The organism is Cuneatibacter sp. NSJ-177, from assembly GCF_022867805.1.
Lineage (GTDB): Bacteria > Bacillota > Clostridia > Lachnospirales > Lachnospiraceae > Pseudolachnospira.
Window position 1 is genome coordinate 57,033 of the sequence record NZ_JALIFO010000010.1, and the last position, 96,998, is coordinate 154,030.

The 96,998-nt window shown below is 53.3% G+C and carries 86 protein-coding genes, 2 tRNA genes and 3 pseudogenes (1 of these 91 only partly in view); 28 read left to right on the top strand and 63 right to left on the bottom strand.

The window, feature by feature from the left end:
* Both MUB23_RS15085 and larB read right to left on the bottom strand, forming a co-directional pair.
* Positions 1 to 524 carry the 5' portion of a LarC family nickel insertion protein gene (locus MUB23_RS15085; RefSeq protein WP_244801496.1) on the bottom strand. The gene continues 292 nt to the left of window position 1, outside the view, so only the first 524 of its 816 coding nucleotides appear in the window; the start codon lies at positions 522 to 524; its stop codon lies beyond the left edge, outside the window.
* Positions 517 to 1,269: a nickel pincer cofactor biosynthesis protein LarB gene (gene larB / locus MUB23_RS15090; RefSeq protein WP_244801497.1), complete on the bottom strand. Its 753-nt coding sequence runs from the start codon at positions 1,267 to 1,269 to the stop codon at positions 517 to 519. Before larB ends, MUB23_RS15085 begins: the two co-directional genes overlap by 8 nt.
* A 201-nt stretch (positions 1,270 to 1,470) precedes the next feature.
* Between larB and MUB23_RS15095 the strand changes: the two genes are divergently transcribed.
* Positions 1,471 to 2,349, top strand: coding sequence for a LysR family transcriptional regulator (locus MUB23_RS15095; protein WP_244801499.1), 879 nt, complete (start codon positions 1,471 to 1,473; stop codon positions 2,347 to 2,349).
* A 16-nt stretch (positions 2,350 to 2,365) separates the two neighbouring features.
* Here the strand turns inward: MUB23_RS15095 and MUB23_RS15100 are convergent, their stop codons facing one another.
* The 8 genes from MUB23_RS15100 to MUB23_RS15135 all read right to left on the bottom strand — a co-directional run bounded on the left by MUB23_RS15100 (position 2,366) and on the right by MUB23_RS15135 (position 9,971).
* Positions 2,366 to 2,662 (bottom strand): hypothetical protein, encoded by a 297-nt coding sequence (locus MUB23_RS15100; protein WP_244801500.1) that lies wholly within the window; start codon positions 2,660 to 2,662, stop codon positions 2,366 to 2,368.
* 148 nt (positions 2,663 to 2,810) lie between these two features.
* Positions 2,811 to 4,922: an acetate--CoA ligase family protein gene (locus MUB23_RS15105; protein ID WP_244801501.1), complete on the bottom strand. Its 2,112-nt coding sequence runs from the start codon at positions 4,920 to 4,922 to the stop codon at positions 2,811 to 2,813.
* A gap of 53 nt (positions 4,923 to 4,975) precedes the next feature.
* Complete coding sequence (locus tag MUB23_RS15110) at positions 4,976 to 5,515, bottom strand: 2-oxoacid:acceptor oxidoreductase family protein (protein WP_244801502.1); 540 nt, start codon at positions 5,513 to 5,515, stop codon at positions 4,976 to 4,978.
* Positions 5,512 to 6,258 (bottom strand): thiamine pyrophosphate-dependent enzyme, encoded by a 747-nt coding sequence (locus MUB23_RS15115; protein WP_244801504.1) that lies wholly within the window; start codon positions 6,256 to 6,258, stop codon positions 5,512 to 5,514. Before MUB23_RS15115 ends, MUB23_RS15110 begins: the two co-directional genes overlap by 4 nt.
* Position 6,259: 1 nt before the next feature.
* The gene (gene vorB, locus MUB23_RS15120; RefSeq protein WP_244801506.1) at positions 6,260 to 7,318 is read right to left on the bottom strand and encodes a 3-methyl-2-oxobutanoate dehydrogenase subunit VorB; all 1,059 of its coding nucleotides are present in this window, start codon (positions 7,316 to 7,318) and stop codon (positions 6,260 to 6,262) included.
* 12 nt (positions 7,319 to 7,330) lie between these two features.
* Positions 7,331 to 7,531, bottom strand: a complete 201-nt coding sequence (locus MUB23_RS15125) for a DUF362 domain-containing protein (RefSeq protein WP_244801507.1) — start codon at positions 7,529 to 7,531, stop codon at positions 7,331 to 7,333.
* A gap of 18 nt (positions 7,532 to 7,549) precedes the next feature.
* Positions 7,550 to 8,497, bottom strand: a complete 948-nt coding sequence (locus MUB23_RS15130; protein ID WP_244801509.1) for a ketopantoate reductase family protein — start codon at positions 8,495 to 8,497, stop codon at positions 7,550 to 7,552.
* A gap of 31 nt (positions 8,498 to 8,528) precedes the next feature.
* Entirely contained in the window at positions 8,529 to 9,971 is a 1,443-nt protein-coding gene (locus MUB23_RS15135; RefSeq protein ID WP_244801510.1) for a sodium:solute symporter family protein, read from the bottom strand.
* 521 nt (positions 9,972 to 10,492) lie between these two features.
* Between MUB23_RS15135 and MUB23_RS15140 the strand changes: the two genes are divergently transcribed.
* The 3 genes from MUB23_RS15140 to MUB23_RS15150 all read left to right on the top strand — a co-directional run bounded on the left by MUB23_RS15140 (position 10,493) and on the right by MUB23_RS15150 (position 13,657).
* Entirely contained in the window at positions 10,493 to 11,566 is a 1,074-nt protein-coding gene (locus MUB23_RS15140) for an Ldh family oxidoreductase (RefSeq protein WP_244801511.1), read from the top strand.
* A 47-nt stretch (positions 11,567 to 11,613) separates the two neighbouring features.
* On the top strand, positions 11,614 to 12,888 hold the full coding sequence (locus MUB23_RS15145; RefSeq protein ID WP_244801512.1) for an MFS transporter: 1,275 nt from the start codon (positions 11,614 to 11,616) through the stop codon (positions 12,886 to 12,888).
* A gap of 97 nt (positions 12,889 to 12,985) precedes the next feature.
* On the top strand, positions 12,986 to 13,657 hold the full coding sequence (locus tag MUB23_RS15150) for a TetR/AcrR family transcriptional regulator (RefSeq protein WP_244801513.1): 672 nt from the start codon (positions 12,986 to 12,988) through the stop codon (positions 13,655 to 13,657).
* Positions 13,658 to 13,739: 82 nt separating this feature from the next.
* Here MUB23_RS15150 and MUB23_RS15155 read toward each other — a convergent pair whose 3' ends face one another.
* From MUB23_RS15155 to MUB23_RS15175, 5 genes are all read right to left on the bottom strand, one after another.
* On the bottom strand, positions 13,740 to 15,233 hold the full coding sequence (locus tag MUB23_RS15155) for a tripartite tricarboxylate transporter permease (protein ID WP_244801514.1): 1,494 nt from the start codon (positions 15,231 to 15,233) through the stop codon (positions 13,740 to 13,742).
* Positions 15,234 to 15,245: 12 nt separating this feature from the next.
* Positions 15,246 to 15,719 (bottom strand): tripartite tricarboxylate transporter TctB family protein, encoded by a 474-nt coding sequence (locus MUB23_RS15160; RefSeq protein WP_244801515.1) that lies wholly within the window; start codon positions 15,717 to 15,719, stop codon positions 15,246 to 15,248.
* A gap of 66 nt (positions 15,720 to 15,785) precedes the next feature.
* Positions 15,786 to 16,865: a Bug family tripartite tricarboxylate transporter substrate binding protein gene (locus tag MUB23_RS15165; RefSeq protein WP_244801516.1), complete on the bottom strand. Its 1,080-nt coding sequence runs from the start codon at positions 16,863 to 16,865 to the stop codon at positions 15,786 to 15,788.
* Positions 16,866 to 17,106: 241 nt separating this feature from the next.
* A complete protein-coding gene (locus MUB23_RS15170; RefSeq protein ID WP_244801517.1) occupies positions 17,107 to 18,024 on the bottom strand; it encodes a LysR family transcriptional regulator in 918 nt (305 codons plus the stop codon).
* A 246-nt stretch (positions 18,025 to 18,270) separates the two neighbouring features.
* Positions 18,271 to 19,044 carry an SDR family oxidoreductase gene (locus tag MUB23_RS15175; RefSeq protein WP_244801518.1) on the bottom strand — a complete coding sequence of 258 codons (774 nt, stop codon included), beginning with the start codon at positions 19,042 to 19,044 and terminating at the stop codon, positions 18,271 to 18,273.
* Between the two features lie 250 nt (positions 19,045 to 19,294).
* Here MUB23_RS15175 and aroE point away from each other — a divergent pair, with 250 nt between their 5' ends.
* From aroE to MUB23_RS15195, 4 genes are all read left to right on the top strand, one after another.
* On the top strand, positions 19,295 to 20,143 hold the full coding sequence (aroE, locus tag MUB23_RS15180; RefSeq protein WP_244801520.1) for a shikimate dehydrogenase: 849 nt from the start codon (positions 19,295 to 19,297) through the stop codon (positions 20,141 to 20,143).
* 194 nt (positions 20,144 to 20,337) lie between these two features.
* Complete coding sequence (locus MUB23_RS15185) at positions 20,338 to 21,162, top strand: FAD binding domain-containing protein (protein WP_244801521.1); 825 nt, start codon at positions 20,338 to 20,340, stop codon at positions 21,160 to 21,162.
* Positions 21,159 to 21,632 (top strand): (2Fe-2S)-binding protein, encoded by a 474-nt coding sequence (locus MUB23_RS15190; protein WP_244801522.1) that lies wholly within the window; start codon positions 21,159 to 21,161, stop codon positions 21,630 to 21,632. The genes MUB23_RS15185 and MUB23_RS15190 overlap by 4 nt, the downstream gene beginning before the upstream one ends.
* Positions 21,629 to 23,959 carry a xanthine dehydrogenase family protein molybdopterin-binding subunit gene (locus MUB23_RS15195; RefSeq protein WP_244801523.1) on the top strand — a complete coding sequence of 777 codons (2,331 nt, stop codon included), beginning with the start codon at positions 21,629 to 21,631 and terminating at the stop codon, positions 23,957 to 23,959. Before MUB23_RS15190 ends, MUB23_RS15195 begins: the two co-directional genes overlap by 4 nt.
* 143 nt (positions 23,960 to 24,102) lie before the next feature.
* On the opposite strand, the gene MUB23_RS15200 is transcribed toward MUB23_RS15195, so the two are convergent.
* Positions 24,103 to 25,491 carry a glutamate synthase-related protein gene (locus MUB23_RS15200; RefSeq protein WP_244801524.1) on the bottom strand — a complete coding sequence of 463 codons (1,389 nt, stop codon included), beginning with the start codon at positions 25,489 to 25,491 and terminating at the stop codon, positions 24,103 to 24,105.
* Positions 25,492 to 25,681: 190 nt separating this feature from the next.
* Complete coding sequence (locus MUB23_RS15205) at positions 25,682 to 26,257, bottom strand: nucleoside recognition domain-containing protein (protein WP_244801525.1); 576 nt, start codon at positions 26,255 to 26,257, stop codon at positions 25,682 to 25,684.
* A 209-nt stretch (positions 26,258 to 26,466) separates the two neighbouring features.
* Here MUB23_RS15205 and MUB23_RS15210 point away from each other — a divergent pair, with 209 nt between their 5' ends.
* Positions 26,467 to 27,315 carry a MerR family transcriptional regulator gene (locus tag MUB23_RS15210; protein WP_244801526.1) on the top strand — a complete coding sequence of 283 codons (849 nt, stop codon included), beginning with the start codon at positions 26,467 to 26,469 and terminating at the stop codon, positions 27,313 to 27,315.
* 169 nt (positions 27,316 to 27,484) lie between these two features.
* On the opposite strand, the gene MUB23_RS15215 is transcribed toward MUB23_RS15210, so the two are convergent.
* From MUB23_RS15215 to MUB23_RS15305, 19 genes and pseudogenes are all read right to left on the bottom strand, one after another.
* Positions 27,485 to 28,150 (bottom strand): ATP-binding cassette domain-containing protein, encoded by a 666-nt coding sequence (locus MUB23_RS15215; RefSeq protein ID WP_244801527.1) that lies wholly within the window; start codon positions 28,148 to 28,150, stop codon positions 27,485 to 27,487.
* Between the two features lie 251 nt (positions 28,151 to 28,401).
* The gene (locus MUB23_RS15220; protein ID WP_244801528.1) at positions 28,402 to 28,650 is read right to left on the bottom strand and encodes a helix-turn-helix domain-containing protein; all 249 of its coding nucleotides are present in this window, start codon (positions 28,648 to 28,650) and stop codon (positions 28,402 to 28,404) included.
* A gap of 86 nt (positions 28,651 to 28,736) precedes the next feature.
* Entirely contained in the window at positions 28,737 to 29,105 is a 369-nt protein-coding gene (locus MUB23_RS15225; protein ID WP_244801529.1) for a NifB/NifX family molybdenum-iron cluster-binding protein, read from the bottom strand.
* 49 nt (positions 29,106 to 29,154) lie between these two features.
* Complete coding sequence (locus tag MUB23_RS15230) at positions 29,155 to 30,366, bottom strand: DVU_1553 family AMP-dependent CoA ligase (protein ID WP_244801530.1); 1,212 nt, start codon at positions 30,364 to 30,366, stop codon at positions 29,155 to 29,157.
* Positions 30,363 to 30,986, bottom strand: a complete 624-nt coding sequence (gene trsM, locus MUB23_RS15235; protein WP_244801531.1) for a DVU_1556 family methyltransferase — start codon at positions 30,984 to 30,986, stop codon at positions 30,363 to 30,365. Before trsM ends, MUB23_RS15230 begins: the two co-directional genes overlap by 4 nt.
* A gap of 71 nt (positions 30,987 to 31,057) precedes the next feature.
* The gene (gene trsS, locus MUB23_RS15240; protein WP_244801532.1) at positions 31,058 to 32,374 is read right to left on the bottom strand and encodes a radical SAM (seleno)protein TrsS; all 1,317 of its coding nucleotides are present in this window, start codon (positions 32,372 to 32,374) and stop codon (positions 31,058 to 31,060) included.
* A complete protein-coding gene (locus MUB23_RS15245) occupies positions 32,374 to 32,565 on the bottom strand; it encodes a DVU_1557 family redox protein (RefSeq protein WP_244801533.1) in 192 nt (63 codons plus the stop codon). The genes trsS and MUB23_RS15245 overlap by 1 nt, the downstream gene beginning before the upstream one ends.
* Positions 32,547 to 34,808: a pyridine nucleotide-disulfide oxidoreductase/dicluster-binding protein gene (locus MUB23_RS15250; protein WP_244801535.1), complete on the bottom strand. Its 2,262-nt coding sequence runs from the start codon at positions 34,806 to 34,808 to the stop codon at positions 32,547 to 32,549. Before MUB23_RS15250 ends, MUB23_RS15245 begins: the two co-directional genes overlap by 19 nt.
* A gap of 198 nt (positions 34,809 to 35,006) precedes the next feature.
* Complete coding sequence (locus MUB23_RS15255; RefSeq protein ID WP_244801536.1) at positions 35,007 to 37,934, bottom strand: molybdopterin-dependent oxidoreductase; 2,928 nt, start codon at positions 37,932 to 37,934, stop codon at positions 35,007 to 35,009.
* A 252-nt stretch (positions 37,935 to 38,186) separates the two neighbouring features.
* Positions 38,187 to 39,866, bottom strand: a complete 1,680-nt coding sequence (locus MUB23_RS15260; protein ID WP_244801538.1) for a DVU_1551 family NTP transferase — start codon at positions 39,864 to 39,866, stop codon at positions 38,187 to 38,189.
* An 18-nt stretch (positions 39,867 to 39,884) separates the two neighbouring features.
* The gene (locus MUB23_RS15265) at positions 39,885 to 40,313 is read right to left on the bottom strand and encodes a DVU_1555 family C-GCAxxG-C-C protein (protein ID WP_244801540.1); all 429 of its coding nucleotides are present in this window, start codon (positions 40,311 to 40,313) and stop codon (positions 39,885 to 39,887) included.
* 4 nt (positions 40,314 to 40,317) lie between these two features.
* On the bottom strand, positions 40,318 to 41,256 hold the full coding sequence (locus MUB23_RS15270; protein WP_244801542.1) for an NTP transferase domain-containing protein: 939 nt from the start codon (positions 41,254 to 41,256) through the stop codon (positions 40,318 to 40,320).
* A gap of 77 nt (positions 41,257 to 41,333) precedes the next feature.
* Positions 41,334 to 41,690: a tripartite tricarboxylate transporter permease gene (locus MUB23_RS15275; RefSeq protein ID WP_244801544.1), complete on the bottom strand. Its 357-nt coding sequence runs from the start codon at positions 41,688 to 41,690 to the stop codon at positions 41,334 to 41,336.
* Positions 41,587 to 42,081: a tripartite tricarboxylate transporter permease gene (locus tag MUB23_RS15280; RefSeq protein WP_330641907.1), complete on the bottom strand. Its 495-nt coding sequence runs from the start codon at positions 42,079 to 42,081 to the stop codon at positions 41,587 to 41,589. Before MUB23_RS15280 ends, MUB23_RS15275 begins: the two co-directional genes overlap by 104 nt.
* Positions 42,082 to 42,248: 167 nt before the next feature.
* On the bottom strand, positions 42,249 to 43,085 hold the full coding sequence (gene rsmI, locus MUB23_RS15285) for a 16S rRNA (cytidine(1402)-2'-O)-methyltransferase (protein ID WP_244801546.1): 837 nt from the start codon (positions 43,083 to 43,085) through the stop codon (positions 42,249 to 42,251).
* A 62-nt stretch (positions 43,086 to 43,147) separates the two neighbouring features.
* A complete protein-coding gene (locus MUB23_RS15290; protein ID WP_334302804.1) occupies positions 43,148 to 43,876 on the bottom strand; it encodes a tRNA1(Val) (adenine(37)-N6)-methyltransferase in 729 nt (242 codons plus the stop codon).
* A gap of 586 nt (positions 43,877 to 44,462) precedes the next feature.
* Positions 44,463 to 45,353: pseudogene (locus tag MUB23_RS15295) on the bottom strand (PSP1 domain-containing protein); the annotation flags it as partial.
* 15 nt (positions 45,354 to 45,368) lie between these two features.
* Positions 45,369 to 46,223 carry a DNA polymerase III subunit gene (locus MUB23_RS15300; RefSeq protein WP_244801549.1) on the bottom strand — a complete coding sequence of 285 codons (855 nt, stop codon included), beginning with the start codon at positions 46,221 to 46,223 and terminating at the stop codon, positions 45,369 to 45,371.
* An 11-nt stretch (positions 46,224 to 46,234) separates the two neighbouring features.
* Positions 46,235 to 46,819, bottom strand: coding sequence for a guanylate kinase (locus MUB23_RS15305; protein ID WP_244801550.1), 585 nt, complete (start codon positions 46,817 to 46,819; stop codon positions 46,235 to 46,237).
* 506 nt (positions 46,820 to 47,325) lie between these two features.
* Between MUB23_RS15305 and MUB23_RS15310 the strand changes: the two genes are divergently transcribed.
* Positions 47,326 to 47,664, top strand: a complete 339-nt coding sequence (locus MUB23_RS15310; RefSeq protein ID WP_244801551.1) for a sporulation initiation factor Spo0A C-terminal domain-containing protein — start codon at positions 47,326 to 47,328, stop codon at positions 47,662 to 47,664.
* A 311-nt stretch (positions 47,665 to 47,975) separates the two neighbouring features.
* On the opposite strand, the gene MUB23_RS15315 is transcribed toward MUB23_RS15310, so the two are convergent.
* The 3 genes from MUB23_RS15315 to MUB23_RS15325 all read right to left on the bottom strand — a co-directional run bounded on the left by MUB23_RS15315 (position 47,976) and on the right by MUB23_RS15325 (position 49,937).
* Entirely contained in the window at positions 47,976 to 48,263 is a 288-nt protein-coding gene (locus MUB23_RS15315) for a TlpA family protein disulfide reductase (protein WP_244801552.1), read from the bottom strand.
* Positions 48,264 to 48,278: 15 nt separating this feature from the next.
* On the bottom strand, positions 48,279 to 48,545 hold the full coding sequence (locus tag MUB23_RS15320; RefSeq protein WP_244801553.1) for a hypothetical protein: 267 nt from the start codon (positions 48,543 to 48,545) through the stop codon (positions 48,279 to 48,281).
* Positions 48,546 to 48,761: 216 nt separating this feature from the next.
* Positions 48,762 to 49,937, bottom strand: a complete 1,176-nt coding sequence (locus MUB23_RS15325; protein ID WP_244801554.1) for an iron-containing alcohol dehydrogenase — start codon at positions 49,935 to 49,937, stop codon at positions 48,762 to 48,764.
* Between the two features lie 172 nt (positions 49,938 to 50,109).
* On the opposite strand from MUB23_RS15325, the gene MUB23_RS15330 reads away from it, so the two are divergent.
* Complete coding sequence (locus MUB23_RS15330; RefSeq protein WP_244801555.1) at positions 50,110 to 50,769, top strand: ATP-binding cassette domain-containing protein; 660 nt, start codon at positions 50,110 to 50,112, stop codon at positions 50,767 to 50,769.
* 8 nt (positions 50,770 to 50,777) lie between these two features.
* On the opposite strand, the gene MUB23_RS15335 is transcribed toward MUB23_RS15330, so the two are convergent.
* Complete coding sequence (locus MUB23_RS15335) at positions 50,778 to 51,191, bottom strand: hypothetical protein (protein WP_244801556.1); 414 nt, start codon at positions 51,189 to 51,191, stop codon at positions 50,778 to 50,780.
* A 135-nt stretch (positions 51,192 to 51,326) separates the two neighbouring features.
* Here MUB23_RS15335 and MUB23_RS15340 point away from each other — a divergent pair, with 135 nt between their 5' ends.
* Entirely contained in the window at positions 51,327 to 51,701 is a 375-nt protein-coding gene (locus MUB23_RS15340; RefSeq protein ID WP_244801557.1) for a hypothetical protein, read from the top strand.
* A 141-nt stretch (positions 51,702 to 51,842) separates the two neighbouring features.
* On the opposite strand, the gene MUB23_RS15345 is transcribed toward MUB23_RS15340, so the two are convergent.
* Entirely contained in the window at positions 51,843 to 53,966 is a 2,124-nt protein-coding gene (locus MUB23_RS15345) for a glutamine synthetase III family protein (protein ID WP_244801558.1), read from the bottom strand.
* Between the two features lie 386 nt (positions 53,967 to 54,352).
* Between MUB23_RS15345 and MUB23_RS15350 the strand changes: the two genes are divergently transcribed.
* The 5 genes from MUB23_RS15350 (at position 54,353) to MUB23_RS15370 (ending at position 60,557) form a co-directional block, all read left to right on the top strand.
* Positions 54,353 to 55,471: a class II glutamine amidotransferase gene (locus MUB23_RS15350; RefSeq protein ID WP_244801559.1), complete on the top strand. Its 1,119-nt coding sequence runs from the start codon at positions 54,353 to 54,355 to the stop codon at positions 55,469 to 55,471.
* The gene (locus MUB23_RS15355; protein ID WP_244801560.1) at positions 55,456 to 56,961 is read left to right on the top strand and encodes a glutamate synthase-related protein; all 1,506 of its coding nucleotides are present in this window, start codon (positions 55,456 to 55,458) and stop codon (positions 56,959 to 56,961) included. The genes MUB23_RS15350 and MUB23_RS15355 overlap by 16 nt, the downstream gene beginning before the upstream one ends.
* Positions 56,962 to 56,971: 10 nt before the next feature.
* Positions 56,972 to 57,694, top strand: a complete 723-nt coding sequence (locus tag MUB23_RS15360) for a glutamate synthase (protein ID WP_244801561.1) — start codon at positions 56,972 to 56,974, stop codon at positions 57,692 to 57,694.
* A gap of 99 nt (positions 57,695 to 57,793) precedes the next feature.
* Entirely contained in the window at positions 57,794 to 58,972 is a 1,179-nt protein-coding gene (locus MUB23_RS15365) for an LL-diaminopimelate aminotransferase (protein WP_244801562.1), read from the top strand.
* A gap of 115 nt (positions 58,973 to 59,087) precedes the next feature.
* Positions 59,088 to 60,557, top strand: coding sequence for a deoxyguanosinetriphosphate triphosphohydrolase (locus MUB23_RS15370; protein WP_244801564.1), 1,470 nt, complete (start codon positions 59,088 to 59,090; stop codon positions 60,555 to 60,557).
* Between the two features lie 61 nt (positions 60,558 to 60,618).
* Here MUB23_RS15370 and MUB23_RS15375 read toward each other — a convergent pair whose 3' ends face one another.
* The 4 genes from MUB23_RS15375 to MUB23_RS15390 all read right to left on the bottom strand — a co-directional run bounded on the left by MUB23_RS15375 (position 60,619) and on the right by MUB23_RS15390 (position 63,676).
* Positions 60,619 to 60,975: a DUF1622 domain-containing protein gene (locus MUB23_RS15375; protein WP_244801565.1), complete on the bottom strand. Its 357-nt coding sequence runs from the start codon at positions 60,973 to 60,975 to the stop codon at positions 60,619 to 60,621.
* Positions 60,976 to 61,164: 189 nt separating this feature from the next.
* Positions 61,165 to 61,578, bottom strand: coding sequence for a hypothetical protein (locus MUB23_RS15380; RefSeq protein WP_244801566.1), 414 nt, complete (start codon positions 61,576 to 61,578; stop codon positions 61,165 to 61,167).
* On the bottom strand, positions 61,559 to 62,485 hold the full coding sequence (locus MUB23_RS15385; protein ID WP_244801567.1) for a phosphodiester glycosidase family protein: 927 nt from the start codon (positions 62,483 to 62,485) through the stop codon (positions 61,559 to 61,561). The genes MUB23_RS15380 and MUB23_RS15385 overlap by 20 nt, the downstream gene beginning before the upstream one ends.
* 111 nt (positions 62,486 to 62,596) lie before the next feature.
* The gene (locus MUB23_RS15390) at positions 62,597 to 63,676 is read right to left on the bottom strand and encodes a bifunctional glycosyltransferase family 2/GtrA family protein (protein ID WP_244801568.1); all 1,080 of its coding nucleotides are present in this window, start codon (positions 63,674 to 63,676) and stop codon (positions 62,597 to 62,599) included.
* A 266-nt stretch (positions 63,677 to 63,942) separates the two neighbouring features.
* Here MUB23_RS15390 and MUB23_RS15395 point away from each other — a divergent pair, with 266 nt between their 5' ends.
* Positions 63,943 to 64,596 carry a GTP pyrophosphokinase gene (locus MUB23_RS15395; RefSeq protein ID WP_244801569.1) on the top strand — a complete coding sequence of 218 codons (654 nt, stop codon included), beginning with the start codon at positions 63,943 to 63,945 and terminating at the stop codon, positions 64,594 to 64,596.
* Between the two features lie 75 nt (positions 64,597 to 64,671).
* Here the strand turns inward: MUB23_RS15395 and MUB23_RS15400 are convergent.
* From MUB23_RS15400 to MUB23_RS15420, 5 genes are all read right to left on the bottom strand, one after another.
* A tRNA-Ala gene (locus MUB23_RS15400) sits at positions 64,672 to 64,744 on the bottom strand.
* Positions 64,745 to 64,790: 46 nt separating this feature from the next.
* Positions 64,791 to 64,864 (bottom strand) — tRNA-Val (locus MUB23_RS15405).
* A gap of 106 nt (positions 64,865 to 64,970) precedes the next feature.
* Positions 64,971 to 65,789: a hypothetical protein gene (locus MUB23_RS15410; protein ID WP_244801570.1), complete on the bottom strand. Its 819-nt coding sequence runs from the start codon at positions 65,787 to 65,789 to the stop codon at positions 64,971 to 64,973.
* A 324-nt stretch (positions 65,790 to 66,113) separates the two neighbouring features.
* Positions 66,114 to 67,055 (bottom strand): TIGR03943 family putative permease subunit, encoded by a 942-nt coding sequence (locus tag MUB23_RS15415; RefSeq protein WP_244801571.1) that lies wholly within the window; start codon positions 67,053 to 67,055, stop codon positions 66,114 to 66,116.
* 10 nt (positions 67,056 to 67,065) lie between these two features.
* Complete coding sequence (locus MUB23_RS15420) at positions 67,066 to 68,310, bottom strand: GTP-binding protein (RefSeq protein ID WP_244801573.1); 1,245 nt, start codon at positions 68,308 to 68,310, stop codon at positions 67,066 to 67,068.
* 417 nt (positions 68,311 to 68,727) lie between these two features.
* On the opposite strand from MUB23_RS15420, the gene MUB23_RS15425 reads away from it, so the two are divergent.
* From MUB23_RS15425 to purF, 6 genes are all read left to right on the top strand, one after another.
* The gene (locus tag MUB23_RS15425; RefSeq protein ID WP_244801574.1) at positions 68,728 to 70,047 is read left to right on the top strand and encodes a glutamine synthetase family protein; all 1,320 of its coding nucleotides are present in this window, start codon (positions 68,728 to 68,730) and stop codon (positions 70,045 to 70,047) included.
* Between the two features lie 48 nt (positions 70,048 to 70,095).
* On the top strand, positions 70,096 to 70,671 hold the full coding sequence (locus tag MUB23_RS15430) for an ANTAR domain-containing response regulator (protein ID WP_244801575.1): 576 nt from the start codon (positions 70,096 to 70,098) through the stop codon (positions 70,669 to 70,671).
* Between the two features lie 17 nt (positions 70,672 to 70,688).
* Positions 70,689 to 71,798 (top strand): carbamoyl phosphate synthase small subunit, encoded by a 1,110-nt coding sequence (locus MUB23_RS15435; protein ID WP_244801576.1) that lies wholly within the window; start codon positions 70,689 to 70,691, stop codon positions 71,796 to 71,798.
* Complete coding sequence (gene carB, locus MUB23_RS15440; RefSeq protein WP_244801577.1) at positions 71,789 to 75,070, top strand: carbamoyl-phosphate synthase large subunit; 3,282 nt, start codon at positions 71,789 to 71,791, stop codon at positions 75,068 to 75,070. Before MUB23_RS15435 ends, carB begins: the two co-directional genes overlap by 10 nt.
* Before the next feature lie 3 nt (positions 75,071 to 75,073).
* Positions 75,074 to 76,672 (top strand): CTP synthase, encoded by a 1,599-nt coding sequence (locus MUB23_RS15445; RefSeq protein ID WP_244801578.1) that lies wholly within the window; start codon positions 75,074 to 75,076, stop codon positions 76,670 to 76,672.
* Positions 76,673 to 76,737: 65 nt separating this feature from the next.
* On the top strand, positions 76,738 to 78,102 hold the full coding sequence (gene purF, locus MUB23_RS15450; protein WP_244801579.1) for an amidophosphoribosyltransferase: 1,365 nt from the start codon (positions 76,738 to 76,740) through the stop codon (positions 78,100 to 78,102).
* Here purF and MUB23_RS15455 read toward each other — a convergent pair.
* From MUB23_RS15455 to MUB23_RS15495, 9 genes are all read right to left on the bottom strand, one after another.
* The gene (locus MUB23_RS15455) at positions 78,042 to 78,956 is read right to left on the bottom strand and encodes a sensor histidine kinase (RefSeq protein ID WP_244801581.1); all 915 of its coding nucleotides are present in this window, start codon (positions 78,954 to 78,956) and stop codon (positions 78,042 to 78,044) included. The two genes, purF and MUB23_RS15455, sit on opposite strands and share 61 nt — an antisense overlap.
* A 28-nt stretch (positions 78,957 to 78,984) precedes the next feature.
* Complete coding sequence (locus MUB23_RS15460) at positions 78,985 to 80,586, bottom strand: response regulator (protein WP_244801582.1); 1,602 nt, start codon at positions 80,584 to 80,586, stop codon at positions 78,985 to 78,987.
* Positions 80,583 to 81,548 (bottom strand): ABC transporter permease, encoded by a 966-nt coding sequence (locus MUB23_RS15465; protein WP_244801602.1) that lies wholly within the window; start codon positions 81,546 to 81,548, stop codon positions 80,583 to 80,585. Before MUB23_RS15465 ends, MUB23_RS15460 begins: the two co-directional genes overlap by 4 nt.
* A gap of 5 nt (positions 81,549 to 81,553) precedes the next feature.
* Positions 81,554 to 82,591: a sugar ABC transporter substrate-binding protein gene (locus MUB23_RS15470; RefSeq protein WP_244801584.1), complete on the bottom strand. Its 1,038-nt coding sequence runs from the start codon at positions 82,589 to 82,591 to the stop codon at positions 81,554 to 81,556.
* A complete protein-coding gene (locus MUB23_RS15475) occupies positions 82,578 to 83,993 on the bottom strand; it encodes an ATP-binding cassette domain-containing protein (protein WP_244801585.1) in 1,416 nt (471 codons plus the stop codon). Before MUB23_RS15475 ends, MUB23_RS15470 begins: the two co-directional genes overlap by 14 nt.
* A gap of 263 nt (positions 83,994 to 84,256) precedes the next feature.
* On the bottom strand, positions 84,257 to 85,954 hold the full coding sequence (locus tag MUB23_RS15480; RefSeq protein WP_244801587.1) for a hypothetical protein: 1,698 nt from the start codon (positions 85,952 to 85,954) through the stop codon (positions 84,257 to 84,259).
* 346 nt (positions 85,955 to 86,300) lie between these two features.
* Complete coding sequence (locus tag MUB23_RS15485) at positions 86,301 to 87,026, bottom strand: carboxymuconolactone decarboxylase family protein (protein ID WP_244801603.1); 726 nt, start codon at positions 87,024 to 87,026, stop codon at positions 86,301 to 86,303.
* A gap of 48 nt (positions 87,027 to 87,074) precedes the next feature.
* Complete coding sequence (locus MUB23_RS15490) at positions 87,075 to 87,953, bottom strand: DUF362 domain-containing protein (protein ID WP_244801589.1); 879 nt, start codon at positions 87,951 to 87,953, stop codon at positions 87,075 to 87,077.
* 136 nt (positions 87,954 to 88,089) lie between these two features.
* Positions 88,090 to 88,500, bottom strand: a complete 411-nt coding sequence (locus MUB23_RS15495; protein WP_244801590.1) for a cupin domain-containing protein — start codon at positions 88,498 to 88,500, stop codon at positions 88,090 to 88,092.
* Between the two features lie 443 nt (positions 88,501 to 88,943).
* Here MUB23_RS15495 and glnA point away from each other — a divergent pair, with 443 nt between their 5' ends.
* On the top strand, positions 88,944 to 90,371 hold the full coding sequence (gene glnA, locus MUB23_RS15500) for a type I glutamate--ammonia ligase (protein ID WP_244801591.1): 1,428 nt from the start codon (positions 88,944 to 88,946) through the stop codon (positions 90,369 to 90,371).
* A 395-nt stretch (positions 90,372 to 90,766) separates the two neighbouring features.
* Positions 90,767 to 91,276 (top strand): annotated as a pseudogene (gene rhuM, locus MUB23_RS20035) (RhuM family protein); the annotation flags it as partial.
* Positions 91,277 to 91,400: 124 nt separating this feature from the next.
* On the opposite strand, the pseudogene MUB23_RS15510 reads toward rhuM, so the two are convergent.
* Together MUB23_RS15510 and MUB23_RS15515 are read right to left on the bottom strand one after the other, a co-directional pair.
* A pseudogene (locus tag MUB23_RS15510) lies at positions 91,401 to 91,633 on the bottom strand (transposase); the annotation flags it as partial.
* Between the two features lie 491 nt (positions 91,634 to 92,124).
* A complete protein-coding gene (locus MUB23_RS15515; protein ID WP_244801592.1) occupies positions 92,125 to 92,433 on the bottom strand; it encodes a hypothetical protein in 309 nt (102 codons plus the stop codon).
* Between the two features lie 150 nt (positions 92,434 to 92,583).
* On the opposite strand from MUB23_RS15515, the gene MUB23_RS15520 reads away from it, so the two are divergent.
* Positions 92,584 to 93,585 (top strand): ArsR/SmtB family transcription factor, encoded by a 1,002-nt coding sequence (locus tag MUB23_RS15520; protein ID WP_244801593.1) that lies wholly within the window; start codon positions 92,584 to 92,586, stop codon positions 93,583 to 93,585.
* A gap of 155 nt (positions 93,586 to 93,740) precedes the next feature.
* Positions 93,741 to 94,982: an MFS transporter gene (locus MUB23_RS15525; protein ID WP_244801594.1), complete on the top strand. Its 1,242-nt coding sequence runs from the start codon at positions 93,741 to 93,743 to the stop codon at positions 94,980 to 94,982.
* Positions 94,983 to 95,371: 389 nt separating this feature from the next.
* Here MUB23_RS15525 and MUB23_RS15530 read toward each other — a convergent pair whose 3' ends face one another.
* Entirely contained in the window at positions 95,372 to 96,526 is a 1,155-nt protein-coding gene (locus MUB23_RS15530) for an RHS repeat-associated core domain-containing protein (RefSeq protein ID WP_244801595.1), read from the bottom strand.
* A 116-nt stretch (positions 96,527 to 96,642) separates the two neighbouring features.
* Positions 96,643 to 96,831 (bottom strand): CPCC family cysteine-rich protein, encoded by a 189-nt coding sequence (locus MUB23_RS15535; protein ID WP_244801596.1) that lies wholly within the window; start codon positions 96,829 to 96,831, stop codon positions 96,643 to 96,645.
* Between the last annotated feature and the right edge of the window lie 167 nt (positions 96,832 to 96,998).

Here is a 96,998-nt window from a genome sequence, read left to right on the forward strand (position 1 = left end):
ACATCATGAACCCCCAGATTTTCCAGGCAGAAAGCCGCGGCCAAAAAATCCACGATGGAATCCACCGCGCCGACCTCGTGAAAGTGAACCTGTTCCAAAGGCAGGCCGTGAACCGCGGCTTCCGCCTCCGCCACCAGGCGGAACATCTCTTTCGCCCGGTTCTTGACCTGCTCCGTCGTATCCGCCCGGTCCAGGATCTCGCAGACGTCCGCAAGGTTCCTGTGCGCGTGGGAGCGCCCGGCTTCCCTGTGATGACGGCATTCCCCTTCATGGGAATGCGTCTGCGGCCCGTGTGCCGATGCACCGGCGTCAGGTTCGCCGTCTTCCAGGATCACCTGGAAATCCGTGGCTGAAATTCCGTTCTTCTTCACTTTTCCAATCTGAATCCGGAATTCCGGAAGCGCAAGGCTGTTCAGCACCCGCTCCAATTCCGCCGCATCGGCGCCTAAATCCAAAAGCGCAGCCACCGCCATATCCCCGCTGATCCCGGAATAACACTCCAGGTATAAAATGGGCTTATTCATCTGCATTCACCGCCAATCGATTAATCTGCGCCGCCATGTATCCGGCGCCATAGCCGTTGTCTATATTTACAGTCGCGATCCCATTGGCGCAGGAATTCAGCATGGACAGCAAGGCGGAAACGCCCCCGAAACTAGCCCCATATCCCACCGAGGTCGGCACCGCGATCACCGGCCGTTCCACAAGGCCGGCCACCACGCTTCCCAGAGCCCCTTCCATCCCGGCGGCCACAACGACGCAGTTCGCACTTCGAAGCTCCTCCAGGTTATGAAAAAGACGGTGAATTCCCGCCACTCCGATATCGTAAAGGCGGGAGACACGGGCTCCTAAAAATTCCGCGGTCTGCGCCGCTTCCTCCGCCACCGGAAGATCCGCCGTACCGGCGGAGCAGACGGCCACTCGGCCGATTTTCTTCTCCTCATCATTCCCCGCGCGGATGATCCGGGAGACCGGGTCATAGACCGCTTCCGGTACTTCCGCCTTCACCGCCTGATACTGTTCCGGCGTCGCACGGGTTCCCATGACCGCGCCGTTTTTCTCCCACAGCCTCCGGAAAATCGCCGTCAAATGCGCGGTTTCTTTTCCGCTGCAGTAAATCACCTCATGAAAACCCGAACGGCGTTTCCGGCTGTCGTCCAACTTCGCAAACCCCATCTCCTCATAGGAAAAAGGGCGCAGCTTTTGCCCGGCCTCTTCCACCGAAAGCTGGCCTTGCTGTACCTTTCTCAAAATTTCTTCTATTTCCATCGTTAACCCTTCTGTATCTGTCTATTCTGACCACGCTTTTTCATCTTATCATATCTCTATTTCCTTTTCAAGATTTTTCTACATTGTCATATTTTTCTATGGTTTTTGTTGATTTTTTTATTTTAATAGTATAAAATACTTTTTAAGGATGGACTATCTCTGAAAATCGATTGATTTTTACAAAAGGGGAAGGGTGATCACATGACATTACGGCATTTGCAAATTTTCGTCGAAGTGGCGGAGACTGGTAAAATGAGCGAAGCAGCCAATCATCTGTTTATCTCGCAGTCCTCGATCAGCCAGGCGATTGGGGACATGGAATCCTATTACTCGATTGTCCTGTTTGAACGGCTCTCAAAAAAACTCTATATCACACCGGCGGGAGAGAAACTATTGCAGTACGCCAAACAAATTCTGCTCCTGTACCAAAACATGGAAGATTTCCTGAACAATGGGAAAACGATTAAGAAACTACGCATCGGCGCGACCTTCACGGTCGGCACTTATCTGATGAGCCCTCTGATTCAACAATTCAACGTGATAAATCCCTCCATTGATACCGAAGTAGTGGTGGAAAAGACCGCCGCCCTGGAACGGATGCTGCTGGACGGAAAACTGGATGTGGCGTTGGTGGAAGGCACCATCAATAAGACGGACCTTCTCTCCTTTCCCGTGATCAATGACGAACTGTTTCTCATCTGTTCTCCCTCCCATCCCTTTTACCAAAAAGACTCCGTCCGTCTGGAAGAATTGAAGGACCAGCCGTTTATTCTGCGGGAACGCGGCAGCAAAACCAGGATGATCTTTGAGCAATATCTTCTCGAAAAAAATATTCCAATCCACGAAAAATGGATCTGCAATAATTCCGAAGCCATCAAATATGCCGTAACCAGCGGCCAGGGGTTGGGAGTTTTATCAGAAAAAGCCATTCAGGAAGAATGTCAGAAGGGACGCTTAAAAATCATTCCGATTCAGAATGTACATATGACGCGAAAATTTTCCATCGTCTATCACAAAAGCAAGTACCTCTACGGCGCGCTGACGGATTTTATCAATATCTGTGAAAATTATACCACCTGATCCCCTATTTCTATCCCTAGTGCGCCCTGCACAGAGGCAGCCTTCTTCTGCGGTTCAGAGCCGCCGCATCACCGAAGTCTTTTTTTCTCACATAAAAAACATAGGAGAAAGCGGGGCCGACATGGATATCATTTCTCAGATACCCAGACCAAGCTGTCTCCGCCTTCCGAACTGGACTTTCCGCCTCAGGCTCTTCCCGAACCGTGCGAACCAGATATTCGATATGCGCAACCGCAAGAATACTGCGGAGCCGGACCACCTCTTTCATGGAAAAGACAATGGCTAATTTTCTTCGGTTAAATATTGTGATCATATGCTCCTCTTTCGAACAGCGGATGAAATTTTTTTCTACTTTTTTATCATATCACAAATATAGTCAAATGGGAATCCTATTTGCAAAAACAAGGAAGTAGCAAAACCAGCCCGGCGACCCGCCGGGCTGGTTTGGTTCCTTTCAAGGATCAGGTCCGCTTCACGATCAGGGCGTCGATCACCGCGATCCCTTTCCCCTCTTCATACACAAAGACCGGGTTCAGGTCCAGCTCCCGGAGCCCATCCTTTTTCGCCACGGCATATTCCGAAACCTTCACGATCAGGCCGCAGAGCGCGTCGATATCCCGCGGCGCCTGTCCGCGGTAGCCTTCCAGCAGCCGGAAAGATTTCAGGCTCTCCAGCATTTTTCTGGCCTCCCCTTTTCCCATCGGAGCAGGATAGAGTGCCACATCCTGAAACACCTCGACAAACACGCCGCCCAGGCCTACCATAACCATGGGGCCAAACATCGGGTCGCAGGTCACTCCCAGGAGAATTTCCACCCCCGGAGGCATCATCTGCTGGATCAGCACGCCTTTCAGATCCGCATCCGGCCGATAGGCGCGGCAGCTCTCCATGATCTGATCAAACGCCTGCAATGCCTCAGCTTCCGTTTGAATATTCAGCTTCACTCCTCCGGCATCCGTCTTGTGGGTAATGTGAGGAGAATCGATCTTGATTGCCACCGGGAACGGGATATCCGAGAGCGCGGCCCTGACTTCCTCCGGGCTGCCCGCGGTGGCAAACGGCGGAACCGGCACGCCGAAATCCATCATCTCCCGTTTGCTGTCCGCCTCGCTCAAGGAGACCGGCGGACACTCCGGCGCATGAGGGCAGGGCAAGGCCAGCTTCAAATTGTGCTCGCGGTAGTCGTACTTTGTAAAATCCATCAGATAGCGGACCATCTTATAGCCTTTTTCCCCGCCGGGCGTCACAACCACGCCTGCTTTTTGCAGCATATCCCGGTACTCTTTGTTCCGGCTGGCCTCGTGGGACGGGGTCAGGAAAATGGGTATCATATCGGGGATCGTTGTAGCAGCCTGGCATAGCGCAGAGATCAGCACTTCGTGAACCGGACTGCGGTGCAGATCCAAGTTCATCCCCATCGTAACCGCTCCGAAGTCCTGCTGATCCCGGACGGCTTTCAGGATTTTCAGATTGCCTTCCAGATTATAAAAAAGCTCGGTGGTGGCGTCCAAAGGATTGCAGCTGCGGGCAAACGGAGGGATCACCGCCTTGACCGCAGCCTCCGTCTCCGGCGTATAATCCGGATGCACCAGGTTGTACTTTTCACAGATATCGGCACAGATCGCGTTTTCTCCTCCCGACAGGTTGACGCTGGCTAGGCCGTCCGTGCGGGGCAGATTCCCGTTCAGGGTGCAGAACATCTGGGCCACGGCCATAAATTCCACCAGATCCGTCACCGCTACCACGCCGTATTTTTGAAAAATAGCCTCATAACACTTGGCGCTGCCGGCCAGATTTCCCGTGTGGGAAGCGGCGGCGGCAGCCCCCTTCCTGGATTGTCCTGTTTTCAGGATGACCACCGGCTTGCGGCGCATGGCCGCGACGCGCAGGGCTTCCTCAAAGCATTCCGGCTTCTTGATGCCTTCCAGGTAAGCGGCGATAACCCGCACCTGATCGCTCTTCGCATAAAAGAGCATGATTTCTTCCAGGGTCAGGACATTGCCGTTGCCGCTGGACGCCGCATAAGTCACGGCAAGCCCTGGGCTCCCCATGATATTCCCGGCTATATAACCGCTCTGGGCCACCACGCCCAGTCCGGTCAGTTCAGAAAATTCAAAGCCAAAGGTGGTGTGGAGTCCCCACATCATCTTTTTATCCACATTGTTGATGGTCCCCAGACAGTTGGGCCCCACCACAGCCATATCATAATAAGCTGCGATTTCCGCCATCTCCCGTTCCAGGGCGTTTCCTTCTTCCGAGTGCTCCTCGGAAAAACCGCTGGCATAGACGATGGCTCCGCCCACGCCTCTCTCCCCGGCTTCCCGCAGCAGCGGGTTCACTGTCTGCCGCGGAGTGCAGATCAAGATACAGTCCACCGTCTCCGGCAGATCAGAAATCGTCGGATAACAGGGTTTTCCCATGAATTCCTTTCGGGTCGGGTGTACGTAGTATACCCGGTCCGCATTGCTGTTTTGAGCGGCGTGTTTGGCCGCGCTGCCGCCGTAGCTTCCTTTTTTATCACTGACGCCGATGATGGCGATGCTGGCCGGATTAAAGACTTTGCCAATATCCATAAAAGCTTCCCGCCTTTCCGTCGGGCGGGGCCGGATACCGGCCCCGCACATGCTTACTTGTCTAACAACCGGTAACCCCGCTCCAGGGCTATGGTGTTCTGAGCCTCAAACTTTTCTTTTCCCTTTTTTCGGAACATATCATTCATGCCGTCGATGGCTTCCTGCATGGTGAAATCCTCCATCACCCTGGCAATGGCGCCCACCATGATGATGTTGGCCCCCCGCGGATTTTTCAATTCTTCCGCGATACTCAGGCAGGGGACCTCCACAATGGTGACGTCTTCCCTGGCCCCTTTGCTGTCCACCAAATCGCTGTTGGTGATAATCGTACCACCCGGCTTTACCACGCCCTGGAATTTCTGGAAGGAAGGCATATTCATGGCCAGCAGCAAATCCGGCTCTTCCATTCCGGGAATGTAGATATACTTTTCATCATACTTGACCGTGCAGTTGGCGGTTCCGCCCCGCATGGAGGGACCGTAGGAAGGAAGCCAGGTCGCCTTCCAGCCCTTATAGAGCACGATCTGAGAGAGGACTACGCCTGCGGTCAGGATTCCCTGTCCGCCAAAGCCTGCAAATACCAGTTCTTTCATTCCTGCTTCCCTCCTCTCTTACAGAATTCGCCCAGCGTATAGTAGGGCAGAATCTCCTTTTCCATTTGATCGATTGCTTCCAGTGCAGTCATATGCCAGTTTGTCGGACAGGGGGAGACGATTTCCACCAGAGAATAGCCTTCCCCGGCGATCTGTGCTTTAAGGGCGTTTCTGATATAGCCCTTCAGCTCCCGGATATGTTTGGCGTCCGTCACGGTTCCCCGCGCCACATAAGCGGTCTGGAAATTACCTGCAATCATCTCCGGCACCTTGATGGGCATCCCGGTCAGCGCAGTGTCCCGGCCATGGACCGAAGTGGCGGTCACTTGATTCGGCATGGTCGTCCAGCTCATCTGACCGCCGGTCATGCCGAAGTTACAGTTGTTCACCACGAATACCGATATCTTTTCATTCCGGTAAGCTGCGTTCAAGGTCTCGGCAAGCCCGATGGTATACGCGTCGCCGTCGCCCTGATAGGTAAGGGAAACCACATCCGGAAGGGCCCGCTTCACGCCGGTGGCAACAGCCGCTCCTCGACCGTGGGGGGCCTGGATCATATCTCCCTGATAAGCCGTGTCAAAGATGCAGCTGCATCCTACCCCGATGGTGCAGATCACATTGTGATCCTGGCCAAGTTCCGTCAAACATTCGCCGAGGAGCCGTGTCAGGATGCCGTGGCCGCAGCCGGGGCAAAACGTCGTGGGGCGCCCGGTCAGCTCTGGAATTTTCCGTGCAACAGCCATATCAATATACCTCCTTCCACTGACCCTGGCGGATCTTTTCAAAGTCTCGGAAAACATCTTTCCGCTTCACCATCTCAAAGACATACGGCAGACAGTAAACCGGGATATCCGTCCGGAGCTTCTTTTTCACGGAGAGGGCCACGTCGTCGACCATCTGGCCGTAGTCGTTGAGCTCCACTGTGATAAATCCCTTGACGTTGGGGTTCACCTGTTCAAAAGCTTTCTCCGGGAAGGGCCACAGGGTAATCGGGCGGATCAGGCCGACTTTCTCTCCGCGGGCCCGAAGCTCGTTGACGACGCCGTGAGTCACGCGGCCGGGAATACCGTAGGAGACGAAAACATACTCCGCGTCCTCCAGGCCCACCGCCTCATAGCGCTGCTCTTTCTCTTTGATCTCCTCATAGCGGGCGTTGTTTTCATGGGCCGTGGTCACGTAATTCTCCATGAACGCCACTCGTCTTTCATGGGTATACTTTCCGTCCAGCGCCCAGTCCTGCACCGTCAGTTCCTGCATGGGCGGAAACTCGCAGGGCTCCATCATCTGGCCGAGAGCGCTCTCGCTCATGACCTCGGTCACAATCCGGTACCGCTCCGCCAAATCAAAGGCCAGGTACATCAGATCCACCGATTCCTGTACGCTGGAGGGCGCCAGGACGATACAGCGGTAGTCTCCGTTTCCGCCTCCGCGGGTATCCCGGAAATAATCGCTCTGGCCGGACCGAAGGCTTCCAAGGCCGTTTCCATACCGGACCACATTCAAAACCACACAGGGCAGCCGGTACTTGGATATGTAAGAAATCCCTTCCTGCTTCAAAGAGATACCGGGTCCGGACGAAGCGGTAAGCGCCCGTTTCCCGCAGAATGCAAACCCCAGCACCATGTTGATGCCGGCTAGCTCACTTTCCGCCTGGATAAAAGTTCTCCCCAGCTCCGGCATCCGCCAGGACAGGTATTCCATTACCTCCGTAGAGGGAGTAATGGGGTATCCGGCGTAAAGCTGTACGCCCGCGCGGACAGCGGCTTCGGCAATCGCATCATTGCCTTTGATCATATCTCCCATGTTCTTCCCTCCTCACTCTCTGATCTCAAAGACACCGTCCGGACAGACGGTATAGCAAATCCCGCATACGATACATTTTTCCGAATCAACCACCGCGTATTTGTATCCTGCGCTGTTAAAAGAATGAGCCAGGGAAATCGCCCCCTTGGGACAATTCTTTACGCAGAATCCGCAGCTCTTGCAGCGGCTTTCCGACACGACTACTTCACTCATGCACGTTCCCGTCCTTTCTTAATTTTTATAAGGAGAATCATAAGTATCCTCATAAATCTTGGTCAGCATATAGATCACCTCGTTGAAGGGCGTGGGAACGCCGGCCTTTTTTCCTTCCCGGCAGGCCGCCCCGTAAAGGAATTCCAGTTCCGTGGGCTTTTTCGCCAGCATATCCTGGGAAGTGGAAGGCATATGGCCGCCCAGAGGCCCCAGCGGTTTCTGGCGGGCCTGGATAAACGGCTCCATGGTCAGAGGGATCCCTTTGGCATTGGCAACCCGGACGATCTCTTCCTGGACTCTCAGGCAGAGCTCCCGTCCCAGCGGGTGATCCAGATACCCGGCAAGGTTGGCTCTCACCAGGCCGCACTGGGCGTTTCCGCCGCAGTTTACTGCAAATTTATACCAGATTTTAAACTCAGCATTTTCCAGAAGTTCCACTTTCAGGCCCGCCCGCTGCCAGCAGGCTGCGGCTTCGTTCAGTGCTTCTTTCGGCTGGTGATCGACCGGGCCAAAGTGAAGTCCCTGCCCCGGCTTCAGCTGACAGAGCACGCTGCCCGGAGCCTTTAAGGTGGCCCCGAAGTCCACCACGCCGTGGGCCAGGCAGGATACGGGGAAACCCGCCTCCTGGAGAATGTCGATGTTTCCGATTCCGTTCTGAAGGCTTAAGATCTGTGTGTTTTCCCCTGCCAGCAGCCGGATATTTTCGATGGCGGATTTGGTGTAGATTCCTTTTACCATCAGCAAGATCATATCTACCTTGCCGCCCGCGTCCTTGGCGCTGGTGACCGCATGGATCTGCCCCAGCGTATGAGGTACACCGTCAAAATCAAAGGCCAGCCCCTTCTCCTGGATCGCTTTCATGTGGGCCTCAAACGGATCCACAAACCAAACCTCGCCTCCGCCCAGAGCCAGGCAGGCGCCCAGCACGCTGCCCATGGCTCCTGCGCCGATCACTGCATATTTCATAATAATCCTCCTATTTTTCCCGTCTCTCCGTTTACTTTTTCGCCTTTTCCGGGATCTTCCCGTCCGCATAGAGAACCGAAACGTCGATGGCTCTCTTATCGGTCGCCAGGGAAATCAGCCAGCCTACCAAAGAAGCGGCAACCGTCAGGTAAATCGCATGTCCGCCCACTTTCGGAATCACGCCCAGAACGATCAGGATGAACACTGGGATTCCCAGCAGATACACCCAGAGCGCCGTGCTCTTGCGGGCAAGCTTCGGAAAGTGCAAGGTCAACAGACAGACGATGGCCAGCGGTGAGACAATGGACATAAATGTGGTGATAGCATCGAGAATACTTTTTACCGTCGTGGCCAGAAGGAAGCCTAAAAACGCCACCACGATCATGCTAACGCGCGAAAAGATAATCTGGAAACGGTCGCTCATGTCCGGCTTTATGTATTTTACGACAATATCCCGCGTCAGCATGGTGCTCTGAGAAACCAGCAATACCGTGGCCGTCGACACGTCGGCCGCCCACAGACCGGCCAGAGCCAGGCCCGCCACCACAGGGGATATGCTCAGCATAACCGAAGGGAGAGCCGTCGCCGCATTTTCAAGTCCCGGAAATTGGGACGCTGCGATCAGGCCGAACAGCGGGGAAATCACGCCCACAGGAATAATGATCAGCGCCGCAGCCAGAAAACCGGTTTTTGCCTGACGGCTGTTCTTCGCTGCCACGGAGGACTGCACCATTGCCTGACTCGCCATAGCGCTGAAGGTCAGTGATACCACCCAAGCCAGAATGGCTTTGGGGCCCATGCCGCTGAACAGATTATACCAGTTTGGATTTTCCGGCAGCGCCGCCAGTACCACGCTGGTTCCGCCAAAATGATTGAACGCCGTCACAACGCCGATGATCAGGCCGACATAAATTACCGCAATGTTGATAATGTTAGACAGGGAAGCCGCCCAAAGGCCGCCTACCACAGCGACTGCCAGGAAAATCCCGGTGGATATCAGCATGGCCATGGGTACGGAGAAAACACCAGGCAGCAGAGCAGCCAGAATGGCGCCTCCTGCTACGATCTGCATCGCATTCATAGCAAAATTATTGAAAAACTGCATTAAGACAGTAAGCAAGCCGATCTGCTCTCCGTAAACCTTGCGGACCAGTTCATTGATGGTTTTAATCGAGTAAGTACGGTATTTCCCGGCAAAAAACAAGCCGTAGATCGCAGAAGCAATCGCCCAGGCAAAGCAATACCAGCCTGCCGATATTCCACGGGTATAGGCATTCTGCGCCACGCCTACCGTTGATGCGCCGCCGACGGCAAGGCCCGCCACCGTCACACTGACCAAAAGCCAGGGCAGCTGCTGCCCGGCAAGCAGGAAATTCGAGGCGCTCTCCCCAGAGTTCTTTTTCTTTGTCACCCACCAGGAACAGAATAAAAGCAACAGCATGTAGACAATAATGATGATTAAAGGTATACTCATACGTTTCTCCTCTCTAAACCCTCACGATGACAGCCACAGATGCTCTGTCAAATTCACAAGTAACCGTACTTCCTCCACCCCTCCTTTCTTTGTCCATAGGAGATTCCTATGAACAAAAACGCTCCGCTATGGAGGCACAGGGCTGCCCCCCTTGGGACCTCTGCGCAAAGCTCACACCTAGTTGTTAGATTTTGAACGTGTTCAAACTCAGGTTCAATCACCCCCTCCAGTTTCTGCTTCTGCCACACTCTATGATTTTCTCTCATCATTTCCAGTCGAATTGAACATGTTCAAATTATAAGAAAAAAATTATTGGAAAATACCTTGACAAATCAGTGGAAAAAAGGTTTAATGAATTTGAACGTGTTCAACTTATCTATCATCATATTATCCCTATTTTTTTCAAATGTCAATACAAAACTCATTTTTTCTTGTTTTTTATATTTTTCTCCCAAATCTAGTCGATATAGCGTGCAAAATAATATCTTCACATTAACATCAAAGAAATCGGAGGACTTATCATGAAGTTTACATTAGAATCCGTGGAACGGTTTTGTAAAAAGGCTTTGATCTATGTAGGAATTCCGGAAGCAGACGCGGCCCAGGCCGCGGAGGTTGTGACGCAGGCCGACCACAGCGGTGTGTTGTCCCATGGATTACAGCGGCTCCCCATGTATCTGGCCCGAATCCATGACGGCGCGGTCAACCGGCAGCCCTCTCTCCGCCAGCAGTCCGGCAATTCGCTCTGCATGGCTTTTGACGGAGACAACGGCCTGGGTATTGTGAACGGTCCGAAAGTCATGGAGCAGGTCATCAAAATGGCAAAGGAAAACGGCATTGCCGCCGCCACTTTAAAAAACAGCAATCATTACGGGGCCGGCAACTACTATGGCTGGAAGGCCGCTTCAAAAGGAGTCATCGGTCTGTGCATGACCAACACTTCCCCCTGTATGGCCCCCACCGGATCCTCCGAGTCCCTGCTTGGAACCAACCCTCTGACCGCCGCCTTCCCCGCCGGAAAGCACGACCCAGTGGTCCTGGATATGGCCACCAGCATCGCGTCTTACGGAAAGCTCCAAGTCATGGCGGGAAAAGGAGAGACGATCCCGGAGGGCTGGGCATTGGACGCCGAGGGTAATCCCACCACGGATCCGGCCGCCGGGCTGAAAGGGACCCTTCTGCCCATCGGCGGCTACAAAGGATACGGCCTGGCGCTGATCATCGATTTGTTCTGCGCCGTTCTCTCCGGCGCCTGCTATGGGAACCAGATCGGCCGTCTGGGAATCCCCGGTTCCAAGGAGCCGGAAGGTATCGGCCAGTTTTTCCTGGCCATCGATCCCACCCGTTTCCTCCCTTGGGAAGAATATCAAAATCGGATAGACGATTACATAGAGATGATCAAAAATGCGCGGCGCGCTCCAGGCGTGGCCCGCATCTGGCTGCCGGGCGAGATTGAGTTTGAGAAATCCCGGACCATTGAAAAAGAAGGAGTGGAAGTTCCGCCGGCTACCGAAGCCCGGCTCCTTACGACCTGCCGGAGCCTCGGCATGATTCCAGAGGACGGGACGCTGACACAACTGATTATGGGGAACTGACCGCTGTCTCTTCTCCCCTTTTCCGAATAGCAAGAAGGAGGATTTACATGCACAATCCAGATCGTGCCAGAAGGTACCGTTGGCTGATTTACGGCCTCATGGTATCCATCTATTTTTTTGTCTATTTTCACCGGATGTCCAGCGGTGTTGTGAAGGATGAGCTGATGGAAGCCTTCGGGCTGACCGGAACCAGCTTCTCAAATCTAAACTCCATGTATTTTTATTCCTATCTGATCATGCAGATCCCCAGCGGAATTCTGGCCGACACGCTGGGGGCCAGGCGGACGGTCAGCTGCGGATGCCTGACCATGAGCCTGGGTGCTTTCCTGTTCGGCGCTGCGCCCAGCCTGCCTTTCCTATTTTGGGGCAGGCTTCTGGTTGGGTTCGGCGCTTCCGTCATCTTCATCGCCATCCTGAAGGTGCAGACCTGCTGGTTCCGGGAAAGTGAATTCGGCGTCATGTCCGGGATTACCGGATTCGTGGGCAACCTGGGCGGCGCGATGGCGCAGGCTCCGCTGGCCCTTTTGGTAAGCGCCCTGACCTGGAGAATGTCGTTCTACTGTATTGGAATCGTTACCTTAATTCTCTCCGCGCTCGCCTATCTGGTGATCCGCAACAAACCGGAAGAAATGGGATTCGCGCCGATCAATCCGGTTTTGCCTCTGCGGGTAAAACCGCGGATCCCCGTGGCATTGAAAAATGTGCTGACCAATAAAAGAAGCTGGCCGTCGTTTTTCATCAACTGCTTTTTCTCCGGGTGCAGCATGGCCTTCACCGCCTGGGGAGTCAGCTACTTGACCGAATGCTATGGCATCAGCGTGGTGGAGGCGGGTTCCATCACGTTCTGGTACCCGGTCGGCATGGCCATCGGATCGGTGGTAATTGGCATCGTGTCCGACCGCATGAAGCGTCGGAAGCTGCCTCTTTTAGTCAGCGCAATCGGTTCTTGTACCTGCTGGGCCATCTTTGCCTTTACGGAGCCGTCTCTTTTATTTGTCCGGATCCTTCTTCCGGTGATGGGATTTTTCGGCGCCTTCATCGTCGTCTCCCTGGCGGTCTCCAAAGAGGTTAACGATCCCCGCTTTGCCGGTATGTCCACTTCCTTAGCCAATATGGGCCTGTTTTTCGGCGGAGCTGTGATCCCGGTTTTCTTCGGTAGTTTGATTGACCGGTACCAAGCGGCGGCCAGCGGGTTCTCCCTCTATCACGCGCCTCTTCGCCTTTGCTTTGTCTTCGTGCTCTTTGGATTTCTCTCCTGCGTTTTGACCACGGAGACCCGGTGCAAAAACATCAGCGCCGCACAGACGGAACCGCTGCCGTAAGCCTCTCCCCCCGCCTTATGGGTCACGCTCCTAAATTCCTTTGACCGATTCTTTATTTTATGTTACTATTTTATCATAATGGAATGGGGGACGACTCATGGGAGAAATTGACAATCGGAAAAGAATTTTAGAGACTGCGAAGGACCTTTTTTATCAAAAAGGCTACAGTGCCACCACAATGCGGATGATCGCCCAGGCCTCTCAGACCAGCATAGGCCTCCCTTCCTACTATTTCGGTTCCAAAGAGAGCCTGGGAGTCGCGGTGTATAAAGAATTCCGTCAAAAATTAAATCATGCCTGCCGGATGTTTTACCCGTCCGAAACCCATCTCACGGAATACCGTTATTTTTCCGTATTATCCGACGCGGCTCTCCTGGTGGAAAATCCCATCTACCGGGATCTCTACGTGAGTACCGCCAGCCATGCGGACATGGGGGAATATATGGTGAGTATGCTGGCGGAATTTCACCCGGAAAATTGGATCCTGGGTAAATATCAGTATTTGAACGCTCTCACTGTAGTGGCAGTAAAAGCCAACTTGGTAAACGCCGACCTGGGAAAAAGTAAAATCACGCCCAAAGAGCTGACCGAATTTATCTTCCACCGGTATCTCCGCATGCAGGAGCCGGAGCACGCCGGAGAGGCGGCGGGTCTGTTCCGGAAATACTATGAGGAATACCAGGAATGCGGCTTCCGGATCCTGGATCGGTTTGAACTGGAATATGACAGGGAACAGCTAGAAAGGCACCGGCAGAAGATGGACCGGTAAAGATAGGATCCGGATCAATTTTCCGGAATTTTGACAGACGAAGAAAAATAGTCCGCCCCCAGGACAGACTATTTTTCTTCGTCTATTTTGATTTCCGGTCTCTCCAAGCCTTATACCATTTGCTCTGAGAGAGGAACATAAAAGCGATAATCAGCACCAGAACAATGGAGATCGGATGCTTGAAAAAGCTAAGCAGCAGATTCGGGATGGTTTTCTCCAGAATGATTGCCCTCCGGTAGTTGGTCTCGATCAGCTCTGCCAAGATAATTCCCAAAACGGCGGGAGCCACCGGGTAATCATAGCGTTTCAAGATATAACCCAGCACGCCGAATCCCAGCATCCAGAAAATATCGTACAGGCTGTTATTGATGGCATAGGATCCCACCACCGACAGGATGACGATGGCCGGGAACAGGATCCCTTTCGGGATTTCCACAATCTTTGTAAAAATCTTTACACCGGTCAGGCCAAAGATCAAAAGAAAGATGTTGGCGATCACAAAGGACATCACAATATAGTAAAACAGATGCGGGGTATCCGTCATCAGCATCGGCCCTGGCTTCAGGCCATGGATGGTCAGAGCGCCGATCATGACGGCAGTCACTGCGTCGCCCGGAATTCCTAAGGTCAGCATCGGGATAAACGCGCCGCCGATCGTCGCATTGTTGGCGGATTCCGGAGCGATCAGGCCTTCGATCGCCCCTTCGCCGAAGGGAACCTCCGGATTTTTCACGGTGCGCTTTGCCTGATCATAGGTGATCAGAGCGGAAAGGTCGCCGCCTGCTCCCGGCAAAGCCCCCACCAGCACTCCCACGATTGAGGACCGAACCGTCAGCGGAAAATATTTCAGCACGGTCTTAAACGAGGGGACGATTTTATCCACCTTCTGTTTTACCACCGGAGCTTCCCGGTCCAACACCTGGCAGAGGACTTCGGACACGCCGAACAGGCCGATCAGGGCGGTCACGTAATCAATGCCGGAGAGCAGATACACATTGTCAAAGGTAAAGCGGCCTACGCCGGAGATCGGATCCATCCCTACCATACCGAGGGTGACGCCGATGGTCGCGGAGATAAATCCCTTTACCGCCGACTTGGTGCCGAGACTTCCCACCAGCATCAAGCCCATGAAAGCCAGCAGCAGATAATCCCTGGGCGCAAATTTCAACGCCAGCTTGGAGATCAGCGGAGCGCCGACCGCCAGGGCCACTACTCCGATAAAGCCGCCGATCACAGAGGAAACCGTCGTGATGCCGATCGCCTGTCCGGCCAGCCCCTTTTTGGCCAGCGGATAGCCGTCCAGCGCAGTCGCCACGGCAGCCGGAGCGCCGGGAATATTCAGCAAGATGGCGGAGCGGGATCCACCGTAGACCACGCCGCAGTGAATTCCCATCATGATCGCCAGAGCCGCGTTGGTGTCCCAGCCAAAGGTAAAAGAAACCAAAAGCGAGATGGCCATGGTGGCGGAAAGGCCCGGTATCGCTCCGATATAAATTCCGAGAAACACACCGGCTGCAATCAGCAAAATCAACATCGGCTGCTGAAATGGGATCAGCATATAAGCTAAATTTTCCATTTATTTTCCTCCCTACGGCAGCACCACGCGGAACACGACTTTAAAGACAAGCATGACAAACGCCATGACGATCGCCGTGTAAACCAAGTTCATCGCATATTTTTTTCTCGTCAGATAACTCATGGAAACCCAAAGGAAAATCGGAGTCGCAATGACGAATCCCAAGCCCAGGAATAAGGCCACGCTGTAGGCCAGCAAGAGGAGGATCATCACCGCCACATCGATCTGAAACAGATGGCGCCAGCCGATGGAAAGCTGCGTTTTAAAAGACTGTCCCGACATCTCGCTTTTCTTTTTTGTATTCTGAATGATGATAATCAGGGAAAACAGGATTAACAGACATCCCAGAAACACCGGCATCGCGCCGTAAGAGGACACCTTGGGATCTTTTTGATACATTTTTACTGCCTCAGCCAACACCAAGACGCCGAACCCAAACAGGACAAAGGCAAACCCTTTTTCACCCGGTCTTGTTTTTCCTTCCATAACACACCTCGCTTTCTCTGATCCGGCAGGCTTCCCAAATTCCCGCGGAAAGCCTGCCGGAGGACATCACTGAATTCCCAGCTCTTCCGGGGATTTCTCGATCACTCCTGCCTTGTACAGGGCCGTGGCCGCTGATTTCTGCCACTGGGCAATGTATGTATTCGCTTCCTCCCCCGTCAGCCCCAGGGGATTGATATTCATGGAAGTGAGCAATTCCTGAAAATCCGGATTCTCAAAGCCTTCCTGGAATGCGTCGGAAAGAGCTTTGGTCACTTCTTCCGGCGTTCCTTCTTTCACCCACACGCCGTAGAATGGACCGAACGGCAGGTATTCTTCAAAACCGGGATACTCTTCGGTGATGGGTTTGGAGCCTTCCAGGGCTTCCACCGGCTCCTTAGTCAGCGTGGCCAGAATCTTGATGGTTCCGGCCCGGTTCGCCTCGATGGCCTGGGTGCTCTTGATGGTCGTAAAATGAGCATTTCCTCCCATCACGGCGGTCAGGGCGCTGGCGTCGCCGTCAAAAGGAAGCTGGGTGAACTCGGCGCCGGTCACGGCTTTGATGAAAGCCGCCGCCTCCCACTGGGACCCGCCGTCGCCGGTGGTCGCCATGATCACGGATTCCGGATCCGCTTTCGCCGCATTGACCAAATCGGTCACGGTTTCATAGGGGGAGTCGGGAGCCACCACGAGGGAAAGCTCTTCATTTCCGATTAAAAGAACCGTGTCGAAATTATCATAGGTCAGTTCGGAGATTCCCAGAATCTTATACAGGGCGGGATTTTCCGCGCCCAACAGAAGGCTGTAACCGTCGGCCGACTGGTCGTGGACGAACTGGGTCGCCACCGCGCCGGTGGCGCCGGTCTTATTGTTGACGACAATGCTCTTTCCCAGAATTTTTTCCGTGTAGGTGCACAGCGGGCGCACAATATTGTCCGTGCCGCCTCCGGCCCCCCACATCACCCATCCGTTGATATCATGTTCCGGGAATGCCGTGCTGCCGGATCCCGACGCTTGGGCGCCTTCGGCCGCCGTGGTTTTCGCCGTATCGGTTCCCCCGGCGGTCGTGGACGCCGCCGAATCATTTCCACAGGCACACAGAGAAGCTGTCATACACATGGCAAGTGCTGCCGCTAACCATTTTTTCATTATATAATCTCCCTTCCTTTTTGGATGTTTCGATTATACGATAGGGGTTTTCGTTGTACAAATACTGTTATTTTATCGAATCAATAAAGGAATTTTATGTTTTCATTCCGCTGCCATCTAAAAAAATCGCAAAAAAACAAGAACCGTTTCGCCGCTTTCGCTGCGGAAAGATCCCTGTTTGATTGGCGCTGTCCTACTAACGGAAGTGCTGCTCCCTGTTTAAGGCCCTTTCTTCTGTCTACTATCTCAGCTGCCCATCCTTACGGACGGGGTACTCCTGCTTGGTCGTCAGCTCCTTGACAAACTGGATAAAATTCCCGGCAATGGGGGACAGATACGAGTTTTTCAGCCACATCATATACATTTTCCGCCTGGTCTCCACGCCTTTGATCTCCAGGGCCTTTACGTTATAGTATTCATCACCGTACATGCGGGGCACCACGGCGATGCCAAGTCCCGCGGACACCATTCCGGTGATCATGGCGTTATCCTCCAGCTCGCGGACGATCCGGCGGCTTGCCCCGGCCTGAACAAATATTTTATCGATGCAGCCGCGGATTCCGCAGTGCTCCTCATAGGCAATATATTCATACCCTTCCGTCTCTTTCAGAGTGATCTCCGTCCGGCCCGCCAGCGGATGATCTTTGCCGACAATCAGAACCATGTCCTCCTCATAAACCGGGAAGAACTCCATGGCCTCGTCCTCCACCAAGGATCCAAAGCCGATGTCCACCTTCCGCGCCTTCAGCTGATCAATGATCTTTTTGGTCGGGTTCTCCTGGAATTCGAACTGGATTTCCTTGTGGTCCGGGTTCTCGTAAAACCGTCTCATCAAAAAAGGCATGTAACCGGCGTTCATGGAGCTGATATGGGCCAGGGTCAGTTTCCCTCTGCGCGGATTGACCCACTCTTCGATCTCTTTTTTCCCGATCTCCAGCTCTTCCAGCGCCTTCTCCACATGGGTCAAGAAGCGCTCTCCGTAGGAGGTCAGCTTAATGTTCCTGCCCTTTTTATAAAACAGAGGCGCGCCCAGCTCTTTTTCCAGCTCGGCGATGGAGTAGCTCAGGCATGGCTGGGTAATATTCAGTTCTTCCGCCGCCTTCGTGTAGTGCTCCAAACCTGCGATTTTCTGAAAATAGTATAGCTGCTGAAGATTCATAGACCCTCCTTGTCCTCTCCGATTCCGGCGTTTTGTCTGCCAGTTCTGTTTTAGACATTGTATCATAGTTCTGGCAAATGCACAAAGTGCATTTTGACATTGTCCGGGCAAGAAGCGCCGGCAGCTAGAACTCACTTCCTGCTTCCCCAGGGCCGCATATCTCTAAGGAAGTCTGCGCAGGGCCAGATCTCCCCTCCAATCAATAAAAAGAAGAGGCTCTTTCCGCCTCTTCTCCCATCTCTCTCTTTACTTCACAGCATATCCGCCGTCCACCAGGTTGATCGTCCCGGTGATATAGTCCGAGGCGTCTGAGGCAAGGAATACCGCCACCCCCTGTAAATCCTCCGCCGTTCCCCAACGCCCTTTGGGAATCCGGGTACAGATGTTGTTGTACTGCTCCGGATTGACCTCCTTGATATTTGCTGTCAGTTCCGTCACCATGTAGCCCGGCGCAATGGCGTTTACGTTCACGCCCCGTCCCGCCCATTCGGTGGAGAGGACCTTGGTCAGCTGTCCCACCCCGCCCTTGCTGGCGGTATAGCCCGCAATCATGCTGGCTCCGAAAAAGCAGGAAAGAGACGCGATATTGATGATTTTCCCATGCCCCTGAGCCAACATAGTCCGCCCGGCCCGCTGGGCCATCAGGAAAACGCCGACCAGATTCACGTCCAAAATCTGCCGGAACCTTTCCTCCGGGAAATCCTCCGCCTGACAGCGGTACTGAATCCCTGCCCCATTGATCAGGATGTCCAGGCGGCCGCCCAAAAGTTCCAGCGCTTTGGCGTAGGCCTGATCCAGCGCTTCCGACTTCGAGACATCTCCGACCACGCCGTAAACCGGAGCGCCGTCCTCCCTCAATTTTTCCGCCGACTCATAAACCAGTTCCTGAATATCCATCAAAACGATTTCCGCTCCGGCGGCATGCAGCCCCTGGGCAATGCCGTAATTCAGCCCGCGGGCCCCCCCGGTCACAATCGCTTTTTTTCCTTCCAGACTAAATTTTTTCATAAAATCATTCATGATCCCTTGCTCCTTTCCCACCGATTCCGGCAGCCGTCTTTTATGGCCCTTATTGTACTATGGAGTTTTCTGAAAAACTAATGCCGTTTTTTTATTGAATTGATAAGACAGCTTTATGCTTCAGCCATAAACCGGATTTATTGATATGATGAGAAAACAGTATTAGTAATCTGGATTTGCCGCATTTATACTAAAGGTAACATTCGGATCTTCGATTCATCTGTATTTCGATAGAAAGGATTGAATTTTTATGAAAACGATTGGCGTAAACACGAAACTGGCATCGATCATCGGCACCGACATCGGTCACAGCAAATCTCCGGCCATGATGAACGCTGCGTTCGAAGAACTGGGCATGGACGCTTACTATTTTCCCATGAACATTCAAGAAGAGGATTTCGGGACAGTGGTGAAGGGCCTCTCCAAAATGAATTATATGGGACTGACCATCACCATCCCATATAAGCTGGAGATCCTCTCCTATCTGGATGAGATTGACCCTCTGGCCAAAATTATCGGGGCGGTCAATACGGTCCGGATCCAGGATGGAAAATTGAAGGGATTCAATACGGACGGGGAAGGCTTTGTCCGCGGCCTGGAAGTGGACGGAGGACTGATTATCGCCGATCAAACCTTCCTGGTGATCGGCGCAGGCGGCGTCTCCCGCGCGATCATGACGGTCCTGGCCTCCCGGCGGCCCAAAAAGATCTATCTGGCCAACCGCACGGTGGAAAAAGCGGAAGAAATCTGCGAGAAGTTAAACCGCGAGGTGTGCCCCTGCTGCGTCCCTCTGCCCCTTGACTGTAACCTGGAACCGTTTGCGGCGGAGTCCACGGTTCTGATCAATGCGACCAACATCGGCATGCCGCCCATGGAAGGAAAATCCCCGGTGGACCTCTCCCTGCTCCGCCCGGACCTGTTCGTGGCGGATGTGATCTACAATCCCCGGCGGACGCTGCTTTTGGAGACGGCGGAAAAAATGGGCTGCCGGGTGGTAAACGGCCAAAGCCTGCTGCTCCACCAAGGTAAAATCGCCTTTCAGATCTGGACCGGAAAAGAAGCGCCGGTGGATGTGATGGCTAGGGCAGTTTTTGGATAATCCTGTCTCCGGGGAAACAGGAAAAAGGGATGTACAAGCAGAATAAAATACGATATACTCCTTTATGGACGGCTTTCGGGCCGTCCATTTCCAGGTTTTTTTCCGCGGATCCTGAGCCGGTCTCGCCTGCGGAACAAAAACCGATCCCTCTCCGCTTGCGTCGGGGGATTCGAATGATTAGGGAGGTATTTAAATTGCTGACGATAAAGGATTACTGTAAGGCTGAGTCTCTGGCCCAGGCTTACGAGTTAAACCAAAAACGTTCCAACCGCGTGATGGGCGGGATGCTGTGGCTCCGGACCAGCCGGGGGGCCGTGTCCACCATCATTGACCTGTCCGGCCTGGACCTGAATCGGATCCGGGAGGGCAGCGGGGAATTCTCCATCGGATGTATGACTACACTGCGGGAATTGGAGATTCATCCCGGACTTCACGCTTATACCGAAGGCGCTCTTAGGGAGAGCCTGAAACACATTGTCGGGGTACAGTTCCGAAATTTGGCCACGGTGGGCGGAAGCCTGTTTGGGCGCTACGGTTTTTCCGATGTCTTAACGCTGTTTCTGGCTCTGGATTCCTATGTGGAGCTTTACCGGGGAGGCGTCGTGCCGCTGGAGGAATTTTCCCGGATGAAAGCAGACAACGATATCCTGGTGCGGCTGATCGTAAAAAAGCATCCCTGCCACACGGTTTACCTGTCTCACCGAAATACCAAAACCGATTTTCCCACGCTGACCTGCGCAGTCTCTGAGCAGGAAGGCCGCTGCCGGACCGTCATCGGAGCGCGTCCCGGAAGAGCGATCGTGCTTCCGGAATCCAGCGCGGTTTTGGCGGACGGGATCAATGAGGAATCCGCGCGGGCCTATGCGGAAAAAATCCGGCATTTGACTCCGACCGGCTCCAACATGAGAGGCAGCGCCGCTTACCGTTCCCATCTGACTGAGGTTCTGACAAGAAGAGCCGTTCTGGCGCTGGGAGGAAATACTCTGAAAGAAAAAGCTCTGGGAGGGAAAACACGGTGAAGATCATACTTTGGATCAACGGCAGAAAGGTAGAAGATACCGTGGATGCCGATACCCTATTGCTCGATTTTCTGCGGAACCATGGCTGCGCCAGCGTGAAACGAGGCTGCGAGACCGCGCACTGCGGCCTGTGCACCGTATTTCTGGACGGCGCTCCGGTCCTATCCTGCTCCGTGCTGGCTGTCCGGGCGGACGGGCGGCAGGTGACCACCCTGGAAGGACTCCAGGAAGAGGCCGCCGAATTCGGCGCTTTCCTGGCGGATCAGGGGGCGGAACAGTGCGGCTTCTGCAATCCCGGCCTGATCATGAATACCATTGCTCTGCTTCGGGAAAATCCCCGTCCCAGCGACGAAGAAATTAAGGAATACCTGGCCGGGAATCTTTGCCGGTGTTCCGGCTATGAAGGACAGCTGCGGAGTATCCGCGCCTTTCTCGCCTGCCGGGATCAAAAAGAGGAGGGCGTACAATGAAGATTGTGAATCAGCCGGTTCGGAAAAAAGACGCCATGGCTTTGGTCACCGGCCAGCCGGTCTTTCTGGATGATATCCTTCCGGAACAGTTTTTGATCGTCAAAGTGCTCCGCAGCCCCCACGCCAACGCCAAAATTACTTCAATCCGGACGGACCTGGCGGAGAAAGTTCCCGGCATCGAGGCGGTCTTTACCTGGGAGGACGTCCCGGATAACCGTTTTACAATGGCCGGTCAGACTTACCCGGAGCCAAGCCCCTACGACCGCCTGATCTTAGACCGCCATGTCCGCTATGCCGGCGATCCGGTGGCGATTGTGGCGGGAGTCAGTGAAAAAGCTGTGGACAAGGCGCTGAAAGCCATCCGCGTGACCTATGAAATCCTGCCTGCTCTTTTGGATTTCCGGAAAGCCAAAGACAATGAGATCCGGATTCATCCGGAGGAGAACTGGAAGGCCCTCTGTCCGGTGGGAGCCGACGCGGCCAGAAATCTCTGCGCCTGCGGCGTGGATGAAGAAGGCGATATTGACGCGGTTCTCGCGGACTGCGATGTGGTGGTGGAAGGAACCTACCACACCAAGGCCAACCAGCAGGCCATGATGGAGACATTCCGCACCGCCTGCTATCTGGACGCTTACGGGAGATTGAATGTGATCAGTTCCACCCAAGTCGTCTTTCATGTACGCCGGATCCTGGCCACGGCCCTGGGAATTTCCAAGTCCAAAATACGGGTGACCAAGCCGCGGATCGGCGGAGGTTTCGGCGCAAAACAGACCGTGGTCTCCGAAATTTTTCCGGCCTTTGTCACCTGGAAGACCGGAAAGCCTTCGAAGATGATTTTTTCCAGGGAGGAGAGTCAGATTGCCTCTTCCCCGCGGCATGAAATGGAGATCAAAGTAAAGATCGGCGCGGACAAGGACGGACGAATCCGCGGGATGGATGTCTATACCCTGTCCAATACCGGCGCTTATGGGGAACACGGGCCGACGACCGTGGGACTGTCCGGCCACAAATCCATCCCTCTTTACGGAGACCTGGAAGCGTTCCGTTTTACTTACGATGTGGTTTACACCAATACCATGTCCGCCGGCGCTTACCGCGGCTACGGCGCAACCCAGGGAATCTTTGCCGTGGAATCCGCCGTCAGTGAGCTGGCGGAAAAACTGGGGATGGACGCCGTAGAACTCCGGGAGAAAAACATGGTAAAAGAGGGGCAGATCATGCCCGCCTATTACGGGGAAGTCAATACGAGCTGCGCGCTGGACCGCTGTCTGCTCCGGGCAAAAGAGCGGATCGGATGGGATCAAAAGTTCCCCCGGCGGGTCATGGAAAATGGAAAGATCCGAAGCGCCGGCGTCGCCATGGCCATGCAGGGCTCCGGAATTTCCGGCGTGGACGTAGGATCCGCCACGATCAAACTGGAAGACGACGGGTGTTATACCCTTCTTGTCGGTTCCGCCGATATGGGAACCGGGTGCGACACCATCCTGGCACAGATTGCAGCCGAATGCCTGGAATGTCCTCTGGAGGAAATCGCGGTCCTCGGAGCGGATACCGACGCTTCCCCTTACGATTCGGGTTCCTATGCGTCCAGCACCACCTATATCACCGGAAAAGCGGTGGAGAGAGCCTGCGAAAAATTGAGGGAAAAGATCGTGCAGGAAGGAGCCCGCGCCCTCGGCTGCCCGGCGGATCAGGTTTCCTTTGACGGCCGGGCCGTGACCGACGCCAAGAGCGGACGGAACATACCGCTCTTTGACATTGCCTACCGCGCCCAGTGCGGCTGTGAAGACGCTCTGTCCGTCACGGAAAGCCACACCTCTCCGGTATCTCCGCCGCCTTTTATGGTCGGCATGGTAGAAATCGAACTGGATCCGGAAACCGGGGCCGTGGAGATTCTCGACTATACGGCGGTGGTGGACTGCGGTACGCCGGTCAATCCGAACCTGGCGCGGGTTCAGACCGAAGGCGGTATTGTCCAGGGCATCGGGATGGCGCTCTGCGAAGATATTCAGTATACCCCGGCTGGGCGGCTGCGGAACAATTCTCTGGCTCAATACAAAATTCCCAGCCGTCTGGATATGGGAACCCTCCATGTGGACTTTGAGAGCAGCTATGAGCCCAGCGGTCCGTTCGGTGCCAAATCCGTGGGAGAAATCGTCATCGACACCCCGGCTCCGGCCCTGGCCCACGCAATCGCAAACGCCACCGGAATCTGGTTCCGGGAACTCCCGATCACCAGTGAGATGATTGCGATGGGGATGGAGAAAAAGCGAAGAAAACGTCACGAATACGCAGAAAAAGCGGTCGGTCGGAGCATGCCACATTAAAATCATCGGGAAGCGTCCTCCCGAATCAGGAAGTACATGCCTGAATTGGGAAGCATTTTCCCGCCGGGCGCACATACAAAAGGCCATGCCGAGCAGCTTGCTCCGCGTGGCCTTTTGTATTTCATGCATCATCCTCCCGCCGTTCAGGCGTGAGGGATATTCGTGTACTCGGAAATCTCCCGGCTGATGGTGCACAGATCCTCCGTATTCAGATCATGCACATTCCGGTGCCCGGTGATTCTCGCAAAGGTTTTTAATTCCTGGGTGGAGCAGGTCAGGAAATTAGCGGTCCTCTTGGCGGCCGCCTCCACCTTCAGGCGGGCGCGCAGTTCCGGATCCTGGGTGGCGGCTCCCACCGGACAATTCCCGGACCCGCAGATCCGATACTGCTGGCAGGCCGCCGCGATCAGCGCCGCCGAGGCGATCGCCACCGCGTCCGCGCCCATGGCCAGCGCCTTGGCAAAGTCTGACGAAACCCGAAGGCCGCCGGTGATCACCAAATCCACGTCGGAATCCACGGAATCCAGATACTTTCTGGCCCGATACAGTGCGTAAACCGTGGGCACGCTGGCGGCGTCCCGCACCAGTTTCGGGCTGGCTCCGGTGGCTCCCCCGCGTCCGTCGATGGTGATGAAATCCGGCTCCGCAAACACACAGTATTCCAGGTCTTTCTCGATCCGTCCGGCCGCAATCTTGATGCCGATGGGCCGCCCCTCCGAGGCCATGCGCAGCTGGCTGACCAGCTCTTTTAACTCCTCCTTGGTCGTCACGTCCGGGAATTTCGACGGGCTGATCACATCCTGCCCCAGCGGTTTGTTCCGGATCTTGGCGATCTCCGGCGTCACTTTCTCTCCAGGCAGATGTCCGCCCATGCCGGGTTTGGTCCCCTGGCCGATCTTGATCTCAATGGCGTCCGCCGTCTTTAAGTTTTCCGGCGTTACGCTGTAACGGTTGGGAACATACTCGAAAATATATTTGTATGCCGCAGCCTTCTCCTCCGGCAAAATACCGCCCTCTCCGCTGCACATGGCGGTTTTCGCCAGGGCGCTCCCCTTTGCCAGGGCCGTCTTCATTTCCCGTGACATGGCTCCGAAAGACATATGGGAAATATAGACCGGGCTTTCCAGCACCATTGGCTTTTGAGCGTGCTTCCCGATCACGGTCACCGCATCCACCGGCTCGTCCTCCATCAATGGCGGGGGATTCAGCTGATTTCCCAGGATCAAGATGTCATCCCAGCCCGGCATCTTCATCTTCGTCCCCATGGCGTCGATGATCGGTTTCCCGGTCTGCGCCATGGTCTGTATTTCGGCCATATAACGGCAGGTGTCATCCCGGCGGAAATATTCCTTGGGATACGCCAAAGGATTCTCCTCCGCCGCAGGCCCCTTCTCCTCCTCCGCCGGTTCTTCGACCGGCTCGAACTGAGAAACCGGCTGACCGCAGACCGGACATTTTGTCAAATCGGAAAACTTTTTGTCTTCTGTCTCTTCAAACACGTAACCGCATACCGCACAACGATACTTCGCCATCTGATGTCCTCCTGTGTGGAAATAGATACTGTGAAAGTCCTGGCAAGCAACTTTCATTCCTGGTGATGTCTGCGCAAACAGACATGCTCATTTAGGTTCAGCATAGCACAAAAACCGGGTGTTTTCCATCCTTTTCTCATTTTGACGGAAGTTTTTTCATATCAGAACAGAATTGCCTGTTAGTATCTGATCAACGTTTCCGATCCATCCATTTGGCAAAGGCAACCCCGGCCAATGTGCTGACCAGCGTGGCTGCAATGGCCGGGCCAACGATGGAGGTGGGATTGGCGGAGCCGTACTGCTGCCGGTAGGCAATAATGGTCATCGGCAGAAGTTGAAGAGAGGAGATATTCAGGATCAGGAACGTGCACATCTCGCGGGACGCAATCCCCTCCTTCTCCGGGTTGATCTCCGCCAGAGACTTCATTGCCTCCAGGCCGGCAGGGGTGGCCGCCCAGCCCAGCCCCAAGATATTTGCCACAAAATTTGTGGATATGTATCGCAGGGACGGGTGGTTTTCCGGGATTCTCGGAAACAGGAAACGCATCAGTGGACGCATTTTTTTTGAAATGGCGCGGATCAGCCCGGCCCGCTCTCCGATCTCCATGATCCCGGTCCAAAGCGCCATAACCCCCAGCATGGTAATGCAGAGTTCCACGCCCTCAGCCGCTCCGCTCAACACCGCCTCCGTGACCGCGGCGGTTCTCCCGGTGACCAGTCCATACCCAATTCCCAGCAAAAGCATAAATGCCCAGAGAAGATTCATTTGATTCGGCTCCGCGTTTTTTCTCTAGTCTATGCAAAAATCCGGAAGAATAGGACAATTTTTCCGCCTCCGGCCATTCCTGCTCAAATAAGTCCGGCTTTCCCAGAAAATTCACGCCTTTCTTTTTTCAAAAAATGTAAAAAGCGGTTGACTCTCCCGCCCCGTCATAGTTTAAGATAGACTCATCAAAGGCGGGAGGACCGGAAGAGATGAAGACCGTAAAGGAAATATCGGATTTGACAGGTATCAGCGTGCGCACGCTCCACTATTACGATGAGATCGGGCTTTTCATCCCGACAAAAAAAAATGAAAACGGATACCGGCTCTATGACGATAAGGCCCTGGAAACCTTACAGCAGATTCTATTTTTCCGCGAATTCGATATCCCCTTAAAGGAAATCAAGTCTGTTCTGGAAAATCCGGCTCTTGACAGAAACCAGATCCTGCAAATGCAGAAGAAAATGCTGACGGCGAAGAAAGAACGCATCGAATGCCTGATCACCAGCATCGATGAAATTCTGAGAGGAGGAAATCAAATGGATTTTGAAGTATTTAACCGTTCCGAACTGGAGGAACTCTGTCAGTTCTCGGCGGATCATATGCCGGAACGCATGCGCCAAATAATTGTCCAGGAATTCGGAAGCGTTGATCAATGGAAACAGCATTATATCGAGCGCGCATCCAAGGAGGATATTCAAAAAAGTTTTCTTAAAATGGTGGAGTGGTACGGCGACAAGGAGAGCGCCTTTCAGGCCGCGATCCATCCCCCGGCCCAGGAGGTTGTCGACGCCTGCCAGAACCGGATCGACGCCGTCTGCAAAAAGCTGGCTGAAAAAAAAGAGGAGCCCCTGGACTCTTTTTCCGTAAAGGAGACGGTCGCCGAATACGGCTTTGTGGTGAAACAGCTCTATCAGATCAAACACGAAGACGCTCTCATGCGATCCATCGCGTCAACCTACCGGGAGGAAAAAATTCGGGCTGCGACTGATGAGAGATACGGAGAAGGTTCTTCCGAATTCTTTGCGCGGGCCATCGATGGATTTTATAAAAACGAATAAATGAATTGTCTTATAAAAATTTCGAACCAAGAATGCACGGCACGAAGCAATCGACTTTCATTCATGGTAATGTCTGCGTAAGCAGAAATGTCTGTTCATAGGAAACAAAAAGGAACCGCAGCCCCGTTTTCTGTGGTTCCTTTTTTGTTTTGCTTTTAACCTATTCTATTTATGAATTGCTCATTCCCCAACGGTACAGACGCCCGTTTTCCAGACGGTACCGTTCTTCTCCGGGACAGACCAGATCCTCCGGACCCGACGTCCGGATCTTGGTCACGCCGCTCCGGCGTTCCACTGTCCGAAGGGCCTCTTCCATCTCTTCCCGGTCCTCGCCGGTCAGGCCGCACAGCAGATCATCCGCCAGAAGAAATTTCGGCGATAACAGGAGCGCCCGCGCAAGGCCGGCTAAACGCTGCTCTTTCACGGAAAGAGTCTCTGGATACTGCCCCAGCAGTTCCCCGATTCCCAACGTTTCCGCCTCCTCACGGACCCGGCGCTTTCCTGCCGCTCTGCCGCCGCCCCAAAACTCCAAAGGCAGCAAAAGGTTTTCCTCCAGGGTCAGCGCGCGGATAAATTCCGGGTTCTGCCGGACAATACCGAACAGCTTCCGGCAGAGCCTTCCCCGTTTCAGCTCCGACATGGCGCGCCATTCTTCTCCGTCCACAGTCACGCTTCCCTCGCTTGGCAAACGTTTCCCGCAGAGTACATCCAACAGAATCGTCTTTCCGCAGCCATTTCCGCCCTGGATCAGCGTCGAGCGGCCTTCTTCTGCTGAAAAGCTGACCCCATCCAGGATCCGGCGTCCGGATGGAATCCATTGTGTCACTGCTTCCATACGTATCTCCATCTGATATCCCCCGTCCGTGCGCTCTGCCTCAAAGTGCACGCTTTCGGAATCCCCCCTCTCTCTTGTCTCAGCCTGACGGTTGCGCCCTGTTTCTCCGCTACCGCCCCGCTCCCGGCTTTTCCGCCGTCAAAAGAGCTTTGTCTTCCAGTGTCTCACCAGTTTCGAGATTATTATATCAGCCAAATGTCACCAAAGTGTCAACAAAATAGGGAAAATGAAATTTTTTTCGAAGGTTTTTCTTATTTCCCAAGGAAAACCTTAGCCATGTCCTTCTGGGAACCGATCCCTGCCCAATGGCACCGGCTGCCGCTGGAAGTCAGCTCCACATTGTTCTTATTGCGGATAAAGAATGGATAGCCATACTCTTCTTCCATTTTGGCGATCGTATGGCTTACCGCCGACTGTGTCACATTCAAAACCTGGGCGGCTCGGACAAAGCTTTTTTGTTCTGCCACCGCCAAAAATACATTCCACTGATATATGGTCATTCGAAACTCCCCGCATCTACAGCCACAACAGTACCTTAAAAAAATAGGTTAGATAAAATCACTCTATGCCGCAATCAGAAGATTCCCTATTCTTCCTCGTGCTTGTGCCCTCCCTTTCCAGGACCTCCGATGTACTCGTCGATCCAAGGGAGCTGATAGCGCACCATGTAGTCGTATGCTTTCTGCACCTTCCGGCCGCTGCCGTTATAGCGGGTCACACCGGCATCCGCCAAGAGCTCGAAGGGCTCCTTCTCCATGGGGCCGCAGATGATCGCCTCGCAGTCATGCTCCAGCACTTTCTGCGCAAACACCATATTTTCCGGATCCTGTTTGCCGTAGATTTTAAAGATCTGATTCTTGTCCGCGTCGATAATCATCAGGAATTCGCTGTCTTTAAACGTATTCGGCACCAGGCCGTTGATCTCCATATTTTCACAAGTCACCGCTATTTTCATTGAGAACTCCCTCCCTTTTTACTCTACTACTTTCTACTCTACTGCTTTTTCATTCCATCGATGTTTCCATTCGACTGATTTTTCTTTTCCCATTGCCAAGCGACGGCAGTTCCTTCGTGCGTTCCAGCCGGAAAGAAAGGTGCGGCCAGCGCAGCAGCAGCTCCCCGCGGATCTCATCGAGATCTGCCGCTTCCCCCAGGATCTGGAATTGAAACAAATAATCCGGCGTCATGGACACGGAAAAATCCCTTATCCTCGGACACGGATACAGTACTTCGTCCAGCAAATGGATCGAAATCACGTCCCCGTCCGGTAGAAAGATCAGATTTTCCCTGCGTCCCATCACCTTATCCAGCCGCGGCAGCAGGTCCCCGCAGCCGCAGGGCCCGGTCAGCAGCCGGCCGATGTCCCCGGTCCGGTACCGGATCAGGGGCATTCCCCGCCGGGCGAATGTAGTCAGCACCAGCTCCCCATAAGAACCGGCCGGAACCAGCTTCCCGGTCTTTGGATCCACGATCTCCAAATACAAATCCCCGTGCCGGAGATGAGCCCCCGCATGGGCGCCGCACTCAACGGCTCCGCCGTACCCGGTCTCGGTCATTCCCCAATGATGGAATACCTCCGTTTCCCATACGGTCTTCAGCTCCCGGCATACGCTCTCCGGCACATAGTCTCCGGACAGCAGCACCGCGCCGGGGCGGAGATCGGGCCGCAGCCTGGAAAGCCGGAGCAGCTGACCGGGGATTCCCACCAGGCAGTCCGCGCCCCCGGCTGCTTTTCCCGCCGCCTCAAAGTCCCGGATCAGCCCGTGAACCTGACACTCCACCTGGTTTTTCGCCAGCGCCTTTTTCAGCAGCCCGCCGATGGTATACTCTCCTGAGCCCCCCATAAAAACCGCAACGCACTGGCCGGGTTTCGTCATCAGCGCCATTCCCGGTGTAAAGAAATCCGCGGTCGCCTCCAGATCTTCGGCGGTAAAAAACACCCTCTTGGGATTTCCCTGGCTTCCGGACGTCCGAAGCGTTATGATCCTGGCAATCTCTTTGGGCAGAACGCAGAGGAATGCCTCCGGATCCTCCCGCAGGTCCTCCGGCGTTGTAAAATCCCGCTCTTTTTCGTAAAAACGGCAATGGCTTCCGGCGTATTCCCGGACAGCCCGGATCCGCTCCCGCTGCCACTGGGCCAGACTTTCCGGCGTCAATCCACTTCCTAAACCGGTCTGCATCCGAAGCCACGCAGTAATTGGATTTTCTTTCCTCATTTTCGCAGCACCCACACTCCGTATCCGCACCGGGCTTCTTTTAACGCGGCGCGGTCCGCCCCCAAAAGCCGGGGCAGCTCGCAGGCCCTTCCGTCAAACAGCAGTTGTCCCCAGAATCCTTTCAGCTCCTCTGAGGCGTCATAATAAAATTCCACGGTGAATCCGGCTTCCTGAAACCGGCGTTCCAAGGTTTCCCGGTGCTCCAACCGTCCCAGCACACCGGCCAGCTGCCGCTCCTCTGCCTCGCAGGTCATGTCCGTGATGCAGACAGCGCCTCCCCTTTTAAGAATCCGAAAGCATTCCGCCAGCACTTCTTCCGGTTCCGCCATCCGGGAAAGGCTGCACTCAAGCAACGCCCCGTCAAAGGAGCCGTCCGCAAAGGAAAGCCGCTTCGCATCCCCCTGGATGATTCTCTCCCCGTCGCAGAATTCTTTTTCCTGCTCCACACCCACCGCCTGAAAGGAGGTGCGCTCCGCGAGATATCCCAGCGTTGCTCCCTGGCCGCAGCCCAAATCCACCAGCTTTGCGCCTTTTGGAAAATCTGCGCGGGCCAGAGCCAACTTAGTCAAAGAAAAACCTCCGGGCCGGCAAACCGGCCCGAAACTGGCATCTTCTGTCATTTTCCATCTCCCGTATCTGATATCACGCGCCATACAAGCGCGATATCAAAAGAACTTACTCCATCGCAGAATCACCCCATAGGAGTCAGATAATAGGCGCAGAACGGAACGTGTTTGCCGTCTTTATATACGTGCAGGCTGCACTGGCGCAGCCGCTCGATATCCAGATTCCCGGCATCCTGAAAAGCCATGGCTGTGATCGTAAAGCCGTGGCTCTTGGCCCTGGCTAAAAATCCTTCCATGCTGAGGCTTCCGGTATCACAGCAACAGCAGCAGTTTCCGGCTGCTTCCTCCTCCGGCTCGTCCCGCCGTTCCCAGCGTCTCCCGACAAACTCCCGGTTTTTCTCCGCCGGATCCACGGTATTAACGCCGCAGCAGCATTCGCCCTGGGCGACGCCTCTTTTGGTCAGCGGCATCAACTTCCGGTCCGGCATCACCACAAAATCCCCGTGAAATCCACATAAGGGATGATCGCAGGCCGACGGCACCAGGCTCTCGGCAGAGAGCAGCTTTGAGGCTTGTTTTCCAATCTCAAAAATCAGCTGATCCAAGGTGAAACGATCCTCATCCTTCGGCGGCTCCGGCATCTTTCCCATATAACTGACGGGCTGGAAGTGAACGCCCCGGACAGCAGGCGACTGTTTTACGGCAAATTTCAAGATATCTCCGATCTCGTTGATGTTTACGCCGGGCACCAGCGTCGGCACCAGGGTGACGCCGACATGATACTTGCCGCAGTTGGCAATCGCCTGCTCCTTGATCTCCATCAAGGGCCGTCCCCTCAGTTTCTGCCAGACCTTATCCCCGGTTCCGTCAAACTGCAAAAACACAAAAGAAAGGCCTGCCTCCGCCAATCTTCTGGTAAAATCTTCGTCCTCCGCCAGGCGCAGTCCATTGCTGTTCAGCTGGACATACTTACAGCCAACTTCTTTGGCGTAGGCCACGATCTCCGGCAGATCGTCCCGCACCGTCGGCTCCCCGCCGGAAAGCTGGACCAGCGTCTTTCCGGGAACCGTCAGATCCCTCAGCCATGCTTTCACCTGGTCAAGAGAAGGATCCTCTCCCTGATGATTGTCCGCAAAGCAGTGGCGGCAGTTCAGATTGCAGCGGTCCGTGATCTCCAAAAGCACGCAGCAGGTGTCCCGCTTGTGGTCCGGGCATAACCCGCAGCCGGACGGGCAGTTCAGGTTCTCATCCGCTCCCATCTCCGGCACATCGCCGGTCCACTCCGCAAAATCCTCCTGATCCCTCCACACAACGGAAGAGAAATGTCCGTGCTCCGGGCACTCCTTCTCCAGATAGACCGCGCCGTCCCGCCGCACCTTTTCCGCCGGAATTTGACGCAGGCAAACCGGGCAGACACTCTTTGTCTTCCGCACAATCTCCATTATTTATCCTCCAATTCCTGCTCCACTTCCGCCATGCGTCCCTTCACCAGCTCCTCCGGTATGTAGACCTCGCCGCACTCCGGGCAGCGAAGAATATCCGTGTGAAAGGTGTGGCCCAGGTACCGGAAAAAGGTTTGAGCCGGTTCCAGCTCCCGGTTGCACCGGCAGCAAATTATTTTTCGCTCTGACATTTCACATCATCCTCCAGACACATCCGGTGGGCATAGCCGCCGAACAGCTCAAATCCGTCCTCCTTCGGCAGGTATTCCGCCCAGAAGGTCATGTTCTGTATCTTTTTATGTCCGACCAGATGGCCGGTTTCCGGATCTTTTAGCCTCCTCCCGGTCTCTTCGCACCAGGAAATCACCTCCGCCATGTCGCTCTCCAGGATCATATCCCGCGACAGCTTGCGCTTTAATTCCTCACTGATCCAAAGGTTCATCTTCGTCCTCTTTTCCGTCTCTTCGTTCCAATACTCCAAAAGCAGCGACCGCTTTAACTCCCTCCGGTTTTCCCAGCGCTCCGTCAGTGTCGGCGGAATGCGCCCGGCTCCGTTCAGTCCAAACACCAGATCCAGCAAATGGTAGACCGGCTTGCTCTGGGAGGCAAAGGTATCGCGGCAGTTGACGCAGTAGGCAATGTACGGGTTCTCTTTTTCCGCAAGCCGCTCCCTCGCCACCTCACGGGAATACAGAGAGGCCGCCACCGAAGTATGGCCGCCGTAGCTGCAACACTGGGCCAGTTCCCCCTCGTGGGATAAGGGGGCGAGGGGGATACCCATTCCTTCCGCCAGCTTTCTTACACTCTGCTGCAGTTCGGGGAAGTCCCGGCTGGCGCAGGGATCAAAGATGGAACAGGTTTCCGTCTCCGGTTTCGGCAAATCGATCCCCCACTCCGCCATTTTCTCGTATAGGAACTCCCCGGATATCTCCGGCAGATATTTGGCAAACATCTGGCGGCAGGTCGGACAGCCAAAAACCACCTCCGGCTTTCCCATTTCCTCCCACTGTTTCCGGATCTCCCGGATTTCCGCTTCATGCCGCTCCTCCTCGCCGCCCCAATCCGCGGGCGCGCCGCAACAGCGCAGCCAAAGCGCCGTATCCGGCTGTTTTGACAGCAGATAGCGGTAGCTTTTCTTTACATAATCCGGATCGGAAGCGCCCATCTGGCAACCGGGGAAAAAGACATAGGAAGGCGTTCCGTCCGTCCTTGGCGCTTTCTTTAAAAGCGCCGCCTCCCCGTTGGAAAACTCCATATCCCGCAGGAAATAATCGTGGAAGGCCCAGGGCATCGCGCCTTTTTTCACCATGGCCCGATGGCTCTGCTGGAAGAATTTGCCGATATCAATTTTCTGCGGGCAGACTGATTTGCACAGCCCGCACTGGTTACAGGTGGAGATCAGGCGGGTCGCCCAGGTGCCGTCGCGGGACAGCGTCCCCGGATGAATCGTGATATAAACCTCTTCATAGATCCGCCGCGGCGTCTTTTCAAACAGGCGCATCAGATCGCATTCCCGCATACAGGCGTCGCAGGAACAAAGAGCACAGCGCCCGGCCTCCTTCGCCGCTTCCTCCTCGCTGTAGCGCTCCCCATCCGCGGGAATCACCTCCGGCATCTCGGTAAGCCGGGACGAATCCAGCCGGAGCCCAGTTCCCTTCGGAGCCGCCGGCTGGTTCATACCTCCGGTTTTTAAATACCATTCCATGGCGTGGGACGCTTCCAGCCCGTCGGCGATGGCCTGCATGGTACCCGCCCCCATCAGGGATCCGCCCAAAAAAACGCCGTTTTGGCCGGACGCATAGGCACCGCTACCGCTGAGGCTCAGGCCGAAGTCCGCGCCTCCCTTTCCGGTGGCGACATAAACCGCATCAAATTCCGAAACCTCGGTGAGCGCAAGGATCTCCCTTTTGCTCTCCAAGGTGTAGCTTTCAAATTGAAATTGTTCCTCGATATCTGAAAGAAAGATCTCCGGACTCAGCACGTCCCAGAGATGGCCGCCGATCCGGCCGCTCTTTTCGAATACCGTCACATCATATTTTTTGTGGCAGAGGGACAGCGTACAGGCAAGCCCGCTGATCCCGCCGCCGATCACGGCGATTTTCTTCCCCTTGCCCGGCATATTGTAGGCGTTGGGCTTTTTCCGGGTCGCATAGGAAAGCATGGCCTGCTCCAAGTGATGCAGATGAAGGCTTCCGTCTTTCTCCGCCCGCAGACATGCCTTTTCACAGGGGTGCGGGCAAGCGGCCGCCACAATACCCGGAAACCCGACCGTATTCTGGAAGGTGCGGAAGGCGGCGTTAAACCGGCCCTTTTGAATTTTTTTCATCAGATCCTTCACATCCAGCCGGAACGGGCATTCGGCCGTACAAAAGGGCGGCTCGTTCTGCCGGCATTCCACCGAAAGAATCTGTTCAAAGTCGTTTAAGAAACTCATACCTCCTCCTTGCTTTTCCCCAGGATGAAATGTGGGAAAAGCTCCCGCGAAGCCGGATCCCGGCTCCACGGAAGCTTTCCATCTCATAGCCCGGAAAGCTTGACGCCTTCCCCGGACTATCATAAACGTTTCACTGTATGCGCACGCTTTTTCATACCAGCCGCCTGACGCAGACGGCATACCATTTCTCCGTTTGCCTTAGAAGAAACGCTCTGCATCCGCATCGCCCAGAGGCGTGAAGAAATCGTTTCCGCCGAACTGGACCGGATTCTCCTTGATGTTCTCCAGCTCCTCGTAGAGGTCGGAGCCCAGGAAGTATTTCTTCGGAGCTTCCGGCTCCTTGCCGGCAGCGATGGCGTCCAGACCGGCTTTGATCTTGGACGGAAGGGCCGGGATCTCATGGATCCGCACGCCGCAGGCACGGTAGATACCGTTCAAAACCGCACAGTGACCGGAAGCCTGGAAGGCCTCGGAAGCGCCCGAAGAGCCGAACGGGCCGTCTTCGATGGTGATCGGCATATGGATGACGTTGATCTCATCCGGAGTGTCCATAATCGTCGGAACACCGGCGCCGGCCATGTTGTTGTGCTTCTTCACATCCTGATAATCTTCGCTCAGGGCAAACCCGATGCTGTGGGAAATCCCACCGTAAGCCTGGCCGTTCACCGCGTCGATGTTGCCAACCTTGCCGACCATGTCCACGCAGGTAAATCTCAGAACCGTCGCCTTGCCGGTCTTGGTATCCACTTCCACTTCCGCCATGTTCAGGCAGTAGGTGTAAGCCGGGGTCGGGTCGCCGATACCCGTATTCGGATCCAGACGGGTCAGGCCGGGAGTCGTGGTGGTCTCATATCTTCCCAGATACTTGGTCTCGATGCCCTCCGCTTTCATCTCCTCGTAGGTGCGGAAGGTTCCATCGGGCTTTCTCATGGCATCCAGCAACTTCTTCGCCGCGATCTTGGTGGCGTTTCCATCCATGTACAGGGAACGGCTGGCGCCCGCCATACCGGTATCCGGGCACTTGCCGGTATCGTTCTGAATCAGCTGAACGTCTTCCGGCGTGATCTTCAACTCTTTCAGAGCTTCCAGGGTCACCATCAGGGAGCCGACGTCGCCGCCCTGTCCCAGCTCATGCCAGGTATCGTATTTGATGATCTTTCCGTTCGGAGCCAGCTCCAGAGCCACTTCCGCGCTGTCGGTGGCGCCCTCGGTTACGTTAAAGCCGCCCCAGGCAATGCCGACGCCTCTTCTCTTCTCCGGCGTATCCTCTTGCTTCGCACGCTTTACCGCCTCCTCATAGATCGGACGCATGGTATCCATCATCTTCTCCATCGGATACTGGCGGAACGGATAGCTGTTGATATTGGTGTCACCTGGACGGGCAATATTCTGATAACGGAACTCAAAGGGATCCATGCCCAGCTTCTCGGCCATCATGTCCATCAACGGTTCGGACAGGGTATAAGCCTGCGGAGAACCGTAGGAACGGTAAGCCGTGCCAAAGGCATGGTTCGTGTTCGCAATGCGGACCAGGCCGGCCACATTGGGAACGTTGTAAGGCCAGAATGCAAAACGGGCAGGTTTGGTCATGACATCGTCGCCGCCCCAGGAATACGCGCCGTGATCCATACCATAGTCAAACTCGGCGGCGATAATCTTGCCGTCCTTCGTGCAGGCCAGGCGGCCGTTGCTGTAAGCCGGGCAGCGCTTGCCGCTGAAGTGCTGATGCTCTTCATAGGTCATGGACAGGGAAACCGGCCGGCCGGTGCAGACCACGCCCGCCGCAACCAGACAGAGGTCGCCTGCGTTGGTGGACCACCCGAAGCTCGCTCCGGTGGGATTCATGATGATGCGGAATTTATCCTTCGGAACGCCGACGGAGTTACCGATACGGCCGATGGAAGAATAGGTTCCCTGGGATTTACACTGGATGTTCATGACGCCGTTCTCATCCCAGTAAGCCTGCAGCACACAGCCCTCGATGGACAGGTGGGGCTCACGGCTGGAATAGAAACTGCCTTCCACTACCACCGGCGCGTCGTCAATCATCTCCTGGACTTTCTCGGCATCTTCCAGACCAGCTCCCTTTAATACCGGCTGTTCGCAGAAGATATTCGGAGTATCGTCATGGACGCGGATCGAATCCGGCAGAACCGCATCCAGATAAGTCAGATATTCAGGCAGAGGCTCGATGTCCACGGTTACCTTCTTCGCCGCTTCTCTGGCGTCTAACTGATTGTCCGCCAGCACCAGAGCGACCACATCGCCGTAACGATACAGCTTTTCATCCTGGAAAATCTTCCGGGAAGGGGTCATAACCGTGCTTCTCTCGTGGAACTGGCCCTCGGCCATGATGTTGCTGCCGCCGGCAGCGATCAGATCTTTCGCCGTGATTACCTTGTAGACGCCGGGCATCTTCTCGGCTTCCTCGGTGTGGATCGCCAAAATCTTCGCGTGATGCGCCACACGGGGCTGCACCACCGCGCCGTAGAGGGTGCCGTCGGGCATCTTCAGCGCCTGGTCATCGCCGTAATCGGCAAGGCCGGTCACCTTCGCCAGAGCGGTCGGACGTACCACAGGCTTGCCGTAGAACTCGCCGTCCGCAGGGTTCTTGAACTGGATGTCCTCGATGGAGCACTCGCCGCGGATCACTTTCGCCGCCGTCATGACTGCGTCTACAATCTGCTTGTAACCGGTACAGCGGCAAATATTGCGGGTTTTCTGGAACCACGCCCGGACCTCTTCACGGGTCGGATCCGGATTTTCTTTCAAAAGCTGGGAAGCAGAAACGATAAAGCCGGGAACGCAGAAGCCGCACTGAACGGCGCCGCAGTTCATCCAAGCAACCTGCAGGGGATGCAGATGCTGCGGGTTACCGATTCCTTCGATCGTCGTAATCTCACTGTATTCTTCCACGGCAGTAATCTTCTTGGTACAGGAACGAATCACCTTGCCGTTCAAAATGACCGAACAGGAACCGCACACACCGGTGCCGCAGCCAACCTTTACGCCGGTCAGCCCTAAACGGCGGAGTACGTCCGACAGCTTATCGCGCTGAGGATCGCACATGAAAATTCGCTCGACGCCGTTTATGACGAGCACCATCTTTTTCAGTTTTACGTCCATATGTAACCTCCTTAAATGTAAGTACTTCCCCTCTCCCTGGCATCATATTCTCTACGACGAATGATTCGAGGGACTTACCTAAATTTTACTAGACCGGAGTTCAGTCGTCAATGGATTTACGCAATTTCTGCCTTCTTTTCACTTTCAAATCCTTTGAATTTTCCTAATGAAACTTACATCATGAGTTTTTCCATGGCTTTTTAAGAATTCCCTTCTGAAATTCATTATTTTCAGCATAAAATAACGAAATTGTCACGAATTTGTGTCCAAAATGTCACAATCCCAGATCTGCCCCTTCACAGCGGCCAGGTAAACCTGCTCCGCCTGCCTGGCTTCCTGCCAGCGTTTTCGGACCGCAGCCTCAGCTTCAGGGTTTCCCATATACTGGAGAAGCCGGCTTTGATACCGCTCCTTTAGCGTACAGCTCCGATCCCCCTGCACCAGCTTATCCGCCAAAAAAACAATCAGCCTCTCATCCGCCCTGTCCCGCCGCTTCTCCGGCAGCGCCCCGTGGCTTTCCACCGGTTCCGCCGTCCGGATATAGCCAAGGTCCCGAAGCCAGGCGGCCGCCAAGGCCGCATGATTTTCCTGTCCCTTTGCGATGTCATGGAGCAGCGCGGCCCGCTCCGCAAGCTCTGCGTCAAGCCGGCCTCCGGCCATATTCACGGCCTCCGCCATCTTCCGGGCGGTCTCCGCCGTCTTTTTCAGATGTGCCCGCAGGCCGGACGGCAGGCCGAGATAATCCATCAGCTCCTCACACCATTCGCGGCTCGGCACCCGCAGAGAGCTGGTATAGGTCAAAAGTTCCTGATACTGTTCCGGCACATCCGCATCCATCAGGATACCAGGATCCGGCACCGCCACCTGCCTTTTCCGGTCCCCCAGCTTTTCACAGGCCCCCCGCAGTCCCATCCGTCCGTCATGGGTTAAAATCTCCGGCAACACGCGTCCCCTCAGCAGCAGGGGGTGTCCCGGTTCCCCCCGATAGACCGGACAAAATACATCCCCCCTCGGATCTTGTTTTTGTTCCGCTTCCAGCCGTTTTAAAGTAAACACCGAAAATACCGGGGAATCGCCGGGCAAAAAGAAAATGCCATCCCAGGACGGGTCGAATTGCCGGAGTCCCAGGCAGGCCGAATCGAACATCTTGGTCTCTGCATAGCGCTCATTTTTCACGCATTCCACGCCGGGCCCGGAAAACATCCGCTCCAGTTCGTCCGCCTGCCTTCCGGTTACAATCACGGTCCGGCTGACGCCCGCCCTCAGCAGAAAGTCTAACTCCCAGTCCAGAAACGTCCTCCCGTTGATTTCCAAAACCGGCTTAAAGGTTCCCATCCGCGAAGAAAGACCGGCCGCGACAATCACAGCTCCCAGCCTCTTTGGCGCCTGGATTTCATAAACTCCGCCGTACTCCTGGGGAATGTCCATCAGCCGGTCTAAATCCCGGCCGGTCAAAAAACTGATCAGCGCCCGGTTCCACCCTGCATGGGCCACAACCGCCACGTCCCCCTCGCTCTCCGCTAAAATCTGCCGGTAGGCGCTGACCGCCCGAAGCTGGCATTCCCGAAAGCTCTCCCCGCGGGGCGGAGCAAAATCCGCAAAATGACGTCCTCTCTCCTCATACCCGTTGGGATCTTCCCGCCGGATCTCGGCAAACGTCTTGTTTTCCCACAAGCCCATGGCGATTTCGGCGCAGTTATCCACAACCTGGACCGGAATATCCCCACCGGAAAAAAGCGCTGCACTTTCCCGGCAGCGCCTTAACGGACTGGTATAAATTTTCGTCACTCCGGCCAGTTCCTCCCGGCTCTTCCACGCCAGCGCCTGATTTTTTCCGTCCTCCGAAAGAGGCAGATCCGTCCGCCCGATACATCTTTTTTCTCCGTCCGGAAACAGTGGTTTCCCATGGCGCAGCAAAAAAATCTTTCTCATTTTCCGCCTCCTATGAAATTAAAAGGCTTCTCTCGCCATCCCTTCTATATCAAATCCAAAGTCTTCCAGGATCTCTTTGGCCTCCCGGTAGGCCGACTCGATCAGTTTCGGACAGCGCATGGTCTTATTTCCAGGAAAACCTTCTAAAATCGTATCGCAGTCCGTTCCGCCGTAAGCTTCCCCGTATTCGCCCTGGAACCACTCCACCAGTTCCGGAATCATTTCCTCCGCAGCCATTTTTTCGTCAAACAGAGACAACATAAGAGCCGCTCCGGTCAACGCCCCGCACAAGAGCCCGGATTGAACCCCCCGGCAAAGCCCGGACACGGCCCGGACCATCCGGTCATTTTCTTCCCCCAGCAAATCCAGGCCAAGGCTCACCAGAATCTGGGTGCAGCACTGCCCTTTTGCCATCAGCTGATGCAGCCTCAGAATATCCTTTTCCATCCGTCTACTCCTCCCACTCCTCAAAGTATTCTGCGAACAGCCGGTTGGCTTCCTGCCAAACCGCCCCGACAAATTCTTCATAGCGTTTCAGAAAATCTTTTCCCGCTTCGCTCAAAAAAGAATTGCCTCCGCGGGAACCGCCTGCCTGGCGCTCCACCAAGCAGAACCCAAGGCGCTCCTCCGCCTTTTTGATCATGGTCCAGCCTTTGCTGTACGCCATCCCCATCTCCTGGCAGGCCTTTAACATTGAGCCTTCCTTCTCAATCCGGCGGAGGAATTCACTGGTCCCCTGTCCGAAAAACGTATCGCCGCGGGAAATCTCCAGCCTCAGCCGGAATTCCAGGGGAATTTCCATCCGGGCCTGCTCCTCAAACTGAATCAGTTCGCGGTATTCTTCTTTCGTGTTGGCCTCCATCAAAATCCCCCGGTCCTCGACAGGGATTTCTTCCGTCGGGAGAACCCGGCTTCCGATGACGCTCCGCAGGCCGCCTTCCCCGTTAAACGCCAGTACCTGTTCCATCGCCGTTTGTCCCAGACAGATCGGATGCCCCGGCGTGCCGCAGCAGACCGGAATCGCGATCTCTGTCTTTGAGGCCATCACCAACTCCAAGGTCTCAGCGGAAAAAAGAGGCGTGTCCGACGGCAGCAGCAAAGCCCGGCCGCACTCCTTTTTCACCGCGCGGATCCCCAGCTTCACGGAATCCAGCATTTCCGAGGACTCATACTCCTCATTCCGCACGAATATCACGCCCCGGTGCGCCAGATGCTTCTCCAGTTCCTCCGCCCGGTAGCCGGTCACCACAACGATCGGGGTCACCCCAGCCTGCCGCAGCGTATCCATCTGCCGCTGAATCATGCTGGATCCGGCCAGCTTCATCATCGGCTTGAAATCTTCCATTTTTTCGCAAGTCCCGGCTGCCAGAATAATCGCTCCTGTTGTCACAAGCCACCCCTCCTCATTTTGATTCTTCTTTTGATAGAATAATGTTGATTTCAGTATACGAGGGCGGTTTCAAAATGTCAAGAAAAAGAACTGCCTCCCACGCAGGTCTCCCTTGCCATCTTTTTCGCTTCCCGGTGTTTCCGCCAGGCAGGCGTCTGCACCACGCACATCATTACGATCACGGCGATCAGGATCAGGGAGATCGGGCTGGTAAACATATCCCGCAGGAACAGCCCGAAGGAATTCTGGCTCAAAGTCAAATCCCGGCGAAGATTCAGCTCGAACATACGGCTGAGAATGATACCAAGAACCAACGCGCCGGTGGGAAAGTCATGGCGGCGGAGAAAATAGCCGATGATTCCGAAGCCCGCCATCAGGAAAACATCCACGATGTTGTTGTTGATCGCGTAAGATCCCACCACACACAGAACCATGATGATCGGAATCAGGATGGAACGGGGAATCTCCCGGCACGCCGAAAGCCAGCATCGGAATATAAGCGGCCGGCACCGCTGCATTGTTGGCGGATTCCGGAGCCACCAGTCCCTCCACCGCCCCTTGTCCAAAGGGCACCTTGGGATTTTTCGTCACCCGCTTGGCGTGATCGTAGGCAAAAAGCGCCGCGATATCTCCGCCCGTGCCGGGCAGTGCTCCGATAAAGATTCCCATCAGGGAAGTCTGAATGGTCAAAGGAAAATAGTGGATCACATCGCTCATATGGGGGCGGATTTTGTCCACCTTCTGTTTGACGCTGGCGGCAAACTGCACGTCCTGGATTTGGATCAGGGCTTCGGAAAATCCGAACAGACCGATCATTGCCACGATATAGCTGACGCCGGGTCCGGCTGATCTCTCAGCGCCCCGGCGGCATCTATTTTCCGCATGCTTTTATGGTTCCATGCAATACATTATCTTATTTTTTAAATGAAATTTCCCATGAAAAAAACGGCCTATTTTTTTTACTCTCTTACTTACTCCCCTCTGGGATTGCCCTACAACAGCCCCTGATAGATCTCCCGTTTCGTGCATCCCCGGTCCTTTGCCATCTGTTTCATTGCCTCTTTCTTCTCCATCCCCTGGTTCAGGTAAAATTCCAGGTGCTCCGGAAGGCTCATCTGTTCCCACTCCCTGGCCTTCTCCTCGGCCAGCGCCTGGGCGGAACGGCCTTCCAGGACCAGCACGAACTCTCCCCTGGCTTCATTTTCCTGATAAAAAGAGGCGGCCTCGGACAGGGTTGTCTGCCAGCCTTCCTCATACTTTTTCGTCAGCTCCCGGCAGATGGTAAGACGGCGTTCTCCGAGGGCCTCGCAGAGCTCCGCCAAGGTTTTTCCGAGACGGTGAGGGGCCTCGTAAAGGATCGTGGTGCGGGTCTCCTCTTTCAGCTCCTCCAGCACCTGCCTTCTTTCTTTCTTCTCCGAGGGTAAAAATGCCTCAAAACAAAACCGCCTGGCCGGAAGGCCCGAAATGGTCAGCGCCGTGATGCAGGCGCAGGGGCCCGGCAGAGAAGTCACCGAAATCCCCGCTGCAAGGCACTGGCGCACCAGTTCCTCCCCCGGATCGGAGATGGCGGGCGTTCCCGCATCGGTGATCAGTGCAAGATTCATGCCGGTTAAGAGCTTTTCCACCAGAATCCCGGCTTTCTCATATTTATTGTGTTCATGGTAGCTGGTCATCGGGGTCGTGATTCCAAAATGGTCCAGCAAAATCCGGCTGTGCCTGGTATCCTCGGCCGCGATCAGATCCACCGCTTTCAGCGTCTCCAGGGTCCGCAGAGTGATGTCGTTCAGATTGCCGATCGGAGTCGCACATAGATATAAGGTCCCGCTCATGACTGTTTTCTCCTCATAAGGTTCATTTCAAAGCCCGCCCCTCTTTCATACCTATAGATCCTTTAATACCCATAGATCTCGTAAATTTCGTCGCAGTAAACGCCTGGCTCCTTGTATACGATCAGCGGCTTTTCCACCTTCAGCCAGGGATTTCCTCCCCGCGCCGCCTCAAGCAGAACCATGTTGGCGTCCGACTCCCGGTCCGGGTGTACCAGTTTCATTCGTTTGGGCTCCATGTGATATTCCCGTAGCAAGTCGAAAATTTCGCCGAGGCGGTGGGGCCGGTGAACCATGGCAAAACGCCCGCCTGGCCGGACGCATTTGGATGCCTCCCGGATCACATCCTCCAGGGTGCAGAGGATTTCATGGCGTGCAATCGCCTTTGGCTCCGATGGATTCTTGAGTCCGTGATTCTGATTCATATACGGCGGATTGCAGGTCACTACATCAAAAGAAGCCCCTCCGAACCGGCGGGAGGCTTCCTTGAGATCGCCTGTGACAATTTCCACCTTCTCCGAAAGGCCGTTGAGCCGGACGCTCCGTCCCGCCATCTCCGCCATTTCCTCCTGGATTTCCAGGCCGGTAAAATGGCTCCCCTCGGTTTTTGCCGTCAATAAGATCGGAATGATGCCGTTCCCGGTGCCGAGATCCAGCGCGCTCTCTCCGGGCTTTACCGTGACAAAACCGGAGAGTAGCACCGCATCCATCCCGAAACAAAACTTAGAAGGATTTTGAATAATCCGGTAGTGGTTCCTCTGGAGATCGTCCAGACGCTCCCCTTCCCGCAGGATTTCTTCTGTCAAAGGGTCATTCTCCTTCCCTCGGCGCATCCTTTTTTCGCTCCGGAGGGTTCGCCGCCTGTTCGCTGCGGCCCGGATTTCTCCGTCCCCGCCGTTCCGGATTGCCTTTTGTCTGACCGTCGGCCTCCGGATTTCTCCGGTCCGAAGCAGCCCGGTCGCGTCCGCCCCTGTCGAAGCCGCCTCTGCCGCGGCCCGCATGCTCGGACCTTCCTCTGCCGCCTCTCTGGCGGCCGTCCCCGGCGCCTTCCCGGCTGCCTTTTCCCTGGCTGTCCCGATCTGCGCCTTCCCGTTCGCGCATATTTCTCTGCTGTCCGTCCCGCTCGGAACCTTCCCGGCCGCCTCTCTGCTGTCCGTCCCGCTCGGAACCTTCCCGGCCGCCTCTCTGCTGTCCGTCCCGCTCGGAATTCTCCCGGCTGCGGCCTCCCTTTGTCTGGGCGTTCCGTTCGGAATTCTCCTGGCTGCGGGCATTCTTTTCCGGATCTTCCTTCTCGGAATTTTCCCGGCCGCGGCCGGATTTTTCCGGTCTTTCTCTCTCTGAATTCTTATTCTCACAGCAGCAGTTTCCCGGACACCCGTTCTCCGCGCCGTCCAGCTCGCCGCCGTCCCAATCCTTGTCGTCCTTGTCCGCCCCGCCTTTGCCCTTCTTTCTTCTGGGCTTAAAGCGCAGCTCATCAATGGGATACTCCCGCACTTCCACATCGTCCCCGTCCAGATTGACGATCACTTTCACTGTCTGACGCAGGACATTGACACTCTGAACCGTACCGCGCACGCTGTCCCCGCTGTGCAGCACAGCGTCCCCGATTCCGGGAAGCCGGCTGTTTAAGTATTCATATGTGTCCTCTTCATTTTTCAGGCAGCACATCAGCCTGCCGCAGACGCCGGAAATCTTCGTCGGGTTCAGGGACAGGTTCTGTTCCTTTGCCATCTTGATGGACACAGGCGCGAACTCCGATAAATACGAATGGCAGCACAGACAGCGGCCGCAGATTCCGATCCCGCCCAGGATCTTGGTCTCGTCCCGCACGCCGATCTGTCTCAGCTCGATCCGGGTCTTAAACACCGAGGCCAGGTCTTTAACCAGCTCCCGGAAATCAATGCGCCCATCTGCGGTAAAATAAAACAGAATTTTATTATTGTCAAAGGTGTACTCCACATCCACCAGCTTCATTTCCAAGCCATGCTTGGCGATTTTCTCCTGGCAGATGGAAAACGCCGATTTTTCTTTTTCCTTATTCTTCGCCACAACGGCAAAATCTTCCTCGGTGGCCAACCGGATCACGGGTTTCAGCGGCTGAACCACGGTCTCCTCCTCCACCATCTTGTTGCCCAGCATCACCGTGCCCATCTCCAGGCCGCGGGCCGTCTCGACAATCACTTTGGAACCCTTCTTAATTTCCTGCTCGCCCGGATCAAAGTAGTAAACTTTGCCTGCGCAGCGGAATCTTACTCCAATAATCTGTACCATATATATAAAAACCTCCTAAGCCTTCATCGCCATCAGCAGCAATTCAGCCGCCAGTTCATAGTTCACATTGGAGAGAATCCGGCGCTCCATTCCGTCGACTTCCTCCAGGATCCGGTGAAGCTTGGCGTAAGACGCCGCCTCCGCCCATTCCCCGTAGCCTTTGTACTCCTCCGGCATCCGCAAAAGCTCTCTCTTTCCGGTGGATTTCACCACCAGCACATCCCGAAAATAGACCCGCGCCAGCGCGGCTGCCGCACCGGCCGGAACCTTTCTCTCCTTCAGCGCCTTGGCGCCGTCGGCCATCTGCGTCACCGTCAGGCTTCTTGCCTGGCGCAGCAACGACAAAAACAACTGCCGGTCTTCCTCCGGCAAAAGACGCTCTTCCTGTTCCTCCTCGGTCAGCTTGAGCAGCACGCTCCGGGACAGGATCGTGGAAAGAAGCTTGCCGGCGTTCGCCGTCAGCAGCAAAATCACGCCGTAATAGGGCGGTTCCTCCAATGTTTTTAAAAGCGCGTTCTGCGCCTGTACCGTCAGTTTTTCTGCCTCCGGTACCAAGTATACTTTGTAAGGACTGCTGTAGGGCCGAATCGTGATATCATCCACCAACTGCCTGCGGATCTCGTCCACGCCGATGCTGTCCGGCTTTTCATGGCGGACCCGGATGATATCCGGATGATTCCCGCTGGCATAGGCCAAGCAGGAATGGCAGGTTCCGCAGCCTGTCCCTTTCTCGCACTCCAGGCGGGCGGCAAACTCCCCGGCAAGCGCCTCGGCCTCCTGCCCGCTTTCTTCCTCTATGATATAAGCATGGGAAACCTTTTCTGATTCCTGTACCCGGATAAAGTATTCCCGAATTTCTTCTTTCCGCATTCGTCACCGCGTCACTTTCCGGAAAGGATTTCCTGTCGGAGTTCGGCCAGACACCCGGCAAGCTCCCGGTTTTGATACCGTTTCCCTACTCCGGCTTCCCTCAGCCTTTCCTCTGCGAAATCCGCCTCGTCCGAAAGGAACCGGCGGCACATCTCCGCATATTTCGGATTCTCCTGCCCCCGTTCTCTCAGAAGGGCGCGGGCCAGGCGCTCTCCGTCCTCCACCTCAATATAGAGCGGCACCACACAGCCGCCATAATAGCGCTTTGTGCTGAGGTACGATTCCAGAACTCCGGTCATCAGATAATTCCCAAGGGCAAGGTCGATCTGCCCGTCGTCCACAGTCGCATAAGTCCAGGGACCGTGAACCGTCTGATAAGTTCGCTCCTCAATGATCTTGCCGGAATTCCGAAACTCCGCCAACCTCTCCTTAGAGATAAAATGGTATTCCACACCTTCCTGTTCCGAATCCCGCATCGGACGGGTTGTGTACATCGTAACCCCCCGCAGCTTTAAAACCGGGTCCTTTAGCAGCAGCCGGAAGATGCTGTCCTTCCCGGACGCGCTCTTTCCGAACAAATAAAAGATTTTTCCCATGGCTGCTCTTCCTCCGTAAACCCAAAACTTAGCCGCGAATTCTTTGCACAGCTATAGTTATTATAATCAAAACCGCGGGGAAATGGAAGCACAAAATGATTTTTTCCCTCATCCCTGCCTTTCGTTTCCTGCTGGGCCTTTATTCCGGACAAAACAGGACTATATTGGGGACCATTCCCGATACTACATTGGGGTGATTTGCACATTCTTCTGATTTTATCCGCAAAAAATGTCTTATAATGCAAACATTTTATTTTCTGATGTGTTATAATAGAAATACTTTGGATCTCTATCCCTTGTGATTCCTTTTCCATAAACGATCCTGTTTTAATGATGTCGGAAATTCTATCTAGTATGGAACCAATTCTGTAAGAGATTCCATAATTTTCCTCTTTTTATCCTTCTTTTTGTCTGTTTTTGTCTAAGTTTGACGAAACATTTCCTTTTTGTACTATTCTCTGTCATGATATCTCTTGTGCCAAATCATCACAGAGGGGATTGTTGCCATGACTTCACAAAGTATTGAATCTATAGTTATGTCTATTGCCGGGCATCCGACCTCTACCGGCTACCTTTATCTGGGCTGTGCAGTTCAGGAAGTAATCAATCAAGGACAGTTTCTGCCACGTTCTTTGATGAAAACCATTTACCAGCCGATTGCGGCGCGTTTTGGTACTTCTACCGGAAATGTTGCACGAAATATTGCCAGGGCAGTAGATGACTGCTGGGACTATGGAAACCGTAACCAGCTAAATGCAGTTGCAAACCGAACGTTAACGGAAAAACCGACTCCGGGCGAGTTGATTTTGTATTTAACCCACCACTACACCCATCTAAAAGAATAACTGGTAATCTGGATCCGAAACTTCAAACCTCACTCCTTCTATCGCAGAAATAGAACTTGGACACATGAATCAAAAAATGAGCCGCTACAGAAACAGAAGGAATCAGGTCGTCCATGCCTTGCCGGCGCCGGGATACCTTGCTCCTCCTGGTTTCTGTGTAGCTCTCATTTTTTTATTAATCTGCCTCCATTTTTCTCATCCCTCGCGGCCGCTTTCCGGACTGCCCGATTCCCCCGCCGGCCCCGATGAGGTGATCATGTCGATTCCTTTTTGTAGATTTTCCGCGTTCAGCATTCCCTGGGCCACAGCCGTTATATTTCCTGCCGGCAAGGTGGACATTTGCTGGACCAGAAATTTAAAATCACCGGTTTTTCTCCCAGCAGGCTGGAAAATTGCACCGGATTCCCGTCCGGATCCTGAACCGTAAAATCAAAGGCTGGAACCGTCTCCTTTTCCTGTCCGGTTCCCTCCGCAGCGTTCTCGGCCTGGAGCAGGTTGGGAGCGCTCGATCCGGCAAATTTCTGGTAAGCAGCCGACGCGGCGAAGAAGATCAGGATAAAGAGCCCTGCTCCCGCCAATAATTTTTTCTTAGAATTCATCGCGCCTCCTTTCCCTTACTTTTCCTCCGGTCCGCCTGGTTCTTCCGAAATCCGATTTTTCTCCGCCGCATGGGACGGCTGTTTGGTATCCGATAAAATCTGAGAGATTAAAAATCCAAAAAGCCCGCCGTAGAGAGTGGAAATCACCGGATTGGATGAAATCGGGCAAGTGCCTGTGGCGCAGCCCACCAGGCGGTAATAGAGAAAACCGGCCGCCATTCCCACTGCAATAAAGAAAAATAGGAAGCTTTTTGTTGCGCGCCATTGATTCCATTTCTTCATGTCTGTATCCTCCTGTCCAATCAAGGTCGTCGTTTCCCCTTGTGCTTTTGATGTTTTTATTTTATCAGGTTTCCTTTCTCATTTCTGTGACCGCGTCACAGTGCAAACCGCCGAAAAGGAGGCAATACAAAAAGGCACCGGACAAAACGTTTTTCCTTCCGCTCTGTCCGATGCCTTCTTATTCTTCTTGTACGTTACTGGTTCTCCCCGTCCCGCTTATTCCGCCAGGCGGTAGATCTCACGGATCTCAGCGCTGGTCAGAGGGCCTCCGAAGGAAGCCAGCTTTTTCGAATCTCCATCCGTGGTCAGCTTGGAGATCGTCTCATATTCCTCCGGCTTTACGCCCAGCTCGCCGATGGTGGTGGGCATACCGAGAGACCGGAAAAAGTCCACCATATGATCGATGCCTTCCAGGATCGCCCGCTCCTTGTCCTCGCTGGGCGCAGCGTCCCAGACGTTGACCGCCCACTGATAAAAGCGGTCCACCCCGTTCTTATACTCGTACCGAACCCAGGCCGGGAACACGACAGCCAGCCCAGCGCCATGTGTGATATTGTCATGGACGCCGCTCAGGTCGTGTTCAATCTTGTGGGCTGTGAACGTCTTGTTCCTGCCGCAGCCCGTGATGTCATTATGTCCAAGAGTGGAAGCCCACATGATCTGCGCTCTGGCTTCCAGATCCTGGGGATCTTCCATCAGCCGCGCTCCATACTCCTTCACGGTCTTTAAGAGTCCTTCCGCAATCCGGTCCGTCAGGGGGGTCTCCGGCTCATTGGTCAGGTACCGCTCCATGGTGTGCATCATGATATCCACCACGCCCGCGGCCGTCTGGTACTTCGGCACGGACAGCGTGTTGGACGGATTCAGGAAGGCAAAGGCCGGACGGTTGGCATCATGATTGCAGCCGCGCTTCAAATTGCTTTCCTCATTGGTGATCACACAGGAATTGCTCATCTCACTGCCGGCAGCGGAGATGGTCAGCACCAGGCCCATGGGGAACGGGTGCTCCGGCGCAATATTTTTCACCACAACCTCCCAGGGATCCAGCCCGGTGGCCAGCCCCATGCCGATTGCCTTGCAGGAATCGCTGACACTGCCGCCGCCTACTCCGAGCAGAAAATCCACGCCCTCGGCCCGGCACAGTTCCACACCTTTGCGGACCAGGCCAATCTTTGGATTCGGCTCAACGCCGCCCAGCTCCACAAACGGGATCCCCGCCTCGTTCAGCTGGGAGACTACCTTGTCATAGAGGCCGATCTTTTTGATACTCCCTCCGCCATAGTGCAAAAGAGCTTTTTTAACACCGCGACTTTTCAAGGCTTCTCCAATATGGGATTCCGCATCCTCACCAAAGAATACCTTTGTCGGCGTATAATACGTAAATGGTTTCATAACAGTGAACCTCCTGTCATAAATTAATATTGGAACGCTTTGCGTTTCTTTCAGTCTAGCACACTTTATCGAAACGCGCATAGTTTTTTTTGATTTTACGAAAATCTATGGTCAAACTACGAATATCCTGCTATAATGAAACACTGTATCATAGAAACGGAGGATCCATTGCATGGAATTGGAAATGCTTCAGGTATCTCAAGATTCTGATGGGATTCGCTACCACTTTACCGCCTCGTTTTCCGAGGGGATTCATCTCTTGTCCGGGTCTGACGCCAGCGCAAAAACGCTTCTGCTAAGCCTTTTGACCGGAAAGAACGCTCCGGATCATGGAGAAATCCGTTTTCTCGGATACGACATCATGGCCCTGGGACGGGCCTATCAAAACCATCTGGCCTATTTCTCCCGATTTCCTCTGTTTCCGGACAGCTTTACCCTTTCCCACTACCTGATTTATACGGGAATTTTACAGCGCCTGGAACCGGATCAGGCCCGCGGCAAGGCGTCCTCTCTGATCCGGCGGTTTGGGCTGGAAAACTTTGCAGGCCAGACGCTGGGCGAACTTCCCGGCGCGATAAAAAAGAGGGTTCTGCTCGCCAATACACTGCACTCGGAAGCGCCGGTCCTGTTGTTGGACAAACCGTTTACCTATGCCTCCGCAGATGATTTGGACTGGATGTTCCCGCATCTCCTTAAGCTGAGGGAGCGAAAGATCATTTTGATGTCCGTGGAACGGGAGCATTTGATGGATAGAATCCCTCATCGAACCCTTTATTTAGAGAACGGAACCATCCTGCCGGAAGCCTGCCTCAGGGAAAAAACTCCCGTCTGATCTCTCACTCATCCGTTGTTTTTATCCTGAACCATCAGCCTCTGCTCCAGATGCTTCTCATGCTCATGATTCCGCCGAATCAACGCTTCCAACTCATCCTCTCCCTGCCGTTTGTTCCGAAAGCTCCACTTGCAGGAATCCTCACAGAGATCCGGATGAGGAAGCGTCCGGTCCGGATAGGCGGACGCCGCCTGCCGGTACGATGGCTCTCTCTGCTCTTTTGCCTCCGGCTCCCGTCTTCCGGGATCTGCCGGCCAGGTTCCATCTGCCCCATAGCGGCCCGTGCGCCTCACAGGTTTTGCGGCCGGGCGTGCCTGTGTCCTGGCGGCTGCCGCCTGCCGGTTCTTTTCCTGTTTCCGTTTCGTCTCCGCCTGGTTCAAGGCGAACACGCCGACCACAAAAATGATAATCAATAATTCCATCTTGCTCCCCTCCTCTCTCTTTAGTATACGGGACCGCCGGTCAATCTGCAATACGGCAAAAGATTTCTTTTTCCTCCCATTGCATCCCCGAATCAATTTGTTTATAATAAGGACAAACAAGAAGGAGGCTGAGAGATGAATATTTCGGATCTGTTCACGGAAAAAGATTATGAAGAGATAAAGAAAATGGAAGGCCGCACGGAAGTGGAGACCTACCGCGGCCCGGTCATCGAAGATTATGTCGTCGACATCACCCACCGTCCTCACCGGATGAAACCGGGGCAGATGGTCTATATCGTCGCTTTAAACCATGCGCTCGTCGAAAACCTGGCCAACGACGATTTATACTGGCGGGCGGAGCCGGCCAAATTTTTCCACGGCCTGCCGTCCCTTCCGGAGATTCATGAAAAGATTCAGAAGATGTATGATTATCTGACCGACAACTATGAATGGACCCCGCCGGAATGCCCGCCGCCGGACCCGAATGCCTATCCGGAATTTGACTCCTAACTCAAAGGAAGCATACAAAAAGGGGATGCCGCCCATGGACGGCATCCCCTTTTTGTATGAAAGTGTACTTAAAATAATAAGGAGGAGAAACAAAGTTAAAATTGATCCGGCGTCATCCGCCCCATTGGCGAAGTCCGCGCTTTACATCACGCTGTACAGCAGATCCGTGTAATCCGGGAACGGCCAGTATGCTTTGGCGGTCACCACCTCGGCGCCGTCCGCAGCCTCCCGGACCTTTGCCATATCGGAGAGAACGACATCCCGGTAATGGGCGGCGCGCTCCGTTACGCCGGGAAATTCCTCTGCGGTCAGGAGATCATCCTCCAGCTCCACCACAGAACTTCTCAGCCGGGAAGCCTGTTCGGACAGTTCTTTTACGGTCCCCAGCTCGAAATCACAAGGGATATCGGAGGAGAGCTGGCGTTTTTCCAGAGCTGTTCTGGTCAGATCACAGGAATACCGCGCAATGGCGGGAAGGATCTGACGGTGAACCATATCCACCATGGTAGCCGCCTCAATGTGAAGCTTCTTGCAGTAAACCTCCATCAAAATCTCATAGCGGGAATGCAGCTCCGCCGTGGTGAAGATTTTGTGCTTGGTAAACAGCGCCAGGTTCTTTTCCGCGATAAAGGAAGGCAGGGCGTCAGCTGTCGTCCGCAGGTTCATCAGCCCGCGCTTTTCGGCCTCCGCGACCCATTCCTCCGAATAGTTGTTGCCGTTGAAAATAATCCGTTTATGCTCGGAGATAGTCTTTCGGATCAGCTCTTGCAGAGCTTCCTCGAAATGCTCCGCCCCCTCCAGCTGGTCGGCAAACTGACACAGCTCCTCGGCCACAATCGTATTTAGTATGATGTTGGGGCCTGCAATCGAAAGATCGGAACCCAGCATCCGGAATTCAAATTTATTTCCGGTAAACGCAAACGGCGACGTACGGTTCCGGTCCGTGGTGTCCTTGGGGAAACGGGGCAGGATATGAACTCCCACTTTCATGACCTCCGCATCCCTTTGGCTGTAGGGTGTCCCGTTCTCAATGGATTTTAAAATTTCCGTCAGCTCGTCGCCCAAAAACATGGAGACAATGGCCGGGGGCGCTTCATTGGCCCCCAGGCGGTGATCATTCCCGGCGCTGGCAACCGCTACCCGGAGCAGATCCTGGTATTCGTCCACCGCCTTGATCACGGCGGTCAGAAACAACAAGAACTGTGCGTTTTCCTTAGGGGAATCCCCCGGCTCCAGCAGGTTGACGCCGGTATTGGTGGAAATCGACCAGTTGTTGTGCTTGCCGCTGCCGTTGATCCCTTCAAAGGGTTTCTCGTGAAGCAGGCAGGCCATGCCGTGGCGGGCCGCCACACGCTTTAATATTTCCATGGTCAGCTGGTTGTGGTCCGTGGCCAGGTTCGTGTCGGTGAAAACCGGCGCCAACTCATGCTGGGCCGGGGCGACCTCATTGTGCTCGGTCTTGACGAAAATCCCCAGTTTCCAAAGTTCCCGGTCCAGGTCCTCCATAAATTTAGCCACCCTGGGCTTGATCGTACCAAAATAGTGATCTTCCAGCTCCTGTCCCTTGGGCGCCATGGCTCCGAACAGCGTCCGCCCGCAGAGCATCAAGTCCTCTCTCTGGCGGAATTTTTCCGCATCCACCAGAAAATATTCCTGCTCCGGTCCAACCGTTGTGATGACGCGGGTCGTGGCGGTATCGCCAAACAGGCGGAGAATCCGGAGCGCCTGTTTGTTGATCACCTCCATGGAGCGGAGCAGCGGCGTCTTTTTATCCAGCGCCTCCCCGCCGTAAGAACAGAAGACAGTGGGAATGCAGAGGGTGTTTTCTTTAATAAAAGCGTAGGAAGACGGGTCCCAGGCCGTATAGCCTCTGGCCTCAAAGGTGGCGCGCAGTCCGCCCGACGGAAAACTGGATGCGTCCGGTTCTCCTTTTACCAACTCTTTGCCGCTGAATTCCATAATCACCGCGCTGTCCCCATCCGGGCAGATAAAGCTGTCATGCTTTTCCGCCGTGATACCGGTCATGGGCTGGAACCAGTGGGTAAAATGGGTGACCCCCTTCTCCACCGCCCAATCCTTCATGGCGTTTGCCACCACATTGGCCACGCTGGGATCCAGCTTTTTTCCAAGCTCCATGGTCCTGCGCAGAGCTTTATAAGTGTCCTTGGGAAGACGCTCTTTCATCACTTGGTCATTGAATACCATACTGCCAAATAGCTCCGGAATGGAGGCGGTCGCTTCTGCTTTTTTTGTCTGTTCCGTCATATTTGCTCCTTTCTGTCCTCTTCCGGAAAAAATCCGGTCTGATGTTTTAAATGAAATTTCCCATAATACAAAAAAGCGCCACGGGATTCTTCCCGCAGCGCCTTTGCTACTTGCCGGTGACTATATCATATTTTTCCATCTCTGTCAATCCCTTTTTTATCTTTTCCTTTTCTTTTCTCTTATTTTTATTTCGTATTTTTATTATTTTACGATAAAAAATAATCTTTTTTCTATTTTTTGCATTGACTTCTTCGTTTCTTTATGCTATATTCCTGAGAAGAACAAAGGCGTTCGAACCAGGATTTCCTCCCCTCTCCCCAACGGAAATTCTGGGACGGCGTCTTTTTCTTTATCTGTGAATGAAACTATCAGAAATGAGGGATGACATGAAAAAAGAAGGTCAAATCCGAATTCCATCCGGCTGCGCGCTTTCCGGGATTTTTTCCAAAAACGGAACGCCGGTCGCAGGCGATAAAATCGTAACCTCCATCGCTGTCATGCACGATAGAAGCAACGGCCTCGGCGGCGGCTTCGCCGGATACGGAATCTATCCGGAATTTCAAGATTGCTTTGCGCTCCACATCTTTTATGAGACTTCCGCCGCCCGGCAGAGCTGCGAGGAGTTTTTGGATCAGCATTTCGAGATCGTCAATCTGTCCAAAATTCCCACCAAGAAAGTGGCCGGCGTCATCGATGAACCGCAGATCTGGCGGTATTTTGCGCTTCCGCTTCCTCACAAACTTGCGGCCAGCCAGCTGGATGAAAAAGAGTACGTAGCCCGCTGCGTCATCAAAGTGAATTCGGAGATTTCCGGTTCCTATATCTTTTCCAGCGGAAAAAATATGGGCGTCTTTAAAGCTGTCGGATATCCGGAGGATGTCGGAGAATTTTACCGCCTGGAAGAATATGAAGGCTACTGCTGGACCGCCCACGGCCGGTATCCCACCAACACCCCTGGCTGGTGGGGAGGGGCTCACCCCTTCTCCCTGCTGGACTACTCCATCGTACATAACGGTGAAATCTCCTCCTACGATGCCAACCGGCGCTGGGTGGAGATGTTCGGCTACCGCTGTACGCTTCAGACCGACACCGAAGTGATTACCTATATCTTTGACTACCTGCTCCGCCGTCAGGGGCTGACACTGGAAGAAGCGGCCCATGTGGTGGCCGCGCCGTTTTGGAGTACAATCGCGCGGCAGCTGCCGGAGGACCGGGAGGCGTACACCTATCTGCGCAATGTGTTCTCCAGTCTTTTGGTCACCGGCCCGTTCTCAATCCTGTTTGGTTTCGAGGGCGGCCTGATGGCTCTGAACGACAGATTGAAACTCCGCTCCATGGTGGCCGCGGAAAAAGGGGATCTTTTTTACGTAGCCAGCGAAGAATGCGCGATCCGGGCCGTTGAGCCGGAGCTGGACCGTCTCTGGGCGCCCAGGGGCGGCGAACCGGTTATTGTGCGCCTGAACAAAAAGAAGGAAGGAGCGGAAAAGCTATGCCAGTGTCAATGATCTACCCGGAATTTGAAATCATCCGAAAGGAGGACCGCTGCATCCACTGCCGCCTCTGTGAACGGCAGTGCGCCAACGAAGTCCACCGCTTTGATAAGGAACACGGACGAATGCTGGCGGACGAGGCCAAATGCGTGGACTGCCATCGCTGCGTCGCCCTTTGTCCGACCCGCGCGCTGAAAATCGTAAAATCCGACCACACCTTCCGTCCCAATGCCAACTGGGGTGAGGAAACCATCCATGATATTTACCGCCAGGCTGACAGCGGCGGCGTACTTTTAGCCGCCATGGGAACGCCGAAACCATATCCGGTCTACTGGGACAAAATCCTGGTCAATGCTTCCCAGGTCACAAATCCGCCCATCGACCCGCTTCGGGAGCCCATGGAGACCAGAACCTTCCTTGGAAAAAAACCGCATCAGGTCCACCGCGGTCCGGACGGCCGGCTGAAAAATGAGCTGTCCCCCGGCCTCTCCCTCGACACGCCGATTCTGTTTTCCGCTATGAGCTACGGCTCCATCAGCTTAAACGCCCATAAAGCGCTGGCTAAGGCAGCGGAAAAACTTGGAATCTGCTACAACACCGGCGAGGGCGGCCTCCACGAGGATCTGTATCAATACGGAAGCAACACCATTGTCCAGGTGGCATCCGGGAGATTCGGCGTCCACAAGCAATACCTGAATACCGGCGCGGCCATTGAGATCAAAATGGGCCAGGGCGCAAAACCGGGCATCGGGGGCCATCTGCCCGGCGCAAAAATCGCCGGGGATATTTCCAAAACCAGGATGATCCCCCAGGGTGCGGACTCAATTTCACCGGCCCCGCACCATGATATCTACTCCATTGAAGACCTGCGGCAATTGGTTTATTCCCTGAAAGAAGCCACTGGATATCAAAAACCGATTCTGGTCAAAGTGGCTGCCGTACACAACATTGCCGCCATTGCCAGCGGCATTGCCCGCAGCGGTGCGGACATCATTGCCATCGACGGATTCCGCGGCGGCACCGGGGCGGCGCCGGCCCGGATCCGGGACAACATCGGGATTCCGATTGAATTGGCGCTGGCCGCCGTGGATCAGCGGCTGAGGGAAGAGGGAATCCGCGGTGACGTATCCATCGTCGCAGGCGGAAGCATCCGGGAGAGCTCGGATGTGGTAAAAGCCATCGCCCTGGGGGCCGACGCCGTCTATATCGGAACCGCGGCTCTTCTGGCCTTGGGCTGCCATCTCTGCCGGTCCTGCCATGCCGGGAAATGTAATTGGGGGATCGCCACGCAGCAGCCGGATTTGGTAAAGCGTCTGGACCCGGAGGAAGGCGCCGGGCGGCTGGTGAATCTGGTCACCGCCTGGACCAGAGAAATCAAGGAAATGATGGGCGGCATGGGAATTAATTCCGTGGAGGCCCTCCGCGGAAACCGGATGATGCTCCGGGGAATCGGGCTCTCCGACCGGGAGCTTTCCATCCTGGGCATCAAGCATGCCGGAGAATAAGGAGGCAAATATGGTGATACAAGCAGAGTTATTGGATTTTCAGGCGATCAATGAGGCCATCCGTTCCGCCGGAAATAGTCCCGTTGAAATCCACGGCTGCTGCGGCCAGCGCTATATCGGCGACGGCCTGGCGGACCAGCAGGTGGAGATCTTCGGCACGCCCGGCAACGCCCTCGGCGCTTATCTGAACGGAGGAACCATCCTTGTCCACGGAAACGCCCAGGACGCCGTGGGGGATACGATGAACGAGGGCCTGATCTGCATCGACGGCCTGTCGGGCGACGCCACCGGGTATTCCATGCGGGGCGGCAGCATCTTTGTCCACGGGAATGTCGGCTACCGGGCCGGCATCCACATGAAAGAATATGGGGAGCAAAAGCCCCTGCTCGTTGTGGGAGGGACAGCCGGAAGCTTCCTCGGAGAATATCAGTCCGGCGGCACCATCCTCGTGCTGGGTCTTCATTCTAAGGATCCGGTTCCGGTGAACAATTTCTGCGGCATGGGCATGTACGGCGGCCGGATTTACCTGCGGGCCGAACATCTTCCATCCGACTTCTCTTCCCGCCTTACCAGCCGCCCGGCGGAGGAAGCCGACCTCAAAGAAATCCAGCCGGCGCTGGAACAGTTCTGCCGCCTGTTCGGAGAATCCATGGAGGAGATACGAAAAAAGCCCTTCTATGTGATTACGCCGAACAGCAGCAGTCCTTATCAGCAGCTCTATGCCGCCAAGTAAAGGTTTTGTATCTGCGTCAGGAGCGCTTTTTCCTAAGAATCCGTCAGGGGCAGGCGGGATTTGCCTCTGGCTTTCTGCCAATATCAAGGGGGAGTTCCCATGAAAATCAATGAAAATTACCGGTCTTTAGAAACCAGCTACCTATTTTCCCAAGTCGCGGCCAAAAGAGCGGCCTACGAGAAGGCTCACCCGGACCAGCGGATCTTAAGCCTCGGCATCGGCGACGTTACCAGGCCGCTCCCGGAGCCGGTGACCCGCGCCTTCACCGAGGCGGCCGCAGGCCAGGGGGATCCGGCCCGATTCCACGGCTACGGTCCGGAACAGGGGTACCCTTTTTTAAGGGAAGCGATCCAGTCCTATTACCGGCGCTTCGGCGTGGATATCCCGCTGAGCGATCTTTTTGTCAGCGACGGAGCCAAGTGTGATCTGGGCAATCTCCTGGACCTGTTTGATGCGGACAACACGGTTTTGATCCCCGATCCGGTCTATCCGGTATACCGGGATACCAACCAGATGGCGGGCCGCCGCATCTCCTATCTGTCCGCCGTCCCGGAGAACGATTTTCTTCCCATGCCGGATCCGGAGCAGAAGGCCGACATCATCTACCTATGCTCCCCCAACAACCCGACCGGCAACGTCTACCGGAAAGAGCAGCTCTCCGAGTGGGTGGACTACGCCAACCGCCAGGGCGCCGTCATCCTGTTCGACGCCGCCTACGAAGCTTTTGTGACCGATCCGTCTCTCCCCCACAGCATCTATGAGATTGAAGGCGCCAGGACCTGTGCCATTGAGGTATGCTCTCTCTCCAAGACCGCAGGCTTTACCGGCACACGCTGCGGCTACACGGTGGTTCCCGGAGAACTGATCCGGGACGGGCTCTCCCTGCGTTCCATGTGGCTCCGCCGCCAGACGACCAAGTTCAACGGCGTCTCCTATCCCGTTCAGAAGGCAGCCGCAGCCGCCTTCTCGGAGGAAGGGCTTGCCGCCTGCCGGAAGATCCTATCGGTCTACCAGTCCAACGCACGCCTGATGCACCGCGTGCTAAAGGAAGCCGGAGTCTGGCATACCGGAGGCGTGCACTCCCCCTATCTCTGGATGAAATGCCCGCAGGGTCAAAGCTCATGGGAATTCTTTGACCGGCTCCTGGAACAGGCCCAGGTCATCGGCACGCCAGGCTGCGGCTTCGGGGCGGGCGGAGAAGGATTTTTCCGCCTGACGGCCTTCGGAACGCCGGAGGATACGGCAGAGGCCATGGAACGGATTCGAAGAATGTTGTAACTCAACACTTCCGCCTAATTTCGACACGAATCTTGCCGATTTTTTGTCTGCGTAGTATACTGTCAGGAGAAACCATATTTGTAGAAACGCATATGAAAAAAGGAGGCATGGATCTATGGACTGGCATTGTCTGCTGAAAGAAGACCGCCTGGTACCCGACCGAATCCCAGAACCGAGAGAATGGGGAAAATATAATATCAGCGGCTTTGAGAAAGATTACAAAAAAATCGTGGCGAGTTCCGCATTTCGCCGCCTTCAGGATAAAACCCAGGTCTTCCCTCTGGATAAGAGCGATTTTATCCGAACCCGGCTCACCCACTCTATCGAGGTATCGATGACCGCGAAGCAGCTGGGAACCATGGTCTGCACCTATCTGTCGGACAACAAGCATTCCCAGAAAACCGCCTTCCCTATGGAAGAGGCCACGCCGAAACGGATGGGTGAAATCTTGATGTGCGCGGGCCTGCTCCATGATCTGGGAAACCCGCCCTTCGGCCATTTCGGCGAGACCGTAATCGGGAGCTGGTTTCAAAAGCATTTCGCGGATCCCTCTTTTTCCTTTGCCGGGAAGGAAATCTCCACCCTGCTGACCCCGCAGATGCGCGGGGATCTGGAACACTTTGAGGGCAACGCCCAAAGCCTGCGCCTCTTGCTGAAATCCTGCAACAGCTCCGCCGGGGATCTGAACCTGACAAATGCAGTGATCCATACGCTGTTAAAATACCCCACGGATTCCGTCCGCTTTGACAAAAATGCAGCCGACATCCGGCTGCACAAAAACGGTTACTTTGCCGCGGAAGAGCAGGCTCTTTTGGCCATCGCCGAATCCTTGGGCACCAAGACGGACTCTCAGATGGCCCGCCATCCGCTGACCTATCTGCTGGAAGCAGCGGATGATATCGCCTATGCCACGGCGGATTTGGAGGACGCGTTTAAAAAAGGATTATTTTCTCTGGAACAATTTGTGGATTTTTTTGAAGAAGAACTGCACCGCATTGCCCGGAAACAGGACCGAAAAATTCCGCCCAAAGCCATGCAGCTCATTTCCCCACTCAGCGTAGCCGTCAGAAACAAAGGCCGCGCCAGGGAACAGGATCTCTGCACATTTAACAATTGGGTCCGATACGCCCGCGGATGGCTGATGTACTGCGCTGCTTTTGGCTTTACGAGAAATTATATATCGATTATGAACGGGGAATATCCCTGCGACTTGTTTGCGGGAACGTATCATGAATTTTCAATCGAGGCGCTGAAAAACGCCATGAACCGCTTTGCCTATCACTCGTCCGGAATCGTCAAGCTGGAATTGTCCGCTCAGACCATCCTGACCTTTCTTCTGGATCAATTTGTCCCAGCCGTGCTCTATTTCGGGGAAGCCCCGGAAAAAGGGACGCAGTCTGCGGCCGGCAGAAAATATACCGATTTGATTTCAGAAAACTATCGGAGCGATTATCTATCCTGCCGGCGGGAGGACGACGATGGATATAATTTATATCTGCGTTTTCTCCTTGTGACCGACTATATCAGCGGGATGACGGATTCCTTTGCCAAGAACCTGTATCAGGAACTGAACGGGATCTCCTAGCGGATAGGCTTAACTGGAAACCGGGAAAACTTCCCGGTTTTTTGGCGTGGGAACCGTGTGATCAAAAGGAATGCGGATCATCGGATAAGCCGGATGCTTCGGCCTTTCTGCTGTTTTCCTCCACTTTGATCTCCCAGTGAATCAGGATCGCCAGGGCGGCCCGAAGCAGGATGATCGCTCCGGCAATGGCGATCTCTTCAAAGGTACGCACCACCACAGTCCGGAGAATCTCGCCGCCCAGCTTAAATTCCAGGCTGATTGCCATCCCCTTCGCCAGGTTCAGCCGAATGGCCGGATCCCGCCTAAAAAAATGGACCACGCCCCGGATACCGCTGACGATAAGCACCAGCACGCCTGCATAGTCAAAAAAGAGAATGGCATATTCTGCGATGATTTCAAGAATTCTTTGTAAATCCATGGTGACCTCCCAGAAAGGGTGTTCTTTTCGGCCCGGACGGCATTCGTATCTCTGTTCCTTTTTCCGCTGTCTTTTGACCTATCACAATTATACAGGCCCGTCTCTTCTTCTGTCAACTTTACTTTTTGCAAATTACTTAACTGAACCTTTCCGATCTTTCCTCTGGGATACGGCGGAACTTGGCGGATATTATTCCGGATCGCCGCCCATGAAGATTCCCCCCATATATAAAATTGCGCCGGCCGCCGGCAGGCAGGCCCCGACTGCCCAATATAGAGAAAGAAGCCGGTTTGTCGTTCCGTAGATCTCCAAAATGCCTTGGACGATGCTTCCCACCGTGAGTGTGGCGATACCCGCATGATACAGCTGAAGCGGAATCCTTCCCGGCATCACTTTTTGATTGGCGCGGTCCAGGAGAAGGAACATTAATGTTCCGCCGGTCAGAGGCGCCGCAAAAGCGCAGACCATATAAGGAGAGTATACTCCATGGCTGAAAACCTCATACACCGCGCCGAAAATCATGCAGACAAGCGAAATCAAAAGATAGATGAACGCCTCTTTTTTAAGAACCCCCGGCTTTTTCTCAGTAACCAATAAATACAATGTCGCTCACGCTCCTCTCCTTCACACTTTTTCCACTGGAAGTGGGGTTGTTAATGATTTTCCCGTTAAAATACATGGTCGACGAACCCCCTCCGTCCAAATTGTATACGGTCTGCGCCCCCAGGCTCTGGGCAAACTCCGCCAACTCATATAGGCTTAAACCGCTGCTCTCGTCTGTACGTCCATCGGATACAAGAAACAGATAATGCAGCTCGTCTACTATGGCGATCGCGGTACGGGGATTGCTGGCCTTGGCCTTGCCCACTTCCTCGTCTCTCGTTATAACGATGCCGCCCTCTTTCACCAATGCCGGCCCGAAGGAGAGGATTTGCCTTGCCCCGGCTTGGAGCAGCGCCTCGGCTGATGTGCCGCCCTCTGTGATGATCTCAAAGGAGCCGTCCTCATAAATGACAAGATCCTCTTGTTCCGCGGAAGCTGTCTCCCTGTAAAGGACGCCGTTGCGCAGGACGTATCCCTGTTCCTGCGCGCCGTAATAGTCCCCGTTGACGGCAAGGATCGCGCCGTTTTTTTTTGCTGTCACCGAAGTTTTCTCCGTCACATTTTTTCCATAGGAGTTCTGGGCAAATGCCGTCCGCAAATACTCCGCGGAAGAGAGTTTGACCTCCGCAACATAGATGGAACTGTCGTACTCCCGATATTCGGTTATTGTGACGCTGATATTTTCATCCTGGTAGGACGTATCAGTTATAACTGCTTCCGCCTTCTCCTCCGTGGAACCCTCCTTATTTTTTACCTCCTGGACGCCGGTATCCGGAACCATTTCCGCAGACGTCTCGTTCTCTACAACGGAATAGACCTTTGTGATTACAAAAGTGTCGAGGAGAATATACGCCGTAAATGCTGTCAGGAGCAGGCCATAGGCAATAGCCCATACATGTTTTCTCATCCCATCGCCTCCTTGCCGTTTTTATGAAAATACAAGCCCCTTCCCTCCTCTTTTATCCCCGCTCCCAACCGAAGCCTTAAAACGGGAGGTTCTCCCCAAATCGGGAAGCGCCTATCTGCCGCGGACATCTTCCTGCCCGGATCCGCTGTCCGGATTCTTTCGGAAGATCAGGCATCGCTGCGCCAGCCAGCTCAGTGAAAAAAAGATAAGCTCCGCCGCCAGCTTGGCAAAAAAACGATTGACCCCTGCCGTATTCACAAAAAAATCCAGCACTATGGTATTCCCGATCAAAATCACGGCCGCCAGCAGAATGTATTGTCCGGCCGACTGAATCACACCATTTTTTGACTTAAATACCAGGGTGCGGTTGATCGTATAGTTGACGCTTGCGCTGACAATTCGCGCGCCAATGTTCGACAGCCGCAGGCTAACCGCAGCGGGAAAACCGGCTGTCAGAAGAGTCAGAAGGCTGTATAAGGTGTAATCTACCAGGAAGCCGGCGAAGGATGAGGCGGAGAATTGGAGGATCTCCTTATATACCCGGTAAGAGTCCTTCCAAGTATCGAAATGGGAGCCCGCATTATGATCCATGTAAATGGTTTCAATTTCCATCTCTACGATTGGGATCTGCAATCTGGCGGACTCAAGCAAAACATTCATCTCATATTCATACCTCTTGCCGGGAATCGTGAGAAGAAACGAAACAAGGTTTCCGCTGAAAGCCCGCAATCCGGTTTGCGTGTCATAAACTTTTTCGCCTGTGGAGATCCGATACACCAGCCGGGTTATTGTATTTCCAAACCGGCTTCGGATCGGTACGTTTCCTTTCATCCTGCGGCTTCCCAGAATCAGAGCGCCCGGATTTTTCTCCGCGTTCCGGCACAGCCGGACCGCATCGCCGACCCGATGCTGACCATCTGAATCCATGGTCACAAGGATGCTGTTTTCCGGAAAGTGCTCTGCGATATAGCGAAGGCCTGTTTTCAGCGCGCAGCCTTTCCCTTGGTTTTCTTTGTGGGTCAAAACCCTTGCATATGCTTTAACTTTCTTGAATATGTCAGCATACTGCTCGCCGCTTCCATCATCCACGACAACGACCGTAAAACCAGCGTTATTTATTTCCCGAATCAAATCCGGGAATCCGTGTCCCGGCTCGTATGCCGGTATCATTGCGATTCGTCTTTGCGACAAAATCTCATCCCTCCCTTCGATTAATTTTCTTGCGGACCCCTGCTCCCAGGTAAACTTGCCCTACTCCGCTCCATTGCCGGATGGCTTTTTCCCTCTGTCCGTATGCTGACAGTATAGGGAGGGAACTATAACTCAACTTAAAAAAACCGCTGTGAAGCAGATATTTTTTTGCAGATAAATTTTAATTTCAATTAATGTTCCTCTGTTACCATATGAGATATTATGAGCAAAAACGGGTTCTGACAGAGTGGCAATCAAGAAGGAGGATGGATTTGACTTTTGAGGAGTTTTATGCAGAGCAGCTTCCCGCCATGAAAAGCGCCGAAGAGATGCTTTTGAGAATTGCAGATCAATATGTGCTTGCGGCAGAAGACGGCCGGATGATCCAGCCTGTTATTTATTGCACTTCCAGGATAAAATCGCCGGACAGCGCTCTGCAAAAGCTGGAGCGCTGCGGATGGGAGAAAAACCGGTCTGCGGCTCTAACGGAATTGTACGATATCATCGGACTGCGGATTGTCTGTTCTTTTATTGACGACGTGTATCAGGTTTCCGATTGGCTAAAGGCGCGTCCGGAATTCGAGGTTGACGAGATCAAAGATTACATTGCCTTTCCGAAACCCAACGGATACCGGAGCCTGCATTTGAAAGTCAGGATAAGAGAGGGGCCCAGCTCCGGTTTCCGCGCAGAGATTCAGATTCGGACCATTGCCATTGATTTTTGGGCGACGTTAGAGCATCAATTAAAATACAAGCAGGAAATTGAACATGAAACGCTGATTCGAAAAGAATTGAAACGCTGTGCGGACGAGATTGCATCCGTGGATTTATCCATGCAGACCATCCGCGACCTGATTTGCGACGGTTGGAGTATGGATCGGAAGGACGGGAATCCTAGGGATTCGTTGCTCCGCGTATAGTATCTTCCTTCATTATAACAAAAAACTCCGATACAATCGGAGTTTTTTTCATAACGTTTATTACGTTTGATTTCCTGGAGACGAAGGGATTCGAACCCTCGGCCTTCGCGTTGCGAACGCGACGCTCTCCCAGCTGAGCCACGCCCCCATAGTGGATTGATTAGATAAAGAACGGTTCCCGTATGGGAACCGAGTGGAGACAGTGGGGCTCGAACCCACGACCTCTCGCGTGTGAGGCGAACGCTCATCCCGGCTGAGCTATATCTCCATCCACGTCCTTCATTATACCATATTCCAAGAAAATGGCAAGGATTTTTTTCAAAAAAAAACACCACCGGCAAAATTGCCGATGATGTTCTTCGATTGTGGGCACACTACTGCTTTTCTTTCCTCAAGCGCCTTCCGCCATCGTAGATCCAAGCACATAAGAACAGAATTACGATGTAAAGCGCCGGAGTAATAAACATAGCTGTTCTTGTACCAATTTGCGCCAGGATGCTATCATCAGCTGCCGCCCCATACTGGAGTCCGAAACCAAATCCGATCACTCCAATCAAATAATTCAGGACCAGAAGCCCGGAACAGTTCAATATAGTGATACCGATTGTACCTTTTCCTTTATATTCCCCCAATTTTTTTCTACGGAAGAAGAGGTAGAGAACATTCCCTGCCATCGTCAAAAATACGACGCCCAGAAGTTTTCCGCTGAAATCCATGGGATGATTGGATTCCGTAGTAACTGCGCCAACGCCCGTTTCCTTGGGAATGAAAAACGCCTCCAAATCCGCTTTCGCTTGCTCCGGCTGACTGGAATCATATCTGTAAGCTGAAACATATTCTCCGTCCAACGTTTTTACTAATAGGGGGATCCAGTCCACATGAAATCGCTTTAAGACATAATCATATTTCGGCGATTCTTTCCATTGGGACGTATCATAGGAATAGACAACCCATTGGTTCTCAGCAAGAACATTTTCAAGAACCTTCTCAAATTCCTGACACTCCGGACAGTCCGATTTGCCAAAATAGATATAGTAAGTTCCTTTCAAATCCAGATAGAATGTTCCATTCGCTATTTCAATAATGGCCGGTTCGGTTTTAGGTTCCGCACTCGAAGAATGATTCCCATAGACCGGCAATGGAAATAGCATCAAAATGAAAATAAAGCAGCTTGAAAAAAATCTTTTTTTCATCCTTTTCTTCTCCTTCCGGATTTCATCTATCGTCAAGTCATATCCGGCTTCCTTTCTGATCTCTCACGAAAAAAATTGAATTCCTTTCAATAAGAGCAAAAACCATAAGCTCGCAGAAACAATGATAGGATAACCGTAACACATTTTTCAGGCGAACGCAAGAAATATTTTATTAAATAGCATTTTCGCCTCGTGTTATTCTGACTATTTATTCATCTTCATCTAAAGTATTGGCCGGATCAATCCTCCATGCTCTCCCGGATCGCCATGGAGCGCAATAAAAAACCCGAAGATTCCTGAAATCTCCGGATTTTTTATTTGGCTTTAATTAAAAGAGACCACGTCATCTATCGGTTTTGCCGCCCCTTCGATCTTTTTCAGATGCAGCACCGGGCCTTCTTCGCCGTAAAGGCGGTGGTACTCCACGCCGAACTCCACTTCCACATGAACCCAGTCTCTGGTCTTGTAGGGAAGCACCGAGTCATAGTGACAGATAAATCCAAGGAATTGAATGTCATTGGCGCAGCATGTCATCACGAAACGTCCCGGCACGAAGGCTTTCCGTCCAAGATGGGGCGCCCGGTATACCTGGGCCAGAAACCGGATAGTCTTTCCCTCGTAGTGCTCCGGATGTTCCATGGCGTCGATATACCAGATCCCGTAATCCATATCTTCGATTTCCACCTTGTCCGCCTTCCAGTCAAAGGGAAGGTCTTCCTCGGTCTCCTCGATCTGCGTCCCGTCGGGCCGCTCAAAGACAATCTGGGCGCGGGAGTTGACTGCCTTGATATTCCTGCGGAATTTCTTCCGGTCCAGATCATCCCCGCACCGGTTAAAAATAATCAGCCCCGCAGGAAACAGTGGCTCCATAAACATGGTCCGCATATTGGCCAGATACAGTTCCGCGGTCTCGCCGTTCACCGTCGCATAGACGCCGTATACCTGCCATCCCCGCGGCAGGGCCAGGTCCAGAATCTTATCCACGCCCCAGGTGCCGTTGTACTCCATCATCACCTGGCGTGGCTGATGGGCCGCGTCAAAAGCCATCAGGCGTTCTGTGGTCAGCTCGCTCTCCTCCTCCAGCCGGACCAATGCAGCGTCCGTCTCCGCGAGAAATTCTTCCGAATATTCTTCCTCGCCCTCCTCGCAGGAAATGATCAGAGTCGGCCCGCCGTCCCGGAAATCCGGGCTTTTCAGGGCGTCCTTCAGCATCGAAGTTTTTCCGCTCTCCAAAAGCCCGGTAAAAATATATAATTCTACCGCCATGGTATCCTCCTTAAATATGGAATGCCTTCTTCAGCGCATCCTCCGCCAGATCCGTACCGATGACGCAGAGCTTTCCGGTGTAGTCCGGCTGGCCCGCACGGATCTGATACTCCATAGGAACCAGATCGAATTCCAGCCAGCTCCCATCGGCGGCAGCCACAATCCCCTTCGCCCGCAGAACCGTGCCGTACGTGGCTGTCTCCGCCAAATCTTTCAATACGGCTTCCAGCTCCTGCCGGTCGTAGAGATGGGCCGTCTCGGTTCCCCAGCTCGTGAACACTTCATCCGCATGATGGTGATGATGCCCGTGATGGTCATGATGATGGTCGTGATGGTGCTCTTCATGATCGTGCCCGCATTCGTGATCGTGATGGTGCTCCTCATGGTCATGACCGTGATCATGTCCCTCATGGTTGTGCCCGCATTCGTGATCGTGATGGTGTTCCTCATGGTCGTGGCCGCACTCATGGCCGTGATCATGGTGCTCCTCATGATCGTGATCGTGGTCATGGTGTTCCTCATGGTCGTAACCGCACTCGTGATCGTGATGGTGCTCCTCATGATCATGTCCGCATTCGTGGCCGTGATCATGCTCGTGGTCATGACCGCAGCCGCACTCTTCCTCTTCTTCGTCCAGGCGGATCATCTCCTCCGGTTTGGAAGAATGCTCCAGGGCATGGCGCACCGCCTCGCCGCTAAGGGCGTCCCAGGAGGTTGTGATGATCGTGGCTTTGCCGTTCTTTTCCTTCAGCAGACGTACACACTCATCCAGCTTGTCCCCGGTCATCATCTGGGTCCGGCTCAGCACGATGGTCGTGGCGTGCTCCACCTGATTATTAAAGAATTCTCCGAAATTCTTCATATACATCTTGGCTTTCTTTCCGTCCACCACGGTGATCAGGCTCCCGATGGCAATATCCGCCTGATCTTTGATCGCCTCCACGGCCTTCGCCACATCGGACAGCTTGCCGACGCCGGACGGCTCGATCAGCACGCGGTCCGGCTGGTACTCGGCCAGCACCTTTTTCAGCGCTTCGCTGAAATCCCCCACCAGGGTGCAGCAGATGCAGCCGGAATTCATCTCCGTCACTTCAATCCCGGCGTCCCGCAGGAAGCCGCCGTCGATCCCGATCTCGCCGAATTCATTTTCAATCAGAACCAGTTTCTCACCGGCATAAACCTCGGAAACCAGCTTTTTGATAAATGTTGTCTTTCCGGCTCCCAGGAAACCGGATACGATATCCACTTTTGTCATGTCGCTCATCCTTCTTTCTTTCTATCTTCCAGACTCGCTCCTGCAAGTCTTGGCGCGCGATTCGGCTTTGCTTATGCAAATATCTTCCGAACGGAATCGCTGCGCATCCGAAGCGGAGCGTCTATCCGATGGGAAATTTCTTCCATCTGATAGACATTTTTGCCAAATTTTAACGGTTTGATTATAGCACTCTTTCTTCCGGAGGGCAACCATCCCCCTATCGTGTATTTTCGCCTTGTTTTCTTAAGAAAAATACAATTTTTTTTATTTTTCTTATTGACGTCCTTATTTCTCCGTGCTATAATTTGGCAAATGAACAAGGGCGTTCATGAAATAAGGCTTTCACACCCCGTTTGGGAGGCTTTCTTTCATGGACGCCTTTCTCAAATTTCCCCGTCTCCGGAAAGGAAAAACGATATGAACGATACCATTTCAGAAGTATTACAATTCGCGAAGGAGAACGACGTAAAATTTATTCATCTGGCTTTCTGCGATCTCTTTGGAACGCAGAAAAGTATTTCCATCATGCCCGGCGAGCTTCCCCGCGCGTTTCAATATGGGATTTCCTTTGACGCCTCGGCCATTCAGGGCTTTGGAACCGTGGAATGCTCCGACCTGTTTCTCCTGCCGGACAGCTCCTCCGTCTCCATCCTGCCGTGGCGGTCTCCCTACGAGCAGGTCATGAAAATGTACTGTGACATCAAACGGCCCGACGGCAGCGATTTCACCGCCGACAGCCGTTATCTTCTAAAGCAGGCGGTAAAACGCTGCGCAGATCTGGGATATATCTGCAAGATCGGAACGGAGGGGGAATTCTATCTGTTCCAGACCGACGCGGAGGGAAATCCCACCACCATTCCCTATGATCAGGCCGGTTACGGCGACACCCCGCCATTGGACAAGGGAGAAAACCTGCGCCGGGAAATCTGCCTGACCCTGGAAGACATGGACATCCGTCCGGAAACCTCCCATCACGAGCGGGGGCCAGGACAAAATGAAGTGGATTTCCGATACTCCGACGCCCTGTCCGCCGCCGACAATTTCCTCTCATTTAAATCCGTGGTAAAATCCGTGGCCGCTCAGAACGGGCTGTACGCCTCCTTTCTGCCCAAACCGATCTTGACCCGCAGCGGCAATGGGCTGCATATCAACCTGTCCCTGGCCAAGGGAGGAAAAAATCTCTTTGAGATGGCTCCGGGCCACTCCCAGAGCGCCGAGAGCTTTATCGCCGGCATTCTGGAACATGTGGGAGAAATAACCGCCTTCCTCAACCCCCTGACCAATTCCTACCGGCGTCTGGGAGCGTTTGAGGCTCCCGGCTACATCACCTGGTCCCACCAGAACCGGTCGCAGCTCATTCGGATCCCCGCCTCCGCCGGTGAATATAACCGCATGGAGCTTCGCTCCGCTGATTCCGCCTGCAATCCGTATCTGGCCTTTACCCTTTTGATCCATGCCGGTCTGGACGGGATCGAAAAGGGACTGCCTTTGACTGAGCCCTGCAATCAAAACCTGTATGAGGCCGCGGCCTACGTGAAGGAGCACGACATCAACCCCCTGCCCCGGAGCCTTGCCGAAGCCCTGGATACGGCGGAGCAGAGCGGCTTTGTGAAGAAGGTGCTGCCGGAATCCGTGCGGTCCGCCTACTTCACGGAGAAACGAAAAGAATGGGAAGCCTTCCGTCAGGCGGAGGACTCCCACCAATATGAGATGAATACATTCTTCCATTTGATCTGACGCAGCCGATTCCCGTTCCGGCAAAACAGCAAGAAAGGTGGTGAACCGATGACTCCCATTCTCCTAATATCCGGCAGCCGAAAAGCCGCCGACATGTATAGCAATCTTCTTTCCTCGGTTCAGCCTTCCGCCGCTGTCTGCCGGGCCGGAAGCTGCGGAGAAGCCAGACGGCTGATGGCGAAGAACAACTTTTCCCTGATTTTGATCCTGACGCCGCTGCCCGACGGCTTTGGAACGGAGCTGGCCAAGGATGCGGTCCGAACCACCGCAGGCGTGATGCTGGCTGTCTCATCCGAGCTGGAAAAAGAGCTTTCCCTAAAATTTGAGCAGGACGGCATTTTTGTCTTCTCCCCGGCCATGAGCAAGAAAACCTTTGAAAGCTCCGTCCGCCTCCTGCTGGCAGTCCATGTCCGCTTAGAGCGGGTTCAGCCTGCCTCTGAGGCTATGCAGCAAAAGCTAAAGGATATCCGTCTGGTGGACCGGGCCAAATGCTACCTGATTCAATACGAAAAACTGACGGAACCGGAAGCCCACCGTTATATAGAAAAGCAAGCCATGGACCGGCGCGTCCCCAAACGGGAGATTGCCGAAGAGATTCTCAGCCGGTACGATATGGAAACGTAAATTAGAAAGGAGAACCCGTGAAAACCCCGACCTATCTATTACTGGAAAACGGAACGTATCTGGAAGGAACCAGCTTCGGCGCAGATACCGGTGAAGTCACCGGCGAAGTCGTTTTTACCACCGGGATGACCGGCTACTTGGAGACCCTGACGGATCCCAGCTACTGCGGGCAGATCGTCGTCCAAACGTTCCCGTTAATCGGGAACTACGGGGTGATTCCCACCGACTTTGAGAGCGGGGACACCCACCCCGCCGCGTACATCGTAAAAGAATGGTGTCACAGTCCTTCCAACTTTCGGAGCCAGGAAGGACTTGACACCTTTTTTCAGGCCAAAAACCTGCCGGGACTGGCCGGAATCGACACCAGGATGCTGACCCGGCTGCTCCGGGAGAACGGAACCATGAACGGAAAGCTGACCAAAAAAGCGCCCCCCTACCGCCCGGAAGAGCTGGCGGAGCTGAGATCCCACCGATTTCCGAACCCCGTCCTCGCCGTGACAAGAAAAACCGCGGAAACCTTCCCGGCTGCCCTTTCCTGTTACCGGGTCGTGCTCTGGGATTTCGGTGCCAAAGAAAATATCATCCGGGAGCTGAACAGGCGGCACTGTGACGTGATCGCCGTCCCCGCGGGCACATCGGCCGAGGACATCCAAAAGCTGCGCCCGGACGGCGTTCTGCTTTCCAACGGCCCCGGAGACCCGGAGGAAAACACCGGCGTGATCCGGGAGCTAAAAAAACTTTGCGGAACCAAGATTCCCCTCTTTGGCATCTGCCTGGGCCATCAGCTGCTGGCGCTGGCCCAGGGAGGGCGCACGGAAAAGCTCAAGTACGGTCACCGCGGCGCCAACCAGCCGGTCAAAAATATGGAAACCGGCCGGATATCCATCACCAGCCAGAACCACGGCTATGCGGTCTGCTCTGAACCTCTGCCAAAAGGAGCCGCCCTCTGGTTTGAAAATGTCAACGACAGGACCTGCGAGGGCCTGCGGTATACCACCATCCCGGCCTGCTCCGTCCAATTCCACCCGGAAGCCTGCGGCGGTCCCAAGGACACGGAATCCTTGTTTGAAGAATTTCTCTCCCTGATGGAACAGACGATACAAAAGGAGGAAAAGCCATGCCGTTAAATCCAAATATCCACAAGGTCCTTGTCATTGGCTCCGGTCCCATCGTCATCGGCCAGGCAGCCGAGTTCGACTACGCCGGCACCCAGGCCTGCCGCGCTTTGAAAGAGGAAGGTTTGGAGGTGGTTTTGGTCAATTCCAATCCGGCCACCATCATGACCGACAACGCCATGGCCGACCATGTCTATATGGAGCCGCTCACCATCGAAACGCTGCGCCGGATCATCCGCAAAGAAAAGCCGGACAGCCTGCTGTCCACGCTGGGCGGCCAGACCGGCCTGACCCTCTCCATGCAGCTGGCAAAAGAAGGGTTCCTCAAGGAAAACGGCGTCACCCTCCTCGGCGCCGGGCCGGAGACCATCGATAAGGCGGAGGACCGCCAGCAGTTCAAAGATACCATGGAGGAGATCGGGGAACCGGTCATCCCATCCCTGGTGGCGGAAACCGTGGAGGAAGCCTTGGCTTTTGCCGAAAGCACTTCCTACCCGGTCATTGTGCGTCCGGCCTTTACCCTGGGCGGATCCGGCGGCGGCATTGCTAAGAACGAGGAAGAGCTGCGGGAGATTGCCTCCGGCGGACTGCGCCAATCTCCGATCACCCAGATCCTGGTGGAACAGTGCATTGCAGGATGGAAAGAAATCGAATTCGAGGTGATGCGGGACGGCTCCGGCAACGGGATCACCGTCTGTTCCATGGAAAACCTGGATCCCGTCGGCATTCATACCGGCGACTCCATCGTGGTGGCCCCGGCCGTAACCCTGGCGGACCGGGAATATCAGATGCTGCGTTCCGCCGCGCTTCATATCATCGAAGCCATGGGCATCGAGGGCGGCTGCAACTGCCAGTTTGCCCTGCATCCGGAAAGCTTCCGCTACGCGGTGATCGAAGTCAATCCCCGTGTCTCCCGTTCCTCCGCCCTGGCTTCCAAGGCCACCGGCTACCCCATTGCGCGGATCGCGGCCAAAATCGCCGTCGGCTACCGGTTGGATGAGATTCCCAACGAAGTTACCGGCAAGACCACGGCCTGTTTTGAACCCGCCCTCGATTACGTGGTGGTAAAATTCCCCAAATGGCCTTTTGACAAGTTTGTCTACGCCAAAAGAACATTGGGGACACAGATGAAGGCCACCGGCGAGGTCATGGCCATCGGCCGGAATTTCGAGCAGGCCCTGATGAAGGCCGTGCGCGGCGCCGAGATTTCCCTCGACAGCATGAATCTTCCGGCCATGAAAGCCCTATCCCCCGGCGCTCTGACGGAAAAGATCACGGCCTCCGACGACGAGCGGATTTTTGCCGTCTATGAAGGCCTGCACCGGGGAATGCCACCGGCGCAGATCCATGAGTTAACCCGGATCGATCTCTGGTTCCTCTACAAATTGCTGCACCTGGTGCGGCTGGAACAGAGAATGAAAGAGGAACCCCTGACCCGTAAGTTTTACCGCGAACTGAAACAGCACGGTTTTCCGGACAGCGCCATCCGCCGGATTTCCGGCTGTGAACCGCCGGAGCATCTGCGGCCCGCCTTCAAGATGGTGGATACCTGCGCCGCGGAGTTTGCGGCCGAAACCCCCTACTTTTACGCCTCCCCCTGCGAATCCGACGAGGCGGCCCCGTTTCTCGCGGAACACGCCTCCGGCAAGGACGTGGTGGTGGTCTTCGGCTCCGGACCGATCCGGATCGGCCAGGGGATTGAATTCGACTACGCCTCGGTCCACTGCGTCTGGGCGCTGAAGGAGGCCGGGTATGAAGTGGTTATCATCAACAACAACCCGGAGACGGTCTCCACGGACTTTAATACCGCCGACCGGCTTTACTTCTCTCCGCTGACACCGGAGGATGTCCTGAACGTGATCGAGATCGAGAAACCCATTGGCTGCGTGGTCGCTTTCGGCGGCCAAACCGCCATCAAGCTGACGAAGACCCTGGTGGAACATAGGATCCCGATTCTGGGCACACCGGCGGACAGCATCGACCGGGCCGAGGACCGCGGGCGCTTTGACGAGCTTTTAGAAAGCCTCGGCATCAAACGGCCCGACGGAACCACGGTCCACACCGAGGACGAAGCGCTGGACGCCGCAGGCGCTCTGGGGTATCCGGTCCTGATTCGGCCCAGCTATGTCCTGGGCGGCCAAAACATGATCATCGCCTTTTCCGACAACGACATTCGGGAATACATGAAAATCATCCTGGCCCACGAAGGGGACAATGAAATCCTGATCGATAAATATCTGATGGGAACCGAGCTTGAGGTCGACGCAATCTGCGACGGGACGGATGTGCTGATCCCCGGTATCATGGAGCACATCGAGCGGGCCGGGGTTCATTCCGGCGATTCCATTGCGGTATATCCGGCCTGGAATGTATCGCCGAAACAGACGGAGCGGCTGATCCGCTACTCCACCCAACTGGCCCTGGCCCTTCATACCCGCGGGCTGATCAACATCCAGTATGTGATCCACGAGGGAAATATTTATGTGATCGAGGTCAATCCCCGCTCCTCCCGTACCGTGCCTTATATCAGCAAGGTCACCGGAATCCCCATGGTGGATCTGGCCACCCGGATCATGCTCGGCGAGACACTTTCCTGCATGGGGTACGGGAGCGGACTCTATCCGCCGTCGCCCTACTACGCAGTCAAGGTCCCGGTCTTCTCCTTTGCCAAGCTGACGGATGTGGATACCCAGCTGGGGCCGGAGATGAAGTCCACCGGCGAAGTCCTTGGCGTGGCCCGCACCATGTCCGAGGCACTTTTTAAAGGCCTGGCTGCGGCCGGATACCGAATGGAGAAAACCGGCGGCGTGCTGATCTCGGTGCGGGATTCCGATAAGGCGGAAGTCGGTCTGGTGGCGCAGTTTTATCACGCTTTAGGATTCTCGCTCTACGCCACCTGCGGCACCGCCGGGGTCCTTCGGAAGGAGGGGCTGCCTGTGACCGAAGTCAAAAAGATCCACGAATCCCCGGACCAGAACACAATCACGCTGTTGGAGAGCGGTAAAATCTGTGCGATCCTCTCCACCTCCGCCAAAGGAAGACTTCCGGCCAGGGACAGCGTGAAACTCCGCCGGAAAGCGGTGGAGCTTGGCATTCCCTGCCTGACCTCCCTGGACACCGCCGTGGCCCTGGCTTCCAGCCTGGAAAGCGGGTACAGCGAACGAAACATTTCCCTGGTGGATATGAACCACCAAAGACAGACCACCCCCGTCACGCCGGGCCAGGAGGAATTTCCTCTGTTCCGGGGCAAACACCCAACATTTCTTTATGAAAAGGAGGCATGATCCATGGCAAAATACATCTTCGTCACCGGAGGCGTGGTCTCCGGCCTGGGAAAGGGCATCACCGCCGCTTCCCTGGGCAGACTGTTAAAAGCCCGCGGCTTCCGCGTGGCCGCCCAGAAACTGGACCCTTACATCAATGTGGACCCCGGAACCATGAGCCCGTACCAGCACGGGGAGGTTTTTGTCACCGAGGACGGGGCGGAAACCGATCTGGATCTGGGACATTACGAGCGGTTCATCGATGAAAATCTGAACCAATTTTCCAATCTGACCACCGGCAAGGTTTACTGGAATGTGTTAAATAAGGAACGGCGCGGAGAATACCTGGGCGAGACGGTCCAAGTGATTCCCCATATTACCAATGAGATCAAAGACTTCATCTATTCGGTTCAGGAAAAAACCGGCGCCGACATCGTGATCACGGAGATCGGCGGCACCACCGGCGACATGGAGTCCCAGCCGTTTCTGGAAGCCATCCGCCAGGTCGGCCATGAAGTCGGACGGGAAAACCGTCTGTTTATCCACGTAACCCTGATCCCTTATCTGGAATCTTCCGGCGAACACAAATCCAAGCCGACCCAGCACTCGGTCAAGGAGCTCCAGTCCTTCGGCATCACGCCGGATCTGATCGTCGCCCGGTGCGGCCGGCCGGTGGAGCCGGAAATATACCGGAAAATCGCTCTGTTCTGCAATGTGAAAGAAGACTGCGTCATTGAAAACCGCAATGTTTCCTGCCTTTATGAGGCCCCGTTGATGTTGGAGGAGGCAGGGCTTGCCCGCATTGCCCTGCGGGAGCTTTCCCTGGAAACCACAGCCGCTCCCTGTGATTTGATGGATTGGGAACAGATGGTAGAACGGATCAAGAGCTGCCGCAGGGAGACCACGATTGCGCTGGTGGGAAAATACACCAAGCTCCATGACTCCTATCTCTCCGTGGCGGAGGCCTTAAAGCACGGCGGATGGGAATGCGGCGCCAATCTGAACATCCGCTGGGTGGACAGCGAGACCGTGACCCCGGAAAATTCCGGGCAGCTTTTTTCCGATGTGGACGGGATCCTGATTCCCGGCGGCTTTGGAGACCGGGGCATCTGCGGCATGATCCACGCGGCGGCCTACGCCCGCACACACCGGATTCCCTTTCTCGGCCTTTGCCTCGGCATGCAGATTGCAGCCATTGAATTCGCCCGCCATGTTCTGGGTTATGAAGACGCCGATTCCGGGGAATTCGCGCCCCAAAGCCGCCACCCCGTTATCGGCCTGATGCCGGACCAGCAAGGCAATCTCCCGAAAGGCGGCACCATGCGGCTCGGCGCTTACCCCTGTACCCTGCAGGACGGCAGCCGTCTCATGGAAATCTACGGCAAAAAAGAAATTTCCGAGCGCCATCGCCACCGCTATGAATTCAACAACCAATTCCGCAGAGAATTTCAGGAAAACGGCGCGGTGTTTTCCGGGCTCTCCCCGGACGGACGGCTGGTGGAAGCCTTTGAAGTAACGGATCATCCGTTTTACGTCGGGGTTCAGTACCATCCGGAATTCAAAAGCCGGCCCAATAAGGCGCACCCGCTGTTTCGGGCGTTTGTAAAGGCCGCCTGTAAATAAGCATCGATGTGGACTGCGCCGGGGCCAATCGAAAAATCCGAAGAAAGAAAGGCGGAAAAATCGTCATGGAAGATTTTTGGGATAAATTAAAGGAAGAGTGCGGAGTCTTCGGGATCTACCAAACGCCCGGAGCGGCCGGCCTCACGTATCTTGGCCTTCACGCCCTCCAGCACCGGGGGCAGGAAGGAGCCGGGATCGCGTCCAGTGACGGCAGGAAGCTGTTCTGCCGGAAAGGGAAGGGGCTCTTGACCGAGGCGATCTTAAAGGAGGATTTGGAATGCCTTGCCGGCTGCCATAGCATTGGCCATGTCCGGTACGCCACGGCCGGAGGGGATGAGGCGGAGAACCTGCAGCCCATCGTGGCCCGCGCCACCTTTGGTTCCCTGGCGGTGGCCCACAACGGTCAGATCGTCAATGCCCGGCCGCTCCGCGTGGAGCTGGAGCGCCTGGGACATCTTTTTCTCGGCAGCAGCGACAGCGAGATCATTCTTCACCTGATTCAGATGGAGGAAGGGCCGCTGGCGGAAAAAATCTGCCGGGCCTGCGCCAAACTGCAGGGGGCCTTTGCCTTTCTGTTTCTGACGGAAAAAAGCCTGTATGCGGTCCGGGACCGAAACGGGCTGCGGCCTCTTGCCCTGGGAAAAAGAGGGGACGGATATGTGCTGGCCAGCGAAACCTGCGCCTTTGACAGCATCGGAGCAGAGTGGATCCGGGATATCCGTCCGGGCGAGGTCTTAAAGCTCTCTTCCCATGGGATTCAGTCGTTCTCTTATGCAGAGCCGGGAGAGCGGCGGACCTGCGCCATGGAATTCATCTATTTCGCCCGGCCCGACAGCACCATGGACGGAAGAAACATCTATCAGATGCGCAAGGAAACCGGGAAAATCCTGGCGCGGGCAGACGCCGGAGATGTCCAAGCCGACCTGGTGGCCGGTGTGCCGGATTCCGCTCTGGCCGCGGCCCTTGGATATGCGGAGGCCAGCGGAATTCCCTATGAGGTGGCATTAATCAAAAACCGTTATGTGGGCCGGACCTTTATTGAGCCCACCCAGGAGCAGCGGGACCTCGGCGTGCAGAGAAAACTGGCGGCAAATCGCTGCGCCATCCAGGGGAAACGGCTGATCCTGCTGGATGATTCGCTGGTGCGGGGCACCACCTCCCGGAGGATCATCCGGCTCCTAAAGGACGCCGGAGCGAAGGAGGTCCACCTACGGATCGCCTCCCCGGAAATCCGCTTTCCCTGCTTTTACGGCATTGACACGCCCACCAGGGACGAGCTGATCGCGGCGCAGATGGGCACCGGAGAGCTCTGCCGGGTACTCGGAGCGGATTCCCTGCGGTTTTTGAGCACGGAGGACCTGATGACGGCTTACGGAGGGGATGAATTTTGCTTTGCCTGTTTTGACGGGAGGTATCCGGCAGGGAAATAATCCGCCTCGTACTGTCTCGGGACCGTCATTTCAACGATGGTCCCGCTTTTCTCCACGCTGCTGAAGGATAGTCCGTATTCTTCCCCATAATATAGCTTTAACCGCTGATTGATATTACCGATGGCGATCCCCCTTCTATCCTGGCCGTCCCCCGCGTACGGCACGCCCTGGCGCAGCGCTGCTCTCAGCCGCCCGGCAGTATCCGGAGACATTCCCACGCCGTCGTCGGCAATCCGAATGACCATCCGCTCATCGGTCAAAAAAATCCGGATCTGCACCGTCCCTTTACCTGGCTTTTGTTCCAGGCCATGGTAGACCGCATTTTCCACGATGGGCTGCAAAGACAGCCGGGGGATCAGGCAGTTCATCAAAGCCTCGTCCTCCTGGTCAAAAAGCTCTTCCAAGGTAAAACGGTCCTGGAACCGGTACTGCTGGATCAAGAAATAGTTTTTTACATTCTCCATCTCCTGGGAGAGCGTCGCCAGTTTTTTCGGATGGCTGATATTGTAGCGGAACATATTGGCCAGAATTTCCGCCATTTCCGCGATCTCCCCGACGCCCCGGTCCAAAGCCTGGCTGCGGATCAGTTCCAACGTGTTGTATAAAAAATGCGGGTTGATCTGACTGTACAGGGCATTGATCTGCGCCTGCGTCTTCAAAAGCCGCGAGGAATATTCGGAGTCGGACAGCCACGCCGCCTGTTCCAGTACCGTCTTGACCCATGCTTCCGGTCTGCCGTCCGGTTTCGGACAGGTAAAATCCACACCCAAACGCTTCAAACTTGCAATAAACTGTCTTTCCCGCCGGTAATTCCGAATCCTTTGTATCCATTGGTCTATTCTCCGCCTGCTCATGGCGTTCCCCTTTCTCTTCGTTTTCCCGTCAACTGTGGAGCCTTCGGTACTCTTTTGGGTTGATCCCAACCAGCTTAGAAAAAACCTTGCTGAAATAGCGGGCATCCCCATACCCGACCTGCGCGGCGACCTCGGAAATATTCCAGTCCACCTCTTTTAAAAGAGCCTTTGCCTTTTCCACACGGAGCCCGGCAAGATAATCGGAAAAATTCACCCCAAGCTCCTTCTTAAACAGGCCGCTGAAGTAAACCGGGTTCAAGTGCACCATTTCCGCCATGCCCTCTAATGTCAAGCTCTCTGCGAAATGAGTCTTCATGTACTGCTGTATGGTCCGAACCGGAAGCGCCGCCTGGATTTTTCGGGACTGAAGTCCCTCTTTCGTTATCATCCGGCAATATTGGTTCAGGCAGTCTAAAAGTTCTCCCCAAGTCCGGCAGTTTTCCGCCTGTTCCCGATAAGAGCGCCGGTCATCCGTCTCGGTTCCCGCCATCCGGTTCATCCTGCCGCCAAGAAACTCCCCACATTGGAAAAGCAAGGAAAGGCTTCCCCGGTAATTTTCCGGTTCCCGCCTCCTCTCCTCCCTCAGCAATTTTTCCACATGTTGGTACAGTTGGTCCGGATCCAAGGGAATCATGGCTGTTTCCAAATCTTCCTTTTCCTGAGGTGTCAGTTCTCTGTCCGGTCCGTGGGAATCCGGAAGCCGGGCGGCATACAGACGCCCAAATCCTTTCCAATAACACTGCGACAACTTATTTTCTGCATCCTTCACCGCACCGGAAAGTTCCCAGGGATGGAAAAAGGCATCACTGCACGACAAAGTAAAAGTGTAGTGCTCCTTCTTTTCTCTCCAACTTTTCTGCCAGAGAAGCCCCTCCTTTTCCGCCTGCCAGGAGTCCCTCCTCTTTTCCAGCCCCCGGTTCGTCAGCAGATATCCGCGGCGCCCGCCTACCATCATGACCTGTTCCGAATAAAATCCAGCCATCCAATCCTCCCAGTTCTCCATGGCTTGCCGAAGCAAAAAGCCTCGTTCTTCCTCTCTGCCGCTGATGCCCTTTTCCGGGTCAACGCGCATCATCCAGACCGTAAATTCCCCTTCCACAAAGCGGAAACAAAACTGCCGGTTGATTTCCTGCCAGGAAGTCTTTTCCTCCATTTCCCCCTGAAAAGCCCGCTCCATCCAAAGCCGCCTGACGTTCTGCTTTAAAGCCTCCACTTGCCGGGCATCCCCGTCTTTCTGGTTCCCGTCTGTCTCCGCATCCTGGAGTTTTTTGCTGAGCCGGTACAGCAGAGCATTGATTTCCTGCTCTCTGAGAGGCTTTAACAGGTAATCCTCCACCCCATAGAGAATCGCCTGCCTGGCAAATTCAAATTCCCGGTATCCGCTGATAATTACGAACAGCACGGGAAGGCCCCTGCGGCGGATCTCTCGGATCAATTCCAACCCGGATAAACCCGGCATACGGATATCCGTAATCACGATGTCCGGCCGCTCTTCTTCTATTTTTTTCAAAGCCTGCCAGCCGTCGTGGGCAAATCCGGCCAGTCTCAAGGACAGCCTTTCCCAGTCAACCAGATGCTTAACCAGATTACACACTGCGATTTCATCATCCACGATTAAAACCGTTCTCATTCCAGCTCCTCTTTTCTCCTCCGATAACGGGGCAGGGTATCGCCCATCACTGCCGCGAGAATAATCACGCCCTGTAAAGATTGAACCCAATAGGAAGATACGTTTAACAGATTGACACCGTTATCCACAATGGTCAGAAATAAAATGCCAAGATAGCTGCCAAAAAAACTTCCGGTTCCGCCGGACAGGGAGCATCCTCCGATCAGAATCCCTGCCAGAACCGTCATCTCCTGCCCATCCGCCAGGGAAGAACTGACCGCGCCGACCCGGCCGGCAAGGATCCACGCCGAAAGGCCGTAAAAAATCCCGGCCAAAAGATAAAGCCTCCGCAAAAGTTTTTCTACGGGAATGCCGGAAGCATCCGCGATTTCAGCGTTCTCCCCGATTGCGCGGACATGGTAGCCAAAAACGGTCCGGCGCAGCACCGCCTGCAAAAAAAGAGTGAGTGCCAGCGCCAGCAAAGCCGCCGCGGGGATTCCCCCTGGCAGCACGGCCGTTCCCAGCCATCGGAACCCGGCGCTTAATCCGGAGACGGTTGTGCCGCTGGAAAGCCTCAGTACCAATCCCCGGATTATCTGCATCAGCGCCAGCGTCGTCAGCAGAGACGGCATCCGCAGGCGGGCCACCAGCCATCCGGTTCCCGCGCCCAAAAGGGCGCCTAAGGCCAGAATCAAAATCACAGCAGGGATCACCGGAAGATCGAAACGGACGATCAGGCTTGCCCCCAAAAAACCGGACAGAGCGATCACGGCTCCGCCGGACAGATCAAATTCACCCGCCGTCAAAAGGAACGTAACCCCGCAGGCCATCACCTGCGCGGCGGCGGATTTCATAAAAAGATTCCGTAAATTCGGACCGGTCAAGAACGCATGGCTCCGGCAGGTCAGAAAAAGGGATGCGAGCAGAATCAAAAGCAAGACCGGAAGCGTTCGCCGGAACTGTTTGAAATCGGTACGCCTCATTTTTTTCAATGGGAAACACCTCCTGCATATTTCTCCTGGTATTCATCTGCCCACAGACCGAACGCCTTTACTTCCTCACTGTCCACATTATCCGGCGTGATGAGAAGAGAGGGGATGTAATAGACGCGCTCCACCGGTTCCTTGCCGATTAGATATTGGTAGAGAATATCCGCAGTCTGGGCTCCAATCTTCATGGCATTCTGGGAAACCGTGCCCGATAATTCCCCGGCCCGGATGGCAGCGATCGTATCCGGATTGCCGTCGGTCCCTACCACAACCAATCCCTCCGGCGATTCCACACTGCTGGTATAGCCCATGAACCGAATTCCTTCCAAAACAGGAGTCGTCAGATAATCTGAGACTGCATAGATACCATCCAACTCTTTCCCGTATAGGCTTAGCCAGTCCAAAACCAAATTCAAGGCGTCTTCCGCATAACGCGCCGGCAGCGCCGATACGACCTCAACCTCCGGGTAACCGGCGCTCAGGGCGTCCAAAAAACCTTGCAACCGGTCGGCATGGGAACTGAGTTCCGAAATCCCGGTAACCACAGCAATCCTTGCAGGCAGGCCCTTTTTCTTCTCCCTCAGCAGTCTCCCCACCGCTTCCCCCGCCATGCTCCCGACCGAGTAGTTGTCCGTGGTGATAAGGCTGACCGCGCTTCCTTCCTCCGCCCGCGTATCATATAGAAATACAGGGATGTTGCTTTGGTTGGCGGCTTCCAGCAGCGCCGATGCAGAGGCTGAATCCGTCGGACGGATCGCCAGGGCGTCCACCCCCTGGGCAATCAAATCATATACCTGGTTCATCTGGATCTCTGGATTTTGGTTACAGATTTCCATCTTGACTTCCAGCCCCAGCTCCTCGGCCCGGTCCAGGAAGCTCTGCTGCATGGCGATCATAAACTCATTCGAAAATTCCGACGCCAGAAATCCAATCGTTCTATTCTCCGACCGTTCCGCCGCCGGTCCGCATCCACAAAACAGGAGAAGCAAAGCCGCCAGCATTCCCGCGATTTGTTTTTTTTGTCTACGCCTTTTCATACCTGCAAAATTCTCCTCCTTTGATTGACCAGAGACTGTGACAGCACCGCCGGATCAGGGGTTCGCATGAATTCAAGAGAATGACGGATATCCCCTGTTCCGAGAGACGGGAAATTTCTCCGCACAGTTCATTCAAATGCCGGACATCCAGATTCCGCCCCATCCGGTCCATTAAAATCAGTTCCGGCCGGCTCCTCAGGCAGCTTTCGACAGCAAGGCGAAGCTTCGCGCCGGTGCTCATCTCTTCCTCCTTCTCCCACGCCCCCTGCGATTGGCCTGGATAACATTCCTGATAGGAGTATTCCAGCAGGCGGGAAGAAATTAGTCCCAAACGTCCTTTCATCTTACAAAGAATTCTGAGATTTAGATTTTCCGCGGGACAAAAACCATGGAACAACCCAAACTTTTGTTGTTCTCCTAAGAGGGTCTGAATCCTCCCCTCTCTGTGATTCTTGGAATCCGCCTTGTCATAGGAAACGTGTTCCCAGAAATTTCTCCAAGTCAGACCTTGCGCCAGTATACCGACAATACTTCCTGGGAAAAGAGGGATTGGTACTGCGGATTTTTTTCCTGGTTTCAGAAACGCGCAAGCTTTGTCCGGACGTTCTTGTCCCGGTATTTTTGAATCGCGGGCATTTCCCTGCAAAGACCCCGTGCAGAGCATCGACAAAATGATACCAGAGGAAAATTCTCCCCGGTAATAATCCCCCGTCACGCCGCCCTGGTTCATAACAACCACCCGGTCCGAACACCGGATCATCCGCTCCGGCTGCTTTTCCGCGATAAGGATTGTCATATTTTTCTTCTTCATCCGTTCCAAAATCCTTTGCAGCCGAAGACAGTCTTCCCCCGCAAGATTTCCGCACACATGATCCAAAATCAAAAGGCGCGCGCCGCACATGACCGCCTTCACCATCATAAGAAACAGCTTCTCCGCGCCGGTCAGCTCTTCCGGAAGTTTCCGGGGATCCACGGAAACCCCCCATTCCTCCAGATACTCCCTGGCCAGCAGTTCAATATTTTTCTTCTTGACCCGGCGGTGTTCCGACTGGGGGACCAATGCCTTGGGACGGATCAGGCATAAATTTTCCGCCACATTCATGCCTTCCAGCAGACGGCTTTCTGCATGGATGCGGTAAATCCCCAGTTTTCTGGCATCCTGCCGCCGGAAAACCATGGTTTCCTTTCCCATGAAGAACCATTTTCCTCCGGTGGGAACCGCATCACCGGATAAAATCCGGCACATGGCCTCGACTCCAGAAGTCTCATCGCCGGCCAGCCCCGTCACCTCCCCGACATACAGGCTCAAATCCAACTGATCCAGGATTTGATTGTCCCGGATTCGCTTTTCCAGGCGAAACATTCGCAGGCATTCTCTTTTGATTTCATTGACACGGCTCACCGGCCCGCCCTCCTTTTCGTTTACAGGTATTAAAACAAAAATATATTAGCCGTTTCTTCCCCGCCCGTCAATCTAATCTCTTCCTCCTTCGCGGTTTCTTGTTCCCGCCATCCACCGGTCCGCCAAAAGGCGGCCGAATAGACTGCTTTCCGCATTGCGGTAGCATGAACCTTTTCAGCCGCCTGGCATTTCCAGCTATATACGATTTTGACTCGCTGTTCCTCTCCCGTGTTCAGAGAAACCAGCGATCCTTTCCATGTTTTTTACTCCACAGAAAATTCGACCACATGATAGTAGGAGGCGTACTCTCCATCCCCCAGATCCCTGGTAAAGCGAAGCGCTACTTTCAGGGTATCCCCTTCAAAATCTTCCGCCGTGTCGATCTTCACGTAGACCTGTTTCCCGTCTAAGGTATTCTCATTGTACAGGGAGTTGTTCACATTGGGCCCTCCTCCGTTCGCCAAGGTGACGGTCTCCGGTCTGACAATCGGTTTTTCACTTGCTTCATGGGTCAGTTCAATGTTAGTAACGCTTCCTTCCAGGACCGCCCAATCCACGGACCATTCCTTTTGGAATGCGTCCCAGTCATCTCCGTATCCGCCGGTGTACCCCTGGACCGTGATGGCAGCGGAGTCCCCTGCTTTGATGGCCACCACCGGATTCTCCTTTCCGGCATCGTCGTAGGAGGTTGCCGTCTCATCCCCGATTCTTACTTTACCCAGCACGGTTGTTCCGGTGCCGCCCTCGCCTTCGGCAAAAGCCGGGGCATTCTCTTTCACCTGGTCCCAGGTTTTGTTTTCTTTTGGCTCCGTCCAGGAAGCATAGTCATTTGCCGTCGCCCAGTCTTTGATTCCGGAGAAAACCTGAACCCCTGCCCAGGCATAACCATTGTAGGTTCCTTCTTCCGTCAATTCCGGGCTTTCCGTGCAGGGAACGCCTTTTTTCTGGTCGAACAGCCAGGACATATATTTCGTTGTCTCCTCCGGAGAAGTCATGTCATTGTTGACGTGTCCTCCATAAGAATGAACTGAATTGCCGTCCTGGATCTCCATGACGATATTGTTCTTTCCCAGTTTGTTCAGCGTATGGTAAGCCCGATAGGCCTCATTTACCGGAATATAAGGATCATTGAAGCCGTGCCAAATATAGATATTCACGTCTGAACCGGCAATGGCCTCCATATCGCACTGATTTCCCCAAGTTGTATGTACCGTCGTCCCGGCATTGATCAATATAGCGGCCAATAACTCCGGCTGAACAGAGGCCAGCTCGTAGCTCCACCCTGCCCCCTGGGAATGGCCGGTGGCATAGATGCGGTCCAGATCCACATTCCCGTAGGTTTCGGCCACATATTTTGCCACCTCACCAAATTGATACACGTATTCCAGCTCTGCCTCATAATTGACGCAGGCCTCAAAAGGCGTTTGGAAGGTAAGGACGTAGCAGGGATGTTCCGCTTGATTGCTGTCGGACGCATAATCCGCGCCCCGGAACGCGTACCCATTGATTTCCGCCGTCATACCGTTTTGGCTTCCCAATCCGCCCAGAGCCGCCACCAGCGGATACTTCTCGCCGTCTTTTCCCTCCGGTACAAAAAGGCGGAAGTAAAGCTCACCGACACCATCCCCGATTTCGCCAACCGTATCGATCTCTGGATCAATCTCAAATTCCCATTTGTACCATTCAAACTTTGCTGCGGCGCCCGTCTCCTGCGCGGCATACTGCCCTTGGTTTTCTTTATCCTCCGTGACGAGCGGGTATGACTTTTGTGCCGCTTTTGTCTCTGGGGCGGCCGTTGTCTCCGCGGTAGATGCGGCCGCTGCCGTTGTGGCGGCTGTAGAGACAGGCTCTGCCGTGGAAGCTGCGGCGGATGTCTCTGGCGTGGAAGTCCCGCAGCCGCCAAGTATCGTGACTGTCATGGCGGCGCTCAGCGCCAAGGCTAATAGTTTCCTCTTTTTCATGGAATTCCCTCCTTTTCCGGCTGTTGGATTTACCAGTTGACTCTATTTTATTTTTCTTTTTGCCGGGTTTCAATGTGGTAATGTTCAGATAATGTGGACGATTTTCACTTGTTTCTGATTGGATGAGGGAAATGGGGGTACCGCACTTTCGTGGAGGGCTTCGGATAGGGAAAAATAGCGAGGGTCGTACTTCCCGCTGTTTTTCTGGCGCAATGGAGGAGCACAAGAAAAAAGCGATTGAAAACAGAGGTTCTTACAGGGACACGCGGCGTTACTGCCGTCCGGTGGGTTTGGTAAGAACCTTTGTTTTCAATCGCTGAGAGCACGTAATCATAAGGAGGCGCTTCTACTTTTCTCCCCCTTGTGCCGCTGCTTCGTTCAAGCATCTCAAGGCATTGAGGCTGCGGGGATATCCGATGAAGGGAAGGCATTGGGAGATCACTTTGATCAAAAACCCTTTGTCATTTCCAATCCTGATGTTGGCCGCGGCATGGCTGATGAGCTGAGGTTCGCACCCGCCCTGGGCCGCCAGGAAGCAGAACGTGATCATCTCCCGCTGGCCAAGATCCAGCCCGGTCCGGGTGTAATAATCGCCGAAGCAGTTGGCGGCCAGCCAGCGGTTTATATGACAGCTTTCCTCTGGGCCGGATTTCCAAAAGTCCTTCATGCCCTCTCCGAAAATATCAACCTGGGCCTGCGTCCCCGCCTCGCGCCGGTTTTCCCAGGTGGTTGTGGCCTGGCCTTTTAAAGGAAGCTTTGCTCCGGACTGCGCCAGGATCTCATTGGCGGCGTCCAAAAAGGGAAAAACCTTTCCCATGCCCAGATAGGCGGCCGATTGATAGACAATCTCTTTTGCTTCCACCGGCGTGACGCCCAGGCGGAATGCTTCCGGCAGCATCGCGCGGAAGCATTCCACTGCCTGGCACCCGATCAGAGCCGCCAGAATGGCCATCCACCGGGTCCTGACGTCCAGATCGTCCTGACTCGCTACCTCGTCAAAGGCGAAACGGCACAAGCGTTCGATAAATTCCGGATCCGTCTCCTGATATTTCGCCAGAGACTCTATCTGCATCCACGGGTTCTCCTTATCATCTCCATTACCATTCATCTTGACATCTCCTTATTCAATTGAGATCAGCTCATATGCCCGGCTTCCTAAATTCAGCGCGGCGGCAGCTTCCACGGTGTGAATCCCATTCCGGCTTTCCATCCGCTCGATCAGAGCAGCCTTGCCGGGATCCGGGGATGCGTAAACAGCGTCCACGCTGGCCTGATCCAAAGCCACGGGATCCACGGAAGCAAATATGCCGATATCCGCCATCTCCGGGTCGTGCGGGTGAGCGTCGCAGTCGCAGTCCACGCTCAGCTTATTCGCCACATTGATATAAACCAGATTCTCCCGGCCCAGGTAATCCATTACAGACTGGTCTGCATCCGCCATGGACTCCAAAAAAGAATCATGGTCAGCGGTAAATACATCGTCAAAGTTCAAACTGGACGCCGATGTGTGAATCCAAAGCTTCCCTTTTGAGGACGCCAGCCCAATGGACATATTTTTCAGCGCGCCGCCGAAACCGCCCATGGCATGACCCTTGAAATGAGAGAGAATCAGCATAGAATCGTAATTTGCCAGGTGTGCGCCGACAAAATTCTCCTTCAGATGGAGGCCATGTTCCACTGGGACCGGCATATCTCCCTCCTCATCCAGGATGTCGCAGGGTGCGATAGCCGTAAAACCATGTTCTTCAAATGTTTTCCAGTGGGCGGCAGAGGTATTTCTGCGCCCCTCATAAGCGGTGTTGCATTCTACGATGGTTCCGTTTATTTGACGGACCAGATCTTTGATCAGGTCCGGGGAGAGAAAATTGTGTCCGCCAGGTTCGCCGGTGGAAATCTTGACGGCAACTTTGCCTTGCAGCGTAACTCCCAGCGCGTCATAGATCTTTTTCAATCCGGCCGGACTGATATCCTTTGTAAAATAAACTTTAGCTCTTTCCACTTTTGATTACTCCTTACTTTGTTGATTGATAGCCTGATCTGGCATAGAGATCATTCTCTTTGCCGCATTGGCTGCTGAATGATTTTATGATGCCCGCTCAAGCGGATTTTCCGCCAGGGACTCCGATTCCTCCTGCCTACGGCAATTTCTCATAGTCGTCCGCGGAGACCGGCTCGCACCACTCCGTCTTTGTATTCTCTCCCGGCACTTCCACCGCGAGGTGGACGAACCAGGAATCCGCCGCCGCCCCATGCCAGTGCTTGACCCCGGCCGGAATGAATACAACATCCCCTTCGCGTAGCTCTCTGGCCTCCTTGCCCCATTCCTGATACCAGCCCCGGCCGCCGGTGCAAAGCAGGATCTGACCGCCTTTCTGCGTGGCCTGGTGAATGTGCCAATGATTCCGGCATCCAGGCTCAAAAGTTACATTCCCGATGGCCACGCCTTCCCCGGTCAGCATATTCAGATAGCTTTGGCCTGTGAAATACTGGCCGAAAGGGTTTTCCTCTCCTCTGGGAAAAATTACGCTGTTCTCATATTGATCCATAAATGCCTCCCTATCTTATGATTGATTTTATAAATCATTTTACAACCTGGAGTTCACTCCATGTCAAGGTCTTTTTGTCATTATGCTGTAAAATGAAATAGTAAATTCTTGATTGCATGAGTAAGGGGGCGCGGATGAATTCCTGGACTTGAAACGATTTACGCTTGCACCAAACATAGTATGGTAGTTCTGGCAGTTACAAAATGCAAAGTTAAATTCTTTTATCAATATAAAAATTAATTCATTTTTGAGGATTTCCTGCCAGGCGTGTATTTCTGCCGGCGGATACGAGACAGCTGCCTTATCCAATAGGCGTGATCGCAAAACCTCAGCTTTTTTCACTCACTGCCGGAAATTTTCTCTTTCTATTTCACGAATATATGATACAATACCGATAATGAATTGAACTGAGATGACAGCGGCCAAGCGATAGGAGGAACTGAATGCAAAGCAGTGAACAAATTCTTACATTATGCAGGGAAAAAGGAATCCAGATGATTGATTTTAAAATGACGGATCTGGAAGGCAGATGGCGTCACATCACGATTCCCGTAGAACGGTTTCATGAAGATCTTTTTACCTATGGAATTGGGTTTGATGGTTCCAATTATGGTTTTGCCCCGATTGAGAAAAGCGATATGGTTTTCATCCCTGACATGGAAACTGCTGTGATCGATCCGTTTGTCTCGATCCCCACGCTTTCCATGTGCGGAAATGTCTGTGTGATCAAGGAAGTCAACGAGCCCTTCGATCAATACCCTAGAAATGTGGCTCTGGGGGCCATTGAATATATGAAGCAGACCGGAATCGCAGACCGGATGGTAATCGGGCCGGAATTCGAGTTCCACATTCTGGATCACGTCAGTTACACCGTCACCCCTCAGAAAACGGCCTACAGCATCGACGCCAAACAGGCGGAGTGGAACAGCGGCCTGGACGACGGAATGAACAACGGGTATCACGTGCCCTATAAAGGCGGTTACCATGCCGCCGCCCCCCACGATGTAGGTTACAATCTGCGCAGTAAAATGTGCATGATGCTGGAGGACTGGGGCGTCAAGGTCAAATATCACCACCACGAGGTCGGCGGCCCCGGCCAGATGGAAATCGAGGTGGAGTTGGGCGATATGGTGGAAATGGCGGATAAGACCATGATTGTCAAATATATAGTCAAGAATACGGCCGCTGCCGAAGGGAAAACCGCCACCTTTATGCCCAAGCCGATCTACCGGGAAGCCGGCAATGGAATGCACGTCCATATGCTGTTGATGAAGGATGGCCAGCCGGTCTTTTACGACAAAGACGGATACTCCGGCCTCAGCAAAACCGCCCATTATTTTATCGGAGGACTGTTGAAACATGCGGCCTCCCTGTGCGCCTTCACCAACCCTTCCACCAACTCCTTTAAGCGGCTGGTGCCGGGTTATGAAGCCCCGGTTACCATTGGCTACGCCACCTCCAACCGCAGCGCGGTTGTCCGGATCCCGGCCTATGCAAAATCCCCGGAAACCAAGCGTTTTGAGCTGCGCAACCCGGACGCCACGGCCAATCCGTACTATGCTTATGCGGCTATCTTGATGGCAGGACTCGACGGCGTAAAAAATCAGATTGATCCGGAGGCCAACGGCTGGGGTCCGTTTGACTACAATCTCTACAACTTGCCAGAAGAGGAGAAGGACAAGCTCCAGTCCCTTCCCAGGTCGCTCTCCGAGGCATTGGACGCACTGGAAGAGGATCATGATTATCTGACGGTGAACGGCGTATTCCCGGAGCGGCTGATTCAGATCTGGTTGGAGAAAAGACGGGCGGAAAGCAGTGAAATCGAGCAGATTCCGCATCCGGCGGAGTTTCAGAAATATTATGATCTGTAACGAATGATGAAATGATAGATGGAAAAGCTGCGGCTGTCCTGCCTCTGATCCGGCTGGGCGCCGCAGCTTTTTACCTTTATCATTTGCGGCCGGACGTTTTTCGCCGCATTTCTTCGTTTATTTTGGTGATATCCTTTTGGCAGTCAGCTTTTTATTTTGCAGGTTGATACATTAATGCTCCACGCATTCTGTTTTGCCAAAGTACAGCAACCGTTCCGGTTCCCGAAAAGGGAGATACTCTGTAATTGTTTTCCAGATCCGGTAAAAGGGATACGCGGATTGAAGGCTAAAAACTATGACGGCCAGGCAGAAGATCAGCAGAATGATCTGACCCTTTACATCCGTTTGTCCCATGTACCTGCGCATCGAAAACAGGCAAAAAGCAATGGCAAACACGACAAAATACCAACTACTATAATCTTGATGCCATTATCGCTGTCGGATACCGTGTTAATTCTAAAAAGGCCACTATGTTCCGCATTTGGGCAAATCGGATATTAAAAGAATTCATCATTAAAGGATATGTGATGGATGATGACCGTTTGCGTGAACCGGAAAACTTTTTCGGCAAAGATTATTTCGAGGAACAGTTGGAGCGTATTCGTAAGTCGGATGTTTCAGTCGCAAAAAACCACTTGAACGAAATTGTAACGATGTACCTGGACTATGCAGAAAGACAGGTACGGCGAGGAAATATCATGCATATGCAGGATTGGGTTGGACGTTTGGATGCGTTCCTCCAGTTCAATGAAGAAGACATTCTACATGACAAAGGGAAAGTAACAGTTGCCATTGCAAAAGCGTTTGCAGAAAGTGAATTTGAAAAATTCCGTGTCTTGCAAGACAGAACATATCAAAGCGATTTTGATCGCCTGCTTGCTAATACATCAGATTCAAAAAAATAACTGTTGGATAGGGAGACTGTTTCAAAGTTTGTGTAAACTCAAAAAACGGAAGTAAAATAAGTTGACAGTTGCGAAAGGGCAAAACCATTTTCCCGGCCCTACACCCAGCCATAGCAGCTTATAATCAGGATAACCGTTCTTCAAAAAATATCTCAAGCCGGAAGTGAATTTGTCCCCAGTCCGGTGCCCCGTCCATTTCTTCGTGATATCCATCATTGCAAGATACATCATTTTTAAAAGGTTGTCATCGGATGGGAATATCGTCTTTGATTTGGTCACTTTACGAAGCTGGCGGTTAACCCCCTCAATAGTGTTCGTGGTATAGATCAGGCGTCTGATCGCCTCCGGATACTGAAATAGGTTGACAGATTTGCAACGGCTATCGCTAGGGGGATTAAGTCTGTCGGTTTCCCTAACCTACGAATTTTACAGGTTATTCCCCTGTCGGAGTTGTCGTATGTTAACTCTGAAAAGGAGCATCCGTAAGTCATTTGGGAGTAGTTCTGAATGTTTGTGGAATGTAATGTAGAAATGGCGGATTGATTTGTGATATGGTGATATCGCCAGAAAAACATAGTGTTGAACCAGCAACCATTACCATCTGACCACTAGTTCAACACTATGCTTTTCTGGTAGTTACGATCAGCCTCTTTTCTTCCCCTTATACCCCTGGTGTGCCATTTTGCCATAGAACTAATCCACAGTTCTATTTCCTTACCTTGAGTTTTTCTTACCAAGTCCTTACTGATAGCTCGTATCTCAAGGGTCGAAAAGTGTGCTGGTTAAAGGTCGGGTAGCTTGATCAAATCCCAAAATAATTTCTCCTACTTCACCGCCTTTATAAATTCTTATATAAAACTTAATAACTTTTTTAATTTACTCTTTAGTTCTTGTCTATCATAATCTTCTAGTTGCTCTGCTTCAAGGTTAATTGTAATATCTCCACTTATTTCATCAAACGAAATAAGAATTAAAACATTATCCAGGTCTGTGCCAATTATGGCTTTTTTTAAGTAGATATTACAGGTACCTGAATCATTAAAATATTCCTCTAAGCTTCTTATATCCTGATAGGTAATATCCTTATTTATTTCCTTGTCAAAGAAATGTGATGATATTATATCGTTTACATCAAATAAAACATAACCACTTAACACCTCCTTGATTTTGGCATTCTTTATATCTTTTGATAGAAATAAAGCATATAATTCATGCTTGCTTAATTTTTTCGAGACGGATATAATATATATATCTATCGTGTTTGAATAACATCTAATTTGATTTTGTAAATAAAGTGAGGAATGGACATGGAAAAAACAACTGGAAGCAATCTAAATAAATATTTTGAAATAATCGGCTTGTTATATGGGTGCAGTCATACTAATTTTATAGAAAAAGAGTTGTGGGAAAATGCCGCAGCGGAGCATGGCATTGATGGTACACAGCTTTTTAATAAATTTGGGGCTATACACAAAAAATATTTTACTATCTTCCGACAAAATATGACTTTTCAGAAGTGTGAAGATTTTGACTTCTTTTTTGCTGATGACGATTTCCTCATACTTTTACAAACTATATGCGCAGATAATTCAGAGTGGTTCGATAATGATTTTAGCGGAGTGACTGACGATACAATTATTTTAGCAATTATCAATGAGTTACTTGAAGGAAAAGAGTTTGTTGTAGTTCCACCATTAAATGAGATAATCACTTTATTGCAGAGTACAAAATATTCCACTAATATATGTTGGAAACTTATGGTTTTAATACAGTCACCTAAAAAGAAAATGGAAAGTTTATTAAACTTTATTAAACAGAATATTGTTGCATATCAAAAAGCGATAGACGCTATTAAAAAGCCTTTGGATAAATTGCTTGCTGATTTTCCTAATGGTAATTATATGAGCAAAAATATTTTAAAAGATATTAATCCAACCCCTATTTTGATATATCCTGCCATTGAAATAGTAAACTCACGTACTGCTTATGTGGGTCTGTTTGCAAAAGATGTATATAAACTTATTGAGAAAGTAAGAAGTTCTCAAAAAAAACTTCTTCCTGCATTAAAAGCCCTTGGTGACAGCAGTAAATTTGACATACTACTTACTTTATTGACAGCACCAAAATATAATTTGGAATTAGCGGAAAAATTGAATCTTTCCGCTGCCACTGTTTCACATCACATGAATGTATTATTATCAAATCAATTAGTAAACGTAGAAAAAAAGGACGGACGAGTATATTACACGATTTCTAAAGAGACATTACGGGATTTGACTAATCAGATTTCATCTATTTTTTCTCTTTGATTTTTGAGGCAGGATAAAATTTTTCTCATTTAATATTTGACAAATATCTAAATTTACTGTAAAATATATTATGTACTTCTAATCGCAATGCGATTATTTTTTTGCCGCACGTATTAGATGTACATCAAACTAATTAGATTAAAATAGGAGGATGTATGAACAACAAACTTTTCCACAAAAATTTTTCTTTACTAATAGCAGGCCAGACAAGTTCTTTATTTGGCAACTGTATATTAGATTTTGCCCTATCAATGTATGTTTTAGAGGTAACAGGTTCGGCAACAATTTTCGCAAGTTTTTTAGCACTTGCAATGTTACCAACGATTTTATTATCTCCGTTAGGGGGTATTCTTGCCGACCGAGCAAACAGGCGTAATATTATGGTGATTTTGGATTTTATGGCAGGGGTAATAGTTTTATTAGCTGCTGTTTTCATAAACTCGGAAAATCATTTGGTGATAATAGTTTTAACGCTTGTTATACAGTCAATATTAGGGGCTTTTGAAACGCCAACAGTTCAAGCGTGTGTGCCACAAATGCAAACAGGAGATAACATTATTTTGGGGAATGCAGTTGTAAATCAAATTAGTGCTGTTTCTGCTTTTGCGGCTCCTTTTATTGGAAGCCTGTTATATACAGCTTTTGGCTTAAAACCAGTTATGTATGCAGGTGTCATTTGTTTTTTCATAACAGCAGTATTTGAGTGCTTTATTAAACTTGACTATCATCCGGAACGGACGACTGAAAATGTTTTGGAAATAGTAAAAAAAGATTTAAAAGATAGTACAAAATTTATCTGTAAGGAAAAAACAGCTATTTTAAAAATACTGCTTTTGGTAGCTGTTATTGGCTTTTTTATTCAAGGAATTGCATTAGTTGGATTACCATATATGGTTAGAACAATACTGGGACTGAATGCGAAATTTTATGGTGCAACAGAAAGTATGCTTGGACTTACTGTTATTCTTGGTAGCGTCATTTCTGGATTGATAGTTTCAAAATTTAAAATAAGGAAATTATATTTGACTTTGTTTTCTGTCGGAATATGTTTGTTACCTGTTGGCGCTATTTTCATTATTTCAACTGGTGTTTATATGAAGTATACTGTTTTAATGCTATCATTTGCCATTATTCAAATTGTGGCTTGTGTCTTTTCTATATTTGCTTTATCAATTATTCAGCAATTAACTCCAAATAATATGATAGGTAAAGTGATGGCATATACGGCGACGTTCTCCTTATGTGCGCAACCATTAGGACAAATCATTTATGGATTGTTATTTGATACGTTTGCAAACATGGTTTACGTTATTTTAATTCCAACAGGAATAATTTTGTGCATGATTGGTTTCAAAACGAAAGACTTTTTTGCAAAAGTCGAAAAACAGCTTGAATAAGGATAACCATAATCATTAGCGGATATAACCGCTGACAAGGAAAAGCGGTGGTCACAATATTCATTTAACCGCCGTTTTCCTTTCTGAAAATTGGAAATACGGAGGGTGTATTAAAGTCGCCCTTTGTTAAGGATACGGCGGTATCGAGGAGGTATCGCCGTGTTTACTTTTTATCGACATAATTTGACAATCTTCATGTTATCAAAAAAAGCCTCTACACGACTACGGGATATTCCGACTATGGATATGAACTGTCAAATCATCTGAATACTGTTTACAATTCCTTTGCGCTCGTCCGTTTTTTTCGGACGGGCGCATTTTGTTTTACCCAAAGATTTTTTCAAAAAAATCTGCCTGTCATTCGGCGTTTGAAAAAATCGCCTGTATTATCACGCGAAAAGGGGAAGTCCTACCCGCCTTTCGGCACGAAAGGAGGTGAGAACATGAAACCTAATCGCATGGAGTTTCAGAAACAATGTGCCTTTCAAAGTTTCTGTAAACGGGTGTTGCATAACGCTTACCGCCTGCACCGCCTTCTTAGCTGTGCTCTCCGCGATGGTTCCCACGACTTTCTTCGCAGAATTTGCCACCTTTCTTCCAATCGCCTGTGCCACTGCTTCCGGATTCGTCCTGGCCGCCTGTTTCATCAGCATTTGTTCTCGCCTCTGATTGGCCTGCTGATTCCGAACCATTTTCTCCACCGTGTTTTTCACGGTTTTAGCAAACGTGGAAATAATACTATGCCCGCTAGGATCCACATTCCCCAGCGGATTCCCCTCGCCATAAGCATACCGGTTCCGGCTCATCGGATTCCCCAGAGTCCCAAGATACCCGTCCTCCGTCAGGAATCTCCCCGTCTCCGTGTCATAATGGCGTGCGCGCAGGTACAGCAGCCCCGTCGTCTGATTATAAGACTCCGCGTTATACCCATACACGTTCACGTCCGCAGGCGCTCCAAAAGTAATCCGTCCAAACGGGTCATACTGATAAGACTCCAGCACTGTCCCATCCTTCTGCGACAGTGCCGACACGCTTCCCCTCGCATCATACAGATAGAAACTGCTCGAAGAACCATCCGCACCGGTCTCGTCCACAGAAAGCCTCTGCTCACCATAAGTATACGCCTTCTTCACCGCTCCGTCCATCCCGATTTCCGCCAGGACTTCCGTGTTCTCCCGGTTCACATCGTTCAGATATTCCGTCAGCGTATAGCTCCCGGTTGCTCCGCTTGCCATCTCATAAAGCTCACTCAGGCCGTCCGAAGCATCCTCCGGAATCACAGGAATTTCATGGTTCTCCTTCTTATTTCCATTCCCCTTCCCGTTATTTTTCTTTTCCGGCTCCACATAATCCAGCTGGAAGATCTTCTCCCCGTCCCCATCATAGGTCGCCGCCAGAAGAACGTGGCCGCAGCCATTGATTGCCTTCAGGCGGTTTTCTGCCGTGTAGGTGTAGGGTGACCGCCCGTATGCTATTTTAAACCGTTCTCTGAAAAAATCCGGTACAAGACTTTGAAGGCTTGTTGGGGCAATATGAAAAGCCATAGATTCCGTCCAAAATGCAGTGAATCAACAGGAGCGAAAAGTGTGCTAATTAGAGGCCGGGTGGCTTGATGCCACCCGGCCTGAGAACATCTCCCGACAAAGCCGGGCGAAAGTTCTTATTTTTTTGTCAAAAATACTTTCTTTGCTTGGTTTAAACTTAACCGGTTGGCTCCACCCTCATAGTCCGGATCATTAAACTGAACTTCATCATCTTCCCAACCACATATTGGACAAATCTCAAAAGTTCCCGGTGGTGGTTCACTCAAACTTAAACTTCCACAACACGGACATTTGTATTTCAGCATAAATCAATCTCCTCCCATAATAATCTTTGTTTTTTTCTTGTTAACTCGCTTTTTCTTACTTTTTCTTTTTTCATAGAAAGCTTTTTTAGTCTATGTCATTCCCCATGGCCTAAAATCATGGATATCTGGATCTTTGGGGTTCACTTAATAAGACGTCGTCTTATTTT

Bases quoted from the DNA above. Each gene is read 5' to 3' on its own strand.
- larB (WP_244801497.1), bottom strand. From the start codon at position 1,269: ATGGAAATAGAAGAAATTTTGAGAAAGGTACAGCAAGGCCAGCTTTCG.
- MUB23_RS15095 (WP_244801499.1), top strand. From the start codon at position 1,471: ATGACATTACGGCATTTGCAAATTTTCGTCGAAGTGGCGGAGACTGGT.
- MUB23_RS15100 (WP_244801500.1), bottom strand. From the start codon at position 2,662: ATGATCACAATATTTAACCGAAGAAAATTAGCCATTGTCTTTTCCATG.
- MUB23_RS15105 (WP_244801501.1), bottom strand. From the start codon at position 4,922: ATGGATATTGGCAAAGTCTTTAATCCGGCCAGCATCGCCATCATCGGC.
- MUB23_RS15110 (WP_244801502.1), bottom strand. From the start codon at position 5,515: ATGAAAGAACTGGTATTTGCAGGCTTTGGCGGACAGGGAATCCTGACC.
- MUB23_RS15115 (WP_244801504.1), bottom strand. From the start codon at position 6,258: ATGGCTGTTGCACGGAAAATTCCAGAGCTGACCGGGCGCCCCACGACG.
- vorB (WP_244801506.1), bottom strand. From the start codon at position 7,318: ATGGGAGATATGATCAAAGGCAATGATGCGATTGCCGAAGCCGCTGTC.
- MUB23_RS15125 (WP_244801507.1), bottom strand. From the start codon at position 7,531: ATGAGTGAAGTAGTCGTGTCGGAAAGCCGCTGCAAGAGCTGCGGATTC.
- MUB23_RS15130 (WP_244801509.1), bottom strand. From the start codon at position 8,497: ATGAAATATGCAGTGATCGGCGCAGGAGCCATGGGCAGCGTGCTGGGC.
- MUB23_RS15135 (WP_244801510.1), bottom strand. From the start codon at position 9,971: ATGAGTATACCTTTAATCATCATTATTGTCTACATGCTGTTGCTTTTA.
- MUB23_RS15140 (WP_244801511.1), top strand. From the start codon at position 10,493: ATGAAGTTTACATTAGAATCCGTGGAACGGTTTTGTAAAAAGGCTTTG.
- MUB23_RS15145 (WP_244801512.1), top strand. From the start codon at position 11,614: ATGCACAATCCAGATCGTGCCAGAAGGTACCGTTGGCTGATTTACGGC.
- MUB23_RS15150 (WP_244801513.1), top strand. From the start codon at position 12,986: ATGGGAGAAATTGACAATCGGAAAAGAATTTTAGAGACTGCGAAGGAC.
- MUB23_RS15155 (WP_244801514.1), bottom strand. From the start codon at position 15,233: ATGGAAAATTTAGCTTATATGCTGATCCCATTTCAGCAGCCGATGTTG.
- MUB23_RS15160 (WP_244801515.1), bottom strand. From the start codon at position 15,719: ATGGAAGGAAAAACAAGACCGGGTGAAAAAGGGTTTGCCTTTGTCCTG.
- MUB23_RS15165 (WP_244801516.1), bottom strand. From the start codon at position 16,865: ATGAAAAAATGGTTAGCGGCAGCACTTGCCATGTGTATGACAGCTTCT.
- MUB23_RS15170 (WP_244801517.1), bottom strand. From the start codon at position 18,024: ATGAATCTTCAGCAGCTATACTATTTTCAGAAAATCGCAGGTTTGGAG.
- MUB23_RS15175 (WP_244801518.1), bottom strand. From the start codon at position 19,044: ATGAATGATTTTATGAAAAAATTTAGTCTGGAAGGAAAAAAAGCGATT.
- aroE (WP_244801520.1), top strand. From the start codon at position 19,295: ATGAAAACGATTGGCGTAAACACGAAACTGGCATCGATCATCGGCACC.
- MUB23_RS15195 (WP_244801523.1), top strand. From the start codon at position 21,629: ATGAAGATTGTGAATCAGCCGGTTCGGAAAAAAGACGCCATGGCTTTG.
- MUB23_RS15200 (WP_244801524.1), bottom strand. From the start codon at position 25,491: ATGGCGAAGTATCGTTGTGCGGTATGCGGTTACGTGTTTGAAGAGACA.
- MUB23_RS15205 (WP_244801525.1), bottom strand. From the start codon at position 26,257: ATGAATCTTCTCTGGGCATTTATGCTTTTGCTGGGAATTGGGTATGGA.
- MUB23_RS15210 (WP_244801526.1), top strand. From the start codon at position 26,467: ATGAAGACCGTAAAGGAAATATCGGATTTGACAGGTATCAGCGTGCGC.
- MUB23_RS15215 (WP_244801527.1), bottom strand. From the start codon at position 28,150: ATGGAAGCAGTGACACAATGGATTCCATCCGGACGCCGGATCCTGGAT.
- MUB23_RS15220 (WP_244801528.1), bottom strand. From the start codon at position 28,650: ATGACCATATATCAGTGGAATGTATTTTTGGCGGTGGCAGAACAAAAA.
- MUB23_RS15225 (WP_244801529.1), bottom strand. From the start codon at position 29,105: ATGAAAATAGCGGTGACTTGTGAAAATATGGAGATCAACGGCCTGGTG.
- MUB23_RS15230 (WP_244801530.1), bottom strand. From the start codon at position 30,366: ATGAGGAAAGAAAATCCAATTACTGCGTGGCTTCGGATGCAGACCGGT.
- trsM (WP_244801531.1), bottom strand. From the start codon at position 30,986: ATGACAGAAGATGCCAGTTTCGGGCCGGTTTGCCGGCCCGGAGGTTTT.
- trsS (WP_244801532.1), bottom strand. From the start codon at position 32,374: ATGGAGATTGTGCGGAAGACAAAGAGTGTCTGCCCGGTTTGCCTGCGT.
- MUB23_RS15245 (WP_244801533.1), bottom strand. From the start codon at position 32,565: ATGTCAGAGCGAAAAATAATTTGCTGCCGGTGCAACCGGGAGCTGGAA.
- MUB23_RS15250 (WP_244801535.1), bottom strand. From the start codon at position 34,808: ATGAGTTTCTTAAACGACTTTGAACAGATTCTTTCGGTGGAATGCCGG.
- MUB23_RS15255 (WP_244801536.1), bottom strand. From the start codon at position 37,934: ATGGACGTAAAACTGAAAAAGATGGTGCTCGTCATAAACGGCGTCGAG.
- MUB23_RS15260 (WP_244801538.1), bottom strand. From the start codon at position 39,866: ATGAGAAAGATTTTTTTGCTGCGCCATGGGAAACCACTGTTTCCGGAC.
- MUB23_RS15265 (WP_244801540.1), bottom strand. From the start codon at position 40,313: ATGGAAAAGGATATTCTGAGGCTGCATCAGCTGATGGCAAAAGGGCAG.
- MUB23_RS15275 (WP_244801544.1), bottom strand. From the start codon at position 41,690: ATGGTTCTGTGTGTGGTGGGATCTTACGCGATCAACAACAACATCGTG.
- rsmI (WP_244801546.1), bottom strand. From the start codon at position 43,085: ATGAGCGGGACCTTATATCTATGTGCGACTCCGATCGGCAATCTGAAC.
- MUB23_RS15300 (WP_244801549.1), bottom strand. From the start codon at position 46,223: ATGCGGAAAGAAGAAATTCGGGAATACTTTATCCGGGTACAGGAATCA.
- MUB23_RS15305 (WP_244801550.1), bottom strand. From the start codon at position 46,819: ATGGGAAAAATCTTTTATTTGTTCGGAAAGAGCGCGTCCGGGAAGGAC.
- MUB23_RS15310 (WP_244801551.1), top strand. From the start codon at position 47,326: ATGACTTCACAAAGTATTGAATCTATAGTTATGTCTATTGCCGGGCAT.
- MUB23_RS15315 (WP_244801552.1), bottom strand. From the start codon at position 48,263: ATGAATTCTAAGAAAAAATTATTGGCGGGAGCAGGGCTCTTTATCCTG.
- MUB23_RS15320 (WP_244801553.1), bottom strand. From the start codon at position 48,545: ATGAAGAAATGGAATCAATGGCGCGCAACAAAAAGCTTCCTATTTTTC.
- MUB23_RS15325 (WP_244801554.1), bottom strand. From the start codon at position 49,937: ATGAAACCATTTACGTATTATACGCCGACAAAGGTATTCTTTGGTGAG.
- MUB23_RS15330 (WP_244801555.1), top strand. From the start codon at position 50,110: ATGGAATTGGAAATGCTTCAGGTATCTCAAGATTCTGATGGGATTCGC.
- MUB23_RS15335 (WP_244801556.1), bottom strand. From the start codon at position 51,191: ATGGAATTATTGATTATCATTTTTGTGGTCGGCGTGTTCGCCTTGAAC.
- MUB23_RS15340 (WP_244801557.1), top strand. From the start codon at position 51,327: ATGAATATTTCGGATCTGTTCACGGAAAAAGATTATGAAGAGATAAAG.
- MUB23_RS15345 (WP_244801558.1), bottom strand. From the start codon at position 53,966: ATGACGGAACAGACAAAAAAAGCAGAAGCGACCGCCTCCATTCCGGAG.
- MUB23_RS15350 (WP_244801559.1), top strand. From the start codon at position 54,353: ATGAAAAAAGAAGGTCAAATCCGAATTCCATCCGGCTGCGCGCTTTCC.
- MUB23_RS15355 (WP_244801560.1), top strand. From the start codon at position 55,456: ATGCCAGTGTCAATGATCTACCCGGAATTTGAAATCATCCGAAAGGAG.
- MUB23_RS15360 (WP_244801561.1), top strand. From the start codon at position 56,972: ATGGTGATACAAGCAGAGTTATTGGATTTTCAGGCGATCAATGAGGCC.
- MUB23_RS15365 (WP_244801562.1), top strand. From the start codon at position 57,794: ATGAAAATCAATGAAAATTACCGGTCTTTAGAAACCAGCTACCTATTT.
- MUB23_RS15370 (WP_244801564.1), top strand. From the start codon at position 59,088: ATGGACTGGCATTGTCTGCTGAAAGAAGACCGCCTGGTACCCGACCGA.
- MUB23_RS15375 (WP_244801565.1), bottom strand. From the start codon at position 60,975: ATGGATTTACAAAGAATTCTTGAAATCATCGCAGAATATGCCATTCTC.
- MUB23_RS15385 (WP_244801567.1), bottom strand. From the start codon at position 62,485: ATGAGAAAACATGTATGGGCTATTGCCTATGGCCTGCTCCTGACAGCA.
- MUB23_RS15395 (WP_244801569.1), top strand. From the start codon at position 63,943: ATGGATTTGACTTTTGAGGAGTTTTATGCAGAGCAGCTTCCCGCCATG.
- MUB23_RS15410 (WP_244801570.1), bottom strand. From the start codon at position 65,789: ATGAAAAAAAGATTTTTTTCAAGCTGCTTTATTTTCATTTTGATGCTA.
- MUB23_RS15415 (WP_244801571.1), bottom strand. From the start codon at position 67,055: ATGGCGGTAGAATTATATATTTTTACCGGGCTTTTGGAGAGCGGAAAA.
- MUB23_RS15420 (WP_244801573.1), bottom strand. From the start codon at position 68,310: ATGACAAAAGTGGATATCGTATCCGGTTTCCTGGGAGCCGGAAAGACA.
- MUB23_RS15425 (WP_244801574.1), top strand. From the start codon at position 68,728: ATGAACGATACCATTTCAGAAGTATTACAATTCGCGAAGGAGAACGAC.
- MUB23_RS15430 (WP_244801575.1), top strand. From the start codon at position 70,096: ATGACTCCCATTCTCCTAATATCCGGCAGCCGAAAAGCCGCCGACATG.
- carB (WP_244801577.1), top strand. From the start codon at position 71,789: ATGCCGTTAAATCCAAATATCCACAAGGTCCTTGTCATTGGCTCCGGT.
- MUB23_RS15445 (WP_244801578.1), top strand. From the start codon at position 75,074: ATGGCAAAATACATCTTCGTCACCGGAGGCGTGGTCTCCGGCCTGGGA.
- purF (WP_244801579.1), top strand. From the start codon at position 76,738: ATGGAAGATTTTTGGGATAAATTAAAGGAAGAGTGCGGAGTCTTCGGG.
- MUB23_RS15455 (WP_244801581.1), bottom strand. From the start codon at position 78,956: ATGAGCAGGCGGAGAATAGACCAATGGATACAAAGGATTCGGAATTAC.
- MUB23_RS15460 (WP_244801582.1), bottom strand. From the start codon at position 80,586: ATGAGAACGGTTTTAATCGTGGATGATGAAATCGCAGTGTGTAATCTG.
- MUB23_RS15465 (WP_244801602.1), bottom strand. From the start codon at position 81,548: ATGAGGCGTACCGATTTCAAACAGTTCCGGCGAACGCTTCCGGTCTTG.
- MUB23_RS15470 (WP_244801584.1), bottom strand. From the start codon at position 82,591: ATGAAAAGGCGTAGACAAAAAAAACAAATCGCGGGAATGCTGGCGGCT.
- MUB23_RS15480 (WP_244801587.1), bottom strand. From the start codon at position 85,954: ATGAAAAAGAGGAAACTATTAGCCTTGGCGCTGAGCGCCGCCATGACA.
- MUB23_RS15485 (WP_244801603.1), bottom strand. From the start codon at position 87,026: ATGCAGATAGAGTCTCTGGCGAAATATCAGGAGACGGATCCGGAATTT.
- MUB23_RS15495 (WP_244801590.1), bottom strand. From the start codon at position 88,500: ATGGATCAATATGAGAACAGCGTAATTTTTCCCAGAGGAGAGGAAAAC.
- glnA (WP_244801591.1), top strand. From the start codon at position 88,944: ATGCAAAGCAGTGAACAAATTCTTACATTATGCAGGGAAAAAGGAATC.
- MUB23_RS15520 (WP_244801593.1), top strand. From the start codon at position 92,584: ATGGAAAAAACAACTGGAAGCAATCTAAATAAATATTTTGAAATAATC.
- MUB23_RS15525 (WP_244801594.1), top strand. From the start codon at position 93,741: ATGAACAACAAACTTTTCCACAAAAATTTTTCTTTACTAATAGCAGGC.
- MUB23_RS15530 (WP_244801595.1), bottom strand. From the start codon at position 96,526: ATGGCTTTTCATATTGCCCCAACAAGCCTTCAAAGTCTTGTACCGGAT.
- MUB23_RS15535 (WP_244801596.1), bottom strand. From the start codon at position 96,831: ATGCTGAAATACAAATGTCCGTGTTGTGGAAGTTTAAGTTTGAGTGAA.